Below are 115,343 nucleotides of genomic sequence, written 5' to 3'. Positions count from 1 at the left end.
GAATCTGTACAGGTGAAAGCATAGCCTGAGGAAACACCCACGGTATAAATCGTTAAACCTGCTGCAAATAATTGAACACATTTTTTTATATTCATAATATTAACTCATTGATAAGTATAGGTAACATCAATAACGGCCTGTATGTTTCCTTGGGTAGCTTGGCCTTTGACGGAAAGCGCTCTGACTTGCAAAGGAAAACGGATGGATAATGAAGAGTCGTTAACTTGCAGTTTTTTTTGCGCGCCATTATTTAAGTTATTACCCGCGGTATCTTGGAGTTGTAGCTGAATGTTGCCTGCTGTTCCTTGATTTTTATAATAACCCGTCGTATCAGCGATACCGCTGAAAGTCGCAGTCACAGTGGACGTTCCTACTGGGCAATTGACTAATTCTAATGAAACGGGGTGCCATATTGAGGAAGAGCCTGGAGTGATTAAATTGAAAGTGTATAAATCACCTAAATCAACATTGGCACTCGTCGTTGCAACAGTGCATGGCTTAGCAACAACACTCCCATTCACTGTAATCGTCACATCAGCGGCATATAAGGATGTAGCTGGTGAAAATAAAATCAGCCAGATAAACGGGGCTGCTCCTTTCCATTTAATGTTCATGATGACATCCTCTACTTACTGAAACTCAAGCGTAAAAGTGGCGGTAGCTCGAACATGCCCCGCAGTGACCGGTAATTTAGACGCCATTAATCGAGCATAAAAATGCAGTGTATTATTTTTGCCTGCCACTAAAGGAGTCCAAACCATGCTGTTGCTGGTGGCATTGAGTGTAAGTGGTTTTCTGGCACCATCTAAAATTTGTATACCTGCGCCTGATGCATTGAGGCTTCCGGGGTCTAACGCCAATAAGGTCTGATTGTTGGTATCCGCAATTCCCACAAATCCCACTTTCACGGCAGTGACTGAGTTGCCACAAGGGGTGAGTTCAATATTAAATGGAATTGCAGGGGTCACTTCCCCTACAGTATAAAGTTGCTTCACTGCATTATTCAGTAAATCAACAACTTGGCTTTGCGATCCTGGTGCTACCGCACAAGTATTATCTCGCACATACCCTTTAATGTTGATCGTACTGTCTGCCGCATATGCACCTTGAGATAATGATAAAAGTGCAAATAGAGAAGCAGAAAAAATCATGAATTTATTCGGCATTATTGGCTCCTTAGCGGCACAGTGCGCGGTACTTACTGAGCATCTCGTGTTGGCTTTGCTCGGGTAATGTGTAGTTAATTTGGCACTGTGAGTCAGGGCCGTCCCCCCAGCGTGCAATGAGGTGGCCTGAAAGTGATAAACCCGTTAAGTAAACTTGACCGTCATCAGCAACAATGCTGCTGCCATTGTTATCGCTTGAAGAAACAATCGCGCCAAATGGTACTGGTTTTCCATCACTTTTTAGTAATGTCATCAGTACCTTTACACCAATTCGAGGATGAAAATCAGCGCGAACAACTGCACCTCGAGTAGGAACGACGCTGACAACGGGATCTTCTAAATCGACATTATTGGCTAATGTGTTGGTATCTAGCGCAATACGGTTTTCTCGGTAATCTGTGGCATAAGGTAAGATGGCATAACCACGCCAATCAGTATTAACCCCGGTCTGGTTTTCAACTTTTACGTTTCCAGCCCCCGGTGCTTTCACAAGGACAACAGTGTCATTCATTGGCTGACTAAGCGTGATGCCATTAGCGTGCGCTAACACACCACCACTCAAACCATAATACATTTGGCGAACGTTATCGGTATAACTGTAGCCAGCGTTTGCATTACCATATGTACCGCGATAGTTCAGCGCAGTGTAACCAGATGCCGAAGAGTTACCTTGGCCGCCCCCTGCGTAACCCGTTTGCACGTTATAACTTAAGTTATTATCTTCAAGCAATGTGCCATAAAGGCCTGCCATGTTAGTCATGCGGCCTTTTAGGTCATGGGAGACGTTATAACTGGCACTCGCATTACGCCAGATTGATTGGCTGTCAGAACGCATCCAATAGCTAAATGGGATATTCACATTCATCGCTAACATTTGATCGTTTGCTTCCTGCCAAGAATTCTTAGATAAGCTGTAGTTGATCCCCCAGCTAATACCTTCAATCAGCGTATTAAAACCAACCTGTAAATGTTTATCGGACTTACTCGTGTTCCAATACGTTTCATGGCTTCCAGTTAGATATAATGTTGATTGCTCACCTAATTGCTGAGTGAGACTTAATTGGATTTTTTCACGTTTGTTATAAGCTAAATTATAGTAATCCGAGAATGTTGGAGTGACTTGAATGACACCATCTTGCGTCGCAAGGCTATAACCATTCATGCGCTTATAAGTCGTATCCGCAAATGAATAATAGCCTTTGGTTGAATAACGATAACCAGCCAATTGAATGGTTGTGCCCGTTTCATTCATCGATTTGTTATAAAGAAAACGAATAGATTGCCCCTGATGATTGCTATCGTCGGGAAGCTTCGCATTTGCCTGCGTAATATCGATAGACAGCGCACCAAATACACCAATATTTTTTCCCATACCAATGTTGAAGGACTGATAGCGACTAGCGAGTTGTGAACCACCATAAAGTGTCCACCCGTATGATAAACCTCTCATTAATGTCGCTTGCATAAAACTCGGTTTCTCTTGCTGGCCATTTCCTGCCCGATAATCACCCGCAGTAACCGCATATTCGGTATGCCCTTCCCTTTGAAGCAATGGTACAGATGAGTAAGGCACCGTAAAACTTTGCACTGAACCATCCGCTTCGGTAATAGTGACATTGAGGTCACCACTGTTTCCTGCGGCATATAAGTCATTAATAATGAAGGGCCCTGGCGGGAAAGTATTGCGGTAGATTTCATAGCCATTTTGTTTGATGGAAACATCAGCTGTACCACGAGCAATGCCGCGAATAACCGGCGCAAACCCTTTTTGGCTTTCCGGTAGCATGTTGTCATCAGAAGCTAACTGAATTCCTCGGAAGTTAAAGCTATCAAAGATTTCACCGGGGGTATAACTGTCACCTATAGTTAGGCGGGAGCGTATCTGATTAATCCCCCGCTCTAAATAGGTATTAATATGCTCCCAACGAGTTTCGGTATTCGACGTTCCTGAACTGTGACTCCATGTTGAGTTATCTCGTAAGCGCCATGCACCAAGGTTTAGGCCACTTTGCATATTTAGGTAGGTATAGCTACTGTGTTTGCCATTTTGGTTACGCGCACTATTCCCAGTTAAGCTATAGTTTAAAATACCTGCCGTAATACCCGAGTCCCAATATTCAGGAGGAATGAAATCTCGAGCCTGATTAGACATAAATACTTGTGGGACAGTCATATATAGCCGTTGCAAACCGACATCAAAGCGTGTTGTCGAGTCTTCAATAAGCATACTCAAAGGCTGGCAGTTATTTTTCCCGGAGATATTTGCTTCAGAAATTTTTAGTGTGTTAACGCCCATTTTTGCCAATTCGTCGCGAGTAAAACAAGGCATAAGCTGGCTTTCATTTTTATTTGCGGCAAAACGGACATCTTTGGTCGATATATAGCCATCATTCAAATAAATATCAACACGATAGGTTCCCTCGGGTACTTCTTGGCCTTGCTCAAAAGCAGATAAATCCGCAACAGCAGAAGGGTCATCGGCTAAAAATCGTGGGTTAAAATAGATTTCTGCCTTCGCCCAAGAAGGATATAGGCAGGCACCAATTAATAGCGTCAATGGAATTAAGGGAAAATGGCGTGCGGATATATATCCAAAAAATGACTCTTTCCCCGAAATGAATTGCCTTTTTTCAAATGCCAGATATGACATATTCCCTCTCCCTGAACAACCATGTCGCCCAGTAAGTTATTTAAATCAAAGTAATAGTGAGTAAAAAATGCTTTTACTGGACGTTTCCAGTCATTTTTGGAGTTAATGCGCCATAATCATTAATCGTTTGGAAAGTAATGCCACCATTAGCATTGGTTGGTGCAGAGACAGAAGCTTCGCCAAACGGAGGAACCAATACATTATCGAGTTTGGTTGAACCGATATTTAATGACGTTACCGTTGCGTAATAAGGTGTAGGATTAATGACGGTAACGGTGCCAGCTTGGCGTCTAAAACGTAATGATTCCGCAACAGTTTCAGGTGAAACAGATAAATTGGTCGGGCGATAATAAAGTTTGATCCGGCTAATAATGGCTAATTGAAGCATATTTTCATTCTGCTTAGATTTATCCATGGCAGGAATAGCTTTTACATTTAGCCAGAAAAGACTTTCTCTATCTTGAGGTAATTGATTATTAGTTGCGTCAATAATACGCAATGTATTTTCTTTTTTACCTTGCATAGTAAATAAAGGGGGAGTAACTGCAAACTGACTATCTTTTTGTCCAGTTTTATTTTCTACCCATGATTGAATAAGAAAAACACTTTTTTCTTCATTATTTGTAACGGCAAGCTGAACCTGTTTTTGCCCTGCTGGATAAATAACGCGTGTCGCGCCTAATGCAACTCCTGCATATGCCTGAGTATATATATTTGAACAGAGTAATATTAATAAGGCGCCGATTAATTTGCGGATTGTTATGTTTTTCATTCTTACATCTGTCCTTTTCTAACAAAAAATTAAATAGATATATAAATTATTTGCGGATATTTTATTCATACGTCAGCGAAAACAAGGCTTGCGCATTTGCCTTTCCACCCGTAACTTGATAACTGGTTGCGCGGTATTTAGCGACAAAGTGCAACGTCATATCACCATTGATAATGCGAGCCATTTTCCGAGGTGCGCTATTAATTGGAATCAAGGTATTGGCTGAATCAAAGACAGCTAGCCCTATACCACTGGCGCTATTCGGGCCATCACCAATAGCAAAAATATCTGGGTTGGTACTATCTGCGATCCCCAGAAAAGTAATGGAGACGTACTCGCTTGCTGTTTTGCTGCATTCGCGTAAATGGATATCAAATAGAACAGGCGCGGTTTCTTGACCTGGGGCAGTCAACATATTCGTTCGTAGTTGTCCCATATTTACGGTCAAATTTTTGTCCGAAGTCTCAACACTACACGCTTGTGCGATGAGTTCTCCGTAGAAGTGCATTCCTCCACCTGGTAACTGAACATTCCACTTGTTTCCAGCCTCAAGGAGTGGGGCGAATAAAAGTAGTAGCGCAAATATCACCTCTCTCATGAGCCTTTACCTTTCTAATTTTATTGATAAATAAAGCCATCCTTGGCTGACTAATTCGATATCCTAAATCTGCTTAAAAATCACTCGTACTGAACAGCAAATGTTGCATCTGCGTTTGCCACACCCGCAGTAGTTGCATCAAGTGCATAGTAACGAGCTTGGAATGGCAGAATGTTAGTTCCGTCTTTCAATGTCATTGCGGTGCTAAATGTTGCACCATCAAGGCCTAAAGGAATGCTTTTAGAATCTAAAATTTGGATACCTACATTTGTTGCAGAACCCGCAGCAGAAGATGCGACGGATAAAACTGTTGGATTTGCAGCATTTGCAGACACACCGGTAAAGGCGATTTTTGCAGATGTCGCAATGGTGGTATCACAATCATTTAATTGAATGTTAAAACCAACAGGCGTGCTCACATCACCTGTTTGCGCTAATTTAACAGTACGAACTTGGCCAAGCTGTACAGTTTGTTCAACAGAGCCCGCGTCAACAGCACATGCCGCATTCACTAACTCACCTTTAAAATGAACGGTGCCGCCATTTACTGTTGTTGTCGCAGCAGAAGCTAGCATTGACGATAAAGACAGCGCAGTAGCAATTGATAAAGAAATGACTTTAAATTTCATGAATTTTACCTTTTTATTAATATTTCCTAATGGACATGTGGACTACAATAATTTTTATTGATGCGTGGCGAATAGAACCATTAGGTTTAAATCCTAATGACTTTTTTAATATTAATTAATTTTTTATGATTTTATTAATAAATATAATTTTTAAAAGATAAGGGATATAATTATCTTTTTCTTACAGTTATAAATGAGTTTTCATACGTTGGTTTTTCAGGCTCACTTTTATAAAATGTTAGGATGTTTTCCATGAAAGATTCTATATCACAATTTTTAAGGCCTAGAGCAAATAAGAAATTCATTAACCCATCAATAGTTAATGTATTTGTCCCACACTCATAACGTGAAATTTGTTGCTGGCTTATATTTAAGCGAGTACCAAGCTCTGCTCCCGTTATTCCCAACGATTTTCGGTAGCATCTTAATAATGAACCTATATAAATGGAAATATTGTGAGATTGTGGTTTATCCAACATCCTTCCTCCGGTTTGTTTATAATAAGTGACGCTTTAAAACCGATACTATTACTAATGAGCTAGAAAATTTTACTTAGTGTAAACAATGGAAAGGATTATTGGCTAATCGTTTTGGTCGATCAAATACCCATCAATTGATAGATATTAACAATTAATTAATTGTAATTGATCGCCAAAACTTATCATGAGTCAGGCCATTAGAGGGTATATTTATTTTATATTGACAGATTTATTCACGTGTACACGTCAGGGAGAGTATCTACATTTTATACTTATCGTAAATTTCAAACCTTTTTCGAGTGTATACGGCAAGTTTTTGAAGATAAAATTTAATATAGCTATAATTATAAGACAAATCCTATTCGTTTATTTATTAAATAAAACTTTATTCTCACAAATATTTAACTATTTTTCACATCCAGATATAATTTGTAAGTCACGGTTCCTCTCATCCCTTTTCGCCCTCTGGCGCACAATAGTGTATACTCACCAGCAAGAAATTTATTCATGGTTAACTCATAATGAAAGAAAGCGAAAAAGCACAAATTAAACTTCTTAGCGACCGTTTAGACCTGATCCGTCACCAGATGGCCAGCATGCAACTGTCGAACGAAGCGGAAAAATACGCAGAGCTTGAGAAAGAAAAAGCAACACTGGAAACTGAAATCGTTCGCCTGAAAGCGATACAAAATAAGAAACTCAGCAAAGAAGCTCAAAAATTGCTGGAAATGCCATTTAAACGCCCTATCACGAAAAAAGAACAGGCCGATCTTGGCAAACTGAAGAAATCCGTACGTGGCTTGGTTGTTGTCCACCCAATGACGGCATTAGGTCGTGAAATGGAACTGGATGAAATGACGGGTTTTTGTAAATCTGATTTCTAGTTAAGAAATCAACGCAACTAAAACTTGTGATGCTCCACGAATACTGGAAGGTTCTTAATACGCTCTTCGTTGTTATGAACCGCCAGAGAATATTATCTCCCATGTCTCTGGCGATCACGGATGCGTTCGAGCATCTCATCAAAGTAATCAGGCACGACTGACTGACCGATAGGCGGATTCTTCAGCCGCTCATCGTCCATCACAAACCCTTTAATCAGATACTGTTCTAAAGTTTGTGTTGCCCACTGGCGAAACTGTGTGCCACGAACTGAACGGACACGGTAGCCAGTCGCGAGGATCATTGAGAGGTTGTAATGCAGCGTGTTGCGATTAACCTGCCGATTACCTTCTTGTCGAACTTGTAAGAAAGACTTACAAGTTGAATTTTGTACAAGTTCACCCTCTTCATAGACAGCTTTAACATGTTGAGTTATTGCCTGAGGTGTGACCTGATAAAGATTGGCAATTTCAGCCTGAGATAACCACAAAGTATCAGACTCAAAGCGGCATTCGACGTGAGTCTGGCCATCTTCACTACGAAACAAAACAAATTCACCCTGTGGCGCTTCAGGAAGATTTTCGCTCATTACATTGCCTCCGCTTTACTGATAGTAATCCCAATCAAATGAAAATCAATGCTACCAATATACTGAGAAAAATAAATGTTAAAATACTTAAATCAATTAGTTGCCCACTATTGGATCTCTAATTCATTTGAAGTTTACTAGACTACTACTGGACAAGCTTTAGGCTTCGTTGTGGGGTATTTAGAAAATAGAAAAATGATTTTAGGAGAAATTCAGAAACAGTATTTGGCGGAGATCACAGGAGTCGTATTTGATGGGTAACTGTATTGATATTAAATGAGTTTACTGAATTGGATAAATAGCCATGCCCCCATTAATGCCCCCAGATTAGTTTTTGAGGTGGGAAATAAATAGCGAAATCGCTCTTATAATGTATTCATGTGTGTATTAGCGTAGGCTCAATCCAACATTATCTTTGACAGTATATGATGAGATTGGGTTGTCGCTTAAGCCAAGATAATAGGCGTTTACGAAAATATTCAGCAGGCTAGTAATAATCCTGCTGAAAATAAAAACGGAAAGAGATTGTCGATTTACTGAATACTCTGCTTACGCCAATTTTCAAGGGCTATAGACAAGCGGTGTTCTTTGACTGGTTTTTGCCATTCATCCCAAAAATTCACTGTACCACTATTTGGTTTATTTATTGGTTCATCTACTCGAATTCTACTAGGAAGCAAACTAGCATCACCAACAACCAAGGCTTCCCCTGTATCTAAAGTTGGGAGTATATCGCTAAAGCCGCCAAGGCTGTCCGGTAATAACCTCTTAATTACGCCTTGATCTTCTGCGTTAGTAAGTCTCATGGATACGAAATTACTACATTGACTAAGCATAGTTTTATTAACTTCTGAAGGACGCTGACTTATCACAATAAGACTAACGCCATATTTTCGCCCTTCTTTTGCAATGCGCTCAAAAATATCCAGTGAAATATCATCGGCTGAATCTGCCATACTACGTTGAGGCATATAGAGATGAGCTTCATCACAAAGAAGAGCAATCGGGTGACGTAATATCGATGGAGTCCATTGCTGAACAGAAAAGGTGACTCGTGCTACAAGAGAAACGATCAATGGTAAGACATCTGATGGGACTTCCGAAAAATCTATAATTTTGACTCCCGCTTTACCATTTTCACTAGTACTACCGAGTACAGCATTCGCAAACTTCTCAAGCCAACAAAAATCTAAAATATCACCTCCGCCATTAAACATAAAACCTAAGCGTCTGTCGTGAATTTTATTTTCTAGTCGAGAAATCATACGGGCAAGCTTACCGAAGAAATCACCTTGTTTCTCTGTATTAGCTTTAGCTCCGGGAACCATTTCAATATTGATGTCATTCAAGCGTTTCATAAGAATATTTAGATCGAACGGAACAGGGCTATCGATGGTGAAATGCTTTAATACTTCTTGCTGGTTGTTATCTTCTAGGTATTTGCGTTTTGCAAAGTTGATTTCACGAGCCATTATCATGGCTTGGTTGGGAGCGTTCTGATCGCTACGATCTACGAACATTGATACAAGAGCTTCATATGAAAGTAACCAATATGGTAAGTAAAGCATACCATCACTAATAGTACGCTGAGCCTCTACATCAGCTGGACCAGCAACTTTAAAATGTTGAATACCTTTACCTACTAGAGGAGCGTATTCACCATGAAGGTCAAAAACAATTGCATTTGCCGTCGAAAGACATGACATTTGTTCAATAATTTTAGCTGTCGTCCAAGATTTACCAGAACCAGTACTACCTCCTATAAATGCATGCCGCTGAAAGAATTTATTCCCATTAAGATAGGCAATAGCCTGTTCATCAAGAGTATATTTACCAAGTATTAGAGCATTTCCATCAGAAGATACACTAGAGAGGGTTCGCATAAAGCCCGTCAAATTTTCACCTTCCAATGAAAAACAATTTGCATCTATTTCAGGCACGCTTTCGAGAGTACGACGAAAAACGTTTTCCTTAACACCATCACGATCCAACATCGTTCCAATCAGAGCAATACGACATAAATTGAGTTCGGAAATCTGGTCGTTAACACCATCATTAATAATATCTTCGATGCCTCTTTTACGCGTTACCTGTGTTATGAGACCTATGAGATGTTGTCCAGGTCGACTACTTTGAAGCACTGCAAGATGGTTTACTTGCAACCTTTTGAGTTGATCAACATTTTCCACATCTACTACTACATTTGTCGTATCAACAGAGGCAACTTTTCCTAGTGCATCTTCATCCTTAAAATTAAAAATGGGCATCGCTTTTTCCTACATTATAAGTGACAGATAGCCTTCAAGGCTCCAAATATTTTTTTCTACAATCACTGGAGACTTAACTTGAGAAGAATACACGATAGATTGATCGTCAGTATCCCCACGTTCTATTGCTAGATAATTAGGAGCATTACTATCAATAATTAACTGTTTTGCGGCTTTGGAAAGTTCATATGTAATGATCGTTATGGGTGCTTTATTTCTAAGACATTTCGCCATAAGTTTTGGCTGGATATGTTCATCATTAAAGCCATAACCAATACACAAATAAGAGCTGGCAGATTTTATGGCTTCATCAGCATTATTGATAATGGAGCGAAATGGTTCTAGGTGTGTTTTTTGATATTTTTGAGTACCCGGAGTAACAATCTGTGGTTCGTGATTTTTTGGAACATCATGGATATTTGTGAGTGCAACCGTATCTTCTAATGGTGATTGAAACCAGTCCACAGAACCATGAACTTTCCAAATATTAACTCGACGACTAAACTTCACTTCTGTTGGCCCTGCTAACTGACGGAAAAAACCATATGTAAAGCCAGTGAAGTGATGAATCCGACCTTGATCGCAGGCATATTCAGCTAAACGGTCATAATTTGTAGTAACTATATCTATTACCCTAAGACTGCTTTTGAACATATGCTCAAGCAAACGACTCAATGGAAACATTGTATTGTTCTGGAGACTTTCTTGAAAAATACTAATATCCTCAGAACTAATAAGCGCCCAAGTTGTTTTAATAATTCTAGCTGTGAGTTCATCAGAAACAGCAACCTGTTGTAGTGCTGATTCTAGATCTACCCCATCCCGCAATACTTGGCAGAACATTTCCCAAGCGGCAATCTCAGTATTGGGCAAACTAGAAAGATCAGTATTAGCAACCAAATACTTCGCTAACCCTGACATCCCAGACATTCCATATGCAGCAGAAGCACCACTACCCAAAATAATAACGGGGGCTTTACTATAAAAATCCTGTGCTTGTTTTTGGTAGTTGAATTCTGTCATTTTTTTACTTTTTTATGGGTGATGATGAAGCCAACATGACTTCGATATGTCTATTTTTAAATTGAGTTTTTCGAAGCTTAGTATAGTTTTCAAATGCCTGTTTAGGTCTGTCAGATGAGATGATTCATATCTGCAACATGTTCAATCGGAAAAAATGTTGCTACTGAACTGATATATTTGTAGCCAGTCTGATTATCCACCAATATATCCGATAATGCAGTGCAAAGATCTTTATCTGTGAGCCTTATCTACATATCAGTAATTTTATTAATGTTTTAAGAAGGAGGATGGTTAACACGTTACTTCTTTACTTACCTTTTTTTAGCAAATCTTTCAGCGTAGCAATATTCGCCCTTGCCCCTTCTGCCTCTTTTAACTGCCGACGTTTTTTAGCATAAATATCAAATGCTTCTCTGGCTTTTTCATCAGCGGCCTTCTTACTTATTCCACCAGCGCCTTGCAGAACTTCACGGTCATTGAAACTCAAAAACTGATCCAGCTTAGTATCCCAATCCTGTAAGAAAACTTGCTTACGGCGCAGTGCTTGGTCTTCGGCAAAGTCGAGCCACATATTGACGATACGGTTTAATTCTTTGAGCTCATTTTCACGTAGGTAATTCTTCGCGATCGTGACATCGGTTTTACGCACTTCATCAAATTTATAGGTGGTTAATCCCATATCTGGTTGATTGGCGTCAGCACGACTAGCTATAAGCTCAGCAGCAGTCATTCCCGTACAAGCAAAATGCAGTTTGTTTTGAATGGATTGGAAGAAACGAGTTGTTTCTTTACTGGAAGGCTCGTAATCCGCTGCCATGGTGAAGATCTCTTTCACCCGTAGATACACACGCCGCTCACTGGCACGGATATCACGGATGCGTTCGAGCATCTCATCAAAATAATCCGGCACGACTGACTGACCGATAGGCGGATTCTTCAGCCGCTCATCGTCCATCACAAACCCTTTGATCAGATACTGTTCTAGAGTTTGTGTTGCCCACTGGCGAAATTGTGTGCCACGAGTAGAACGGACGCGGTAACCAACAGCAAGAATGGCGGGTAAACTATAGTGGTCTATCTCTCTGGAAACCTGACGATTTCCCTCTAATCGAACTATCCGGAATTTCCGGATGGTTGCGTTTTGAGCAAGTTCCCCTTCAGAAAAAATATTAACAAGGTGCTCGTTAATTGTACGAACGTCTTTTCCATACAGCTCAGCAATTGATGATTGAGATAACCACAGAGTATCAGACTCAAAGCGGCATTCGACGTGAGTTTGCCCATCTTCACTGCGGAATAAAACAAATTCACCCTGTGGTGCTTCAGGAAGATCTTCACTCATCAAATTGCCTCCACTCTCTATACGTTATGCATAAACTATGAACAACAATATAGCATATTTAACAAAAAAATAAGGCCACCAGCAAATAGATAGCAAGCACATTATTTTATGAAAAAACAATGTGCTACTATTATCTATATTCTTTCTCTTCCAGAGAAATGTTCGTGCATCTTTTCAGTCATCACCCACAGTGCCTTATTCAATTTAATATCCCCATCGATAGCATTCACCGAACGAGTACAAGCTCGCTTGCCTTTAGCGTTCCTACCTGATAATCCGCCCTTGATTAAATTTTCCTGCAAACGTTGATATACCGTCCAAAGATCATCTTTCTTATCTTCCCAGCGACGAGGCTGTAAAACTTGCGCCTCTGTAACAGGCTGATGTTCCTCACCAAAGCGATACGTCAAGGCCGCTTGTGCTAAAACTTGTTGTGCTGGTGGAGGTAACAATAGTGATTGCATTTGTTCGCGTTTTTCAGCGATAGCATCAAACGTACCTAACACTTCGTAAGCCCCTTCAATCACTTTATCGACGACATTACCTTTATGAGGCTATGAGCATCTATTCATAGCCGCACCTATGTTGATCTCTTAACTATGTGTAGTTTGTTGTTAATCCGTCTCCATTTAACCTGTTATAGGTAGCTGGCTTAAAATTTCTCCTATACATAGTTTTCATTTTCGAACCAACCTGTTGTCTCCCATTTCAAGGAGATAATCATGAATACCGATCAACCTACTTTATGCAATCACGGTGACCCTACCGGTTATGTTCCATTATTGATTGAATACAGAAAGACATTTCGAGAGTACTTAGCATGTCGTGGATATTCGAACAGTTATATTCAGCGTTGCGGGGAGATCATGGCACAGTTTTCACGTTGGATGTCGGAAATGCGCCTGTCCTTGTGTGATGTAAATGAGACTCTGGTTGAAGAATTTTTGCACCAGCGCGTTCCCGATTATATTGAGCCTGTTTCGGGATATCGGCGCAACCATAGTCGCTCGCCCCTAGGGCACTTGTTAAACATGTTGCGGGCCATAGAGTTAATCCCACCTAAACCTATTGATATGCTCCCAGTGGCTGTAGAGTTACGCCGTTTTGACGACTATTTACTACAAGCCCGTGGATTCGCGCGAAGTACTCGGGAGACTTCCATACGAATTGTTGGCAGATTTCTTCGCGATAAATTCAACGATGGTGCCATCAATTTATCCACGCTCACCCCCGCACATGTTCGTGATTTTCTTGCCTCACAGGCTAATGTCTATAGAACACCGGTAAGCTTTAGCCTCGTTGTGTCCAGTCTGCGTGGCTATTTCCGGTGGCGTATAATGCAAAAGGATGATTTGTATGTTTTGATTGGCGCCCTTGCAAATCCGGCTAACTGGCAGCAGGCATCTTTACCTAAGTCACTCAGCACCGACGAAATTGAACAGCTGCTAAACTCACTTGGGCAAACAGATCCTATTGGATTGCGTGCTGATGCCATGGTGCGCTGTGCTCTGGATCTCGGCCTTCGTATTGGTGAAATCGCCCGCCTGAGCCTGGATGATATTGATTGGGTGAGCGGAACAATCACCCTGCGTCGGACAAAAGGCCGCCGGGACGATGTAATGCCTCTGCCCGTAACTACAGGCAATGCCATCGCTGCCTACCTACAGAACGGCAGACCGAAGACCCTGCATCGGGAGGTCTTTGCCAGCCATAAAACACCTCGTGAACGTCCCATTAGTAGATCGGTAGTCAGTATCGCTATACGCCAGGTATATACGCGTGCCGGGCTTCAGTACACCAGTGCCCATTTACTGCGTCACACGATGGCCAACAGGTTGCTTGCGACTGGTGCGTCGATTAAAGACATTGCTGATATTTTGCGTCACCGCTCGTTAAATGCCACACGCATTTATGCCAAACTCGACAGTCGTAATCTTGCACACGTAGCTCTGCCGTGGCCGGGCTTTTTTGACATGGATACTGCAGGGGGCCAGATATGATGGGCGATCTGACCATACAAGTTGAATGTTATCTTTCTGAAAAACGGTATCTCGGCTTCGAAATGAGTCATGCCAGTTATTGTTTACGTAGCTTTGCACGATACGTACAGCGAGCCAATCATCAAGGGCCATTAACTCTTGAATTGATGACAGAATGGGCATCAAAAGGCCGGTTTACCGAAGCTGTGCCCATTAGCATGGCCCACGGTCGCCTGAAATATTTGCGTACCTTCATGCGCTGGTTGCAATTCTCAGAACCGGAACACGAGGTGCCAGATGGCTCGGTCTGCGGACGAAAACCAGAGCGCGGAACGCCGCATATCTACAGTGAGCAAGAGATCGAGGATCTGTTGGCTGCGGCGAAGAGGTTGGGCCCGCACAACAGCATACGAGGTCTGCTCTACGAGACACTCTTTGGCCTTCTCGCAAGCACTGGATTGCGTATTTCTGAGGCTCTGTCACTTCGCATTAGCGATGTAGACTTACGTAGGAGCATATTGATAATCCGGAGAACCAAGTTTGGAAAATCACGTTCAATCGTGTTGCACCCGAGTACGAGCAAGGCATTACATCAATACCTGAACCAACGTAAATTAACGAGGGCAGCATCAGATGAAGATGCTTATTTTTTCATCGGATTACGCGCCGATGTATTAGGAAAACGATTAGGCGGACAACAAGTTTGTCAGGTATTCCGGGCATTACGCCGGGAATTGGGCTGGGTTAATCATGGTACTCATCATGCACCACGTATCCACGATCTACGGCATTCATTTGTGGTCAGGCGGATTATTCTGTGGCAACAACAAGGGATCGATGTTGCTCATGAGATGCTGTCACTATCGACTTATTTAGGGCATGCCAGCATAGCGGAGACTTACTGGTATCTACAGGCGGTTCCGGAGCTGATGGCGGCTTCGGCAAAGCAATTCGAAATGTGTATGCCGGAGGTGAATGATGCGTAAATCGATGTCTAAGCAATCAAGTTTCCCGGAAATTGTGCAGCAGTTTTTTACTGAATACCTGGTGGCGCAAAGGGCTCTCAGTCCGCAAACAATCGCCTGTTATCGGGATGCGCTCAAGCTATTTCTTGAGTTTGCAACTTCGCAGTTGCACAGACAACCAGTAGCCATGAAGTTGGAAGATATCACGCCAGATCTCATCTTGAAGTTTTTGGATAATCTGGAGTTAGAACGTCAGAATACGGTACGAAGCCGCAACCTTCGCCTGACTGCCCTACGAACGTTTCTCAGGTTTGCTGGCCGACGAGACATTACCGCGTTACACACGGTAGAACGGGCACTCAATGTACCAATGAAACGCTTTGATCAGCCACTAATCGGCCACTTAACTCGCCCAGAAATCATCGCCATACTCGGTGCCCCTGGTGATGACTGGACCTCACAGCGCGATCACTTGCTGTTTACGATTATCTATAACACGGGGGCTCGAGTGTCTGAGGTAATCAATATACGTGTTGTTGATGTCGTGCTTGATGGAAGCGCATGCGTTCATCTGAATGGAAAAGGGCGACGTAAGAGATCGATACCATTATGGAAATCCACGGTTGGAATTATACGGGCATGGTTGCGAACCAATCAGAACATGCACGGTGATGCGGCATTGCTTCCTGCCAGATCGGGGCAACCAATGACGCGAGCTAATGTGGCACAACGTTTAGCACTTGCAGTCAATCGTGCAGCAGCCACTCAACCCAGTCTGAAGACCAAGCGAGTGTCACCACATGTCCTCAGGCATACGACCGCCATGCACCTTCTGCAAAGTGGTGTCTCCTTCAATCTCATTGCTCTATGGCTTGGTCACGAAAGCGTGAATACGACGCATCGCTATGTCGAAGCCAACTTGCAGATGAAGGAAGAGGTGCTTTCTCGCCTTGATGCACCAGACACAACATTCAAGCGATTCCGGGCATCAGATGATCTACTCAACTTTCTGAAAACGCTGTAACTATGCAAATCAATTGTCGGCTCCAGGTCAATAAACTATAGGGGTCGACAATAGCTCCGCGAGCTAACTATACATAGTTGAGAAATTAACATAGATGGGGGACACGCACTTCACCAAAGGTATCTCCACAAACTAAACCATTTTGACATACCGCTCTAAATAGACCCGGCAACATTTGATAGCTACTCGACCCATCATGACTATTGAGCAAGATGATTTCAGGCACTTGGCTGCCCGTAATTTGGTCATGGCGTCTCAGCCGTAACAGATGCTTAGTATGATCACGACGGCTGTCATCTCGCACACGAGTTTGGCATGCAAAGAACGGGTAAAAACCTTCTTTCTGTAAACTATCGAGTAAGGTAATAGTAGGAATATAAGTGTACTTTTCGCTACGAGATTCATGTTTTTCTTCTGAAAACACACTGGGTACTGTGCGAAATAACTCTTCAATCGTTAATGGGCGGTCACGACGAATACTATTCGCAGCACCAAAGCGGGAGGCTAAACGGGTCATAATTAATTTCCTTGAAAATAAAGTAGATAGGTAAAACTAAAAGAGTGAAGTAAGTGAGATTTAATCGATTAGATGGAAAATGGCTGAACTTTCAGGATGTTGAATGGTGTAATCACGAAGTTGGTAGAAACGCTCAACTAGCAGCTCACTTTCCGTTCTAAATGACCACTGGCTATACAGCATCAAGCAGACAGCGACACCTGCCGCTTCAGGGCTCAATACCGCCTCATTGCCATTGTGCATATTGAACAGTGTTAATTTTTCGGGGCCCAAATCAGGATAAATAAATGCGCCACCGTTGGGTAAGGTGCAGTACTCCCAATAGCCACCTGTATATTCATCACAGAACTGGCCCATGATAGTGAAAATGACCACTTCAAATGTGGCGAAGCCTTTAACTGTGCCAAAGTAGGTTTGCCAAAAATGCGTGCGCTGGTGGTTGGAAATGGCTGTTGCGATGATGGGTTCAAGTGTCATAAGAAAGCCCTTTTGTGAATAGGATGAAATAAAAAAGGCAGACCTGTTGGCCTGCCGTTATGCTGTTATTACATTGAAATAGATGAATTTTAATTGTCGCTAAATAACCCATTAAGCAGTCGCTCAATGGCTCCTCCTAATAACGTGGTACAGGCTAGCGTCGCCCCAAGTCGAGCCGCTTGAATTTCTGCATCAGAATACTCGCCTTCAAGCGTAAGTTGCTCATTGACCGTCTTCTGGGCGTAGTAGGTGATAGACACCAGTGTCACAACGCTCACAGAGGTGGCGATAAGTTTAAAAATGGACATAGATTACCCTTTAGTCAGGCGTTCACTGAACGTGAACGCCGAATAGTGTGTGAAAACTCAGTATTGATATCGGGCGATATCCGGTTTTTGAAAGGATTGTGTTTGGTAGTAAAATAACGCTTTCGCTATTCCGTTAATAATTTGAGGTGTTTCAAGCTTACCTTGGTACGCCCATGCGACGGCATCCGTTCTTGCTAAACGGCTTAATGTTTTTTCCATCATAGGGGTAAAATCCTCCCGCCCTTGTTTATCCTCTAGGTTATACAGAACATGGGTTAAAACAGGCTTTTCAGGGTTAACGAGGCTCCAAATAAAAACTTGGGTGATTGACCAGTCGTGTGCATTTTGCTGTGCACGTTTTAGGTCTGTGATGTATTGCTCCGTGATTTGAACCCCTTCATTTTGCTGGTTTTTAAATTGTGTTAGTGCATTGGTATTGCGTTGCTGAAGCTCAGAGACCTTTTTCCGGAGCGTTGCCTCGACATTTTCCGTTTGGTTTAACCACGGCAATAAATACAAGCCAACAACAGGGGCGTGGTCATTCAATGTCTCCGTTAACGCATTCCACGCTTTAAGCTGGCGCTCGGCTTCCTCTGACGGGGTATAACCGGCATTAAATGCAATCGGTGTCGTCATTGCATAGGGCTGGTCAACATTGCCACGGAGTAGTGACCAGTCCTGTTGAGACAGTGTTGTGATGACCTGTAAAACCTGTGTAAGCCTCTGCTCCTCAAGGGTTGAATCTGTTTTCGGTGTTTCCGCATTGGCAAAACGCGGTATGAGTTTAGTCATACCGTCTATTGCTGTTTGATACCAATTATTTAAATCGTGGTTAATCGCGGTTTGTAATGCCCCTTCAGCTAACTGACACTTATAGACTACCAAGGGCCTTTCTTGTTCATCCGTTAAGGTTTCCCATGTTGGCGAAACACAATCTTTACGATGGTTGAGTACACCGCCGAGCGTAACACTGCGGTCGTAATCATAAATCAATCCTTGAACACGCAAAATGTCTTGGGAAACAGTCTTAGCAGGAGTTGAGGTTGCATCATCACATCCCAGCAAAAGTGCGCTGCTGATGCAAACGGTATAAAAAATAGCTTTCATCTTAATGCCTTATAGTTTAACGAGTGATTGAATATATTGGTAATGGGGCAAGGCTTGAATAAACGCCTCTTCACATAACCGCTGATTGAGGTCTTCACGATAACGAAAGCCCCGCGCTGTCATGACCACATCTTGCAGCGCCATCACATCAAAGACATGAATGTGCTGCGCGATATCGGCAGTGAGATACCAATGACCGTGGTAATAAATCAACTTGTACGGGGCAACGTTCGTGATGTTTTTTCCTTGGTGGGTAAATTGCAGTAAACGCCGTTTTACAATGGCTTGTGTGAGGATATAAAAGCCCCCGAACAGCGAGGGACGCTGCTCAGGAGGCGTATGATAGACAATGAACGGTGAATCAATTGTCGGGTCGAGCAGAACCGTTAACAGCTTCCTGTCTAAAGCCGGAAACAGTGAGGTAATATGCGTAATGGCGGCAAAGCGCAGTATGTCCTTATCGGTACGAAAGGGGCGTTGCGATGCAGCCAGTCGATAGCCACCTTGGTGATATTCCAAATCTAAATACTGAAGGCGCTCATTAAAGTCACGCCGTAGGGTACGAGTCGAGACATTGAGCTCTTCTGACAGCTCGGATAAATAAACGGTTTCTCCACGAAATAATTGACTAATAATAAACGCCAACCGAGACGCAAGCCGGTCATGGCGAGACACAGAAGTCGACATGATGTTGTCCTTATTAAAATAGCTCCGGCAAGCGGATAGAATGGGAGTGATGAGCCTTATTGCGATAAGGCCTTTTGTCGTAAGTACGCCACAATGATGCAGGCGGGAACGGTAACGCGATAAGCTGGCCCCGCTAGGTCAGCGACAAGCCATGCAGAGCTCACCGCAAGACCAATCGGACCCGCAATTAAGGAAAGTGCTCGGTGTGCGGCAAAGAGTGTACCGAGGGTGGCAACCCCGCCGAGCGCATTAATCACGCCAATGGCTGAGAGTGTGGCCACTTCCAGCGCGGCAATGCCCGATGTACGGATAGCCGCTTGAACAGCAATCAAAATCAGTTGGGGTGTTGGGTTAGTGAGGTTAAGTTGCATGTCACGGGAAAAAGTTTGTAGCTGTTCCGTGGTCAACTCATTTAAGCTTTTTTCTAACACTTTCAATAACAAATTTAATTCCAAGGTTTCGGTATTTCCGGCCTTCGGATAATTGACATCAAGGTGGTCACAGACATCCTGTAAGATTTCACGGTACAACACGCCCTTATTGCCTCGGACGAGACTCATCAAGCTGTTGGCCCCAAAGGCTTGCAACTCTGCCGCAATCGACATCCAGTATTGCTGGTGCTCAGGGTGATAGAGTTGATATTCAGGTGAACTGGTTAAGGTTTCAGTCCAACGCTTTTGTCCGTCTTTGCTGTCGTGAGTCAGTACAGACACAAGCAAGCCCAGTTCTTCATTGCTGCATTCACGTAAAAACGCTAAATCGGTATCTAATCGGTAAGTTGCCATCAGTGTTATTCCCTAGCTTGAAAAAGAGAACACCACGATAACAACCTCACCGGACAGGTTATGTCCGGCTATTTGACTTTTTTTCGAGAGAGAAATGAAGGGAAATGACAGGGTGTGTCACGAATTAAATTTAACTTATTGATATATAAATAAAATAACTGAAATCATTATCAATTGAATAATATATATGTGAAAAAAAATCGAATCATAATGAACTTTACTTATTCATCTTCTTTTTCAATTAGATAAGTTAAATACTCGTTGATTTTCATTCTGTGCCGTTTAGCTAATCTTGATAACTTATCTTTCACATCTTTGTCTAAATATGTGTTCAGCACTTTCTTTTCCGATATTTGGCTTCGATAGTTTTCTTGTGACCACGCTTTTTTCATTTTAATGATCAGTAGCTCTTTTGAATCCGGCGATACATCAAAACTAACATCAAAATACCCAACTAACTTCACGTATTCACTTGCAAATGTATAAACGTCTGAGCGAGTCCATAGATAAAACAAATGAGACTTTTCAATGTAATTTTTTGCCCATTCCATCTGCGCTGGATTACGTTCATCAATCCATGACAAGTAGTTTGTATCCTTAATTGACATCCATTCCTGCTTCAAATACTCAAGAACTTCAATTTTCTTTTCTATTGAAGAATCCAGTAAATCAAAAAAATACATAATATTATTTAATGCATCTTTTACATTATTAGGGGATGCTGGTAAACCTTGCTTATACTTACTCAATGGATTGGGGTAATCGACACGCTCATATTCAGATGTTCGATACATGCCTCGATCTCGATGATTACGAATAGCAAAAATATCGTCTTTCGTTAAAAAATTATCGATGTAGTAGAGAATAAAAAAGGCACATCGATCATTGGATTTAATCCAATCAAAAGCTTCATTCTGTATAACTTTACAACTAAATTCGTCTTTCGCCTCACGAATGAACCGTACACGCTCTGTCGTATCTTCCAGCTTATTTTTTATGGCTTTATTAAGCTCTCTTTCACTCCGTGGCCGGGCCTCCATGAATTGAATATTCAACATTTTTGAAATGTAAGAACTATAAAAATACCGTTCTCTGTCATTGCTTATTTTTAAGTATTTATCCTGATTAGACATAAACCACCCCTTAAAGAACTACGTAGTAATAGTGTAGATTATTTTGTCTTTAATTAGTCTCTATTACGTCACAATTTACGTTGTTTTTATGTCATATCTCATGTCTTACACACATATAGACAGATTGATTATAAGATGATTAATTTCAATATATTAAAACAAAAAAGCACTAACTTAAAGCATATGAAAAGTACCTAAAATCAAAAAATAGGTATGATAACCCCAAGCATAACCATTCATTAAACATTAAAACCCGAGCTCAGCTTCTAGGATTGTTTATTATTAATGAGTTAATCAGTATGTCTCTTGTTTATCTTGACCCATTCACAATCATGTTAACTACAGAAGAATGAGAACATGTAAAACCATGCTCAATTGTCACTGAAAAACATTACGCATAAGCAATACAACTCCATGCTGATTTTACCTAAATCAGCATTATTCACATCTAGACCTGTAAAAAATTAAAAATAACTCCCCTGCCTGATGATACGAACCTTTATTCGATCACAGGCAAATAAAATGACAAATCGCGCACTTCACTTAAATCAAGTTGTTCTCTCTACTGTTTTTGAAAATGACCGTTTAACGCTCACTCGAGACCACTCACTGCGGGAGTTGGTGTCTCTTCTTATGGATAACCTAAATCGACTCACAAAGCGGCTAAATCATAAATTAGATTTATATGAAGGCATTCCCTTGTCACCTAATAACCCTAGTTTGCAGCTCACCTCTGCATCCTCCAAAGGTGAGCTCTTTTTAGAAACGCTCAAGTTCACCCGTTACATTCAATCAATGAAAATATCGCAAATACAGCACTTGCATCCCACTCTTGCGCTCTTGGTGTCTCTTGTTAACAAATACCGCCTAAGCGACATACTCACAGACAAAGATAAATACTGGCTGGTGGATACCCCTGAACACCTTCAGTGCCTTAACGAGGCCTTCCGTGAGTTCCAAAGCACGTTAAAGAGCCCTGACTACAAAAAGCAAGTTCGTGCCTTCGAGCAAGGTGCTCAGAAGAACTACCGACGGGCTCAGCAGTACATTGATTCGTTGTATCAACGTTACTCCAAACTGTTAGTTGTGCGTGTAGACCTGTCTTACAAAAGTGGTATTTGCCATAGAGTCAAAGCTCATCACCTTCGCCAGCATCGCCAAGCCCTATACAAAGCCATTAATAGCAACCCACTCTTTTCACACTGTGTTGGGTATATCTTGAAATTAGAATTCGGTATGGAAAAAGGCTTCCATTACCACGCCTTGTTTTTCTTTAACGGTCAGAAAGTGAGGCAGGATATCACGCTGGGCAAACTCATTGGTGAACTCTGGCAAGAACGTATTACGGACATGGCAGGCCTGTACTTTAACTGTAATTACCAAAAAGAAAGATATCGTGAACTGGGTATTGGACTATTACCTCGAGGTAATGCTTATCTGAAGAAAGGATTGTTCAATGCGGTAAGGTATTTATGTAAAGCCGACGCATGGATCCGTCTGGCTGTGCCTGAACTCAAACGCACCTTTTGGCGAGGAGAAATCAAACCAAGAAAACGTCGGTAGTTAACAGACAAATTATTTTTTACACATCCGGTTAATGATGTGGAGTGATATCCACATCAACCTTTTCGATATCGCTCCTGCTTTTTACCCACGTTAAAAACAGGAGTTTTACCATGAGCACGCAAACTGAAAATATTGCATTACTTGATGACCAATTCATTGACATGAAATTTATCATCACACTAACAGGGTTAACGGATAAGTGGTTCTATAAGTTAATCCAAGAGGGAGAGTTCCCAAAACCAATCAAGTTTGGTCGTATGTCGCGCTGGTTAAAAAGTGAAGTCGTACAATGGCTACAAGCACGTATTGATGAATCGAGAGGAGCCTAGCGTTACCCTTGGCTCTTAAACCACCTGTACGCATTACCGCACATCTTATACATCACGCCTAACCGTTGACCATCAACTTCCCTTAAACCGCACCGGACACGATTGAGTGCGTTTGAGACTCGGTATGCCTTAAATACACGAACCTCCTTCTATACCAATACAGGCGCATGCTCTGCGCCATTCGTATTTTAAAGATGAGTAACCGATACCACCCTGAGTTTTAGATACTCAGGGTATTTAATATTAATTGTCCAGAAGGATTACACCCATGCTTAAATTACATGAAATCAAAATGTCTCTCGCTTTAACACAAAACAATCGATTCGCGGGAGCCGCTCAGGAACCGAGTTATTCACGAGAAAATTATTACTGTTCTCACTGCGGTAAGCCTGTCACATTACATAAGACACCGACGGAGTCATGGTTTACCCATTCAGAGCCTCAAACAGCGGAAGACTGCCCACTGGTTATCAGTAAGCTCAAGCACCTGCAAGATAAGCATCGGCTGAACACACACGTTCGGTCAGTTTCACCAATTTTAAAGGTCACGGATTGGTTTTGTGTCCAGTGCCGTGACTATTTTACACACAATAAAAAATGCTGCTCGAAATGCCATGAGGGGATTTGGTGCATTCCTGCGGAGAATGTCACTGATAAGCATTAACCAAGAACATTGATTTCAAAGAGCCATTTACTTTATCTTGATCCCTTGTTTATCTACGATAACTTCACCATCTTCTTTGATAAATTCACTTTGTTGCTGATTAGGTAATATGTCTAGCACTACCTCTGAAGGCCGACACAACTTGACGCCTAGCGGAGTGACAACAATCGGCCTATTAATCAGTATCGGGTATTGCAACATAAAATCGATCAATTGCTCATCGGAATAAAGGTTATTCTCTAAATTTAATTGCTCATAGGACTCAACATTTTTCCGTAGTAATTCGCTGACTGTGATTTTCATATCGGCGATAAGTTTCACTAACACATCCTTAGTCGGAGGTGTTTCTAGGTAATAAATAATCGTCGGCTCAATACCACTATTGCGGATCATGGCAAGGGTATTACGAGAAGTGCCACAATTGGGGTTATGATAGATAGTGATCTCATTCATGGGGTTACCTTTAATTTAACAGTGAAAGTCGAAGTACTAAAGCAACGAGAGTGACAATGAGCACAGGGATAGTCATGATAATCCCTGTTTTAAAATAGTATCCCCATGTAATGGTCATGTTCTTTTGCGATAAAACATGTAACCACAACAATGTAGCTAAGCTACCAATTGGCGTAATTTTTGGCCCCAAATCGGCACCAATCACATTGGCATAAACCATTGCTTGTTGAATTAATCCTGACGCTTCACTTCCTTCAATGGATAGAGCACCAATTAATACCGTTGGCATGTTATTCATTATTGATGATAAAAATGCAGTAATAAATCCAGTGCCTAGAGTTGCTGCCCATAACCCTTTATCAGCAAGGTAATTGAGCGTTTCAGAAAGATAATCGGTTAGCCCTGCATTTCTTAAACCATAAACAACCAAATACATACCTAAAGAGAAAATGACGATTTGCCACGGTGCCCCACGTAATACTTTTTTGGTATTAATCGTATGGCCTCTGGCTGCAATCACCCAAAGAATTAAGGCGCCAATAGCCGCAATTGCACTCACTGGAATACCTAATGGTTCTAAGACAAAGAAACCAATAAGTAGCAGTGCCAATACAAGCCAACCTGCTTTAAACGTTGTCATGTCCTTAATGGCTAAAGTCGGTTCACTCAGTTTGGTAACATCATATTGTTTAGGAATATCTTTGCGAAAAAACCAATGCAGCATCGCTAATGTTGCAATAATTGCAGCAATATCCACTGGCACCATAATCGATGCATATTCAGTAAATCCAATATTAAAGAAGTCCGCAGAAACGATATTCACGAGGTTAGAAACAATCAGCGGCAAGCTCGCCGTATCTGCAATAAACCCAGCAGCCATGACAAATGCTAATGTCGTGCCTTTGTTGAAACCAAGCGCCAATAACATCGCAATCACAATGGGCGTTAATATCAATGCTGCGCCATCATTGGCAAATAAGGCCGCAACCGTTGCGCCAAGTAACACGATATAACTGAATAACAGTTTTCCTTTACCCCCACCCCACTTGGCAACATGTAATGCAGCCCATTCAAAGAAACCACTTTCATCTAAAAGTAGGCTAATGATAATGACGGCAACAAATGTCGCCGTGGCATTCCAAACAATGTTCCAAACTATCGGAATGTCTTGAAAACTGATCACACCAAAGATCAGTGCCAATACAGCCCCTGCTGTAGCACTCCAGCCAATACCCAGCCCTTTAGGCTGCCATATAACAAAGGTGATCGTTAAAATAAATATTAATGCGGCAATCAACATAGCAACCTCATTTAAAAGGTGCTTTTCCGCACCTTTTATTTTTAGAAAATAAAACTTACTCTGCGAGCTGACTTAATGCAGATATCCCCACAGGCTCTGTTTCAAGCAAAGGAACAATAGCAACACGTTTTGCCAATGTTGATGTCACCTTTTCAATCTGAGCGACTTCCTGCTCTGCTCTTGAAAGTAACAATGGTGATGTTGTTTCCGTGATAGATAGACTGTTATTGATCACCCACGCCCACGGATGTATATCTGCCCGTATTAAATCATTTTGTAAGTTTTCCGCCTCAAGCACAGGCGTAGTTTCAGCGAGTGTCGTAATAATAACTTTGGTTCGTTCAGGATCTTGTAATTGCATCATCGGCGTTAAATAATGGCCTTTTTCGCCCATTTTTTTAGCAATTTCTTTATGGTATGCTCCTGTCGCATCTAGAAGTAATAATGTATGCCCGGTCGGCGCAGTATCCATGACGACAAAACGTTTACCCGCGTCTCTAATGATGCGAGAGAAAGCCTGAAATACCGCAATTTCTTCTGTGCATGGAGAGCGTAAATCTTCCTCAAGTAATGCGCGCCCCTCTTCATCTAAATCTTTCCCTTTGGTTTCTAAGACATAATTACGATAACGCTCAGTTTCAGCGATAGGGTCAATTCGGCTAACTTGAAGATTGGGTAAAACACCATCGAGGGTTGATTCAATATGCGCGGCTGGGTCAGATGTGGTCAGATGTACATCAAGCCCTTTTTCTGCCAATTTAACTGCGATTGATGCCGCAATCGTTGTTTTCCCTACACCACCTTTGCCCATTAACATAATCAGCCCATGCTGTTGCTGAGATATTTCGCCAACCAGTTCTGACAAGGTAGGTAAAAAAATAGGTTGTTTTGTCGGGGTAATAGTTGGAACTTGTGATAAGTCATTAGATAACAACTGCTTCAGTGCATCGACACCCACCATATTGATATTTTGTAAATAAAGAATATCGATAGGTAACGAGCGTAATACTTCAGGCATAGACTCTAATGCCGCTTGTTCACGAGAGTAGAGCGCATGGGATAACTTATCATTTTCAGTCACCGCCGTTTTAGGGAAAACACCATTGACAATCAATTGCTGATTTTTGATACCCAGAGATGACAACTCGCTATAGGTTCTAGCGACTTCCCTCAATGCGGCAGACTGAGGTCGTGCAACCAAGACTAGTCTTGTTAGTGATTTATCACTCAACGCTTCCACCGCCATGCTGTACTGCTCACGTTGTTTATCAAGACCAGACATTGGCCCTAAACATAACGCACCATCAGGATTGTCACTAATAAAATCACTCCACGCACTCGGGAGTTGTAATAAACGGATGGTATGCCCCGTTGGTGCGGTATCAAAAATGATATGGTCAAATTGCCCCGTAATTTCGGTATTAGTTAACAATCCAGTAAATTCATCGAAAGCTGCAATCTCTGTTGTACAGGCACCTGATAGCTGTTCCGTAATACTTTGAATTACCGCTTCAGGTAAACTTTCTTTGATTGGATTAATAATTTTGTTTCGATATTCTTCGGCTGCGGTTTGAGGATCTATTTCAATAGCAAATAGATTTGGAACCAATGTTATTGGCTTAATATTGTTGCCTATTGATTGAGAGAATACTTGCCCAACGTTAGAAGCTGGATCAGTGCTCACCAGTAAGACTTTTTTCCCTTTTTCAGCCAACTTAATTGCGGTCGCACAGGAAATAGAGGTTTTACCCACCCCACCTTTTCCAGTAAAAAATAAATAATTAGGTGTGTTATCTAAAAATTTCATTTTATTGCTCCTGTTAACAACACGTTTTACCATTACCACAACACGATTTAACACTTTCAGCTTTTTCAATATTCGGTCGGATACCAAACCATCTGGCTAGCTCATGTCGTTTTGGGTATCGACCAGTCAGCACAATCTCACCATCAAGAATCAATAGTGGAAGTGACTCGGCACCTGTGGTTTCCAAAAATGTTTTTGCTTTTGTGTTGTTAACGAACTCCATAGGCTCTTGTGCTAAATTAAAACGCCTTATATTTGCCCCTTGTTTTTTTAACCAATCCGCATCTGTTGCGAAGTCTACCAATGCTTGATCGACTTCGGTTCCACAAACACCAGAGCTACAACATAACGCTGGGTCAAAGACTTCTAGTTTTTTCATACCTCAACCTTATATATGTTTTTTCATATATGTTAATTTAAAAAATTTTATGCGGAACAACTACTCGCAGACTCTTTTGTCTCTAGACTCTTAAGCAAATCTGCAACTCTATTTTTCTCTGTGGCATAGGTGACATCAATGATACTTTTCACCCACGGTAGTAATGCTGGAGATAATCGATAATGAACCCATTTACCATGCTTTGAATCGAGCAAAAGACCCGACTCTCTAAGCATTGCCAGATGTCGAGAAGTCTTTGGTTGCGATAAATTCAAGGCCGTATAGATATCACAGACACATAGCTCACCAGATGCTTTCAAAAGCAATACGATATCCAATCTGGTTTGGTCACCTAAAATTTTAAACAGTTGTAATGGTTCCATGTGTACCTCTTCAGTCTTTTCTTTAAATTATACCTAAAAAACACATGCGTCAAATCGAATATGTTCAATTCTAATATAGAATATTTAAAATAAATAATATTATCATATTGTTAACTTCCGCATATTCTTACCATAGATATAATAAATAAATTTTCTTATACTATTTAATAATTAATAAGAATTATGGAAGTGAGCAAGAGCCGATATTCGATTTAGGCAAATGCTATATATTTTTAATATGGATAGAAAAATGGCAAAACTAAAAAAATTTATTGTTCATCAATTTACCCGAGATTCCAGTAAGCATGCGGCCTTAAACCCTAGATCTACTGAAAATGATCTGGATGAGATGACTGAAGAAGTAGTTTCAACATTATTAAATCTTTTCAATAAAACAGGATTAAAATCTGGTTTTTTTGATAGCGAAGGTGGAATAACTAAGTTTGAACAAACTCTACAACGTAACCATCAACCTATTAATATATTTACTGATTTTCTAAAAATGACAATTGAAATGTCATACTTGTTACTAGATGAATTAAATCAAGGGGCAGCAAAAGCAGCTAAACCCGGTTACATTGTTTTTTTTCACTATGAGAGTAATGGTTGCCAGTTTCTATCTATCGTCACGCTACAAGAAACTAAAGGAATGATTTTAGATAACCTATCTTTCAAATATATAGAACGTTTAGATTTAGATAAACTCCATCTTGGAGCCAGAATAAATTTAACAGCTTGGAATGAGGGGTTAGCTCAAAGATATATCTCATTTCGAGTTGGAAGAAATACTGAAATGAGGGATTATTTCGCTAAGTTTATTGGCTGCAAAGAATTCACAGCAGCTAAAGTTGAAACTTCAACCTTAGTTAAAGCTATTAGGCAATGCTGTACTCAGTTATTTGATAATAATATTGACCTAATTAATGAAAAACTAGCAGATGCAAACTCATATTGCAGAGAACATATTGATAGTGAAGGAAAAATAAACATTGAACATCTGGGAAAATATCTATTCCCTGAACATGATGATTATTTACTCACAATAGTTCAAAATGAGCCTTATAATTTAAGTTCAGAAGTCAGCATTGATAAATCAGAGCTACGAGGGCTAATAAGATACAAGGGTAAAACCAAAAAAATGAGTATAAGCTTTGATTCAGACTTATTGAATTCTAAAGTGTTTTATACCGAAAAAGGATTGCTTTTCACAGAGATCCCTATTGAGTTGAAAGTTGAACTAGAAAAAAAAGATAACTAAAGTTAGACGGGATATATATGAGTAATGATTCATTAAAAAAACTCCATCAAATAAAGAATCTCCTTGAAAAACTAAATGATATTCATATTGATGAAAACATTGCTCATGGTCATATTTTATTAAATAAAGAAAACTATAACTTCCTTTATCAACAAAAAGAAGAGAACCTCTTCAGCTCCGTTCTTCAAATTGAAGGAAGAAATGATTTAAATTTAGAACTCGTTGATATATCAAAATTTAACGAAAAGTATTTTGAAAAAAATTTCAATGTAATTATTGTTATTGACTTGCAGAATTTGAGAGCGAAAGGAATATCAGTTTATAAAGATATAGATGAAGCCATTTCTTTATCCCCTATAGCCCCAGAATATTTTTTATTACTTTCTATTGAGAATGACAAATTGGTCATTTACCCTAACGAACAAAGCAATCCAAGAATATTTCACTACATACAGATAGGAAAGATATGGGAAATCTTAGCTAGGTCCGCAGATGACTCGGATGCAAATTCATGTACTTTTTTAGGATTAAAAAAATCTTTAATTACACTTAATTATGAAATATCAGATTTAAATTATGATTTAGATGGATATACAAAATTCATTAAGCTAATGAGTACCAAAGAACACAGTGAAGAAAAAAGAAAAATACTATCAAATACAATTTATTATTTCACATCAAATAAAGAAATAAAAAATAGACTTAAGACAATAATAGAAAAATTCCCAACCTTTGTGGAAAAATTTGAGGATAACTATCATACTTTTGCTGTAGGATTTAGTTTTGATAAAATTAGAAAAGAATATGAAGAAAAATACAGAGATTACTTATCAAAGGTAAACTCTGTATTAAATGAGTCATTAACACGAGCACTTGCGATCCCCGCATCAACAGTTTTAACTTTTAGTTCTATTAAAAGCACTGGAAATGACAGCCTCAACCAAATATTAATTAACAGTGGCTCATTCCTTGTTGCTTTGTTTGTTTTATTCACAACATACTACACTGTAAAATTTCAAATTAACTTTATTAAAATAACGAAAAATGAGTTTTTTGGTTTACATAATAGGCTAAAAACAGAATTAAATAAAATTCAAATGAAAGAAGAAGATGAAAAATTCCAGTTATTCAGTGACCAATGTGATTTAATCAAAAAACTACTACGTTTCATTTTGTCTATTAGTATCACAAACCTAATAATTAATATTTGTTCATTTATATTCAGTTATTTATAAACCTCTATTCTTTTATTTAAAAACAGATGAACCGATACAATACAGCAGATTATTATAACATAATACTGACAATATTTATCTAACTCTGCTAACGATTTAACATTATCAGGGAGCTCTACATTTGAAGCCTTAGTCAATGGCAATAGATGGCGCACCAGAAGTCTTATTAATCCAGTGATAAAAAATGAACCGTAATAATTAGCCACAATCACTTCACCAAATAGCCATCTTTACCTCTAACCATAAAGATGGCTAATTATCACTAAAAACTCACACTAACCACATTATCCAAACACCCCTCCAACTCATCCATGTAATCAGCATACCACTGCATCATTTCTCTGCGTCCATCCATATACTGAGCATGATTATACGTTCCACGAATCGCATTCTTATCGATATGTGCGAGCTGTGTCTCAATCCATGCTGAATTAAATCCTTTCTCATGCAAAATTGTGCTCATCGTGTGGCGGAAGCCATGTCCTGTTAGCCTTCCTTTATACCCCAACAACTCAATAACCTGATTCACACTTTCTTTGCTGATCGGCTTTCTATGGTCGTTCCGACCTATAAATACAAGCTCATAATGCCCTGATAGTGGCTTGAGTGAATTAAATAACTCGATCACTTGTTTTGATAGCGGTACAACATGCGGTCGCTTCATCTTCATCACTTCAGCAGGTATCTCCCAAATTCCTTTTTCTAAATCAATATCCTGCCAACGAGCAAAACGTAGCTCCTGTGTTCTAACCGCTGTTAGCAAAATAATTTTAGTCGCTGTTTTGGTGATCACGCTGCCTGTATAACCAGCTAGATCCCTCAGAAAATACGGCAACTCTTCGGCGGTTAAGAACGGGAAGTGTTGTTTCTTCGGCGGGGTCAGTGCTGTTGCCAGATCAGGAGCGGGATTGTATTCCGCTCTACCAGTGATGATTGCATATCTGTAAACTTCACCGCAGCGCTGGCGGACTTTGCGCATCTTCTCTAAGGCTCCGCGTTTCTCCATCTTACGCAGCGTTTCCAGTAGCTCTAACGGCTTGATTTCTGCTATTGGGCGTTTACCGATATAAGGAAAGATATCCTTTTCAAAGGTATCAATGATTTCGTCGCGATAACGCAGTGACCAGCGATCAGCTTTCGATTTATGCCATTCACGAGCAATGGCTTCAAAAGTATTTCCTGTACTGAGCTTTTGAATCGCCTTCTCTTCTTTTTTGACTTCTCCCGGATCTCCACCAGCAGCGAGTACCTTTTTTGCTTGGTTTCTCATTTCACGAGCTTCAGCAAGTGTCACAGTAGGAAAAACACCAAAAGCTAATCGCTTTTCTTTACCACCAAAGCGATACTTCATTCTCCAGTAGCGTGAGCCTTTTGCTGTAACTTCAAGGTATAAACCACCACCATCAAAGAGTTTATATGACTTCTCTTTAGGCTTTGCAGTCTCTACCTGACGGGCAGTTAATGTCATTGGGGGCACCTCATTTTGGGGTTGATTTTCAGTGCCCCCTGATATGCCCCCAAAAACCTATTGATGTAGGTTGACCTTGGTTGACATCAGGAGACTGGAAAGTGTATCAATAGCAGGTATTATAAGGGATTACTTGAGCTTTGTGGAGGTGTATTGAACTTGAGTGGCGGAAGATCACAGGAGTCGAACCTGCCCGGGACTGCTGGCAGCCCCAACTGGATTTGAAATCCAGCCGCCTCACCGGAGACGACGATCTTCCTCTATAGATTGGAAAGTGATTATAGACTGAATTCATTATTTTCCAAAGCATTGAAACTACAACCATCCCCTTTATTGATAAAAACCAACAAAAACCCCATTTATTGATAAGCACTGATAATAAAAATCGTTATCTTGATATTGAGGTTTTCATATCCGCCCCCATATACTTTCTTATATTCATAATGGCGTGCTGGTTTTATCACCCTATAACATGAATCGTTTTGGGTATAAGTTCGCCGTTTAACTTCTATTGTCAACACAGTAAGCCTTGGCCTACGAGCGCAAGCCTGCAATCACAGGATGTTTTTATGACAAATTCATTATTAGCCGATTCTGTATTACCCCGTTTTTCTAGCATTGAACCTGCACACGTTTTTCCTGCAGTTGAACACGTACTTACCGAATACCGCCAAACGGTTGAAAACCTTCTGAATGCAACCGAACACTATACATGGGATAACCTGTGCCAGCCGTTAGAAGAAGCCAGTGATAAGCTGTCTCGTGTTTGGTCACCTGTGAGCCATCTGCATTCCGTGAAAAATAGCCCTGAGCTACGCGAAGCCTACGAGCAATGTTTACCGCTGCTGTCTGAATTCAGTACGTGGATGGGCCAGCACGAACCTTTATACCAAGCGTATAAATCGTTAAAAGAAAGCGCTGAATTTAATTCTCTCAGCCAGTCACAACGTAAATCTATCGAAAATACCTTACGTGATTTCGAATTATCCGGCATTGGTTTACCTGTTGAGAAACAGCAACGTTATGGTGAAATTGTTGCACGTTTGTCGGAGATAGCCTCTAAATTTGGCAATAATGTGCTTGATGCCACCATGGGGTGGACGAAGCTGATTAAAGATGAAAAAGAATTAGCGGGTATGCCAGAAAGCGCGGTAGCCGCTGCAAAAGCGATGGCGGAAGCTAAAGGCGAAGAAGGCTACCTTTTAACCCTCGATATGCCAAGCTACCTGCCTGTCATGACCTATGCAGATAACGCAGAGCTGCGCCGTGAAATGAGCCATGCATACAGCACTCGCGCCTCTGACCAAGGGCCAAATGCGGGTAAATGGGATAATAGCGAGCTTATCGATGAGCTAATGGCGTTGCGCCACGAGCTTGCCCAGCTGCTTGGTTTCAAGAACTACGCAGATAAATCTTTGGCAACAAAAATGGCAGAATCACCAGAGCAAGTTTTAGGCTTCCTCAATGACTTAGCAGATCGCGCCCACCAGCAAGGTAAAGATGAGCTGGCTGAACTCACGGCGTTCGCCAAAGAACATTATGGCGTTGAATCTTTAGAATCGTGGGATTTAGCGTATTACAGCGAGAAACAAAAACAGCATAAATTCTCATTAAGTGATGAGCAATTACGCCCTTATTTCCCAGAGCAGCGCGTTTTGAATGGTTTGTTCGAAGTGGTTCATCGTATCTATGGTTTAACCGCCAAAGAACGCAATGACGTCGAAACATGGCATAAAGACGTGCGTTTCTTTGAGCTGTACGACGAAACAAATACCCTACGTGGTAGCTTCTACCTTGACCTCTATGCGCGTGAACATAAGCGTGGCGGAGCTTGGATGGATGATTGTGTTGGCCGCATGGTTTACAAGGATGGTTCACTGCAAAACCCAGTGGCTTACCTGACATGTAACTTTAACCAGCCACTAGGCGATAAACCCGCCCTCTTCACTCATGATGAAGTCATCACCCTATTCCATGAGTTTGGTCACGGCTTGCACCATATGCTGACGCAAATCGATGTGGCTGATGTCGCGGGTATCAACGGTGTACCATGGGATGCAGTCGAATTACCAAGCCAGTTTATGGAAAACTGGTGCTGGGAGCCTGAGGCACTGGAATTTATTTCTGGTCATTATGAAACGGGCGAGCCATTACCCGCAGAAATGTTAAGCAGCATGTTAGCGGCGAAAAATTACCAATCTGCGATGTTTGTCCTACGCCAATTAGAGTTTGGTCTGTTTGATTTCACCTTACACGCAGAGTATGACCCTGCAAAAGGTGCGCAAGTCATGCCAACGTTATATGCGATTAAAGAAAAAGTTGCAGTCGTGCCATCACCAAAATGGGCTCGCTTCCCGCATGCCTTTAGCCATATTTTTGCAGGCGGCTACGCAGCGGGTTACTACAGCTATTTATGGGCTGATGTACTTGCGGCAGATGCTTACTCGCGCTTTAGCGAAGAAGGTATTTTTAACCGCCAAACAGGCCAATCATTCCTCGACAATATTTTAAGTCGTGGCGGTTCTGAAGAGCCAATGGCGTTGTTTGAACGTTTCCGCGGCCGTAAACCAGAACTTGATGCGATGTTGAAGAGCTACGGTATTCATGGCTAATCACATTAAGATCCAGTTGATCTGTGAAGAGGGTGCTGATCAAAGCACCCTTTCTCAACTTTCTGAAAAATGGCAGCTTACCCATACACCAGATGCCACAATGGCGCTGGTGCTTACCCCTGAAAATTTACAGCTACGTAAACTTGATGAGCCCAAACTCGGTGGGATCTTTGTCGATTTTGTTTCGGGTGCGATGGCGCATCGCCGTAAGTTTGGTGGTGGGCGTGGTGAAGCGGTAGCAAAAGCGGTAGGGATCAAAAAAGAGTATTTGCCCGATGTGATTGATGCCACCGCAGGGTTAGGCCGCGATGCTTTTGTGCTTGCCGCACTGGGATGTCGTGTTCGGATGTTAGAACGCCATCCGGTGGTTGCTGCATTGCTGGATGATGGATTACAGCGTGGCTATCAAGACGCCGAAATCGGCCCATGGCTGCAAGAACGTATGTCTTTGATCCATGCCTCAAGCATTACTGCTCTGAGTGACATAACCCCTGCACCAGACGTTATCTACCTCGACCCGATGTACCCACATCGGCAAAAGAGTGCATTAGTGAAGAAAGAGATGCGGGTGTTTCAGTCATTGGTGGGAGCAGATGATGATGCAGATGCGTTATTAGCGCCTGCGATTGCCTTGGCAAAACGCCGAGTGGTGGTCAAACGCCCTGACTACGCAGAACCCCTTGCGGGACAAAAAGCACCGTCAGCGGTCACAACAAAAAGCCATCGATTCGATATCTATCCGTGCATTAAAAATAACGATTAAACGTAACGGCGAAGGGCGTATGTACAGGTGAATTATCAGTATGTTACAGCCGCCCTTTCGCGTACGTTTTTTTGTCAGAGGATTACAACACACCCTGCCCAAGCATTGCATCAGCGACTTTTACAAAGCCCGCGATGTTCGCGCCTTGAACATAGTTGATTTGTTTTCCTTCACCGCCAAACTCAACACAGTGGTGGTGAATATCCAACATGATGTGGTGTAAGCGCGCATCAACTTTCTCAGCTTTCCAGCCAAGACGAGCCGCGTTCTGCGCCATTTCCAAGCCAGAAGTCGCCACACCGCCTGCGTTAGCTGCTTTACCTGGTGCAAACAACACGCCCGCTTCAAGGAACAGCTCTGTTGCAGGGATTGTCGTTGGCATGTTTGCGCCTTCTGCGACCGCTTTAACGCCATTTTTGATTAACACTTTCGCCGCTTCAACATCCAGCTCATTTTGTGTTGCACATGGCAGTGCGATATCAACAGGAACATTCCATGGTTGCTGACCCGCTAAGTAAGTTAAACCAAACTCTTTCGCGTATTCTTCAACACGGCCGTAGTTGTTTTTAATCTCTTCTAAACGTGCAAGTTTTTCCGCAGTAAAGCCTGCTTCGTCAACCACAGTACCGCTAGAGTCAGATGCAGTAACTACTTTCGCGCCCAGTTCCATACATTTTTCAATGGTGTACTGTGCTACGTTACCCGAACCTGAAACCGCAACACGCATACCATCGAAACTTAAACCATGGCGCTGTAACATTGCGTTAGTGAAGTACACTAAGCCGTAACCCGTTGCTTCAGGGCGAATTAAGCTACCGCCAAAAGACAGGCCTTTACCCGTAAATACGCAAGAAGTGTCGTTAGACAGCTTTTTCATCATACCTGTCATAAAGCCAACTTCACGAGCACCTACACCAATGTCACCCGCAGGTACGTCAGTGTTTGAACCAATGTGGCGATACAGTTCTGTCATCAATGCTTGGCAGAAACGCATTACTTCACCCGTACTTTTCCCTTTCGGATCGAAGTCTGAACCGCCTTTACCGCCACCCATAGGTAAGGTTGTCAGTGCGTTTTTCAGTGTTTGTTCGAAGCCTAAGAATTTCAGAATGGATAAGTTAACTGATGGGTGGAAGCGCATACCGCCTTTGAATGGACCGATGGCTGAGCTAAATTGCACACGCCATGCGCGGTTGACTTGGACTTTGCCTTGGTCGTCCATCCAACACACACGGAATTGGATCACTCTTTCGGGTTCAACAAAGCGCTCAAGCAGGGCTTGGTCACGGTATTTTGCATTTTGCTCAAGGAATGGCCAAAGGGAAGTGAATACTTCACGTACCGCTTGTAGGAATTCCGGTTGTGAAGGGTCTCTTTTTTGGACAGACTCCAAGAATGAAGATAGTGATTGTGTCATCTATGTCTTCCTTTTTAACGTGTGGTTGTTGTGATGTGCCTCACTCTTTCTTGTCATTATTTTTAGGAAATGTGAGGTTGATTTGTGTTTTGCCTATTGAATATATCATTAGTTTGTATTCTAAATTCAAGGTTTTTTTTCACTATAATGCAAAAAAAATTGCTTGACCTGCCAATATCTACCCTAAATGACATATTTTGACACAAAAAAAACGCCTGCATAAGCAAGCGTTTTCAGTGAATAATATTTCAAATTGAGGAGAGTAGATTATTCTTCGTCGTCATTTAACGGAACAATCAACATATCCACATGAACTGTATTGATTAGCTGACGTGCAGATGACATCAGCTTGCTCCAGAAATCTTGGTGGTGACCACAGACCACTAAGTCCATGTCATATTTTTTAATCGCATCAACCAGTACTTGGCCGAGATCGCCGCTACCACTTAAGGTTTCTTGCATTTCATAACCTGCACCTGCGGCTAAGTCTTTCAGTGCATTACGCGTTTCATCAGTGATACGCTGCTGCATGTCACCTAAATTGACATCGATAAGGCCGGTGTACAGGTCTGAATAGTTAACATCAACATGGATCATGGAGACTTTGGCACCGTAAGGTTTTGCCATAGAGACAGCCTTATCCAGTAATACTTTACTTTCAGGTGATAAATCTACCGCAACAAGAATATGTTTGTAAGCCATAAGTAAACTCCTTCCGAATGCTGATTAATCCAGTGGTTATGCCTTCACCACATCTTAATAATACTATACCTGCTAATTGTGATAATTAAGTGTTGCTTTGATCACATCTAAGCAGATTAACCTTAAAATCATAAGCGTCTATAACATTTTATAAAACAATAACATCATTCATTCAATATTAATATATTCACCTAAACAATTCGAGTTATGGCTACACTTTCACAAACAAAAAACAACATAATTTCACGCCAAAGTGTGATATCCAATGATAAGTAGCAATAAAGTATTTTTTCAATAGAAACAAAAAGTAATCAAAAATTTGTGGGGGTTGCACTTTTTTTAAGCGGTTATTTATCCTACAATGAAATGACTGAGTATAAATAAAATATCTTGCTGTATTTCCTTTTTGACAAGTGCTGTGAGCTGGGTTTCTAAGGAGGGGATTATGTTCAGTATGATTGCTTTATTTTGGGCACTCTGCATTTTATGCATCTTAAATATGATGCGTTATTTTTCATCTATTCGCGTTTTATTGTCTATTTTGCGGGATTCTGATCCGCTACTCTACCAATCCGTTGATGGGAATGGTTTTTTCACCACCCATGGTCAACTGAACAAACAACTTCGGCTTGTCCGATACATCAATAGCAAACAGTATCTTGAGCATTATGACCCTGAAGTCATTGCCCGTTGTGAGCGAATTCGTAAGCAGTTTATGACAATAAGCCGGCTCAGTATTCTTGTTGTCGTCAGCTTAGTTTATTTGTTAATGACAGGCTAGCAGACTTTCATGAGGCAAAAAAATAGTGATGACCCTACGATCATCACTATTCGAGTATTTTATATCGCTGTGTTCATGTCACTTTCGACGGCTTCACAATATAGTGAAGCCAAGTGAAGTGCTGTTAGATAAACAGCAGAGATAGCCAGTACAACCCACCAGATAAGACAATCGACACTGGTAAAGTCAGTAACCACGCTAATGCAATACTTTTGATTGTTTTAGTCTGTACACCGCCGCCATCAACAACCATGGTCCCAGCAACTGCTGAAGATAATACTTGGGTTGTTGAAACTGGCATCCCAGTATAACTCGCTACACCAATCGACACTGCCGCTGTTACCTGCGCAGAAACACCTTGTGCGTAGGTCATGCCTTTTTTACCAATCTTCTCACCGATTGTGACCGCAACACGCTGCCAACCGAACATGGTGCCTAAAGATAGGGCTAAAGCAACCGCAATGATGATCCACAGAGGTGCATACTCAACGGTATACAGCAGGTCATTACTGAGTTTTTTCAGTAAGCTTGCATCTTTCGCATTGGTTTCAGGTAATTTCGCTACCGCATTCGCTGTATCAGAGATACACATCAATAAACGGCGCGCATGGTTACGTTGGTCAGGCGTTAGCTCTTCGTAGCTCTGAATGCCGTTTAGCATCGTCTGAGCTTGATTTAAAATTGCACCTGTACGTGAACTATCGCAATGGAATTCCCCACCTGGCTCAGTGCTACTTTCAGCAACCGCAGGGGCATTTTCTATCGCGTGGTTTAACGCAGGTTTATGTGTTTCATAGTATTGTTGCAGGTGGACTACAGCGTCATGGGTTCTCGCGATATCATAACCGTTCGAGTTCATATTCATGACGAAACCTGCTGGCGCAACACCAATCAGCACAAGCATGATAAGACCGATACCTTTCTGGCCATCGTTCGCACCGTGCGAGAAACTAACACCAACCGCAGATAAAATCAGCGCGGTACGGGTCCAGAATGGCGGCTTACGCTTACCATCTTTTTTCTCACGTTCTGCAGGTGTTAAGTGAATACGGCGACGTTTCTTTGTTCCGCTCCAATAACGGCGTAAAAAGAAAATCATCAAACCGGCAATCACGAAACCGATCGCTGGAGAAAGAATTAACGACATGAAAATACTGATCATCTTCGGTATATTCAAGGCGTCAACCACTGATGAATCTGTCACTATCGCGTTGGTTAAACCCACCCCGATAATGGCACCAATCAGTGTATGGGAACTGGACGCTGGGATACCTAAGTACCACGTTCCAAGGTTCCAAATAATTGCAGCCAGCAGCAATGAGAAGACCATTGCAAGGCCGTGAGCAGAACTCACATTAAGCAAGAGGTCTGTTGGTAAGAGGTGGACAATCGCGTAGGCAACGCTCAACCCTCCCAGCAAGACACCAAAAAAGTTAAAAACCCCTGCCATGACAACTGCGAACTGTGCCCGCATTGCTCTGGTATAAATAACCGTTGCTACCGCGTTAGCGGTGTCATGGAAGCCATTTATAGCCTCATAGACCAGCACAAATAACAGTGCTAGAACTAATAATAGACCTGTATGAAATTCTAAACCTGTAAAAAGATGTAGCATAGACGTTAAGCCATTATATGTTGGACATGAACGCGGCGCATTATCAGTGACAAACGCTGGCGGTGGAAGCAAAATCTAACCTTTTTTTGATTTAACTACCCATCAAAAAAGTACCTCATAGCAATTACTCCATATATTTCAATGCATTAATCAAAATAAAGTTATTCTGAATTTTTGAAACTTTTTTAACGATATTTCCCGAAAATAAAAGTTATTTGCTCTTTTTGAGCGAATTTTTCTAATTATAATACGTCTTACACACTTTTCATCTGATCTCGCTCGAAGCTTTACATTACAACTACCTCAAGATGACGTAAAATAACCACATTCATAATGTAATTATGCTGAAAATCAAATAGCTATAGAGAAACTAATCGTGAAAAATATCGACGTTATTATTTTAGGTGCAGGTGCCGCAGGCCTATTTTGTGCTTCACTCGCAGGTAAACGCGGACTGAACACCCTCGTTCTTGATAACGGCAAAAAATTAGGCAGAAAAATATTGATGTCCGGAGGTGGGCGCTGCAATTTCACGAATATGTACGCTGAGCACAGCAACTATATTTCCACAAATCCCCATTTTTGTAAGTCAGCACTTGCTCGCTATACACAATGGGATTTTATCGGCTTAGTCGCCAAATATAATATTCCATACCATGAGAAAACCTTAGGGCAGCTTTTTTGCGACAACAGTGCGCAAGATATTGTCGATATGCTGCAAAATGAGTGTAATTTGCCGAACATTTCGATCAAGCTTCGCAGTGAAGTCACTGATGTCGAGAAAACACCAGAGGGATTTCTTGTCACGGTGAATGGAAGCCAAGTAAGTGCTCGCTCACTTGTTGTCGCAACGGGTGGCTTATCGATGCCGGGTCTTGGCGCCACACCCTTTGGTTACCGCTTAGCAGAGCAATTTGGCCACTCGATTATTCCAACCCGTGCTGGCCTTGTCCCATTTACACTACATAAGCCGCTTTTAGAAGCGCTACAAGTGTTATCAGGGATCTCTGTCGCGGCAACTGTGACAGCCGCTGACGGAACACTATTTAAAGAAAACATCCTCTTTACCCATCGCGGCCTCTCTGGCCCTGCTATCTTGCAGATTTCTAGCTATTGGAACCCAGGAGAGTATGTAAGTATTAACTTACTTCCGACCCTTTCGCTCAGCGATTTTTTAGCGGTAGAAAAACAAGATCACCCAAATCAATCTTTAAAAAACACCCTCGCAAAATTATTACCTAAGCGGTTAATTGAAATCATGCAAGCGCAAGGGCAAATCCCTGAGTGCGCCCTAAAGCAATTGAACCACCCACAAGTTGAAGCGCTACATAACACGCTACATGCTTGGCAAGTTCAACCCAACGGGACGGAAGGCTACCGCACCGCAGAGGTGACTTTAGGGGGTGTTGACACCCATGAAATATCATCAAAAACAATGGGTTCACTGAAAACTGAAGGTTTATACTTTATTGGTGAAGTTGTCGATGTCACCGGCTGGCTAGGTGGCTATAACTTCCAATGGGCATGGAGTTCAGCGGCAGCATGTGCAGAAAGCCTGCCCATTAACCATAGTTAATTTAAGGCTAACCAATATTAGCAATGCCTTTTTGTTTGCATCCGTTTAACCAAATATTTCTTAATCCATTGAAAAATAATGGTTAATATTTAATTTCATAGAAATCATATAATTGCAGTTTTAATTATAAGATATATTATTTTGGTTAAAAATAATGCTTTACAAACGATAGTGATAACTATTATCATTACCATCACTTCCTCGGTACGGTTACTTAGTCACCTATTGTAGGGAGTACGACATTGCTCACATTGCTTCCAGTGTTTACTTTAGCCAGCCTTGCGCTGGCTATTTTTTTATCTGCCTCAATGGGTTAATTGGCTAAAACTTCCACAGCATCATTTTCTATTCATTTTCTTCACTTATCTCAAACCTACTTGTTCAAATTTTTTGGATCCTATGGTTAATGGCAGCTACTTTTCTCTCTTAGCAAAACGGTTAAACTGTCTACAATTGATTTAGAGAGAAGTCCAACCACGGTTGGGTATCCAACTAGGAGATAACACGATGATCTATTTACGCAAAGCAAATGAACGTGGTCATGCTAACCATGGTTGGCTCGACAGTTGGCACACTTTTTCATTCTCCAGCTACTATGATGAAAAATTTATGGGTTTTTCGGCACTGAGAGTGATTAACGAAGACTTTATTGCAGCAGGCCAAGGCTTTGGTACTCACCCCCATAAAGACATGGAGATTTTGACCTATGTGCTGAATGGTGCCGTCGAGCACAAAGACAGCATGGGCAATATGGAGCAAATTCCTGCGGGTGAGTTCCAAATTATGAGTGCAGGTACGGGTATTCGCCACTCAGAGTACAACCCGAACAGTGATAAAGAGCTGCATCTGTACCAAATCTGGATCATTCCTGAAAAAACAGGCATTGAGCCACGTTATGAACAAAAACGCTTTGATTCACTCGATGGCAAACAATTAGTTCTGTCACCAGATGCCCGTGACGGTTCACTGAAAGTGTATCAAGACATGGAATTATGGCGCTGGGCATTGCCTGTAAACGACGTACACACCCATGAGATCGCCGAAAAACGCGTGGTGTGGATCCAAGTCGTCAAAGGTACTGTTGAAATTAACGGCCAAAAAGCCTCTACCAGTGATGGTTTAGCGATTTGGGAAGAAACTAGCTTAACCATCAAGGCGGATGAAGACAGCGAAATTCTGTTATTCGACCTGCCTTCTGCGGAATAATCACCCACAAAAAAGGCGCTACAATGTAGCGCCTTTCTCTATAACACAAAACACATTAGCAAATTACAGTTTTGGGCCTGCTTTCACTAAAGCAGCACCTGCTGGCGTGTCTGTGTATTTATCGAAGTTATTCACGAAACGGTTCGCTAAATCCTTCGCCTTCTCATCCCACTGCGCTTTATCTGCATAAGTATTACGTGGGTCGAGGATATTAGTATCCACGCCAGGTAATGCTGTAGGGACTTCTAAATCGAAGACTGGCAGCTTAATGGTATCGGCTTTTTCGATGTCGCCACTTAAGATTGCATCAATGATGGCGCGGGTATCTTTAATGGAGATACGTTTACCTGTTCCGTTCCAACCTGTGTTCACTAAGTACGCTTTCGCTCCTGCAGCTTCCATACGCTTAACTAATACTTCTGCATATTGTGTTGGGTGCAGTGATAAGAATGCTGCGCCGAAACATGCTGAGAACGTAGGCGTTGGCTCAGTCACGCCACGCTCTGTACCCGCTAATTTCGCGGTGAAACCAGACAGGAAGTGATACTGAGTTTGTTCAGGGGTCAAACGAGAAACCGGTGGTAACACACCAAATGCATCTGCCGTCAGGAAGATAACTTTTGTTGCATGACCTGCTTTAGAAACAGGTTTCACGATGTTTTCAATGTGGTAAATCGGGTAAGAAACACGGGTATTTTCCGTTTTCGAACCATCATTGAAATCAACGGTACCGTCTGCTAATACCATGACGTTTTCAAGTAATGCATCACGCTTGATTGCGCCGTAGATGTCTGGCTCAGCTTCTTTAGACAGGTTGATAGTTTTTGCGTAGCAACCGCCTTCGAAGTTAAATACGCCGTCATCATCCCAGCCGTGCTCATCATCACCGATTAACTTACGTTTCGGATCGGTAGACAGCGTGGTTTTACCTGTGCCTGATAAACCGAAGAAAATCGCAACATCGCCTTTTTCGCCAACGTTAGCTGAACAGTGCATAGATGCGATGCCTTTTAATGGCAGCAGGTAGTTCATCATTGAGAACATACCTTTTTTCATTTCGCCGCCGTACCAAGAGCCACCGATTAACTGCATACGCTCAGTTAAGTTGAACGCCACAAAGTTTTCTGAGTTCAGACCTTGTGCTTTCCAGTTCGGGTTAGTGCATTTTGCACCGTTCATCACGATAAAATCAGGTTCAAAGCCAACTAACTCTTCATCAGATGGGCGGATGAACATGTTTTTAACGAAGTGCGCTTGCCATGCTACTTCTGTGATAAAACGGACTTTCAGACGTGTATCTGCGTTCGCACCACAGAATGCATCGATGATAAACAAACGTTTGCCAGACAGTTGCTCTGTCACAATGTGTTTTAAATCAGCCCACACCTCTTGTGACATTGGTTTGTTGTCGTTCTTGCCTTTACCTTGGTCTGCCCACCAGACAGTATCGCGAGTGACATCATCACGAACGATATATTTATCTTTTGGTGAACGACCCGTAAAAATACCTGTATCTACCGCAACTGCACCTAATGTGGTGACCGTGCCACGTTCATAACCTTCGAGTCCTGGCTTGGTTTCTTCCGTGAATAATAGCTCGTAACTTGGGTTATAAACCACTTCAGCTACATCATGAATACCGTACTTTTCAAGTTCCTTCAGGGTAATGCTTTTAGCGCTCATTATATTGCTCCTGGTAAACATAACTAATCTGCAGATGATCATAATTCTTTACGACTAATTAACAGCGATAGTTATCAAAGAATTGAAAATGTATAATTTTTTTTAATTCATAATGAGACTTAGAGCACGTAATAATGCTTTAAAATTATAAAAAAAAGGTGCAGAATTGCACCCTCGTCACATAATTAGGTTGCTAAATCGTATCAGTGAAGTTGCTGATTTCGCTCATCATTTAACCCTTCAATATCGGATTCAATAAATACGTAGTGTGAGCCACAAAATTCACATTCCATATCAATTTTTCCATCTTTGTGCAAAATGTCGATAACATCCTCTTTAGGTAAAGTTGCTAATGTGCTTTCACAACGTTCCCTTGAACAGGTGCAACGAAACTCTACAGATTGCGGGTCATATAATGTGACATCTTCTTCATGATAAAGACGGTGTAAAACCTCTTTAACGCCCAGTGTGCTCAGCTCTTGGCCTTTAATCGTTGCCGTCAGCTGCACTAAGTGATCAAAGAAATCGTGACTGTTCTCATCAGCAGCAGGTAAAACTTGCAGTAACATCCCACCCGCACTCATTTTGCCATCAACTTCACCCACACGAATAAATAAACGGGTTGGTAGCTGCTCTGATTGGCGGAAATACGCATCGATGCTTTCTTCGATAGAATTGCCTTCAATCGCCACAATCCCTTGGTAACGCTCACCTTGATTAGGGGTGATAGTAATGACCATAAAGCCATCGCCAATCATTTGATTAAGCGTACTGCCTGCAACAACAGGACCATCAACACGTGCAACACCGCGCATTTGTTGTAGGTTGTTGCCATTAATGACTGCCATTTTCACTGGGCCATCACCTTGAATTTGAACGGTAATATCACCATCAAATTTCAACGTTGCCGTTAATAAACTCGTAGCAACAAGCAGCTCGCCCAATAAGCCTTTGACTGCGCTAGGGTAGTCATGATTTTCTAGAATTTGCTCGTAGGTCTCATCGACACTAATCATTTCTCCACGGACAGAATGCTGTTCAAACAGAAAACGGTGGAGTTGGTCTTGTTTTGACATAATTTCTCTCTATTGCTCGGGCTGTTGCTCAGGCCATCATTCGGATGACTCATGAGAATTCGTTTGTTTAAATTTTAGCAAAGTTCGGCGCTCTTTTTTGTCTGGCCGGCGCTCTGGATGCGGCATGGTTAACGCATTCATTTTGCGCGCTAACGCTATTTTTTCGCGCTGTTCAATACTTTCGGCAGTTTCACGGTAAAGTAATTGCGCTTCGGGGGCACCTCTGCGCTGGCTACTGATTTCAAGGATCTCAATCGTCCGCTCATCATTTCCCTGCCTCAACTTCACCAATGCATGGAGTTCGACGATTTTCCCAGGCTTAGCTCTTTGTCCATTATAATGAACTTTGCCCCCATCAATCATTTCACGCGCCATGGAACGCGTTTTATAAAAACGTGCAGCCCAAAGCCACTTATCGAGGCGAACAGGTTCTATAGGCGGTTGATTCATGGTGCCTCCTCACAATCAGTCTGAATCAAACTCAATGAGGCTCCCACCATTTCGGGGTAATGCTAATGACGATTGGAAGGGTTATTAGCCTCAAAGCATTTATCGTAATACTGCGTGATATTACGTAGCCGCTTCTTATTATTCAAAATACGAAATACAATTAGCGAACCATTTAGTAACGCACAAGCGATAAGAAACAAAACAAAAAGCGTACTACAGACATACTGAGAGACAATATCTTTGTTTGGCTCTTCATGTAACACAATATGCAGTGTGCCGTTAGCATCCGTCGATAAGTTAGTTACAATCCCTTCCACACTAAAGGGGGTATTGCTTAACAGATTCGATAAACGATGGAGCTCTTTCCAACGTTCCAACGGTGTTAATTCATTAAAATTAAAAGATGATCCCACCATTAAATCCACCAGAGGCTTGTTTTCATCACTCACAAACAATACGCCGCCAGGGGAGGGACTGTTAATTTTACGCACTTCTTTGTCTATTTCTTTCCTGATAAAGTCATATGTGGTGTCTTCAACGATGTTTTCCAAGGCCTCTGCACTTCCTGCACGTAATAAAACATGCGCACCACTTAATTTCCCCGATGACGCTTTGCTCACTAATGTCGACCATTCATCTGTGCTGCCAAGATTTGTCAGCGCATTCTTGAGTTTTAGACAAGCGTTATCCCCCTGACACAGCTGGTTTGTTTCCATAATAATGGACGAAAAATCAAAGATGATATTCATCCCAGATTTCATAATATCGCGCTGTAACCTTGGGTTCACACCAATCGCGTTTTTATCAGGATGTAATTGACTTTTAACCGTGTTGAGCAAAGATATCGATAGATCGGCAATCTCAGATTGCGGCTCGGTCGACAAGTTGATGTTATTCCAATAAATGCCTGAGCAATCAAATGGAACGAATTGCGCCTGATTGGCGTCATCTAAATTCGGTGGGCGATAGCACATCCCCTGACCTTGAGCTGTTAGAGTATCCCCCACACTGAGTTTATGAGAAACAAGCTCCGTCACTTCTATTACATTAATTTTTTGTGTTCCACCAAACCAAGCAAAACCCAATTTAATTGGCAGGCTCATGGATTGGTATGAAAACACCAGCGCAATCACCAATAACGCACCGATGAGCATCAAGATATTTTTTTTGTAACGCTTATAAGGATAATAGCGCTCTTCTTCGTGCAAAGACAGGTACTGCCCATGGCGAACGACTTCCCCAGTAGGATAAAAATCGATATTAACCGGTTTATCTGATTCGTATTTTAAATATTCTTCCCAGTGTGAGGGGTAATGTAAATCTGTACCGCCAACTGAAGCGCTCGTGGAATATTTTTTATCTAATTCACCGTATAATTCCCAGCGCTTAGGCTGCCCATAAATACATTGAATGTCTTGGTATTTACGAGGAAACATTTTTGAACGAAAGAGAACCAGCGCACCGATAATAAAAACCAGTATGGCACTCGCTAACCCCCACCCTTGCAAAATCCGAATAGAAACTAACGTGAGATAACCCAATAAAAAACTTAAACAAATCAACCCAGCGCCTAACCATCCCGTAGAATTGTGTAGACGGTGTTCCTCTTGTGTCTCCTGACGAACGCGTAATAATTCGACATTATGTTGCCCACGCTCTTGGATAGCGGCTTCAGGCAAAGTTTCAGCCGATACCAAGTTACCCCGCCATTCATTACTAAAATCCCTCAGTGAATGACTATTCATCGACACAATCAATGGTAGATGGTCAGTTTCGACTATTTCCATCACATTTTGCCGCTGTAGATATGGCTCCAGCTGGGATGGAAGCTGTACTTCAATCGTGTCGATAAAATAACGCCAGCTATTCCCTTGCTCTTGGCGCAAATTAAAACGAGTGACAGAATGGCAAACTGTCGCAATTGTCGAATTCCGCTTAATTTGCCATGGTTTTTGTGACGGAATATTCGACGTTGAAGTGCAATAATTTAAATACTGAGTGATTGTTTGGTAGTCTGAATCAATCATTTTGCGAAAGGAAGGTGAAGCCACAGAAGGTATCTGATAGATACCAGAATGCCGCCCCCGCCTGAAATACAGGAAGGAAGCCATTATAGTTAGGCTAATAACAATTATAGCCGTTATAATGACATGGTTTAACATTGTTTCCCCAACAAAAAATGAATAAGAAAAGCATAGCAATCCTACCGCTTTCTCAAAATAAGCCGATTCCTATTCTATTTATAGTTTTTGTTTTAATTTACAATATGTTGTAAAAAAAAAATTATTTATTTATCTGTGCTATTGTTATGTAAGAATAGGCTAACAGCATTTTACCTACTCAGTCATCTCTATCATTTTTTTTTGATATAGGTCATAGTGACACAATGGTGCCAAAATACTGGCAACACCGAGTAAAAGTACCACATAAATAAATGAAACATGCTTTTAGCAATAGGTTTCATCCATCTTGTTTGGAAATCGTTATGACAGAGCTAAAAAAACCTAAAATCTTGAATGTTCAAGATGTTGCTCAATCAAAATTATTCAGTATTCAGTCAGTTGACCTCGAATTCAGCAACGGTGAAAAACGAGTCTATGAAAGAATGCGCCCTGCAAAACGCGAAGCTGTTCTCATCATTCCTATTATCGATGACCACCTCATTCTAATACGTGAATATGCCGTTGGGATCGAAAACTACGAACTCGGCTTCCCTAAAGGGGCTATCGACCCTGGCGAAATTGCACTGGAAGCAGCACAGCGCGAACTCAAAGAAGAGATTGGCTATGGCGCAAACCGCATTATTCAACTCGCCAAACTGACAATGTCGCCATCTTATTTTTCTAGCAAAATGAACATATTAGTAGCTCAAGACCTCTATAGCGAAAAGCTTGAAGGCGATGAGCCTGAACCACTGCAGCAAGTTAAGTGGCCAATTGCACGCATGATGGAACTGCTAGAGCACCCAGACTTCAATGAAGCGAGAAATATTAGCGCACTTTTCTACTTAGAACGTTACTTAAAAAGTGGTAAGTAACATCACTTACTGATGTATTTTATATAAGTCGCGTTTTTTTTCTATGCCAATTCTTATCTTTAGTGCCTATTTTACACTCTTTTAGTGTGTTTTATCATAAAAAACACCCCATGTTTTGATAACAATGGGGTGTTCATCAAGATATTACTAAATCTATTTTTTAGAACAGCTCTTGGCTAGAGCCGCCTTCTGTGGAAATGGTGGTTCCCACTTCTTGTACAGAATACTCTTTAGGTTCAGTCCCCTCGATAAAATACTCGCGGCGTGAAGAACCTAATTTTCCCGTACGGCTGTCAATTGATACAGAGATAACCCCTTTAGGTGGCTTCATCGTTTTCACTGGAACACCTGCAAGGATTGATTTCATAAAATCATCCCACATCGGCTGAGCACTTTTCGCCCCCGCTTCACCGCGGCCGAGTGTCCGTTTATTATCATCAAAACCTATCCACGCGGATGCCACCACATCAGGGCCATATCCCGAGAACCACGCATCTTTTGAGCTATTGGTGGTTCCTGTTTTACCGCCAATATCACGGCGACCGCCTAAATCCCTTGCTGCGCGCCAGCCCGTTCCTGACCAACCTGGTTCACCATAAATATTCGTCATCATGGCATCTCGAATTAAGAAGGCAAGCGGTGTACCAATCACATGAGGCGCATACTGAGGCCCTGAACTCACGTTTTCATCACCTGAGGTTGCCACTTCCATGGTTGGTTCTTGATTCACAACGCTACGACCAGATTGAGTGACTTCTTCTGTTGATTCATCATCAATCCCTTTCATTTCGATAGTACGTTCTGTATCACCGTAAACGACTGGAATATTGGTACAATCTGGACATGCTAGCTTCGGATTCGCTTCAAAAATCACTTCATCATTGTGATTTTCAATTTTTAAAATATAGTACGGATCAACGAGATACCCGCCATTGACCATAACCGCATAACCACGCACCATTTGCATTGGTGTAAATGATGGTGCCCCCAAGGCTAATGCCTCTGTGCGATTAATATTTTCACGAGGGAAACCAAAGCGCATCAAATAATCAGCTGCGTAGTCGACTCCCATGGCTCGCATAGCGCGAACCATGACCACGTTTTTCGACTGCCCTAACCCTTGGCGTAAGCGGATTGGGCCATCATAGCGTGGCGGTGAATTTTTCGGGCGCCAGTCAGAACCTGCTCCCGCATCCCAGCGGCTAATTGGCACGTCATTCAGTAAAGAAGACAATGTCAGGCCTTTATCCATCGCCGCGGTATACAAGAATGGCTTAATGTTCGAGCCCACTTGGCGCAATGATTGCGTTACGCGGTTGAATTCGCTCATATTAAAATCAAAGCCACCGACTAATGCGATAATCGCACCATCGTTGGGGTTAAGTGCAACAAAAGCGGCGTTCACATCGGGAACTTGCCCCAACCACCAGCTATCTTTTACTTTACGAACCCAAATTTGCTCACCCACTTGAACAACCGCGTTCACGGCTCTTGGCGATGCACCTTGTTGGGTGTCTGAAATAAATTTACGCGCCCAGCGTACACCCGTCATCGTAATATCAATTTTTGAGCCATCCGCTAACATAACATTCGCTTCAGAGCCCGTTGCTGATAGCACAACCGCTGGCATAAGCGGCCCATAAACAGGGGATTTTTTAAGTTTTTCAATAATTTTTTCGGACGCCCAAGCCGCTTCTGTTGGCTTCCATAACACTTCTGCGGGGCCACGGTAACCATGGCGGGTGTCATAATCGATCAAATTATTGCGAACCGCTTCTGTTGCAGCTTCCTGATCTTTACGGATCACCGTGGTATACACTTTGTAACCATCGGTATATGCATCTTCACCGTATTTATCATACAGCGTTTGACGTGCCATCTCTGCAAGATAAGGCGCAGAGAAATCAATCTTCGGCGCATGGTATGACGCCACAATTTTCTCGTTTCTCGCTTGCTCATACTGGTCTTTAGTAATGTATTTTTCTTCCAACATACGAGAAAGCACAACATTACGGCGATTTACAGCACGGTCATAAGAATAAAGCGGGTTAAATGTTGAGGGTGCTTTTGGCAATCCAGCAATCATAGCCATCTCACTCAGAGTTAGCTCATTCACCGTTTTCCCGAAATAGACATAAGCCGCAGCTCCGACACCGTAAGCGCGGTTACCCAAATAAATTTTATTTAGGTACAGCTCCATAATCTCATCTTTCGAAAAAATCTGTTCGATGCGAATCGCTAAGAATGCTTCTTTGGCTTTGCGCATTAAGGTTTTTTCAGGGCTTAAATAAAAGTTTCTCGCCAGCTGCTGAGTGATGGTACTCGCCCCTTGGGACGCGTGACCGGATGACGCCATCACCGATACCGCACGGAAAATACCAATCGGGTCAATACCGTGGTGGTCATAAAAACGGCTATCTTCTGTCGCGATAAACGCTTTCACCATTAGCGGTGGGATCTCGGCCAATGGAAGAGGAATACGCCGTTTTTCGCCATATTGGGCGATCAACTCGTTATCAGCACTGTATACCTGCATTGGAATTTGCAGACGAATGTCTTTCATGGTTGCAACGTCAGGTAACTCACCTTCGACATATTTATACATGCCATAAATCGAGGCGGTTCCCAAAAAAATGCAACAGAAAACAAGAATAAAAAAATATTTTACGAACTTCACCGGAAAATTCCCATGCTCGGCTAACAAGAGGGTTTAGATATCACTAACGCATAGTATAAAGCTTATACAGCACAATAGAAAACGTAATTTAATTGCTAATGATAAGGAAATTAACTATGTACACATCAAAATGGCACATTGGGATCGACATCTATCAGAATAAAATTCAGTTAGTTGCCACAAAACGACGCCGAAAATACTGGTCATTATGTGAATGTTGGCAGCAGCAACTTCCTTTCGAAATAACCGATAATTCAGACCCAGAACAACACCAAATTCTACTAAAACTTTTAATACAGTGGCGTCAGAAACTACCGAAAAACTGCGCAGTTTCTATCGCCTTACCGGCAGTTCGCACATTAAAGCAACAAATTTCATTACCAAGCCAAGTCCACCTACAACAACCTGAGCTCGGCTGGTATCTGCAATCACAAGCTGAAAAATGCTTTCCAATGGATGTTCATGAACTCGCCATTGACTATCGCGTGGTCGACCAACACGTTTATCTCAATGGTGCTCGAAAAGCGGACATCGCCTTTTGGCAAAACCTATTAGCACAAAGCGGGTTTAATCTACTCGCCATTGATGTTGCACCTGTCGCACTACGCTACGTTGCTCGCTATTGTGGGTTACCTGATGAATGCTGGCTAGTTCATTATAGACAAGGTGAATGGTTATGGTCAGGCCCAATTAGCCTGCCCGCAAATTATAATCATGTTCCAGACAATGAGATAACCACCCTTTCACAGCTTTTGCCCTATCTAAAAACAGAAGATCACGCCACAGCTTTACCCATTTACCTCATTACCGATCACCCAAATATAGCCCAACCTCCCAATGCGGCAAATCAACAAACTGACCATAAGCACCATATTCAATGGCAATCACACCAGTGGGAATTACGCCAAGCTTTTCAACACCACAATCTAAAACTTCCACACCAATTAGGGGACTTTGTTATAGCCGCAGGCCTAGCGCTTCGTCATCGGGATATTTAAAAATGAAAATTGCAAACCCATATCAAGTGAATTTTTTGCCTTGGCGACAACAGGAAGTGATGAAAAAGAAGCGTGAATTTATCCTTTTCACCTGCGCATTATGCTGCTCCACGCTTGCTACTTTTTGTTTTTTATATGTATTCCAAAAAATTGATATTGAGAGCAAACAAATATCGCTGCATAGCGCGCAAGAAAAACACCAGCAAATACAACAATTCAGCCAAAAAAGAACACATCAACAGGCTCAATTAAACCAGCTGATTGAAAAACAAAATAAACATAAAGCTATTGAGCAAAACAACCAAGCACTTCTGGTTTTGCTGCATAGCTTACCGACAATTACGCCGTCAAAAAGCTGGTTGACTTCTTTCCAACTGATTGATGGTCAACTTGATATCAAAGCCAATAGCTATGATGTTCAAAATATGGCGATTTTTAGCCAGCGGCTGGCAAAACAGAAAAATCTAAGTGGGGTTCAATTAAAACAACTTAGCCGAAATCAACAATTAAATCGTCTGCACATCGCCGCGAAGCATCAAGGAGAGGCAAATGAATGAAATACTCAATGCCTTTTGGTACCGCCCTTTTTGGCTGAAAACCTTACCCGTCATTGCCTTTATTGGCGTGATTCTAGTGGTAGGCTACTTCTTCTATTGGGAAAAGTCTTCAATACAACTTATTGAATTAGAAGATGAAATAACACGTTTATCTGACCACATTCAAAAAGAAGAACAACGTATTCAACAACTTCCACCAGTAAGCCAATTAGCACAACAAATTGAACACCTTGAACAATACGCGGTATCCGATAACCGCCCTCTGGCACTATTTTCGCATTTCAATGCCCTCATTAGCCAGTCCGCCGTTACACTCAACAAGCTTCAACCTATGAATAATAACGAAGGTTATTTTATGGAAATACAGGGGGGTTTTGCCAATATTTATCATTTTATTCAACAGCTAATATCTTCCCCCTCACCCCATATATGGCATTACTCAGAGGTCACGCTTGGCCAGAAAAAAAATGTCTTGGTTGCCTCAATAACGCTGTCATCAATAATTCATTCAGCCGCTATCAAGGATGAAAATAGCCATGAATAACACCTTAATCTCTGTCGTAACGCGAATGATCACCATTTTGGCGTTAACGTTTAGCGCTGCTTTTGCAGAACAAATCCGTGACCCTTTTGTGCCTTTGTTGCCCATAGAAGAAAATATTCCCCCTCAAGCCACGAGTCACGCTTTACCTTTGGATACCAATAACGAGGTTTGGATTGAGAAAATTTTCAAATTAGTCTCAATAAAAGCGCAAGAGGTTCACCACTTACTTGGTCAACCCGAGGTCGCGTTATTGTCACCAAAAGCCTCCATTCGTCACGAAGCGACAACAAATAGCGTGATCATCAAAGATAGCCAAGAACGTCTCACACTCATTGAAGAATGGATCAAACAGAAAGATTTACCTCAACAACAAGTTCAGATCACCGCGCATATTATTAGCAGTAGTAAGACAGCGCTACAGGAGCTGGGCCTTGAATGGGGGTTACAAGCAGGCAATACAACACACAACCGGCTTAACCGCTATAATCGCTATCACTCTGCGCCAGGGCAATTTTCATTTAACGTTTTAAAATTGAGTGAAGGGTTGCTAGAAATGAAGCTCAACGCGTTAGAAAAAGAAAATTTATTATCCATTATTGCCAGCCCACGGTTAATGGCTTCACATCAACAACCCGCCAGTATCCAGCAAGGTACTGAAATCCCTTATGTCACCAGCAGTGAAAAAAAGACCCACGTACAATTTAAGGATGCGGTCTTAGGTATGGATGTGACACCCACGATCATCCGTGATGAAAAAGTAGAATTAAACCTAAAAATTAGCCATAACTCACCAGATACCGCACTCACCAGCAGCCAAAATCACCATTTAGCGATAAACAAACAAGAAATCGCAACTTCCGTCACCATTAAAAATAATGAGACGCTGATATTAGGTGGAATTTTTCAGCAAAAACAAGAGAAAACACAAACAGGCCTTCCCTTCCTTTCTCAAATCCCTCTTTTAGGGGCATTGTTTACAAATAGTGCGGAACATATTGATAGGCGGGTTCTGGTGGTTTTTATTACGCCAAAACTAATCAATATTTAGTATGAGTAAAATAACACCTATACTTCAAGTAGTTGAATAGACAATAAGACAAAGAGTGTGACAAAAAAAGTTTTTTTATGCCATAAACCTACCGGATAAATTTGACGCTGACGTCGTTTTAGCATACAAGGTTATCCATTGAATGTTCTAACTATCCTTAGATTAAAGAACAAGCTGTCAGTCGCTTATAAAACAGCCACAATTATTTTGCTCTACAGTTAACAGAAATTATATGCTCACACATGGTATTCTAAACCTGTTAAAGACCATGCTAAACAAAGCATTAGGCAATAACGACGGCTCAAATATAGAAACCTGTAATTTAAAATGTGGCACTTTGTTCGCTTAGTGCCACATTTATATAGTTGCAATCCTAGTTGATGTGTTGAGATAATTTTCCTATCTGATCTCACATCATCACTAATGAGGTTTCAGTTTAGGTCCCGCTGCTAATTTTTTATTGGCGGGGCGGGTTCATTAACGAATAATCGTAGTAATACCAAAAAACATGGCAGAGAAACGCAATATCTTTCTGGTTGGACCGATGGGCGCTGGAAAAAGCACTATTGGCCGTCAGTTGGCACAACAGCTTAATATGGAGTTTTTCGACTCTGATCACGAGATAGAAAAACGCACCGGCGCGGATGTCGGCTGGGTATTCGACCTTGAAGGCGAAGAAGGCTTTCGTGATCGCGAAGAAAAAATCATCAATGAACTCACTGAGAAACAAGGCATTGTACTAGCGACGGGTGGCGGTTCTGTTAAATCCAAAGAAACCCGCAACCGCTTATCAGCTCGCGGTGTCGTTGTGTATCTCGAAACCACAATTGAGAAACAGCTTTCTCGTACGCAACGTGATAAAAAACGACCACTATTACAGGTTGATGAGCCTGCTCGTGAAGTGCTCGAGAAATTGGCTGACGAACGCAACCCAATGTATGAAGAAATTGCAGACATTACTATTCATACGGATGAACAAAGCGCCAAAGTCGTTGCTAGCCAAATCATCGAAATGTTAGAAAAAAACTAATTTATCATCGTGTTATTTTGTCAGTAATGAATTCAAGGTAGAACAAGATGGAAAAGGTCACCGTTACGCTGGACGAACGCAGTTATCCAATCAATATTGCCCCTGGGTTATATAACCAAACAGGTGCATTTTGGCCATTAGCTGCAGGTCAACGAGCAATGATAGTGACAAACGAAACACTGGCGCCCATTTATCTTGAGAAGATAAAACGTGTTCTTGAGGCTTCTGGTGTCAAAGTAGATTCCATCACCCTACCTGATGGCGAACAGTATAAGTCATTGTTTATTATGAATGATGTATTTACTGCATTACTTGAAAAACATCATAACCGCGATACTACCCTCATCGCTCTTGGTGGGGGAGTTATCGGTGATTTAACCGGCTTCGCTGCGGCAAGTTATCAACGTGGCGTTCGCTTTATTCAAGTTCCAACCACATTGCTATCTCAAGTGGATTCTTCTGTCGGTGGTAAAACCGCGGTCAACCATCCATTAGGGAAAAATATGATTGGGGCGTTTTACCAGCCCGCATCTGTTGTCATTGACCTCGATTGCTTAAAAACACTCCCACCAAGAGAACTGGCTTCTGGCCTTGCTGAAGTCATTAAATATGGCATCATCCTTGATGGTGAATTTTTCACGTGGTTGGAAAACAATATTGATGCACTGGTTGCTTTAGATAACCAAGCAATGGCTTATTGCATCCGCCGTTGCTGTGAGCTCAAAGCACAAGTTGTTGCGGCAGATGAAAAAGAAACCAGCGGCCTCCGAGCATTACTTAACCTAGGTCATACCTTCGGTCACGCTATCGAAGCGCATATGGGCTACGGTGTCTGGTTGCATGGTGAAGCTGTCGCAGCGGGTATGGTCATGGCGGCGAAAACCGCTGAATTGATTGGTCAATTCACACCAGCGCAAACACAACGCGTTATTGCACTATTAGAACGTGCCTCACTCCCAGTCAAAGGCCCTTCACAAATGAAGCCGGACGATTATCTACCACATATGATGCGTGATAAAAAAGTGATGAGTGGAAAACTGCATTTAATTCTACCAACCACTATCGGGCACTCAGAAATGCGTTCAGATCTTGATTCGCAAACGGTAATTGCCGCAATAACATCTTGTACACCATAAAATTATGGCAAAAAGGCCTTGTGCATCGCCAAAAATAAAGAAAATACCTAATTTATACGAGTGTTTTAAAATGTTACTGGTAGATGCTGTTCAAAGTCGTTAAATTATACGGTATGCCGACGCCTCAATACGAACTTCAAAAAAGCATACAAAAAATACCATTCGGATTAGCATGGTATTACGAAAGAATCTATGCTTTAAAAACGAGCAGAAAACTCTGCTTGGTCGTTAACAGGTTGTACTGATAAGAGACATTTTATCTCTACTATAGGCAAATTTTATTCGGGAGAGGAAAATGGACGAATTTAAACCAGATAACCAGCCGCAAGGTCAAAACGACCTTAGGCCAGATACATCAGACAGACCAGCAGGGCGTTCACGCCAATCAACAAGTGTGAAACCTAAAATTACCTTATCGCGCCAACACATCATGATTGGCGTCGGTGTGCTCGTTTTATTGCTACTGATTATTGCCATCAGCTCTGCATTAAAAGCTCCGACTGAACATGAACGTCAGCAAACAACCAGTAATAATACTGAGCAAAACATTGATTTATCTGGCTCTTCCTCTTTGACCAATACTCAAAGTCAAACCCAGCCAGGACAAGCCCAAGAAATTACAGGTTCACAAATCACGCCAACACCAACCCAAGGTGAGTTGCAAACTCAGCCGAATGGTTTAGGTGAGCGAATCGAAATTCCAGGTGATGTTGTTGATGCCTTAAACCAAGGCCAAGTCCCTACACCGGGCACAACACAACCACAGAATGTAACACCACTGAATCCACCCGTTGTTAAACCTGTTGAGCAACAACCAGTGGTGAAACCAGTAACACCAGAAAGAACACAACCAAAAACGGTAGAACCAAAACAACCCACTCAACCGAAGCAACCAACGAAACCTGCTGCAACGGCTAATAACCAAGGCAGTAATGTCATGTCTGCACCTGCGGGGAGCTATACACTTCAATTAAGCAGTGCCAGCCGTTCAGACACATTGGAAGCTTTTGCAAAAGAAAACAAACTTGCCAACTACAAGGTTTATAAAACGATTCGTAATGGGCAAACTTGGTATGTTCTTATTCACGGTAACTATAACTCAGTCACTGATGCAAAAAATGCAATAGGGACATTACCTGCTGCTGTTCAAGCGAAAAAACCGTGGGTAAGAAATATGAAACAAGTCAAACAGGATCAAAAATAACAACGTTTTCCCCCGGGCGCATTATGTTGTCCTGACAGAGTATAAATGTAGTTACTCTAAACGATTGTAATAATAAGACGGCATGAAAAAAAAACGCGCTTTTTTAAAATGGGCTGGGGGTAAATACCCCCTTGTGGAAGAAATCAAAAAACACCTTCCACAAGGTGATTGCTTAATTGAGCCTTTTGTTGGTGCAGGGTCAGTGTTTTTAAATACCAGCTATGAATCTTACATACTGGCAGATATCAACAGTGACCTCATCAACCTCTATAATACAGTTAAACACCGAACTGACTTTTTTATTGAAGAAGCCCAGCGCATCTTCACGCCTGAATTTAATACTTCAGAACAATACTATTTGATGCGTGAAGCGTTTAATAAATCCGATGATATGGAAAAACGCAGCGTGCTTTTTTTATACTTAAATCGCCACTGTTATAATGGCTTGTGCCGTTATAACTCAAAGGGTGAATTTAACGTGCCTTTTGGCCGCTATAAAAAACCCTACTTCCCCAAAGAAGAACTTTTGTGGTTTGCAGAGAAAGCACAACAAGCCACTTTTATCACTCAGCACTATGGTGAAACCTTGTTAAATGCAAGGGAAGGCTCCGTCATCTACTGTGATCCACCTTATGCACCACTTTCTGAAACAGCAAATTTCACGGCTTACCACACCAATTCATTTAGCGCGCTAGAGCAACAAAATTTGGCGATTTTGGCGCATAAATTATCAACAGAAAGTAAAATCCCAGTGTTGATATCAAATCATGATACCCCCTCAACCAGAGAGTGGTATCATCAAGCTCAATTGCATATTGTTAAAGTACGTCGCACCATTAGTAGAAATATATTAAACCGTAGTAAAGTCAATGAATTACTGGCTTTGTATACGAATGAAATTAATAGCCTTTCTCCTAGAAAAACGAATAAGAAAAAAATGCAACAACCTGTACCTAGCGCTGAATGGCTCTCAGATAACGACTAATACTCGGAGACAATAATGAAAAACTTCCTCATTGCCCCATCTATTTTATCTGCTGACTTTGCCCGTTTAGGCGAAGATACCGCCAATGTCCTCGCGGCAGGCGCGGATATCGTGCATTTTGATGTTATGGATAACCATTACGTTCCTAATCTGACGTTTGGGGCGCCAATTTGTAAGGCATTACGTGATTACGGCATTACAGCCCCCATTGACGTTCACTTAATGGTAAAACCCGTCGACAGGATCATTCCTGATTTTGCAAAAGCGGGTGCAACACACATTAGTTTCCACCCTGAAGCCAGCGATCACGTTGACCGCTCATTGCAATTAATCAGAGAAAGCGGCTGTACTGCAGGTCTGGTATTTAACCCAGCAACGCCACTGAGCTACCTTGATTATGTGATGGATAAAGTGGATATGATTTTGCTGATGTCAGTTAACCCAGGCTTTGGTGGCCAATCCTTTATCCCACAAACCCTCAATAAGTTGCGCCAAGTCCGTAAATTAATTGATGAAAGTGGCTATGATATCCGCTTGGAAGTCGATGGCGGTGTGAAAGTGAATAATATCGCAGAGATTGCCGCAGCAGGTGCCGACACCTTCGTTGCAGGCTCAGCTATCTTTGATCAGCCAGATTACAAAACCGTTATCGATGCAATGCGTGTTGAATTACAAAAGGTATCTCAATGACTCAAGTTGTATTAGAGAATATCAAAGCCGTTGCTTTCGATTTAGATGGAACCCTTGTTGACAGTGCCGGTGGCTTAGCAGAAGCCATCGACAACATGCTGAACGATTTTGATTTTCCCCCCGCTGGCAAAGAACGCGTCTCAATCTGGGTTGGTAATGGAGTCGACGTCTTAGTTGAGCGAGCGCTCACTTGGGCTAATGCCACCATCACACCTGACTTGCAAAAACAAGCTCGCCAAAGCTTTGATAAATATTATGCCGTATCTGTCACAACTGGCAGTGAGCTGTTTCCTGAAGTCAGAGAAACACTCGAACAGTTGGCAAAACATGGGCTACCAATGGGAATTGTGACAAACAAAGCGACCCCATTTATTGCCCCTCTGCTAAAAAAATTGAATATCGACCACTATTTCTCCCTTGTGTTAGGCAGCGACGATGTTAAAGCCTTAAAACCGCACCCTGCTCCCCTCTACTTAACAATGGGGACCTTCGGTTTACGCAAAGAAGAATTGCTTTTTGTCGGTGATTCCCGTAATGATATTATTGCAGCGCGAAACGCTGGATGCCCGTGTGTCGGTCTGACCTACGGTTATAACTATGGTGAATCTATTGCATTGACAGAGCCTGACTGCGTGTTAACCCATTTTTCAGGCCTATTACCTGCAATCGGTTTATCTGAAATAAAATAAGCAAGGACATAATTTAAAATGAGCACTCCCACTGAAAAACTAAAGCAATCCCAGAAACCTATCGTATTCAGCGGCGCACAGCCTTCCGGTGAATTAACCATCGGTAACTACATGGGTGCATTACGTCAGTGGGTACAGATGCAAGATGATTTTGACTGCATTTACTGTATCGTTGACCAACACGCCATCACCGTTCGCCAAGACCCTGTCGAACTGCGTAAAAGAACTCTCGATACCCTTGCGCTCTATTTAGCCTGTGGCATTGACCCGAAAAAAAGCACTATTTTTGTGCAATCCCATGTGCCACAACATGCACAGCTCAGCTGGGCACTGAATTGCTACACTTATTTCGGCGAACTCAGCCGCATGACCCAATTCAAAGACAAGTCAGCGCGCCATGCCGAAAACATCAACGCAGGTTTATTTGATTACCCCGTGCTGATGGCGGCAGATATTTTGATTTACCAAACTAATCAAGTACCTGTTGGTATTGACCAAAAACAGCACCTTGAATTAAGCCGCGATATCGCACAGCGTTTCAATGCCATTTATGGTGATATTTTCACAGTTCCAGATCCGTTCATCCCAACAGGGGGCGGTGCTCGCGTCATGGCACTGCAAGATCCAACTAAGAAAATGTCCAAGTCTGATGACAACCGCAATAACGTAATCGCACTGCTTGAAGACCCAAAATCTGTTGTGAAAAAAATCAAACGTGCCATGACAGACTCTGAAGAGCCGCCTCGCATTCGTTATGATTTAGAAAACAAACCGGGAGTTTCCAACTTACTGGATATCATGGCGGGTGTGACAGGTAAGAAAATTGCAGAACTCGAAGCGGAATTTGAAGGCCAAATGTACGGTCATCTTAAAGGTGCCGTTGCAGAAGCCGTATCTGACATGCTGACAGGCTTACAGGCGCGTTACCACGAGTTCCGTGATAACGAAGCACTGCTAAACCAAATTATGGATGAAGGCGCAACCAAAGCCGCTGCTCGCGCTCAAGAAACTTTGGACAAAGTGTACGAAGCGATTGGCTTTGTAAAACGTCCCCAGCTGTAATTCCTATCTCATACAAATAAAAAACGGGGAACATAGACATCCCCGTTTTATTTTTCAGGTGAATAGGTCATATTCCCACTGATATTATGAAATCCACCGCTATTGGTAGAAGTATTGAAATGGTCAATATAAAACACCACTTTGGTGTGGGTTGGGTCTAATTTATAGTCTGCTGCCTGTGCTGTTCCAAAAACCAATAAAGATGCCAATAACGGCAGTGCAATTTTGCTCATTACTTAATCCCAAAAATAGAGTGAGAGAAGATAGCCCTTTGTATTAAAAGGCTATCTTTAATTCGTGAGTTAAATATTCGCGGGGTTGATTAGCGTTCTGAATCTAATTGTTCATTACTTTTCAAAACGTCCTGCGCTTTACTATAGCTTTCAATCAGCAATTGATAAGCAGGGAAAATTTGCGTGTATGCCATCGCCCATTCAGCGGCATCTTCACGGTTCCAAGTACCTTGCAATTCAGAAGCAACTGCCGCGGTATCCATCGGTACCACGCCGGCTTGAACCACGCGCGCTAATGTAATTTCTTGTGCCATTTTGCTGTAAGTACCTGATGCATCAATCACAACAAAAACTTGGTAGCCATCCATCACAGCACTAATAGCAGGGAAAGCCATGCAAACACTAGTGATAGTGCCTGCAATAATCAGCTGTTTTTTACCTGTCGCTTTCACTGCAGCAACAAATTCAGGGTTGTCCCACGCATTAATTTCACCGCGGCGGGCAATGTATTGTGCATGAGGGGCATTTTGATGGATTTCAGGGATCAGAGGGCCATTAGGGCCTTGTGGCACAGAAGCCGTGGTGATCACTGGGATTTTCGCCAGTGAAGCCATTTTTGCCAGTACCGCAGCGCGAGCACGCAATTCAGTCATCGGCATATCACCGACAGTTTGGAAAAGCCCACTTTGGTGGTCAATTAATAACATCACCGCATCGTTCGGGTTAATAACAGGACGCTGACCATTAAAATTAGCTGGAATACTCATAATAAAGCCTCTCAATCGATGAAGTAAAAAATCTATTTAGAATGAAAAATAGAACGATAACCGCTCAGTTTTCGTGTTATTTAGATTAATTCATCGATTTAAAGCTGAGTAGTCCGAGTTTTGATAAACACTGTTCTATAAATAGGATAATAACTTAAACATTGATTGTTCTTTTATTGGAACAATGAAACCTATTTTTGCCACTACTCGACGTTTTACCACTGCTTTATGATTGGCTCATCAAAACAGAATTCGGAGTCTCACCATGAAAAAAATTATTGGTATCTATCAATCTCCACGGAGCCATTGGGTTGGTGATGGTTTCCCTGTTCGCTCAATGTTTAGCTACAGCAACCACGGGAAATACCTAAACCCTTTCTTATTACTCGATAGAGCGGGGCCATTTGCATTCCCAAGCTCAGATGCGGCAAATCGTGGTGTCGGTGAACACCCACACCGCGGGTTTGAAACCGTCACGATTGTTTATGATGGGGAAGTTGCCCACCATGACTCAACGGGGGAAGGTGGTGTCATTGGCCCAGGGGATGTTCAGTGGATGACAGCCGCATCGGGTATTTTGCATCAAGAATACCAATCTGATGACTTTATGAAAAAAGGCGGCACCCTTGATATGGTGCAGTTGTGGGTCAATTTGCCTGCAAAAGACAAATCCGCCGCACCGGGCTATCAGCTATTGGAAAGCCAAACGATGCCGAAAGTCACGCTGCCCAATGAAGCCGGCACACTGCGCGTCATCGCGGGGGATTATTTAGGCCATAAAGGTGCAGCTAGAACCTTTACCCCATTAGATGTTTGGGATTTACAGCTCAATAAAGGCAAAACCGTCGGTATTCAGACTAAATCAGGTCGCAATGTGGGATTAGTGATGCTGCGTGGTTCAATATTTGTTGATGGGCGCTCTGCCTTAAACGAAGGCGAGCTAATGATCCTTGATGATACACAAAGCAATATTGTGTTAGAAGCAACAGAAGACGCATTGGTGCTACTATTAAGCGGCGACCCAATTGATGAGCCTGTTGTTGGCTATGGCCCATTTGTTATGAATAGCATGGAAGAAATTAATGAAGCCGTAAATGACTTCAACAGTGGCAAATTTGGCCGTATTCCTGAAACGCAATAAATAACGCATGACCCCTCGGTAGCATTAGGCTATCGGGGGATTTTTATTTTACTGACGGAGAAATGTTATCAGCCAAATAATTCAGTAATAATTGCACGGAAGGTAACAACCCTTTGCGAGAAGGATACACCGCATGAATAATATCTTCAGGGAAACGCCATTCAGGTAACACTTCCACCAGCTCCCCCGCCGCAATTTCCTTTTCCACCACCCCATAAGGTAACCTCGCAATACCAATCCCTTTGAGCGCCGCACGGTACAAAGTCAGCACATCGGTTGTCGCTAATTTAGGGGTAAAATGCTGCGTAAAGCTGAGATCGTCGCTATTTTTTAAGGTCAGTGTGTAATTCTGCGAATGTTCCGTATTTGCCAAAATAGGGTAATCCACTAGTTTTTCAGGCTCAATTGGTGCACCTTGTTCTGCAAATAACAGTGGGCTCGCGACCAATATCCTGCGTGAATACCCCAGCACTTTCATCGTCAACCCCGAGTCATCAAGGGGTAAAGAACGCACTCTGATAGCCAAATCTAACCCTTCACTTATCACATCAACGGGGCGATTCACCGCTAAAATTTGAATATCAATATCCGGATATTGCACCATAAAATCCACCAGCAGCTCATTCAAGTAAACCTGCAATAACGCCACTGGGCATGAAAGTTTAATCGTGCCTTTGGGGTGGGACTGTACAGAACAAATAAGTTCATGGGCGATTTCTGCTTCATCCACCACATTCTTACACTGTTGATAAAACACTTGGCCTACTTCCGTAACATGGAATTGGCGTGTTGAGCGGTAAATCAATGAAACATTGAGCTTTTGCTCTAAATCGGCAATACGTCGGCTCAGCTTGGATTTTGGGATCCCTAATGCTAAACCAGCTTGGGAAAAGCCGCCATGTTCGACCACTTTGACGTAATAATAGAGGTCATTTAAATCATATTGCATCTTACTTTCCCCACCCCTCTTGCAATGTCATTTCGTTATCTTACTCAAAACACAGGAAACGTCACTCTTTTCTGCCCTGCAAACAAAACAAATAGTCTGGTAAGCAAAACAACTAAATCCCTTAAATAAAGCGAAATAAATTACAGTGACTGATTCGCTATGGAGGTTTTGTATGTACCGCGCACTTTGGACATTGCTTCGTCCCTATCGCTCAATTTTACTGGTTGCTGTGATTTTACAAGCCATCGCAGGTCTTTGCTCTCTCATCCCATGGGTGGCCATCAGCCAAATTGCCATATCTCCCGTTCATCAATATGTTAACTGGGTCATTATCGCCTGCATTGGGGGGATAGTCTGGTTAGTTTGCCAAACTCTCGCCATGTACCTCACACACCAGACAGATAGCCACCTTTGCCACCAATTGCGATTACAGATACTTGATAAGATAGGAAAATTACCCTTAAACCACTTTGCTCAGCAAGGTAGAGATGGTATTTCACAGGTGATTGACCGTGATGTCCGCTACCTCCACCAATTAACCGCTCATGCGCCTGCAGATCTCACCAAATTGATAGTCGTACCTGTTGCCGCCGTGCTCATTTTGCTGTGGCAAAGCGTCTTATTAACGCTTTTTTGCCTTCTCCCTTTAGTCGCTGCAGTTTTTTTATTCCGTGCAATGCGAGCACCACGCTACCAACACTTATATGCAGCTCGCAATGGCACCATGGCGCACCTCTATAGCCAATATGCTGAATTAGCCGATAACCCGTTATTCGCTAGGCAATACCCAAATCAAGGAATACAAAAACGAGCATCACTCGCACTACAAGATTTTGAAACCGCCTTTATTCGTTGGATTGGTAAAATTGGGGCATTAAGTTCACTCACCCAAATCGGCATCAGTGCTACCTTGCTGTCTTTCTGGGTCATTTTGGGTGTGATGCTGATTCCCAGCCCAATTTCACTCGCTCAAGTCATTCTATTTATTCTACTAATACAAAGCATCGCAGCCCCCGTTGCAGCGATGGGGCACGGTGCTGATGCATTAAACCTTGCGGTCAGTGCATCACAACGCATTGAGAAATTATTAAATGAGCCTGAAATGCAGTACGGTAAGAAAATACTCGATACAACCTCTTGCCACCTCCAACTGACTCAAGTCAGTGTAACTCTTGGCGATAAAAACCTTTTGTCTCAGGTTGATATCGATATTACTGGCGGTGAACTCATCGCGATAGTCGGGCCATCCGGTGCAGGGAAAAGCACATTATTACAGCTCATGGCACGCTTTTTAGACCCTTCACAAGGCACTGTTTTATTTAACCAAACACCGCTTCCTGAACTTTCGTTAGCCACGTTAAATCAACAAGTGGCCATTGTGATGCAAAACCCGCAGCCTATGCCCTGCTCGTTAAGGGAAAACTTGCAGCTTTTTGCCCCTAACGCGACAGAGAGTGACTTGCACTACTACCTTGAGGCCCTCAATTTATTACCATTGGTGCAGCAATCCCCTAAAGGCCTTGATAGTGTGATAGGAAAAGAAATCGTGTTATCTGGCGGGGAATCCCAACGACTCGCCATTGCACGAGCCTTATTATCCCCAGCCCCGTTATTGTTGTTCGATGAACCTACCTCTGCGCTGGATCCGCAAAATGCTCAGCGGGTCTTATCGCTATTACATGCTGAATCGCGAACCTGCGTATTCGTCACGCATCATCTAGATAGCTTAAACCTCGCTAATCGCGTCTTGCTTATGAAAGAAGGCCAACTGATAGCACAAGGCTCTCACAAAGATCTAGCCGAAATATCAATGGATTATCAGCAATTACTGAGTGCCTTGGAGGAAAATCATGCTTAAGTCCTTATTATATACGGTACGCAGCGCCATTTTTTGGATGGTATTCGCGGCTATTTTAGATGGACTCTGCGGGCTATTACTGGTGTATGTTATTTTCAGTTGGTCGTTAGACATTATCATGCCGATGACTTTATTGGCTGCATGTAGCCTGATTGCCTTTCTGACCACCTTTATTGCCACCCAAAAAGGCTACTTAGCGGGTGGATTAGTGATGCGCTACCTTGCTAACGCGTTAATTCGCCACTTACCCTTGTCATTACAGCCGATCAAAAATGCCAATCACTTAGTGGCAGGGCCCGTTTCACACATTATGTCAGTCCCTGCACATCTATTGCATCCCATTATTAGCGGGTTAATCACGCCATTCACTGTTGTATTAGGGGCATTTATTTACCAACCTATTTTTGGATGTCTGCTTTTATTTATAGGGCTGGTTTTATTATTTACCTTGCGCCTTTGTGGTCAAAAGATGGTATTTTTTGAGCAGCAAACCCATGTATCTGAACAAGATGTTATTCGCCAACTCGACCAGTTTGCGCTCCACCAGCCACTCATCCGCCGTGCAGGCGTTAGCCAATCTCAGCACCAACAACTCACGAGTGCGTTAGCATCACAGTATCAAACACAGAAACAATTACAGCGCCAAAGTTTGCCATTCCATTTACTGTTTTCAAGCGCTATCCAAATCATTTTCATCGCATTGTTTTATTTAGGTATTCAAAAAATGAACCAAGGTGACATGCCATTAAGCTTATGGTTAGCGGGGATGGTATTATTAGCGCGGTTTATTGAACCAATCTGGCTTCTTTCGCATTTAAACCAATCATTAAGACAAGCAAAACAATCGATTGAACAGGTCGAATCCGCGTTGATTACCCCTGAATTAGTATTTCCCTATCGAGCCCCTGCCCCTGAGAATAAGGATATTCGTTGCCAACAGTTATCTTTCTATAACGATGAAAAAAAACGAATTTTAAATAACATTACCGTCAATTTTACTCAAAATACTTTCACAGCCATCGTTGGCCCATCTGGCGCAGGGAAAAGTACCCTCTTAAGCTTACTCGCTCGTCTACAAGACCCGACTCAAGGCTCCGTTAGTTACGGTAATAAAAACCTGATGGAATTATCGCAAGAAGCGTTATGTTCGAAGCGTGGGGTTTTATTGCAAGACAGCGCGCTCTTTCGCGGTAGCGTACGGCAAAACTTAACATTAGAAAATTCTAATATTGATGACCGAGAGGTTAACACTCTGCTTTCAAAGTTAAATTTTGAGGATATTCCTGATTTTCTAAACCGAGACGTCGGCGCGAGTGGCATGGCACTTTCTGGCGGGCAAAAACAGCGTCTATGTATTGCACGACTATTTCTGCTCCACCCAGATATCATTTTAATGGATGAACCAACAGCAAGCCTTGATACCATCAATACCGCTTCCGTGATTTCCCTAATCACTCTAGCGGGTCAGCAAACTCGCATTGTAGTTACTCATCACCCTAACCTTGCGTGTTTAGCAGATAACATCGTCTATATGGAAGATGGAGAGATTATTGCTCAAGGCAGCCATGCAGAACTTATGGCTGGCACACCTTGGTACCAGCAATTTATTGGTCAGTCCTAACTGCGTTTGCCAAATAAACGGTGGTTAAATTCTTCAATACGGTGATTATCAAGGCGGTTTTGCATCGTTAGGCTCCAACTAGCTGATAACCCTGCTGCACTCAGGAGCCTACGATACAGCTGCTCATCATAGGGGGCGTGAAATGCAATCATTATCGCCTCTTGTACTGAAACATCACTGTTGCGGCTCAATAGCGTTAGCGGTGAATTAGTACTGACATTCCCCGTTTTAATCACACGATATAACCACCCACAACGGCCGTTGTCTTGCATGATTTGAGCGAAGTTTTCCACACCAGTTAGGCCATTGAGTTTATAGCAAGGTGAGCGAGGTTGAGTAACCTGAATTCGTGCATCCCCCCACGCATAAATGTTACCGATAAATACATTATCTTCGGTCATTCCCTGTGTGGATATATTTTCACCAAATGCTGATGCCATAAACAAATCTTCTTGTTCAGGATATGCATTCAGCCAAAATTCATAGTGATCACGAGGATAATGGCAAAGCGCTCGATCAGGCCCACCATGAAAACGCGTTTCTGCTTGTTCATCACCCTCTAACCCAAGCTGCCCCAACATCAATAACCCATCTACCGCATGTTTATGAATCGCACTTCGGCCGCAAGATTGCGTTGCTTGGACTTTACCGACAAAGACTTGGGGTAGGAATGACATAGGCTGCGCTCTCCACATAAATTGGTGATGAAGCCTTCATCATAAAGAATGCCACTCAAGATAACAATCAAACGGGCAGGAAATAAAAAAGGCGCAGCACCATCGATGCTACGCCTATTGAAACTTAATTAAAAAGTCTAATTATTTAGCTTTTGAAGCGAAACGTGCAGCTGCTTCGTCCCAGTTAACCACTGACCAGAACGCTTTGATATAATCAGGGCGACGGTTTTGGAATTTCAGGTAATATGCGTGTTCCCACACATCTAAACCGATGATTGGGTAACCTGAAGCACCAGAAATCGCTTCACCCATTAATGGGTTGTCTTGGTTAGCAGTTGATACAACGGCTAATTTACCGTCATCTTTCAGAACCAGCCACGCCCAGCCTGAACCAAAGCGAGTTGCAGCTGCTTTCTCAAACAGCTCTTTGAATGCATCAACGCTACCAAAATCGCGCTCGATAGCCGCTTTCAAGTCGCCTTTTAATTCAGTATTTAATTTCAAACCTTTCCAGAACATGCTGTGGTTTGAGTGACCACCCGCATTGTTACGCACGAAGGTACGTTGATCAGCAGGAATTTGGTCTAATTTTTGAATCAGAACGTCAATATCCAGACCTGCTAATTCAGGTAATTTTTCTAACGCCGTGTTGGTGTTAGTCACATAGGTTTGATGGTGCTTAGTGTGGTGGATTTCCATGGTTTGTTTGTCAAAATGTGGTTCCAACGCATCATAAGCATAAGGTAAAGCAGGTAATGTATAACTCATTTTATTGTCTCCAGTGACGTAAATACCACTATGTTTCTCATTTTCACCACAAGGTTCATAGGGTATGGCACTTGCGTAGTTTCGCACCTTGTGAATTTCTCTCTATTATAGTTATTTTTCTGTTAATGAAAATCATTATCAAATCCATGATGAAATTGTGGTCTTTTGCATTCCCTATGAGAATTAGTTTATACAGTAACTAATACCAATATCTCCACGATTTATTTTTCTTTACATCCAACATTTTCAATATTTTTAGATTTATATTTCAATACTGGATTTAGCATCAAATGATAATCCTGCAAATCTCATTACAATTAATACGTGATCTTCCGCGCAAAAGAAAAACAAATTTATATTTCGTGCTTTAGTTAACCGTTTTTTGACATAGTATTAACATTTGCAAGGAGATAATAATATGACTCAAATAACTAAACATCCCGTTCCTGCTGAAATTGCAAAAAATGCCCTAATTACCGAACAACAGTATAACGATGAGTACCAACGCTCGATTCAAGACCCTGAAGGATTTTGGGGCGAAAAAGGAAAAATCGTTGATTGGATTAAACCGTACACCCGTGTTAAGAACACGTCTTTTGACCCTGGACATATCGATATCCGTTGGTTTGAAGATGGCACTTTAAATTTAAGTGCAAACTGTTTGGACCGCCATCTGGCTGAAAAAGGCGACCAAGTAGCGATTATTTGGGAAGGCGATGACCCTTCATCGTCAAAAAATGTCACTTATCGTGAATTGCACCACGATGTTAGCCAGTTTGCTAATGTCTTAAAGAAACAAGGCATCCGCAAAGGGGATGTCGTGGCGATTTATATGCCAATGGTCGTCGAAGCCGCTGTCGCCATGCTAGCGTGTGCGCGTATCGGCGCTATCCATACGGTCATTTTCGCTGGTTTCTCTCCTGAGGCTGTCTCTGGTCGCGTTATTGACTGTAAAGCAAAGCTGATTATCACCGCTGATGAAGGCTTACGTGCAGGGCGTGCGATTCCACTGAAGAAAAATGTGGATGACGCATTAACCAACCCGCAAGTCACTACTGTTGCGAATGTCATTGTCTACCAACGTACAGGCAATGTTCCAAGTTGGGTCGAAGGTCGCGACTTATGGTGGCATGATGTTATCAAAGGGGTTAGCGCTGATTGCCCACCAGAAGAAATGAGCGCGGAAGACCCGCTGTTCATTCTGTATACCTCAGGCTCAACAGGTAAACCTAAAGGTGTTCTCCACTCCACAGGTGGTTATCTGGTTTATGCCACACTCACATTTAAATATACCTTTGACTACCATCCAGGTGAAGTCTACTGGTGTACTGCGGATGTAGGCTGGGTAACGGGTCATAGCTACTTACTCTATGGGCCATTATCCAATGGCGCAAAAACCGTTATGTTTGAAGGTGTACCAAATTACCCATCCGTTAATCGAATGAGTCAGGTCGTTGATAAGCACCAAGTCAATATTCTTTATACCGCGCCAACTGCTATCCGTGCATTAATGGCGGAAGGCGACAAAGCGATTGAAGGTACCGACCGTAGCTCATTACGTATTCTTGGTTCTGTTGGCGAACCAATTAATCCTGAAGCGTGGGAATGGTTCTACAAGAAAATTGGTAACAGCCGTTGCCCAGTGGTTGATACATGGTGGCAAACCGAAACGGGTGGTTTTATGATCACGCCGCTGCCAGGTGCAACTATGTTAAAACCAGGCTCCGCAACATTACCTTTCTTTGGTGTCCGCCCTGCACTTGTGGATAACCTTGGTGAACCTATTGAAGGGGCAACCGAAGGTAACTTAGTGATTGTCGATTCATGGCCGGGCCAAGCCCGTACTTTATTTGGCGATCACGAACGCTTCGAGCAAACCTATTTCTCTACCTTTAAAGGCATGTACTTTAGTGGTGATGGCGCTCGTCGTGATGAAGATGGTTATTACTGGATCACAGGTCGTGTTGACGATGTACTGAATATCTCTGGGCACCGCTTAGGCACCGCAGAGATTGAATCCGCCCTCGTCTCGCATCCGAAAGTGGCAGAAGCCGCTGTGGTTGGTATTCCTCACAGTATTAAGGGGCAGGCAATCTATGCCTATGTCACATTAATCTCTGGGGTTGAACCCTCTCCTGAGCTGTACACCGAAGTTCGCAATTGGGTGCGTAAAGAAATTGGCCCAATCGCAACACCGGACGTTCTTCACTGGACGGATTCTTTGCCAAAAACCCGCTCTGGTAAAATTATGCGCCGTATCCTACGAAAAATTGCATCAGGGGACACCAGCAACTTTGGAGATACCTCCACGCTGGCAGATCCGGGTGTTGTCGAAAAACTACTCGAAGAAAAACAGTCTATGAGTATGTCATAACGCCAAAAGGCCAACTCATAGAGGTGGCCTTACATACATCCCAACAAGACGGTTTACTCTAAATAATTCGAGGTGCAGCTAGGCGACAAGCGAACGAATCGCGAGGAGCATACATAAGTATGTGACTCGTGTGAGTGAGTGCGGTCAACAAAGCTGCAACTTGAAGAATGACGAGTATAACAGAGGAGAACTCTGATGAATGCTACTGCTTACAAAAAGGTAGAGGATAACCCTCGTTTCAAAGAACTGGTTAGAAAACGTAGTCGCTTTTCATGGTTGTTATCAGTAATAACGCTTGTCCTGTATGTTGGTTTTATTTTTCTTATCGCTTTTGACCCTAGCTGGTTAGGTACACCAATTGCGGAAGGTTCATATATCACTAGAGGGATCCCTGTGGGTGTTGGACTGATCGTCATTTCGTTTGTGTTAACCGGGCTATACGTTATCCGTGCTAATGGTGAATATGACCGTTTAACGGCCGAAATTTTAAAAGAGGTAGAAAAATGAAATATTTGCTCTCACTCATTCTCTTTTTTACCTCATCAATGGCATTTTCCGATGCATTGACAGGGGATGTTGAACGTCAGCCTGTCAATATTCAAGCTATTGTGATGTTCTTGCTGTTCGTCGGTTTTACGTTATATATCACTTATTGGGCGTCGAAAAGAACGCGTTCTCGCTCTGATTACTATACAGCAGGCGGGAAAATTACAGGCTTCCAAAATGGGATGGCAATTGCTGGGGACTTTATGTCTGCCGCATCCTTCTTAGGGATTTCCGCTCTAGTTTATACCTCTGGCTATGATGGGCTAATCTACTCAATTGGTTTCTTAATTGGCTGGCCGATCATTCTATTCTTAATTGCTGAGCGCTTGCGTAATTTAGGTCGCTACACTTTCGCCGACGTTGCATCTTACCGGTTAAAACAAAGGCCGATTCGAATTTTATCTGCTGTCGGTTCGTTGGTCGTCGTTGCACTCTATCTCATCGCTCAAATGGTAGGAGCGGGTAAATTAATCGAATTATTATTCGGTCTTAATTACCATGTTGCTGTTGTGATTGTCGGTATCTTGATGGTGCTGTACGTTCTATTTGGCGGAATGTTAGCGACTACATGGGTACAAATCATCAAAGCAATTTTATTATTAGCAGGTGCGACATTCATGGCAGTAATGGTCATGAAGCACGTCGGCTTTAACTTTAATACCTTATTTAAAGAAGCCGTTGCCGTTCATAAAAATGGTATTGCTATTATGAGCCCTGGGGGACTCGTTTCCGACCCAATATCCGCTTTATCACTCGGCTTAGCATTGATGTTCGGTACGGCAGGTCTTCCTCATATCATTATGCGCTTCTTCACTGTGAGTGATGCAAAAGAAGCTCGTAAGAGCGTGTTCTATGCAACAGGGTTTATCGGTTACTTCTACATTTTAACCTTCATTATTGGTTTCGGTGCGATTGTTCTTGTCAGCTCAAACCCTGCATTTAAAGATGCCGCAGGCGCGCTGATTGGCGGTACCAATATGGCAGCGGTTCACCTTGCTGATGCTGTTGGCGGTAACTTCTTCCTTGGCTTTATCTCTGCGGTTGCTTTCGCCACCATTCTTGCGGTTGTTGCGGGTTTAACACTTGCTGGTGCTTCAGCGGTATCCCATGACCTTTATGCGATGGCGATGAAAAATGGTAAAGCTGACGAAAAAGACGAGTTACGAGTCTCAAAAATTACGGTTGTTATCTTAGGTTTTGTTGCAATTGGACTTGGTATTTTGTTTGAAAAACAAAATATTGCTTTCATGGTTGGTTTAGCCTTCTCTATTGCAGCAAGCTGTAACTTCCCAATTATTTTACTGTCCATGTACTGGCGCAAGCTCACCACTCGCGGTGCATTAGCAGGGGGCTGGTTAGGGCTCACGACGGCAGTCGTCTTAATGATTTTAGGACCAACAATTTGGGTTGGCATCCTACACCATGACAAACCTATCTACCCTTATGAATACCCTGCATTATTCTCTATGATTGTCGCGTTTGTCGCATCTTGGTTATTCTCCATTACGGATAACTCAGAACAAGGCAGAATGGAGAGAGAACGCTTTAAAGAGCAATTTGTTCGTTCACAAATTGGTTTGGGTATTGAACAAGGCAAATCCCACTAAATTTTATCTAGTTGCCACCGAAAATGGCTCAGAATATCGAGCCGTTTTTTTATTATCCATCTTTATCTCTTTCGGAATAAAGGCCATAGTAGGCTCACTAAGACAAAAAAATCCTTCTTTCCATATAGAGAAAAGAAGGAAGTTGATAACATTTAAGGATTTATTTTTATTTTCGTTATTCGTTGCTATCTTGCATAGTGTTGTCTTTCTACATCAGCCCAATTTTCTACCAGTGAATAAAACTCAACTGAATTTGTTTTTCTCTCTTCTTGTAATTTTTTGAATTCTTGTTTATTTTTCGGTGTATAACGAGAAAGTAATTGGTCTAATACAACATGTTTATCTGCAAATTGGGAACCCAATTTTAGCGTTTTAAACAATGCGATAGTGATAATCCCACTGATTACTAACATCCCCACAACAGACGCAAAACTATACTCAATTCCAACGAAATTTCTTGTGGCATTTAGCAGTAAAAAGGGTACAAAAAACATCACTAATAAAGAAAGAATCGTTGCACCATCTTGGCCATTGTTAAACTCATTCTCTTTCTGGTTATTCACAGAAAGAATTTGGTCAAAAATTTTATGGTTAGCGCTTTTGGTTTTATTCATGTGATCCACCTTTGGTACAGAGGTATTGTTTACAAGAAATACAACACATAAGAAGGTATAACTTGCTTAGCAGACCTATCTTTCATATCAAGATGCGAGTTTCTTTCCTTTGAAAATTTCACTTATAAGCAAACTTCATCTATAACGCGATTACTAGATACGCCATTAACTACTTTGAAATAGTATAAATGCAAGTAAATGAAACATCAATTTAACAATTTTTATATAAAAAAATAAACAATTGCCTATTTTTTTACCCAATATTCGCTCACAGAATAAGGTTTTATCATATGAGTAAAATTGATTAATATTCTTTTATTTATTGATTTTTATAGCTTTACCGTTTAAAAAATGGACATTTCTGACCCGTTAATTAAAACCATTAAAACCATAAAAACCATAAAAACCATAAAATTGATAAACATTATATAACGGGATCAGAACAAACAAGCTAGATAATTACGTTAAGTCATTATTATTTTTAATAGATCATAATTTATCTATTACTAATGAGATAAAAAGTAGCCGTAAATGAAAACCACCTATCTTTTAACCTACCTACTCCATAAATAGATTTATCGCTATAGCGATTATCTATGCATAGACGCAATCAATTGAATGGTAAAAGTAGAATAAAAACGCGGGAACAATAAGCAATGTGATAACACAAGTTAATTGCTGAGTGGATTATTGTTCAGCAATGATAAAAAGTGCCATAAACCACAGGTTAACAGGTTAGTTGCTGAGTGAACGATTAATTAGCTTACGATTTTTTGTCTTCTTCCACTTTTAATCACAATAAGTTACGAGTTAAGTAAACAAAAAGAATACCAATTAACCACTATCAAACCTGTATAAGTGGCAAAAGTGCCATAAACAGCTAAATTAGTTGCTGAGTGGATTATTGATTAACAATAACAAGAAGTGGCATAAATACAGAAGACGATTTTCGATGAGAAAAGGGAGGATAATGGAAGCTAACCTGATGAAAATCGTGATAACCTCGATAATTGCTTAGCCTATTATTGATTAACGATGATAAAAAGCGCCAAAAATACATAGATTAATTGCTAAGTGAACTACTGATAAGCTTATGATTAACTGACGAGGGGCTTTATCGCTTCATTTTCAGGCCTTACCCTCGCTAAAAAGACAGCGCCAACAATAAGAATACCCGCTAATCTACATCAACTTCACTTACTCAACTACAGTACCATAAACAGATAAGTTAGTTGCTGAGTGGATTATTGAATAACAATGATAAAAAATTCCTAGATAAATAAGTTAATTGCTAAGTGGATCATTGATTAACTTATGGCTTTTGAGTCTCTTCCTCTTTCAACCATAAAAAATAACGGGCAGAGTAAACAAAGCGAAGCATACCGAACAGCTCAACTACCGTAAACTGCGTCATTTTTATTTCCCCAAACGCAAAAAAGCCACCCATTGGGTGGCTTTCTCACTAATTTAATGTCTGGCAGTTCCCTACTCTCACATGGGGAGACCCCACACTACCATCGGCGCTACGGCGTTTCACTGCTGAGTTCGGCATGGGGTCAGGTGGGACCACCGCGCTATTGCCGCCAGACAAATTCGGTTCGTTCCCGTTTAGCATCATTTCTCACTAAACCAGAACTTCAATCTTGAACAAGCTGTGTGTCCTTCACCTTTCGGCTTCTCACGCCCTTTGAAAATCAACTCAATCTCTCTAAAACACCTTCGGTGTTGTCAGGTTAAGCCTCACGGTTCATTAGTATTGGTTAGCTCAACGTATCGCTACGCTTACACACCCAACCTATCAACGTCTTAGTCTTAAACGTTCCTTTAGGACCCTTAAAGGGTCAGGGAAGACTCATCTCAAGGCAAGTTTCCCGCTTAGATGCTTTCAGCGGTTATCTTTTCCGCACTTAGCTACCGGGCAATGCCATTGGCATGACAACCCGAACACCAGTGGTGCGTCCACTCCGGTCCTCTCGTACTAGGAGCAGCCCCTTTCAATCTTCCAACGCCCACGGCAGATAGGGACCGAACTGTCTCACGACGTTCTAAACCCAGCTCGCGTACCACTTTAAACGGCGAACAGCCGTACCCTTGGGACCTACTTCAGCCCCAGGATGTGATGAGCCGACATCGAGGTGCCAAACACCGCCGTCGATATGAACTCTTGGGCGGTATCAGCCTGTTATCCCCGGAGTACCTTTTATCCGTTGAGCGATGGCCCTTCCATTCAGAACCACCGGATCACTAAGACCTACTTTCGTACCTGCTCGAGCCGTCACTCTCGCAGTCAAGCTGGCTTATGCCTTTGCACTAACCGCATGATGTCCGACCATGCTTAGCCAACCTTCGTGCTCCTCCGTTACTCTTTGGGAGGAGACCGCCCCAGTCAAACTACCCACCAGACACTGTCCGCACCCCGGATAACGGGGCAACGTTAGAACATCAAACATTAAAGGGTGGTATTTCAAGGTTGGCTCCACGCAGACTGGCGTCCACGCTTCGAAGCCTCCCACCTATCCTACACATCAAGGCTCAATGTTCAGTGTCAAGCTATAGTAAAGGTTCACGGGGTCTTTCCGTCTTGCCGCGGGTACACTGCATCTTCACAGCGAGTTCAATTTCACTGAGTCTCGGGTGGAGACAGCCTGGCCATCATTACGCCATTCGTGCAGGTCGGAACTTACCCGACAAGGAATTTCGCTACCTTAGGACCGTTATAGTTACGGCCGCCGTTTACTGGGGCTTCGATCAAGAGCTTCTCCTTACGGATAACCCCATCAATTAACCTTCCAGCACCGGGCAGGCGTCACACCGTATACGTCCACTTTCGTGTTTGCACAGTGCTGTGTTTTTAATAAACAGTTGCAGCCAGCTGGTATCTGCGACTGGCTTCAGCTCCATGGGTAAACCACTTCACCTAGCGCCAGCGTGCCTTCTCCCGAAGTTACGGCACCATTTTGCCTAGTTCCTTCACCCGAGTTCTCTCAAGCGCCTGAGTATTCTCTACCTGACCACCTGTGTCGGTTTGGGGTACGATTAATGATAATCTAGAGCTTAGAGGCTTTTCCTGGAAGCGGGGTATGAGCTACTTCGCCACCGTAGTGACTCGTCATCAGACCTCAGCATATAGTGAACCGGATTTGCCTAATTCACCTGCCTACATCCTTAAACCGGGACAACCGTCGCCCGGCCAGCCTAACCTTCTCCGTCCCCCCATCGCAATTATCACCAGTACGGGAATATTAACCCGTTTCCCATCGACTACGCATTTCTGCCTCGCCTTAGGGGTCGACTCACCCTGCCCCGATTAACGTTGGACAGGAACCCTTGGTCTTCCGGCGTGCGGGTTTTTCACCCGCATTATCGTTACTTATGTCAGCATTCGCACTTCTGATACCTCCAGCATGCCTCACAGCACACCTTCACAGGCTTACAGAACGCTCCCCTACCCAACAATATCTAAATATCGCTGCCGCAGCTTCGGTGCATAGTTTAGCCCCGTTACATCTTCCGCGCAGGCCGACTCGACCAGTGAGCTATTACGCTTTCTTTAAATGATGGCTGCTTCTAAGCCAACATCCTGGCTGTCTGAGCCTTCCCACTTCGTTTCCCACTTAACTATGACTTTGGGACCTTAGCTGGCGGTCTGGGTTGTTTCCCTCTTCACGACGAACGTTAGCACCCGCCGTGTGTCTCCCGTGATAACATTCTTCGGTATTCGTAGTTTGCATCGAGTTGGTAAGTCGGGATGACCCCCTAGTCGAAACAGTGCTCTACCCCCGAAGATGAGTTCACGAGGCGCTACCTAAATAGCTTTCGGGGAGAACCAGCTATCTCCCGGTTTGATTGGCCTTTCACCCCCAGCCACAAGTCATCCGCTAATTTTTCAACATTAGTCGGTTCGGTCCTCCAGTTAGTGTTACCCAACCTTCAACCTGCCCATGGCTAGATCACCGGGTTTCGGGTCTATACCCTGCAACTCATTCGCCCAGTTAAGACTCGGTTTCCCTACGGCTCCCCTATACGGTTAACCTTGCTACAGAATATAAGTCGCTGACCCATTATACAAAAGGTACGCAGTCACCCTGATAAATCAAGGCTCCCACTGCTTGTACGTACACGGTTTCAGGTTCTATTTCACTCCCCTCGCCGGGGTTCTTTTCGCCTTTCCCTCACGGTACTGGTTCACTATCGGTCAATCAGGAGTATTTAGCCTTGGAGGATGGTCCCCCCATATTCAGACAGGATAACACGTGTCCCGCCCTACTCGTCGAGTTCACAACACTAACACCTTCGGATACGGGGCTATCACCCTTTACTGCCGGCCTTTCCAGACCGTTCTCCTGATGCTAATGCTGATTAAGACTCTGGGCTGCTCCCCGTTCGCTCGCCGCTACTAGGGGAATCTCGGTTGATTTCTTTTCCTCGAGGTACTGAGATGTTTCAGTTCCCTCGGTTCGCCTCGTTTGACTATGTATTCATCAAACGATAGTGCAACGAATTGCACTGGGTTTCCCCATTCGGACATCGTCGGTTATAACGGTTCATATCACCTTACCGACGCTTTTCGCAGATTAGCACGTCCTTCATCGCCTCTGATTGCCTAGGCATCCACCGTGTACGCTTAGTCGCTTAACCTCACAACCCGAAGGTGTCTTCTTACAACGAGTGACTGCACATCATGATTTCTTCGTTGGGCAGTGCGCGCAATGCTCACGTACTTTAAGTACGCTGCGCTTGCTGTGCGCTGACCGCCTCGAACTCATGTCGTTCGTCGACTCGATGCTTCAGAGAAGCACATTCAAGTTGAGATTTTTGAGAGACTCTCACATTGTTTAAGCGATAAACAATGTGTGTTGTTTTCAATTTTCAGCTTGTTCCAGATTGTTAAAGAGCATAATTGTTAAACCAACTATTTACATAATTGGCTTAATCATTATTGGGGACATCGTCTTTCACTCGATATCGGCGCAATTGGCGTCCCCTAGGGGATTCGAACCCCTGTTACCGCCGTGAAAGGGCGGTGTCCTAGGCCTCTAGACGAAGGGGACACAAGATATTGCACAAAACATGCGGTATCTCATGTAAGTCCTATTCTCTCGAATAAGTCTCCCACGTATAGCCTATTGCTCTACTTTCTATCAGACAATCTGTGTGAGCACTTCACAAAAACACTTCAATGGTAAGGAGGTGATCCAACCGCAGGTTCCCCTACGGTTACCTTGTTACGACTTCACCCCAGTCATGAATCACAAAGTGGTAAGCGCCCTCCCGAAGGTTAAGCTACCTACTTCTTTTGCAACCCACTCCCATGGTGTGACGGGCGGTGTGTACAAGGCCCGGGAACGTATTCACCGTAGCATTCTGATCTACGATTACTAGCGATTCCGACTTCATGGAGTCGAGTTGCAGACTCCAATCCGGACTACGACGTACTTTATGAGTTCCGCTTGCTCTCGCGAGGTCGCTTCTCTTTGTATACGCCATTGTAGCACGTGTGTAGCCCTACTCGTAAGGGCCATGATGACTTGACGTCATCCCCACCTTCCTCCGGTTTATCACCGGCAGTCTCCTTTGAGTTCCCACCATGACGTGCTGGCAACAAAGGATAAGGGTTGCGCTCGTTGCGGGACTTAACCCAACATTTCACAACACGAGCTGACGACAGCCATGCAGCACCTGTCTCAGAGTTCCCGAAGGCACTAAAGCATCTCTGCTAAATTCTCTGGATGTCAAGAGTAGGTAAGGTTCTTCGCGTTGCATCGAATTAAACCACATGCTCCACCGCTTGTGCGGGCCCCCGTCAATTCATTTGAGTTTTAACCTTGCGGCCGTACTCCCCAGGCGGTCGATTTAACGCGTTAGCTCCGAAAGCCACTCCTCAAGGGAACAACCTTCAAATCGACATCGTTTACAGCGTGGACTACCAGGGTATCTAATCCTGTTTGCTCCCCACGCTTTCGCACCTGAGCGTCAGTCTTTGTCCAGGGGGCCGCCTTCGCCACCGGTATTCCTCCACATCTCTACGCATTTCACCGCTACACATGGAATTCTACCCCCCTCTACAAGACTCTAGCTAACCAGTTTTAGATGCCATTCCCAGGTTAAGCCCGGGGATTTCACATCTAACTTAATTAACCGCCTGCGTGCGCTTTACGCCCAGTAATTCCGATTAACGCTTGCACCCTCCGTATTACCGCGGCTGCTGGCACGGAGTTAGCCGGTGCTTCTTCTGTCGGTAACGTCAATCGTTGATGATATTAGCATCAACGCCTTCCTCCCGACTGAAAGTACTTTACAACCCTAGGGCCTTCTTCATACACGCGGCATGGCTGCATCAGGCTTGCGCCCATTGTGCAATATTCCCCACTGCTGCCTCCCGTAGGAGTCTGGGCCGTGTCTCAGTCCCAGTGTGGCTGATCATCCTCTCAGACCAGCTAGGGATCGTCGCCTAGGTGAGCCATTACCTCACCTACTAGCTAATCCCATATGGGTTCATCCGATAGCGCAAGGACCGAAGTTCCCCTGCTTTGCTCCTGAGAGATTATGCGGTATTAGCCACCGTTTCCAGTAGTTATCCCCCTCTATCGGGCAGATCCCCATACATTACTCACCCGTCCGCCGCTCGTCAGCGAGAAGCAAGCTTCCCCTGTTACCGCTCGACTTGCATGTGTTAGGCCTGCCGCCAGCGTTCAATCTGAGCCATGATCAAACTCTTCAATTAAAAAGCTTGATGCTCAAAGAATGTTTACTGTCGTATGTCTTCTTGCGAAAACATATTACCTATTAGTTCATATATATGAATTAACGTGTTAGTCACTCTTCAAGACTTAAAATCAAATATTTTTTTGATAGTGTCCTGTGAGTGCCCACACAGATTGTCTGATAAATTGTTAAAGAGCGTTGCAGCATTTCGTATTGAAATTTGACCTTCTGGGTCGTTGCTGCGAGGTGACGTATATTACGTTTTTCTTTTAGAAAGTCAAGTATTTATTTTCAACTTTTTCTTTCTTCACACCGTGTTATCACTTACTTTTTCAAGTTTGGCTTAAGGCTTTCTTTTTCTAACCTCACCACCGAAGCGGTTTGCCGTGACAACGGATGCGCATTATAGGGAGACGAAAAAATCTCGCAAGTGTTTTTTTGCATTTTTATTTTGTTCGCGTTTTTTTTAGCCAAAAATGGAGTTCTAAGCTAAATCACACCCAGCAATTGACTATTTCAGCAGCAATTTTCCCTTTACTCACGTAATATAGGCATCCAAGAAATAAGATTTGAGATGAATTATGGAATTAAGTAAGCAACAAACGGCTTCGCAAAAAAATCGTTCTTATATTATTGCAGAAAATCTTGGCCAACAGATTTTAACAAGCGCCTATTTGCCTGATTCCATTTTACCTAGTGAATTAGAGTTATCAGAAAAGTTCCAAGCCAGCCGAACGGCAATAAGGGAAGCCATTAAAATATTAGCAGCTAAAGGCATGGTATTAGCACGTCCTAAAATAGGCACTCGTATTATGCCCTCATCAAATTGGAATTTTTTAGATCAAGATTTATTAACTTGGTGGGCAAATAGTGAAGAACAATCCGTTGTGATTAAACATTTCAAAATTGTTCGCCTCGCCATTGAGCCACAAGCTTGTTATCTTGCAGCCATACATGCTACACCCGAACAGAAACAATCTTTACAGCTTTTAGCGAATGAAATGCTGTTACTCGCGAAAGAGTTTGATAGGGAACGTTGGGTAAAGGTGGATTACTATTTTCATTTAACCATTTATAAAGCCTGTGCAAACCCGTTTTTAATTTCTTTCGCTAATTTATTTCGTTCTATTTACCAGCGCTACTTCGATGTTATTACTGACAATGAAGTTATTGAAGTTGATATCCACCAGCAATTAGCGGATGCCATTATCCAAGGTCAAAGTACTAAAGCACTCGATTTTTGCTATAAACTATTAACAGTAAACGAAAAATAACCTAACAAGATAACTTCCCCTTGTGGGCTTTAACTTTTTAGATAGGTAACCGATGTTCAAGACAGCCAAAAATATGTCCGGCCTTCCATGGATTGCGGCAATGGCCTTTTTCATGCAGGCGCTCGATGCCACTATTTTGAATACGGCTTTACCTGATATTGCGAAAAGCCTGCATCATTCTCCCCTTGCAATGCAATCAGCCGTTGTTAGTTATACTTTAACCGTTGCATTATTGATCCCTATAAGTGGATGGTTTGCTGATCGGTTTGGTACTCGCCGTATCTTTATTTTAGCCGTTTCATTATTCTCTTTCGGTTCTTTACTTTGCGCCCTTTCCCCATCACTGAATTTTTTAGTGACTTCTCGGGTTATTCAAGGGATTGGCGGGGCAATGATGATGCCAGTTGCTCGATTAGCATTAATCAGGGCTTATCCACGTAGTGAGTTATTGCCAATATTAAATTTTGTGACCATCCCAGGATTAATTGGGCCAATATTAGGCCCACTGTTAGGTGGCATATTGGTTACTTATGCCACATGGCATTGGATATTTATTATTAATATTCCTATTGGTGTTTTGGGTGTTTTTTATGCTTTAAAGCATATGCCTGATTTTAAAATGCCAAAACGTAAATTTGATACACTCGGCTTTTTATTATTTGGTTTTGGTTTAGTCATGCTTTCCGTTAGCTTAGATTTATTTGGCGATAAAGCATTACCTACATCTATCCCTGCAGCCATTGTTGGTGGTGGTTTTCTTTTCTTATTATTGTACGTATTTCATGCAAGACGTATTAAGCATGCCATCATCCCATTAAATTTATTTAAAACTCGCACGTTTTCGATTGGTATCAGTGGCAATATTGCAACACGTTTAGGGACGGGCAGTATTCCATTTTTAATGCCATTAATGCTGCAAGTTGGATTTGGCTATGAAGCGGTTGTCGCGGGGATGATGATGGCGCCATTGGCGATTGGCTCAATAACAGCAAAATCAGGTGTAACAAAAATCCTCACTAAGTATGGCTACCGTAATACATTATTTGTGATCACAGTAATTATTGGGTTAATGATTGCCCAATTCTCATTGCAATCACCTAATATGTCGATTTATCTGTTGGTTGTACCGCTATTCATTTTGGGAATGGTGATGTCAGTACAGTTTACTGCGATGAATACGATTTGCTTGGCTGATTTAACTGACAATAATGCCAGTGCGGGAAATAGTATGTTAGCCGTAACCCAACAGCTATCGATTAGCTTTGGTATTGCCGTAAGCGCAGCGATATTAAATTTCTATGATGGGCAGCCCAATAGTAATACCGTGGATAATTTCCATTATACCTTTATTACTATTGGTGTGATTACACTGGTTTCTGCTTTTGTCTTCTTATTATTAAGTAAAACCGATGGTGATAACTTAATTAAAGGAAAAACAAAAAAAACTAAGAACTCACCTTCTTAACAGACTGGCGCTCTATAAGCTCAGGGGTAAGCACTAACACACCAGTCTCTGCCTCTGGGTTATCCATTCGATAAATCAGTTGGCTAACTGCTTGCTGCCCTAACTCATCTTTTGGCTGATGAATGGTTGTTAAGGGTGGGATCATATAAGAAGAAAGGTCGATATCATCGTAACCAACTATCGAAATATCATCAGGGACTTTCATTCCTTTTTGAAATATCGCCTGATAAGCCCCAACCGCCATCGCATCATTACCCGCGAAAATGGCTTGAGGCGGGACAGGTAACTCAAGTAATGCATTCATTGACTCAAAGCCACCAGCGAATTCAAAATCACTGAAAATCAGATAATCTTCATTAACTTTAATACCTGCATCATTCATAGCTTGAATAAAGCCTTGATGACGAGCTCTTGCAGGTGATTTATCTTGCGGCCCTGCAATGCAAGCAATACGAGTGAACCCTGCATCAATTAAATAGCGAGTGGCGATTTCGCCCCCTAAAAATGAGTTATCTTGAATAACATCACCACCAGATTCAAATGGCGACCAGTCCATCATCACCGTCGGTACCGCCGGATAGCGAGCCAATACTTCTTTTGATGGCCCTTGGACTTCAGTACACATGATCAATAGCCCATCAACCCGCTTTTGTAACAAGGTTTCTAAGCTATGATTCATCCGTTGAAGATCGCCCTCAGTGTTGCACAAAATCAAACTATAACCGCGCTCGTAGCAACTCCGTTCTACACCTCGCACCACTTCCGCATAAAATGGATTGTTACTGGTTGTCAGTAACATTCCAATGGTATTCGTGCGATTCATTTTTAAGCTTCTCGCCAATGCCGAAGGGGCGTAATTTAGCTCTTCGATAGCATTTTTAACGCGTAGAGTAATACTCTCACTGACGTAGCGATTTTGATTAATAACGTGAGAGACGGTGGATGTCGACACACCCGCAAGGCGAGCCACATCTTTCATTGTTGCCACAAGTTAATCCTATTGAGCTAAAAATTGGTCAATTTCTTTACGCCATGGAACCGAAGGTTGAGCACCTGGGCGAGTAACCGCTATCGCCGCCGCTGCATGGGCAAAAATAATCGCGTCTTCGTCAGCCTTACCTTCCAGTAAAGCGGTAACGTACGCCCCATTGAATGTATCACCTGCCGCAATAGTATCCACTGCTTTTACGCGAAACCCAGCAATTATTTTACCTTGTGCACCTTTTTCACTGTACCAAACCCCACGAGCACCTAAGGTAATCATCACTTTGCTGATCCCTTTTTGATGTAATGCTTCTGCCGCCGCTTGGGCGCCTTGATCATCATTAACGGCAATACCCGTTAGATGCTCCGCTTCGGTTTCATTCGGCGTGATAATATCCACCAGCGTTAATAATGAGTCTGGTAATGATTGTGCTGGAGCTGGATTTAAAATGACTTGAGTATTGTTTTTCTTCGCAATTTCAGCGGCCATCTGAACAGTTTCAATCGGTGATTCAAGCTGCATTAAGACGGCATCCGCTTCAATAATTTTTTGCTGATATTGCGTGAGTCTCTGCGTTGTTAGTTGCGCATTGGCACCCGCATTGATACCAATAATGTTTTCGCCTTGTTGATTCACATAAATCAGTGCCACACCCGTCGTTTCATCTTTAATCGCATCAATACACTCTGTTTTGATATTATCGAGATGAAGCTGTTTTTTAATACTTGCACCAATGTCGTCATCACCTACACAGGCTATAAATGTTATGTCAGCACCGCTACGACCTGCAGCCACAGCTTGGTTTGCGCCTTTTCCACCAAAAGCAACTTGATAACTGTCACCACGAACGGTTTCACCCGGTTGTGGAAATTGCTTAACATTCAAAATATGATCAGCATTAATACTACCCAGTACCACCAGCTTTGCTGCACCCATAACATTTATATCCTTTTTATTGTGACTTCATAACCACAAAACCAATAAACCGCCGCAAAGCTATAGCGGCGGTTATTTTATCTTATTGTTTTACCACTAATTCCAATTCAACAGGAACGGTAGCGTCAACTTTTTCGCCTTTTAAGATTTTATCGGCAATTTGTACGCCAACAATACCAATTTGATCTGGACGCTGTGCGATTGTTGCACCTAATTTCCCGCCCTCTACCGCTTTAATGCCATCATTAGTGCCATCGAAACCGACGACTAAAACATCAGTACGGCCCGCTGTTTGTAGTGCTCTTAATGCACCTAGCGCCATTTCGTCATTTTGTGCGAAGACCGCTTGAACCGCAGGGTGTGCAGTTAGCAGGTTTTGCATAACGTTAAGGCCTTTTGTTCTATCGAAATCAGCAGGCTGGCTCGCCAGTAAATTAAATTTGTGCTCTTTCGCACCTGTATTAAAGCCCTCACCACGCTCACGCGCTGCTGAAGTACCTGAAATACCTTCTAATTGGATAACTTTGGCTTCATTACCTGTTTTTTGTGCAATGTAATCGGCCGCCATTTTACCGCCCATACGGTTATCAGAAGCAACGTGGCTGACGACTTCACCTTTATTAGCGGCTCTGTCTAAGGTAATAACAGGAATTTTTGCTTTGTTTGCCATTAGGATAGAGTTACCCACCGCATCAGAGTCTGTTGGGTTGATTAACATCAGTTTTGTTCCACGAACCGTTAAGTCCTGCACGTTTGCCAATTCTTTTGCTGGGTTATCTTGTGAATCTAGAACGATCAATTCATAGCCCAGTCTGTCTGCCTCTTTTTGTGCGCTATCTTTCATCGTCACAAAGAAAGGGTTGTTCAGTGTTGAAATCACTAACGCAATGCTGTCTTTTGCCATCGCATTGACGCTAACGGTTGCACTCAGTGCAACAGCTGATAACAATGTAGCTAATTTATTCAGTTTCATAATCGTTTTCCTGTAGGGTTATTTTTTATTATCAACAAGTACCGCAAGTAAGATGACGACCGCTTTGACAATCATCTGATAGTTCGACGAAATACCTAATAAGTTTAAGCCATTGTTTAAGAAACCAAGGATCAGCGCACCAATCAACGTACCGACAATGCGCCCTTTTCCGCCCGCAAGGCTTGTACCACCGAGTACAACAGCGGCTATAGCATCTAGCTCATACCCATTACCTGCCATGGGTTGTGCCGATGACAAACGTGCAACTTCAATCACACTTGCCAGTGCCGCCAGCAAACCACATAAGGCATAAACAATAATTTTGATGCGGTCGACGTTAATGCCTGATAAGCGAGTTGCCGCTTCATTGCCACCTAACGCATAGATATAACGGCCTAATCGAGTGTGGTGCAACATGTACCATGCCGCAACAAATACAATGATCATTAACCAAACTGGGGTAGGAATACCTAATGGGCGGCCAATACCAAACCAGCCAAACAAATCTGCATTATCACTAAAGCCCGTGTTTATCGGGCTACCATCGGTATACACACGAGTCACGCCACGCAATAAAAGCATCATCACCAATGTTGCGATAAAGGCTTGGACTTTCCCTTTCGCAACAATAATCCCTGTACATGCGCCAATTGCCGCTCCCAGCGCTAATGCGCCAGCAACGGCAACCAAGGCATTGACTTCCGCCCCAACCATCGATGCAGCAACCGCGCCCGTCAGTGCAAGTAATGAGCCCACTGACAGGTCAATCCCTGATGTTAAGATAACCAACGTCATGCCTACCGCCATGATGGCGTTCACCGACGTTTGCTGCAAAATATTGAATAGGTTATTCACCGTAAAAAAATTAGGGCTTAATGTTGATACGATGGCAATTAAGACTAATAGCGCAATTAACGATTTTTGTTCCATCAGCCAAGCTTTGCTGAACCAGCGTTTTGATGATGCAGTTGTTGAACTCATACTGATAACTCCTGAACTGAGCCGTAATTTTTACCCACTGCGGCAGCCATTAAGGCTTCCTGAGTCGCTTCTTTGGCAGTAAATTCACCGCTGATATGACCTTCGTGCATCACCAAAATGCGGTCACTCATTCCAATCACTTCAGGCATTTCTGAAGAGACTAAAATGATGCTCAGCCCTTCTTTCTTAAATTGGTTAATTAGCTGATAAATCTCTTTTTTTGCCCCAACATCAACACCACGTGTTGGTTCATCAAGGATCAACACTTTTGGTCTGGTCATCAACCCTCGGGCGATAGCCACTTTTTGTTGATTCCCGCCAGAAAGGTTACCAATGATTTGGTTCATAGATGGGGTTTTAATATTGAAAAGGCGAATAAAGTCACTGACCGTTTGTTGCTCTTCGCCATGTTTAAGTGAACCACCCGTGCGGCTGAAATAACGTAAAGCCGTCAACGACATATTTTCTTTGACTGACATGCCTAACACTAATCCATCGCGTTTACGGTCTTCTGAAATGTACACAATACCGCTATTTAGGCCATCTTGCGGGGTTTTCAAGTTAACAGGGTTGCCTTCCAACCTAATCGAACCTGATTTCTTGGAAGCTGCGCCGTAGATGATTTTCATCAGCTCGGTTCGCCCTGCGCCCATTAACCCTGAAACACCTAAAATTTCACCACTTTTCAACGTGAAGCTGGCGTTTGTAACTCCGGGACCTGATACATTTTCTAGCTGTAAGCGGGTATCACCCGCTTGAACATCAATGCGCGGGTATTGGTCTTCAAGTTTTCTTCCCACCATCATTTCAATCAGTTTTTCTTCTTCTAATTCGCTAACGGGTTTTTCGCCAATAAACTGACCATCACGAAACACGGTAACATCGTCGCAAATTTCAAAGATTTCTTTTAACCGGTGAGAGATATAAACAATACCGCAGCCTTGTGCTTTTAAGTCTTCGATAACGCGGAATAATGATTCTGTTTCCGTATCAGTAAGCGCATCCGTTGGTTCATCCATGATGATCACTTGAGATTGGAAACTAAGAACTTTAGCAATTTCTACCATTTGCTGTTCACCAATCGAAAGTTCAGCAATGGTTTGGTGGCTGTCATAATCAAGGTTGAGGCGTTTAAGCAGTTTGTCTGATTCACTGAACATTTTTTTCCAGTCAATTTTGCCAAACGCACTAACAAATTCGCGCCCAAGGAAAATATTTTCTGCGATAGTCAACTCAGGGATCAGGTTTAATTCTTGGTGAATAATACCAATACCCGCCTCTTGGGAGCTTTTTGGCCCATTGAACGCCACTTCTTTGCCAAGAAAGCGAATTTTACCTGCATCTTTTTGATAGATACCAGTGAGCACTTTCATCATGGTTGACTTGCCAGCCCCATTTTCCCCCACCAGCGCCATGACTTTTCCGGGGTAGACATTTAATGTCGCACCGCTGAGCGCTTTCACGCCCGGAAATGATTTATCGATACCGATAAGTTCTAATAAAGGTTGCATAGTCACCTCAGAAAGTCACACCAGAACACAAGATTACATTCGCAAATGGCGAGCATTCCCCTGTTCTAATGACCGCTTTGCTGTCATGGGTCAGCTGTTTAAAACGTTCATGACTGCAATAGATGATTTCAATTTGATTGCCTTGCTCAGTTTGTAGGTCATTCAAATGCGTTAAAATAGCCGTTTCCATAATGGGATTCATTGCACTAATTTCTTCTGCAATAATCGCTTTTTCGACCTGCATTTCTTGCGTAACCACTCGCAAAACAGCCATGAAATCAGGTAACCCTTGCGTTATCGCTAAATCAATCCGCTCAGGCCCCGTTGAAATGGGTAAACCTGCATCCGCCAGTGTGATTTGGTCGGTATGACCTAATTTTGCAATCACTGAAGTAATATTGGCATTAAGCAGAACACCTTTTTTCATTTTTTCACCGCCATTTCTGATAAGCGAAACGTTTCGCTTATCTAATAATAGTTTAGATAAGTCACAACTCAATATTGATAGTCGATATTTGTGATCATCATCGAAACGTTTCGTTAGCGAGTGATAAGCTTAAAAACAATAACTTATTGAATCACTTATAGCTGAATCGTTTTTTCTTGTTTTTTGGGGTACATCAAAGAAAAATGGAAAAAATGGCCGCAGTATGTAATAAAAGGAATTGATAGCCTTTATCAATAACTCTCCAATAGAAAGGAACTGTTATGCAACTTGCTGAGCGTATCGCCCAACTGAGTAATTACCTTGAAAGCGGTTTGTATGAACGCCAACAGGCAATACGCTTGTGTTTATTAGCCACACTCAGTGGTGAAAGTGTCTTTCTATTAGGCCCTCCAGGTATTGCGAAAAGCTTAATTGCGCGGAGAATGAAATATGCTTTTCGTCATGCACATGCATTTGAATACTTAATGACGCGCTTTTCGACGCCTGAAGAAATTTTTGGCCCCTTATCCATTCAAGCCCTCAAAGATGAAGGGCGCTATGAACGTCTAACTAAAGGTTATTTGCCTGATGCTGAAGTGGTTTTTTTAGATGAGATCTGGAAAGCGGGCCCTGCTATTCTCAATACGCTATTAACGGCAATCAATGAACGCAAATTCCGTAATGGCGATGAAGAAAAATCCATTCCCATGCGTTTGCTCGTCACGGCTTCAAACGAGTTGCCTGATGCAGATAATAGTTTAGAAGCCCTTTTTGACCGTATGTTAGTGCGTATTTGGCTTGATAAAGTGCAGGAAAAACAAAACTTCCGTGCATTGTTGACGGGAAAATCGTCGTTAGAAGGATCCCAAGTTCCTGAACATTTAAAAATCAGCGATGAAGAATACCAACAGTGGCAACAAGAAATCCCTAAAATTACGCTACCCGATCACTGTTTTGAGCTGATCTATCAACTGCGCCAGCAATTAGATGCCACTGATAAGCACGTTTATGTCTCAGATAGGCGCTGGAAAAAAGCGGTATACTTATTACAGGCAAGTGCATTTTTCAATGGCCGTAGCAGTGTCTCTCCCCTTGATATTGTGCTTTTAAAAGATTGCCTGTGGCATGATATGCAATCGATGAATGCATTACCGCGATTAATTCAATCCCTTTTACAAGAAGAGGGTTGGCAGCAGCGTAAATTTACCCGTGAAATTGAGCAAATTTACCAACAATGGATGTCATCTACACAAGATCAAAATAGCCAAGATGCTTTTAAAGTGAATAAAAACAATGCGATGTTTGCTCGTAAGGCCTCGTATGTGTTACCTGAGCATATTCATGAAGGGCGGATCACGCTGTTTTTACATCGACCATTGCAACTGCATAATATGAAAGTGACGTTTGTTACCACAGACAAAAAAGCACTCACTTTATTTTTAAATAAAGGCACGACATTATCTGCACATTTAAATGGTATTGGTTTTGCACAAGAAATTGCTGCAGAGGTGAATAATTTAAATCAGATACAGTTATTGGATATTAGCCATCAATCATCAACCTTATATATCCAAGATAAAACAGCCACACAAACCTCCACATCAAATAACCAAGAATGGTTAGATAAGCTGGATAAAATTCAATCCGATATCCAATCTGCCCGTTATCAATTTGAAAAACAGCAACCCAACCTTTTTATTGAAGCCCATTGGCTGGCGGATATTGAACAAAGTTTTCTGCAACTTGCAGAGAAATTAACGCAATTACGCAACCAAATCACAGGCAAAGTGGCCGAATAATTATGATGAGTTTAGCCACTCTGGAAATGTTGCTTTCGGTTAATGAAAGCCAATTAATAGAAGAGATTATTATCTCTCTCCTTGCTACGCCGCAATTGGCAGTATTTTTTGAAAAACATCCCCGTTTAAAAAAGGCATTATTGAAAGACTTATCCAGTTGGAAAAAAGACCTGAAACAGCGCCTGCAAGATGCGTTGGTTCCCGCGCAACTTTCTGAAGAATTTGAGCTGTATCGACAGTCCCTTGGGATCTCAACGGATGCTTTCTTTACACGACTCCCTTCTGTAATAGAAAGGCTTAACCAAATCGACTCGCCGTTTTACCGAGAAGCGAGTCTGTTGCAAAGTGGTAAAATTGAAAACCGCAGTGCAAGGCAAGCTTTGTTTGTCCAAAAGTGGCGAACCAGCTTAATTTTGCAAGTCACAACCCTGCATAAAGAGCTTTTAGAGCAAGAAAAAGAACAATTGCTGGCGGAATTACAACGCAGGTTAGCCTTAAGTGGAAACTTAGAAGATATTCTGGGTGAAAATGAACGGGCAGCTGGTCGTTTGTGGGATTTAAGCAAAGGGGTGAATATGACCTCCGCTTATAATGACCAACTGTTAAATCGCTACAGTGAATTTTTACGTCAGCAGCCTGAGCTCGAAAAAATAGCTCAATTATTAGGCCGTAGCCAAACAGCACAAGCTATCCCTGATGATAGTGTGGTTTTAGAACCGATGACTATCATGGAGAAAGTACCTGAAACAGTACCTGAACAAGTTAATGGCTTAAACCAAAGTGATGATATTTTGCGTTTATTACCCGCTGAACTCGCTATGTTGGGTATTGAAGAAATAGAATTTGAGTTTTATCGAAAATTACTGGAAAAACAGCTATTAACTTATCGGTTGCAAGGGGATAGCTGGCAAGAAAGAAAAGTATTGCGCCCCATTACACATCACCATGATGAAGAACAACCTCGAGGGCCATTTGTGGTGTGTATTGATACATCAGGCTCAATGGGGGGATTAAATGAGCGCTGTGCAAAAGCATTTTGCCTTGCGCTCATGAAAATCGCGTTAGCCGATAACCGCGCATGCCATGTGATGCTATTTTCCACCGATATTGTGCATTACGATTTATTATCTACGGATGGGTTGGAGCAGTGTATTCGGTTTTTACATCAAACATTTAAAGGTGGAACAGACCTTGCAGCTTGTTTGCAAGAAACAACCGTCAAATTAGAATCAAAACAATGGATGGATGCGGATGCAGTGGTTATTTCTGATTTTGTGGCTCAGCGTTTGCCTGATGAACTCATTCAAAAAATCAAAACCATGCAGAAGAAAGGGAAATACCGCTTCCATGCGGTATCTGTGTCAAATTATGGGAAACCCGGCATCATGAAAATATTCGACCATATTTGGCGTTTTGACACCGGGTTAAAAAGCAGGCTGTTACGCCGCTTTAGTCGCTAATTACAGCATACCTTCAACAGATTCTTGCATGTCTGGCGCCCAAACACCGCATTGGACTTGGCCAATGTGCTGGCGTTGCAGAAGCAACATCACTAAACGTGATTGGCCGATACCCCCGCCGATAGTTTGTGGCATTTCACCTTTAACTAACGCTTGGTGCCATTCTAATTCCATGCGTTTTTCATCTTGTGTCAGGCTTAATTGACGTGTTAAGCATTCAGGGCTAACACGGATCCCCATGGAAGACAGCTCAAATGCATCTTGTAACACAGGGTTCCACACAAGGATGTCACCGTTTAAACCACAAAAACCGTCTTCGTTTTCTGTTGTCCAGTCGTCGTAGTCTGGTGCGCGTACATCGTGTGATTCACCGCTGGATAACTTACCACCGATACCAATAAGGAAAACGGCGCCAAGTTCTTTCGCGATTGCGCGCTCACGGCCTTTTGCATCTAGGTCAGGGTAGCGCTGTAACAGCTCTTCACTGTGGATAAAGTGAATTTGGTCTGGCAGGAACGGTGCCAGTCCAAACTCTTTACTTACGGCAGCTTCTGTTTCTTTTATTGCCTTGTAGATTTTACCCACTGTCTGTTTCAGATAAGGAAGTGTACGTTCCTCATCTGCCATCACTTTTTCCCAATCCCACTGATCGACATAGACGGAGTGGATTGGGGTTAAGCGATCTTCGTCCGGACGCAACGCTTTCATGTGCGTATAGAGTCCTTGGCCTTCGCTGAAACCAAAACGACCTAACGTTTTACGTTTCCATTTAGCCAATGAGTGCACCACTTCAAAGGTTGCACCTGGGATTGATTTCACTTTCACTTGAACTGCTTTTTCGCTGCCTGATAAGTTATCCTGCGTACCATCACCAAGACGACTAAGGATTGGTCCTTGCACTTCGATTAAACCAAGCTCTTTTTCAAGTAAACGTGAGAAATAGGATTTAACAAAACTAATTTGTTGCTGATGTTCGATGAATGACTTGTCCATAATTTGCTACCCATAATTTGTTTGCTGTATTAGCTGATGTATAGATTAAGCAACAAAATGAGGTATAAATTCAATATCCATCATTAAAAAAAGCCTTTACTGTTTATTTTAATTAAAAAAATGAGTATAAAAATGAATAATCGTTAAAATGGAGGCAAAATAATGCCAGAAAATTATCAAATCGATAATCTCGATCGTGACATACTTCACGAATTAATGGGAAATGCCCGTACACCTTACGCAGAATTAGCCAAAAAATTTGCAGTAAGCCCAGGAACAATTCACGTTCGTGTTGAAAAAATGAAGCAAGCGGGGATTATCAAAGGCACCCGTATTGATATCAATCCGAAACAGTTAGGTTTTGATGTCTGCTGCTTTATTGGCATTATTTTAAAAAGTGCAAAAGATTACCCGACTGCATTAAAGAAATTGGATGCCTTAGAAGAGGTAGTCGAAGTTTATTATACGACGGGTCAATACAGCATTTTTATTAAGGTCATGTGCAAATCAATTGATGCCCTGCAAGACGTACTTATCAACAAAATTCAAACGATTGATGAGATTCAATCTACAGAAACCCTGATCTCCTTACAGAACCCGATCTTACGTACAATCAACCCTTAGAAAAAAAAATGATATAACCACATTATCCACAGGTAGATCCCAGCTCATTCACAGCGTACAATAGCGCCCTATTATTGTGAAAGAGAATCACCATGACAAAAGTAACCTTAATAAGTGGCAGTACAATGGGCAGTGCGGAATATGTTGCAGAGCACATGGCGGAGATTTTAGAAGAACTCGGCTATGAAACAGATGTTCAACATGGTCCAGAGCTTGATGACTTAACACTTGAGGGCATTTGGCTAGTGGTGAGCTCGACTCACGGAGCAGGTGATCTACCTGACAGCATTCAACCGTTCTTTGATGCTATAGAAGAAAGCTCACCTGATCTCAGCCAAGTGAAATTTGGTGCCGTTGGGATCGGTAGCTCGGAATATGACACTTTCTGTGGTGCGATCCACAAATTAGATGCCTTATTAAGTGGAAAAGGGGCTAAACGGATCGGGGAATGTTTTGAAATAGACATTCAAAAACACGAAATTCCTGAAGATCCCGCTGGAGAATGGGTTAAAATTTGGGCAAACGAACTATAATTTGGTTAAAATAGAAGCAATCAACTGTGGATAACTCAGGGAAGATCCCGGTATTAACCGGTAGTTATCCAGAGTATAAGTTTTAGGGCCACCAAGGCCTGTGCATAAGTACCCATTTTGATCCCAGCTTATACGCAATCGGATCACGGATCATTCACAGTATATGATCCTTTACACTTTTATGATCTTTAAAGTGAAAATCCACTTATCCACAGAAACAGATGATCCTAATAAAAGATCTAATAAAGAGATCTTTAAATAAAAAGATCTTTATATTATATAGGGGAGAAACCTAAGGCTTGGTCTCTTCCTCAAACTTGAGTAGAATTCTCTCCTCAAATGCACAGTCAGCATTTTCTAACGTTTAAGGTTCACACATGTTTTATCCAGAGCAATTTGACGTCATCGTAATTGGTGGTGGTCATGCCGGTACTGAAGCAGCAATGGCAGCTGCACGTATGGGGCGTCAAACCCTATTACTGACTCACAATATTGATACATTGGGCCAGATGTCTTGCAACCCAGCCATCGGTGGGATCGGTAAGGGGCATCTGGTCAGAGAAATTGATGCCCTCGGTGGTTTAATGGCCACAGCAACAGACAAAGCGGGTATTCAATTTAGAACATTAAATGCCAGCAAAGGCCCAGCTGTTCGTGCAACTCGTGCACAAGCAGACCGTGTTCTTTATCGCCAAGCAGTTAGAACAGCTTTAGAAAACCAACCTAACTTAATGATTTTCCAGCAACCTGTTGAAGATCTGATTGTTGAAAACAATCAAGTCACAGGGGCGATTACCCGTATGGGCTTAAAATTTAAAGCCAAAGCCGTGGTATTAACCGTTGGGACTTTCCTTGATGGAAAAATTCATATTGGGTTAGAAAATTACAGTGGGGGTCGTGCAGGTGATCCACCATCAATCTCCCTTTCACAGCGTTTAAGGGAATTACCACTACGTGTTAACCGTTTAAAAACGGGAACTCCCCCACGTATTGATGCAAGAACTATTGATTTCAGTCAGCTAGCTCAACAGCTAGGTGACGACCCAATGCCTGTATTTTCATTTTTAGGTTCGCAAGATCAACATCCACAACAGATGCCTTGCCATATCACCTACACCAATGAAAAAACCCATGATGTGATCAGAAATAACCTTGATCGTAGCCCAATGTATGCAGGGATCATCGAAGGGATCGGTCCTCGTTACTGTCCGTCAATCGAAGACAAAGTGATGCGCTTTGCAGACAAAGACTCACATCAAATTTTCTTAGAGCCAGAAGGCTTAACGAGCAATGAAATCTACCCTAACGGGATTTCCACCAGCCTGCCATTTGATGTACAAATGCAAATTGTGCACTCAATGAAAGGGATGGAAAACGCAAGGATCATTCGTCCTGGTTATGCGATTGAGTATGATTTCTTTGACCCACGCGATCTCAAACAAACACTTGAAAGCAAATTTATTAATGGCTTGTTCTTCGCTGGCCAAATTAACGGCACAACGGGTTATGAAGAAGCAGGCGCTCAAGGCTTGCTTGCTGGCTTGAATGCTGCACAACATGCCTTTGGTTTAGAAGGTTGGTTCCCTCGTCGTGACCAAGCTTACATCGGTGTCCTTGTTGACGACCTTTGTACACTTGGCACCAAAGAACCATACCGTATGTTTACCTCACGTGCGGAATACCGCTTGATGTTACGTGAAGATAACGCCGATCTACGTTTAACAGAAAAAGGCCGTGAACTTGGTCTCGTTGACGATGTACGTTGGGCACATTTCAACAAAAAAGTGGAACTGATTGAAAAAGAGCGTCAACGCTTAAAAGATATCTGGGTGCACCCTAAATCTGATAACCATACTGAGATTGACGGAATATTAACTGTTCCGTTATCCAAGGAAGCCAATGGTGAAGATTTATTACGTCGCCCTGAAATGACTTACCAAGTGCTGACTTCGTTAAACTTGTTTGCACCTGCAATTGAAGATCAACAAGCTGCTGATCAAGTTGAGATTCAAGTTAAATACGAAGGCTACATTGCGCGTCAGAAAGAAGAAATCGAAAGACAATTACGCAATGAAAACACCTTGTTACCTGTTGATCTTGATTATAAACAAGTGAAAGGTTTGTCTAACGAAGTGATGGCAAAGTTGAACGATCACAAACCAACGTCGATAGGCCAAGCTTCACGTATTTCAGGGATCACTCCTGCGGCAATTTCTATTTTACTTGTTTGGTTGAAAAAACAAGGCATGCTACGCCGGAGCGCTTAACATGGATTTATTATCAAAACTCAATCAATTACTTGCCAAAACCGATATCGATTTAACGGAAAAGCAAAAACAGCAGTTAGTTGATTACGTTGGGTTACTAGTTAAATGGAACAAAGCCTATAACTTGACGTCCGTGCGTGACCCTCAACAAATGTTAATCCGTCATATCATGGATAGCATAGTGGTGAACGGTCAACTCAACGGACAACGGTTTATCGATGTTGGAACAGGCCCTGGCTTGCCAGGCGTTCCTTTAGCCATTGTTCGACCTGATTCCCATTTTGTTCTATTGGACAGCTTAGGGAAGCGTGTACGCTTTTTAAAACAGGTTCAACATGAGTTAGGACTAACTAACATCGAACCCGTTCAGTCGCGAGTTGAAGAGTATCCCGTTGCAAATGGTTTTGATGGTGTGATTAGTCGTGCGTTTGCATCGTTGAATGATATGTTGAGTTGGTGCCACCATTTACCTTCACCTGAAGGGCGTTTTTACGCTCTAAAAGGTGTCATTCGTGATGATGAAATGGCGCTGCCAGAAGGGTTTGTGATTGAATCTATCACTGAACTTGAAATACCAGAACTTGATGAGCAACGCCATTTAGTTAAAATTTCGCTGAAATAAAGTTGCTTTCTATCAAATAATTTTATCTTTTAGAGCGATAGCCGAATGTTGAAAAGCAGGCGGCTATTTTTATTTTTGAGCAAATAACAAAAACGCGAATTTCACGCATTATTTACATGGAAATAACGAATAAGTTTCAAAAATAATAAGCTGAAAGGAAAAAATGAATGTAATTGGCTATTTTGACTTAATCGATTTAGCTAATAAATTAGTTAACAGTGAAATATTTGATTTATAGATTCATTATTTAGCTTAAAAATTATATTTCTTAATTATTTGATTTACAGATTAAATCTAATTTTTCTTGTGATGAAAGTTGAAGGAATAAATAAAGCTAAATGTGATTAATGTCACATTTAAGTGAACGAATGTAGCAATTCATTAACTATTTATTAAATATTACAGCGACAATTCTGCGCTAACTCGAAAAAATTAAATATTTATTCACCTTTTCGCTACTTACTGATTGAATTCATTTCGCCTGCCCGTATAATTTGCTCGTTTTTGTCTCTTGACACATTTACGCAAAGGCAGTTTTATACAACACTTAGCGTTTCTGAGGCTGAGAAGAGCTGGGAGTATACGAAAAGTTATGTCTGTATCCCTTTATGACAACAAGCATGCTGCAAAGCAGTTGTCTGTTCAGTTTATAACTTTAGTGATCCTCAGTGGGGCTTTCTGTGCAAATAGTATAGAATGGGGGGCCTCTGCTCTTGCTGGTGGGTTAGCATGCTGGTTACCAAATATCGTATTTATGCTGCTAGCACAATTTCAGAAAGCAAAGGAAGAGGATGAACCTGTCCGCATTGCCTGGTTCTTAGCATTAGGAGCAGGGCTAAAGGTTGTTACAACTATCGTTGTTTTAGTTGTTGCTTTCGGTGTGTTCAAAGCGTCATTAACACCACTGGGTTTGACCTATTTAGCGGTGCTAATTGTTCAGATTGTTGCACCAGCCGTTTTTAAACGGTAAGTATTTTTAAACTACAAAAGGGTAAGAGGCATCATGTCTGCATCAGGAGAAGTGATGACTACAGAGGATTACATAGGCCACCATCTGAGAAACCTTCAGTTGGACCTGAGTACCTTTAAGTTGGTCGATCCCCACGCTAGTCCAACATTTTGGACGTTGAACATTGACTCGCTTTTTTTCTCAGTAGTTCTCGGGGCTCTGTTCCTGTGGCTATTTAGAAGAGTTGCAGCCAATGCGACTAGTGGCGTACCCGGTAAGTTACAGACTGCAATAGAACTGATCATTGGTTTCGTTGATAACTCAGTCCGTGATATGTATCACGGTAAGAGCAAAGTTATTGCTCCTTTAGCATTAACGGTGTTCGTCTGGGTATTCTTAATGAACCTGATGGATTTACTCCCAATTGATTTCCTTCCGTATATTGCTGAGCATTATCTCGGGTTACCTGCATTACGTGCAGTACCAACCGCAGATGTTAGTGTCACTTTATCGATGGCTATTGGTGTGTTTATCCTAATCCTCTTTTACAGCATCAAGATGAAAGGAATTGGCGGATTTACAAAAGAGCTCACTATGCAGCCTTTTAACCATCCTGTCTTCATTCCAGTCAACTTGATTCTTGAAGGGGTAAGCCTGCTGTCAAAACCTGTATCACTCGGTCTGCGACTGTTTGGTAACATGTATGCAGGTGAATTGATCTTTATTCTTATCGCGGCTCTGCTTCCGTGGTGGTCACAGTGGTTGTTAAGCCTACCTTGGGCTATCTTCCACATACTGATTATTACGCTACAAGCCTTTATTTTTATGGTTCTGACTGTTGTCTATCTGTCGATGGCATCTGAAGAGCACTAATTTAATTAATCAATAATTGTATTAACTGAAACAAACTGGAGACTGTCATGGAAAACCTGAGTATGGATCTGCTGTACATGGCTGCCGCTGTGATGATGGGCTTAGCGGCGATCGGTGCTGCGATCGGTATCGGCATCCTAGGTGGTAAATTTTTAGAAGGTGCTGCTCGTCAGCCAGATTTAATTCCTCTGCTGCGTACACAGTTCTTTATCGTAATGGGTCTGGTCGATGCTATTCCGATGATTGCTGTTGGTCTGGGCTTGTATGTAATGTTCGCTGTTGCCTAATTAACGTTACGGAACACTGTAAGAACATTAATTCACTAATGAATAAGAGGTATTGTCTGTGAATCTAAATGCAACAATCCTCGGCCAGGCTATCGCGTTTGTCCTGTTTGTTTGGTTCTGTATGAAGTATGTATGGCCACCGATTATGGCGGCCATTGAAAAACGTCAAAAAGAAATTGCTGACGGTTTATCTTCTGCAGAACGTGCTAAAAAGAACCTGGAACTGGCGCAAACCGACGCAACCGACCGACTGAAAAAAGCGAAAGCTGAAGCACAAGTCATCATTGAACAAGCAAATAAACAGCGTGTTCAAATGATTGATGAAGCAAAAGCAGAAGCGGAAGCAGAACGTGCAAAAATCGTCGCGCAAGCGCAAGCTGAAATTGATGCTGAGCGTAAACGTGCACGTGAAGAGTTACGTAAACAGGTTGCGATGCTTGCTATTGCAGGTGCCGAGAAGATTATCGAACGTTCCGTGGATGAAGCTGCTAACAGCGACATCGTTGATAAACTAGTCGCTGAACTGTAAGGAGGGAGGGGCATGTCTGAAATCGCTACTGTAGCTCGCCCCTACGCCAAAGCAGCTTTTGACTTTGCTGTGGAAAACCAATCTGTCGAAAAATGGCAGAATATGCTGGCCTTCACCTCATTGGTGACGCGCAACGAACAGGTTGGTGAGCTGCTTTCTGGTTCTATTGCACCAGAAACATTAGCTAAAACGTTTATCTCTGTTTGTGGAGATGAAATTGACGAGCATGTTCAGAATCTGATTCGTGTTATGGCAGATAATGGGCGTTTAACAACGCTACCAGAAGTATTAGCTCAATTTATTCAATTGCGCGATGCTCTGGAATCAACCATCGAGGTTGATGTCATTTCTGCTAACGAACTGAGTGAACAGCAGTCAGCTAAAATTTCTGCAGCGATGGAAAAACGTCTGTCACGCAAAGTTAAGCTGAATTGCAAAATTGATAAGTCTGTTATTGCTGGAGTGATCATTCGTGCTGGAGACCTCGTTATTGACGGGAGTGTCCGCGGTCGCTTAGAGCGTTTAACTGACGTCTTGCAGTCTTAAGGGAACTGGAGCATATGCAACTGAATTCCACCGAAATCAGCGAACTGATCAAACAGCGTATTGCTCAGTTTGATGTTGTGAGTGAAGCTCACAATGAAGGTACGATTGTATCCGTTAACGACGGTATCATTCGTATTCACGGTTTAGCCGAAGTCATGCAGGGTGAAATGATCGCACTGCCTGGCAACCGTTACGCTATCGCACTGAACTTGGAGCGAGACTCTGTTGGTGCGGTTGTTATGGGTCCTTATGCCGACTTGGCAGAGGGCATGAAAGTTAAATGTACTGGTCGTATTCTTGAAGTCCCAGTAGGCCGTGGCCTGTTAGGACGTGTTGTGAATACACTGGGTCAACCAATTGATGGTAAAGGCCCTGTTGAGAACGATGGCTTCTCTCCAATTGAAGTTATTGCTCCAGGTGTTATTGAACGTCAATCAGTTGATCAACCTGTACAGACTGGTTATAAATCAGTCGATGCGATGATTCCAATCGGCCGTGGTCAGCGTGAGCTTATCATCGGTGACCGTCAGACAGGTAAAACTGCTCTAGCGATCGATGCAATTATTAATCAGCGTGATTCTGGCATCAAATGTGTTTACGTTGCTATCGGTCAGAAAGCATCTACTATTTCTAACGTAGTTCGTAAACTGGAAGAACACGGCGCACTGGAAAATACCATTGTTGTTGTTGCAACGGCATCTGAATCAGCTGCTCTGCAATACCTTGCTGCATACTCTGGATGCGCAATGGGTGAATATTTCCGTGACCGCGGTGAAGATGCGCTGATCGTTTACGATGACCTGTCTAAACAGGCTGTTGCATACCGTCAAATTTCACTGTTGCTGCGTCGTCCACCAGGACGTGAAGCTTACCCAGGTGACGTTTTTTATCTGCATTCACGTTTACTTGAGCGTGCAGCTCGTGTTAACGCTGAATACGTTGAAAACTTTACTAAAGGTGAAGTTAAAGGCCAAACTGGTTCATTGACGGCTCTGCCTATCATTGAAACCCAAGGCGGTGACGTTTCTGCATTCGTACCGACTAACGTAATCTCGATTACAGATGGTCAGATCTTCCTGGAATCTAACTTGTTTAACTCTGGTATCCGTCCAGCGGTTAACCCTGGTATTTCAGTATCTCGTGTTGGTGGTGCTGCTCAGACTAAAATCATTAAGAAACTGTCTGGTGGTATTCGTACAGCACTTGCTCAGTATCGTGAACTTGCAGCATTTGCTCAGTTTGCTTCCGACCTCGATGACGCGACTCGTAAACAGTTAAGTCATGGTCAGAAAGTAACTGAATTGCTGAAACAGAAACAGTATGCACCGATGTCAGTAGCAGAGCAGTCACTGTCTCTGTTCGCGGCAGAACGTGGATTCTTGGATGATGTTGAGTTAGCGAAAATTGGTGCATTCGAAGCTGCATTAGTTTCTTTTGCCCTGCGTGAGCATGCTGACCTTATGAACGAAATCGGCCAGGCTGGTAACTATAACGATGATATCGAAGGCAAGTTGAAAAAACTGCTCGAATCATTTAAAGCAACTCAGTCCTGGTAATACTATTCGGCCCGAATTTTTAGGGCCGTCTGGTTAATAAGGAGAAGCTGTAATGGCCGGCGCAAAAGAGATACGTTCCAAGATTGCCAGCGTGCAAAACACGCAGAAGATCACTAAAGCGATGGAAATGGTCGCTGCGTCCAAAATGCGTAAATCGCAAGAACGCATGGCGGCTAGCCGTCCTTATGCGGAGACCATGCGCAGTGTTATTGGTCACCTAGCGTTAGGTAATCTGGAATACAAACATCCATATCTTGAAGAGCGTGAAGTTAAGCGCGTTGGGTATTTGGTTGTTTCAACAGACCGTGGTCTGTGTGGTGGTTTGAACATTAACTTGTTCAAAAAACTGCTCGCAGATATGAAATCATGGTCTGAGAAAAATGTTCAGGTTGATTTGGCTTTAATCGGTTCTAAAGCGGTATCATTCTTCGGCTCTGTGGGCGGTAATGTCGTGACACAAGTTACCGGAATGGGGGATAACCCAACGCTTTCGGATTTGATTGGTCCAGTTAACACTATGCTACAAGCCTATGATGAAGGGCGTTTGGATAAACTGTATGTGGTGACTAACAAGTTCATCAATACAATGTCTCAGGAGCCAACTATTCTTCAATTATTACCATTGCCTGCAAGCAATGATGAAACACTGAAGAAGAAATCTTGGGATTATATATACGAACCCGATCCTAAGGCGTTGCTGGATACCCTGCTACGTCGTTATATCGAGTCGCAGGTTTATCAGGGCGTCGTTGAAAACCTGGCTAGTGAGCAGGCCGCACGAATGGTAGCGATGAAAGCCGCTACTGATAATGGTGGAAACCTGATCAAAGAGTTGCAGTTGGTTTACAACAAAGCTCGTCAGGCCAGCATTACTCAGGAGCTTACCGAAATTGTTTCGGGCGCTTCCGCGGTTTAACAGCTAGGTTTACGAATTACGTAGAGGATTCAAGATGGCTACTGGAAAGATTATCCAGGTAATCGGCGCCGTTGTGGACGTCGAGTTCCCTCAAGATAGCGTACCAAAAGTGTATGACGCTCTTGAGGTTATGAACGGTAAAGACAAACTGGTGCTGGAAGTTCAGCAACAGCTAGGCGGTGGTGTTGTTCGTTGTATCGCAATGGGTACATCAGACGGCCTAAGCCGTGGTTTAAGTGTTGTTAACTTAGATCACCCAATCGAAGTACCAGTAGGTAAAGCAACTCTAGGACGTATCATGAACGTTCTGGGTGAACCTATTGATATGAAAGGTGATATCGGCGAAGAAGAGCGCTGGTCAATTCACCGTGCTGCACCAAGCTACGAAGAGTTAGCTAACTCAACAGAACTGCTGGAAACCGGTATCAAAGTAATGGACTTAATCTGTCCATTCGCGAAAGGTGGTAAAGTTGGTCTGTTCGGTGGTGCGGGTGTTGGTAAAACAGTAAACATGATGGAACTGATCCGTAACATCGCGATTGAGCACTCAGGTTACTCAGTGTTCGCGGGTGTTGGTGAGCGTACTCGTGAAGGGAACGACTTCTATCATGAAATGACCGACTCAAACGTTCTGGATAAAGTATCACTGGTTTATGGCCAGATGAATGAGCCACCAGGAAACCGTCTGCGCGTTGCGTTGACTGGTCTGACTATGGCTGAGAAATTCCGTGACGAAGGTCGTGACGTACTGCTGTTCGTTGACAACATTTATCGTTACACCTTAGCAGGTACTGAAGTATCAGCACTGTTAGGTCGTATGCCATCAGCGGTAGGTTATCAGCCAACGCTGGCGGAAGAGATGGGTGTTCTGCAAGAACGTATTACCTCAACTCAAACGGGTTCTATCACTTCCGTACAAGCGGTTTACGTTCCTGCGGATGACTTGACTGACCCATCACCAGCAACAACCTTTGCTCACTTAGACGCAACGGTAGTTCTGAGCCGTCAAATCGCATCTCTGGGTATCTACCCAGCGGTTGACCCTCTGGATTCTACTAGCCGTCAGTTAGACCCACTCGTCGTTGGTCAAGAGCACTATGATGTTGCACGTGGCGTTCAGTCTATTCTGCAACGTTACCAAGAACTGAAAGATATCATTGCAATTCTGGGTATGGATGAACTGTCTGAAGAAGACAAACTGGTTGTTGCTCGTGCTCGTAAGATCCAGCGCTTCCTGTCTCAACCATTCTTCGTTGCTGAAGTATTTACCGGTTCACCAGGTAAGTTCGTTTCCCTGAAAGACACTATCCGTGGCTTCGGCGGTATCCTGAACGGTGATTACGACCACCTGCCAGAACAAGCGTTCTATATGGTTGGTACCATTGAAGAAGCTGTGGAAAAAGCGAAAAAGCTTTAATCCAGCTGACAGGAGGTTGATATGGTAGCTGCAATGACATACCACCTGACTGTAGTGAGTGCTGAAAAACAAATGTTTGAAGGCCTAGTACAGAAAATTCAGGTGACAGGTAGTGAAGGTGAGCTGGGGATTTACCCGCAGCATACCCCGCTGCTGACTGCCATAAAACCGGGCATGGTACGTATTACCAAGCAGTTTGGTGAAGAAGAACTAATTTACCTCTCTGGCGGTATTTTAGAAGTGCAGCCAAACGGTGTTATCGTACTCGCTGATACAGCGATCCGTGGTAAAGATTTAGATGAAGCTCGTGCAGTGGAATCTAAACGCAAAGCGGAAGAACACGTCCGTAAAGCACACGGCGATGTTGATTATGCTCAGGCATCGGCAGAACTTGCAAAAGCAATAGCGAAACTTCGAGTCATCGAGTTAACTAAAAAGCTAATGTAATGATAGCGGTATAGTAAAAAAAGCCAGTTGGTTAATCCTAACTGGCTTTTTTATTTGAGCGAAATATGTAGTATTTTAAATAGGAAATAGGTTTACTTTCATCCCAAAGTTGGAGTTTCAGGAAAAATGACTGTGCAAAGAAAAAGTGTCGTAATTTTAGCTGCCGGTAAAGGCACACGGATGTATTCAGATTTGCCTAAAGTTTTGCATTTACTTGCGGGCAAACCAATGGTTCAGCACGTAATTGATACTGCAAAATCAATCGGTGCATCAGATATCCATCTGGTATACGGGCATGGCGGTGATTTACTGAAAGAAAAACTGGGTGAGCAGAATTTAAATTGGGTTCTGCAAGCAGAGCAACTCGGTACAGGCCATGCAATGCAACAGGCGGCACCAAGCTTCCAAGACGATGAAGATATTGTCATGTTGTACGGTGATGTACCTCTGATTGCTAAAGATACGTTAGACCGCCTGATTGAAGTTAAACCCCAAGGTGGGATTGGCTTACTGACTGTGATTTTAGATAACCCAACGGGTTATGGTCGTATTATTCGCGAAAATAATGAAGTCGTCGGTATTATTGAACAAAAAGATGCGACTGAAGAGCAGCGTAAAATCCAAGAGATTAACACTGGGATCATGGTTGCAAGCGGTAAAGATTTCAAACGTTGGTTGGCTCAGCTGAACAACGATAATGCGCAAGGTGAATATTACATCACGGATATTATCGCCCTTGCTCATAAAGAAGGTAATAAGGTAGCAACCGTTCACCCAAGCCGTTTAAGCGAGATGGAAGGGGTTAACAACCGTCTGCAACTGGCTGCGCTTGAGCGTGTTTACCAGAAAGAACAAGCAGAAAAACTGTTGTTGGCGGGTGTGATGCTAATCGACCCAGAGCGTTTTGATATTCGCGGTACCTTAACCCATGGACGTGACATTATTATCGATACCAATGTCATTATCGAAGGGAATGTGACGCTGGGTAACAACGTACAAATACAATCTGGCTGTATCTTAAGGGATTGCGTTATTGGTGATAACTCAATTATTAGCCCATATTCAGTCATAGAAAACTCTGAATTATCATCAGAATGTACGGTTGGTCCTTTTGCTCGTTTGCGTCCGGGTGCTAAATTAGCGGCTAAAGCGCATGTGGGTAATTTCGTTGAAATGAAAAATGCCTCTTTAGGTTTAGGTTCAAAAGCGGGGCATTTAAGTTACCTTGGCGATGCGCAAATTGGCGATAACGTGAATATCGGCGCAGGGACCATCACTTGTAACTATGATGGTGCGAATAAGCATAAAACCATTATCGGTGATGATGTTTTTGTGGGCTCGGATACTCAGTTAGTCGCGCCAGTTTCTGTGGCAAAAGGTGCAACTATTGGCGCAGGCACGACAGTTACACGTGATGTTAACGAAGACGAATTAGTCGTTAGCCGTGTTAAGCAAATGCACATTAAAAACTGGCAGCGCCCGGTCAAGAAAAAATAAGTGAATTTTGATAAGGGGCCTATTGCCCCTTTGAATATAAAAAGCAGTAAATTATAAAATAGCTACCAAAGGTGGCATAAAAATATCTCCCCATTTTCTACAAGGCTGGGGAGCAGCGAAAGCTGAAAAACAATTAGGTTACGACAAATAGAGGTTTCTAAAGAAACCTTTTGTCTAGGAATTAATAAAATATGTGTGGAATTGTAGGTGCTGTTGCACAACGTGATATCGCAGAAATTCTGTTAGAAGGTCTTCGTCGTCTTGAATATCGTGGTTATGACTCTGCTGGTATGGCAGTAGTTGATCACGAAGGTCATTTGCAACGCTTACGTGAAGTGGGCAAAGTGCAAATGCTGGCGGAAGAAGCAGAGAAAACCCCAGTTTCTGGTGGAACGGGAATTGCACATACCCGCTGGGCGACTCATGGTGTGCCAAGTGAACGTAATGCTCACCCGCATACATCGGGTTATATTGCGGTTGTTCACAACGGTATTATTGAAAACTATTTAGAACTCAAAGACGAACTGAAAAAGCTTGGTTATGTCTTTAGTTCAGAAACTGACACTGAAGTGATTGCACACCTTGTTCATCATGAACAACAAAAAGGTGGCACGCTGGTGGAAGTGGTTCAACGTGTTATTCCACAATTGCGCGGCGCTTACGGTACCGTGATTATGGATAGCCGTATTCCTGAATTATTAGTCGCAGCACGCTCTGGTAGCCCATTGGTTATCGGCTTGGGTGTCGGCGAAAACTTCTTAGCGTCTGACCAACTGGCATTGTTACCTGTGACTCGTCGTTTCATCTACCTTGAAGAAGGGGATGTTGCTGAAGTCACTCGCCGTACTGTTCGTATCTTTGATAACAGCGGTGCCCCAGTTGAGCGCGAACAAATTGAATCGAATGTTCAATATGATGCAGGTGATAAAGGTGTGTATCGCCATTACATGCAAAAAGAAATTTACGAACAGCCGATGGCCATTAAAAACACCCTTGAAGGGCGTTTTGATAAAGACAACGGTATCGATTTAAGCGAGTTAGGCCCGAAAGCGAACGAAATTCTTTCCCAAGTTGAACATATCCAAATCGTTGCTTGCGGAACCTCTTACAACGCAGGGATGGTCGCTCGTTACTGGTTTGAATCCTTAGCGGGTATTCCATGCGATGTGGAAATTGCCTCTGAGTATCGTTACCGTAATCCAGCACACCGTAAAAATAGCTTGATGATCACCCTTTCTCAGTCAGGTGAAACAGCAGACACACTGGCAGCGCTGCGTTTATCAAAAGAGTTAGGCTACCTGACCTCGTTAGCAGTTTGTAACGTTGCAGGTTCTTCTCTGGTACGTGAATCTGAATTTGCATTGATGACAAAGGCGGGTGCAGAAATTGGTGTGGCATCAACCAAAGCATTCACTACCCAATTAACTGTATTGCTGATGTTAGTGGCGTACATGGGCCGCTTAAAAGGTGCAAACCCTGAGTTAGAAGAACGTATTTCTCATGCGTTACATGCGCTTCCTGCACGTATTGAAAGCATGCTGTCGCAAGATAAAGTCATTGAAGCATTAGCTGAAGATTTCTCTGACAAGCACCATGCCTTGTTCTTAGGCCGTGGCGATCAATTCCCTATCGCAGTTGAAGGGGCATTGAAATTAAAAGAAATTTCATACATTCACGCTGAAGCTTATGCCGCGGGTGAATTAAAACACGGCCCATTAGCGTTAATTGACGCTGATATGCCAGTTATCATCATCGCACCTAACAATGAGTTATTGGAAAAACTGAAATCCAATATTGAAGAAGTGCGCGCACGTGGTGGCTTACTGTATGTGTTTGCAGATCAAGACGCAGGTTTTGTCGCAAGCGAAAACATGAAAATAGTTTCTCTGCCACATGTTGAAGAGTTGATTGCACCAATTTTCTACACTGTTCCCCTGCAACTGTTGTCTTACCATGTTGCATTGATCAAAGGGACTGATGTTGACCAACCACGTAACTTAGCGAAGTCCGTGACGGTTGAGTAATCAGTATCCAGAGATTTAGAATTGCAGCCGGTATAACTGAGATTAATTAAGTTATACCGGCTTTTTATTATCAATAAGACAGTCAATATAACGGGTTACTTTCGAGGGGATCTTTTTAAGGGGCGACGCGTTATTCTCCACGAACGTATTAAAAATAGTCATTTACCATTGAATTTCATTGGGTTGTACTGATTAAACACAATTTGCTGTTCTTTTTTCACACTTATCCTGCACGTTCAAATAAAACTGAAAATTTAATGTGTATCAATTACTTTTTTGAACTATAACAAATAGATGGTTTTTCGTTGCTTATGTATGCATCTGTTTGCGATTAATTTCACGTATACTTAATTTTTTAATGCGGCTTTAAACGATAATAAAAACCAATATAAGGCGAGCTAGATGGCAGAGATAGAATGGGTTAGTGCGATAGTCATTGCAATCACAATCGGTTTTTGGGCGACAGGGAAACTCCCTGAATATTTGGTGGCATTACTGTTTCTAGCCGCGGCAGCATGTTTGCATTTAGCGCCGACTAATGTGATTTTTTCAGGATTCACTTCAGAAGCTTTTTGGCTTGTGTTAAGCGGCTTTATCCTTGGTTTTGCGATTAATAAAGTTGGGCTGGCGGAGCGTATTGCTCAACATATCTCAGGGCGATTTACAAATTCATGGTTGAAATTAATTATCGGAGTGGTGATCCTCGCTTATGGGTTGGCTTTTATTATGCCATCGAACATGGGACGGATTGCACTATTGATGCCTATTGTGATGGCGATTGCGGATAAAGTCGGATTAGAAAGTGGCAGCCGAGGGCGTATAGGGTTAGCGTTAGCCGTCGGGTTTGGTACATTCCAACTTTCAGCCACGATATTACCTGCTAACGTACCGAATTTAGTGATGGCTGGTGCAATAGAAACCACCTACGTGATAAAGCTATCTTATCTAAACTACCTATTTCTCCATATGCCTATTCTGGGGCTAATCAAAGGTCTTCTAGTCATTCTATGTATTTATTTCCTATTTCCTGCCAAATTACAGGCGATAGCTGAACAAAAAAAATTACCGCCGATGAGCCGTAATGAGAAAAAACTGGGTCTTCTTTTGGCGATAACCTTACTTTTTTGGATTACGGATACCACCCATGGTATTTCCCCTGCATGGGTTGGTTTAGTGGCGGCATGTTTATGTTTACTGCCGAAAGTGGGGTTTGTGACCAATGATGAATTTGTTCAAGCGGTAAATATCCGTACTTGTATTTATGTGGCGGGAATTTTAAGCCTAGCAACATTAGTGAGTTATTCCAATGTCGGAATGGTAGTAGGTACTTACCTTCAAAAATTATTGCCATTGGACCCTAATAGCCCATTTGTGGATTTTGGTAGCTTAGTTGGGCTGACCAGTGGGTTAAACTTTGTCGTAACGGCTAATGGTGTCCCTGCATTATATACACCGTTGGCAGAATCGCTCTCCAGTGCAACTGGGTTACCCATGATTGCCGTACTGATGATACAGGTTATTGGTTATTCAACGCCATTGTTGCCTTATCAGGCATCCCCCATTGTTGTGGCTATGGGGATGGGCAAAGTGCCATTAATGGATGGCGTTAGATTATGTATTATATTATTTATACTGACTTTCCTTTTGTTAGTTCCTCTGGATTATTTTTGGTTTAGATTGCTGGGCGTGATCCCCTCTTAGTTTTATCAAAAGAGGCGATTTTGTTTTCAACGGTTTTCTTACCATTTTGCGTTAGCCAAAGGCTCATTATTTTATCGTAATGGGCTTTTTTTATTATCTAAGAAATATAGTTTCTATTTTTTGTTTTTTTTAATATAAAATGAAAAAAAACAAGGAAATAAAATATGGAAATTATATTTATTGATGTAATTAATAAAGAATATGAATCTTTGTGTCAATTATATTGGCAGGTTGAGGAAAATAGTCGCTTTTCATATTCAATGCTTAAATTAGAAGAAAAAACACAGTTAAAAACCAAAGAAATAAAAGCAATCGTTGCTCAAAGCTGTAAAGCTTATTGTTTAAAGCTAAAATGCGTTTCCTGTGGTGAAATGGAACCATTAAAAGATAGAAGTCATTTTAGTCATTTAGATAATTTAGAACATATATGTATTGATTGTATTCGTATTGAAAATGAAAAAGAACGGTTAGAGAAGGTAGAATACATTGATATGATGAGGCTTTATAAAAAAGAAACCGCAATAAGTATCAATGACCTTTCCTTTGAAAATAGTGTTTTCTTACTTGCACTGATACGCCATAGTGCTGATGAAGACCTAATGTATTTAGAAAACCTTGAAAGCCAGAAGTGTAAAAAACTGACACCAAATTATGAATTTGACAGATTTATTATCGAACAACTCTATGCAGCAGGTGTACTGGCTATTAGCTCAATGACTAATTTAGAACGATTGTATATGAATGAAGAATATATTAATTTCAATACAATGTTGATGTGCTGGGAGGTTGTTATTGCAGAAACAGATAACTTATCAGTTATTATTGATTTGTTAGAAGATAAGTTATCAAATATGCAGTTTTTAAACGAAAAAAAAGAAGAACTCATCACATTATGTAAAAAGAATAATTTATTTGAGTGCTTTTTTTATCTTAACAATGAAATGTCTGAATATGGCTTTACTTCTTTTCAAATTGGTGAAAAAACGACAAAAAACATTGCTAATTTATTAGAGAGTTTATCTGTTGGGCAGGTTTTTCATATTATCGCTAAGACGGTTGCGGATGCCTTTATCTATCACCAAAAAAAATCGAATAAAATCAATAAGGGGCAAGCAGCGAATTCTGTTGTTGATGCAATGAAAAGAATGCATGAAAGGTACTCTGCAAATGGGTGGCAGATATATTCAAAATATCGACCTCGTGATTATCCTCAATCAGTACTTTGTCAGGTTTTATTTGTGTTTATTTTGCATACGGATGATGGCGGAATTCATAAGCCGTTAAAACAAATAATAATTGAGGACGAAAGAGGTGTTTTTTCGACGCAGTAAATCGTTTATTTTGAAATGGTGAGTCGGCTATTGGTTTCCATAACTGACCCACCAAAATAAAACGTTATTTTAACGTCAAGGAAAACACCCCTGTTGCAGGGATTGGCATAAATCGTTGGTACATTTCTTTGCGGGTAGCTTCTGGGTCAATATCGCTAAATAACTCTGGGTGTAGCCATTTTGCTAACGATTGAAAGGCGATAATATTTTCAGGTGAATCATAGAAAATATGCCACAAACCATGCACTCGCCCTTGTTCGACCGCGCGTAATTGACCTATCGGCTTGCGAGTCGAAACGGCTTTTAAACTCGATTGTGCAGCTTGTTCTGTGGCGGAATAACCAACTGTTACTCCTGCTTTACCTTCAGGGAAAACCCCTGTTGCAACATAGACATCGGGCTGGCTTGACAAAATAAATTCTGGGTTAAGTTTGCCAATTGCCCCGGGAATGATTTTTTCACCAATCGCGATACCACCAGCAAGGTTAATCATATCCGTCATACTGCCTTTCCCAGGTGATCCACAGCATTCTTGTAAGCCGGGTAGATAATCCACAAAAATCGTTGGCTTATTTTTTGTTTCTATATTGGTTGGAATACGCGTAATAATTTCATCCATCTTTTGCTGGTAATAGGCATTAAATTCGTTGGCTTGAGCCTCTTTACCTATCGCTTGCCCGAGTATTTTCATGCTCAATTGGGTGTGTTTAATAGGGTACTGGCTGAAATCCACGTGAATTACCGCAATTCCGGCTGATTCTAGTAAACGAGCCGCTTCACTGCCAGCGCCGGGGCCATGGCCTCCGGTTAGCGGTAAGATAACTAAATCAGGTTGCAGGGCTAAGGCCTTTTCGATACTGAATGTATCCTCTGAGCCACCACCAACCGTTGGAATATCATCAATGTGTTTAAACACGGCTTTGTACGCGGCATACCCTTGTACATCTAAATCACGAAAATCCCCTTGCCACCCAACGATTCGTTGAAATGGAGCTTCTTTTTCTAAGATGGAAAGCGGGTAAATCATCCGCCCTTCCCCCAGCAAAATGCGCTGAACGTGATCAGGAACTTGCACTTGTCGGCCGGTAATATCGGTCACGGTGACTGCTTGGCTGTAGATGGAAAATGAAAAGAGACTGAATGAGAGTAAAGAACGTAATAATTTCATTGTTTTATCCTGTTAACAGATAGCGCAAAAGAGCGCCGTTTTTTCCACCAAATCACTACGCCACTGATATACAGAAAGGGTAATAAAAAGCCGGAAAAAAACACAATAAGCAGCCCAAAGAAACCCAGTCCAATTTCGCTATGGAGAGTTGAAACCAAACCTTTGATTTCTTGGGCTGAAATTAATGAAGTGAATAAATCGGGGCGAGCCAGTAGCACACCGCTGAAGGCAATAATAAAAAGTGGGAGAGTAAAATAGATAGCAAAGAAATAGTGCCATTGACGCCATTTTGCCCCATTTTTTAGGCCTTTTTTCCAATGTACTAACATGGAAAATACATTTTTCCTTGGCCACCATAATAGGGCACCACTCACTATTGATACGATCAACACCACGCCACAAGTTAATACCAACCAGCTTCCTATATCAGGAGGTAATAGCAGCAAACGGTGTAATGAAACCACTTTGGCAAAGAGTAAATCATCAAAAATAACAAACCCTTTTGCATCTGCATTGATTGGGTCAATAAAGGCGATAGCCAATTTATTCGATGGGGCAACGGAGCCAAACACCATCGCGTTCGTTGCCGGAATAAAGCCACTGTTCGGCGGTGCGACACCCATCACTTTATTGAGCTGCGGATAGCTATTTTTTGCTTGCTGTCGCCAAATGTCTGACGACAGCAGTGTCCCTTGTGCATGGGGCGTTGCATATAACGCCTGTTGGCCAATTTCCCATTCTAAAAAGGGTTTCTTCAGTAATAGCAGCGAACCCGAAATCCCTAAAATAGCAATGAAAAAACCGATTACTAAACCAAGGTATAAATGGATTTTTAGCCAATATTGACGTGAAGAATGCTTAGCCATCACGATCACCAACGGTACCGTAATGAGGCAATCACAGTTCTATCAAAGCCAACAGAACATCCACCCATTGAACAACTGGTATAGTATTGTTTATTGGTAATATTGTTGACGTTTACACCAACTCGCCAGTTATTCAAGTTGGCATTTAGCCCACCTAAGTCATAATGTGCCGCAGCATCAAAAAGGGTATTTGATGGGTTCGAAATGGTGTCATAGTTATTCACGGGTGATGATCCCGTATAACGAACACCCGCACCAAGCCCTAAGCCTTGTAACTGCCCGCTTTGCAAGGTGTAATCTGCCCATGCTGACGCGGTGTGTTCTGGTAACCCAGTTGGCCGCTTACCTTTTTCTGCGGCATTATTGGTTTTGGTATTTTCCAATTGGTTATAGGTATACGCAGCAGTTAAGTTTAGGCCATCAAATGGTGAGTAAACCCCTTGTAATTCAACACCTCTTGAGCGAACTTCCCCAGTTTGTAAGCTATTTAAATTATTTTCAGGGTCGGCGGTGAGCATGTTTTGTTGCTTCAACTCAAACACTGCTAAAGTGAGGTTGGTATTGCTGCCTTCTGGCTGATATTTCAGCCCTGCCTCCATTTGTTTGGCAGTAATCGGCTTATAGTTATTGCCATAAAAGTTAACCCCGAGTTGCGGGTTAAATGACGTGGAATAGCTTACATAAGGAGCTAATCCAAAGTCGGTAACATACATAGCAGCGGTGCGGTAGGTAAATTTACTGTCTCGCTGTTCAGTAGATGTTTCACT

The 115,343-nt window shown here is 42.4% G+C and carries 100 protein-coding genes, 2 tRNA genes, 3 rRNA genes and 3 pseudogenes (2 of these 108 cut by a window edge); 53 read left to right on the top strand and 55 right to left on the bottom strand.

All coding sequences use genetic code 11. From position 1 onward, the window contains the following. From J6836_RS18110 to J6836_RS18075, 8 genes are all read right to left on the bottom strand, one after another. Positions 1-89, bottom strand: partial view of a fimbrial protein gene (locus J6836_RS18110; RefSeq protein WP_374447332.1) — the start only. Its footprint begins 844 nt before the window's first position; the window shows 89 of its 933 coding nt (coding positions 1-89); it begins with the start codon at positions 87-89; its stop codon lies off the left edge, out of view. A 15-nt stretch (positions 90-104) separates the two neighbouring features. After that, entirely contained in the window at positions 105-608 is a 504-nt protein-coding gene (locus J6836_RS18105) for a fimbrial protein (protein ID WP_425299740.1), read from the bottom strand. A gap of 21 nt (positions 609-629) precedes the next feature. After that, positions 630-1,166 (bottom strand): fimbrial protein, encoded by a 537-nt coding sequence (locus J6836_RS18100; RefSeq protein WP_219245258.1) that lies wholly within the window; start codon positions 1,164-1,166, stop codon positions 630-632. 10 nt (positions 1,167-1,176) lie between these two features. Beyond that, positions 1,177-3,816: a fimbrial biogenesis usher protein gene (locus J6836_RS18095; RefSeq protein WP_219245257.1), complete on the bottom strand. Its 2,640-nt coding sequence runs from the start codon at positions 3,814-3,816 to the stop codon at positions 1,177-1,179. 73 nt (positions 3,817-3,889) lie between these two features. Then, the gene (locus J6836_RS18090) at positions 3,890-4,588 is read right to left on the bottom strand and encodes a fimbria/pilus periplasmic chaperone (RefSeq protein ID WP_219245256.1); all 699 of its coding nucleotides are present in this window, start codon (positions 4,586-4,588) and stop codon (positions 3,890-3,892) included. Between the two features lie 61 nt (positions 4,589-4,649). After that, complete coding sequence (locus J6836_RS18085; protein ID WP_219245255.1) at positions 4,650-5,186, bottom strand: fimbrial protein; 537 nt, start codon at positions 5,184-5,186, stop codon at positions 4,650-4,652. A gap of 80 nt (positions 5,187-5,266) precedes the next feature. Further along, positions 5,267-5,815: a type 1 fimbrial major subunit FimA gene (gene fimA / locus J6836_RS18080; RefSeq protein WP_219245254.1), complete on the bottom strand. Its 549-nt coding sequence runs from the start codon at positions 5,813-5,815 to the stop codon at positions 5,267-5,269. A 170-nt stretch (positions 5,816-5,985) separates the two neighbouring features. Next, the gene (locus J6836_RS18075; RefSeq protein WP_219245253.1) at positions 5,986-6,294 is read right to left on the bottom strand and encodes a helix-turn-helix domain-containing protein; all 309 of its coding nucleotides are present in this window, start codon (positions 6,292-6,294) and stop codon (positions 5,986-5,988) included. A gap of 521 nt (positions 6,295-6,815) precedes the next feature. Here J6836_RS18075 and J6836_RS18070 point away from each other — a divergent pair. Next, positions 6,816-7,178, top strand: a complete 363-nt coding sequence (locus J6836_RS18070; protein ID WP_219245252.1) for a YibL family ribosome-associated protein — start codon at positions 6,816-6,818, stop codon at positions 7,176-7,178. Positions 7,179-7,291: 113 nt separating this feature from the next. On the opposite strand, the pseudogene J6836_RS18065 reads toward J6836_RS18070, so the two are convergent. The 5 genes and pseudogenes from J6836_RS18065 to J6836_RS18045 form a co-directional block, all read right to left on the bottom strand. Beyond that, positions 7,292-7,765 (bottom strand): annotated as a pseudogene (locus tag J6836_RS18065) (virulence RhuM family protein); the annotation flags it as partial. 533 nt (positions 7,766-8,298) lie between these two features. Beyond that, positions 8,299-10,032 (bottom strand): ATP-binding protein, encoded by a 1,734-nt coding sequence (locus J6836_RS18060; protein WP_109912291.1) that lies wholly within the window; start codon positions 10,030-10,032, stop codon positions 8,299-8,301. 9 nt (positions 10,033-10,041) lie between these two features. After that, positions 10,042-11,055 (bottom strand): SIR2 family protein, encoded by a 1,014-nt coding sequence (locus J6836_RS18055; RefSeq protein WP_109912290.1) that lies wholly within the window; start codon positions 11,053-11,055, stop codon positions 10,042-10,044. A 307-nt stretch (positions 11,056-11,362) separates the two neighbouring features. Continuing rightward, positions 11,363-12,397: a virulence RhuM family protein gene (locus J6836_RS18050; protein ID WP_109912289.1), complete on the bottom strand. Its 1,035-nt coding sequence runs from the start codon at positions 12,395-12,397 to the stop codon at positions 11,363-11,365. Between the two features lie 134 nt (positions 12,398-12,531). Then, a pseudogene (locus J6836_RS18045) lies at positions 12,532-12,951 on the bottom strand (DUF932 domain-containing protein); the annotation flags it as partial. Positions 12,952-13,119: 168 nt separating this feature from the next. On the opposite strand from J6836_RS18045, the gene J6836_RS18040 reads away from it, so the two are divergent. The 3 genes from J6836_RS18040 to J6836_RS18030 are packed head-to-tail and all read left to right on the top strand — an operon-like array spanning position 13,120 to position 16,365. After that, on the top strand, positions 13,120-14,397 hold the full coding sequence (locus tag J6836_RS18040; protein WP_219244821.1) for a site-specific integrase: 1,278 nt from the start codon (positions 13,120-13,122) through the stop codon (positions 14,395-14,397). Continuing rightward, on the top strand, positions 14,394-15,362 hold the full coding sequence (locus J6836_RS18035; protein ID WP_219244820.1) for a tyrosine-type recombinase/integrase: 969 nt from the start codon (positions 14,394-14,396) through the stop codon (positions 15,360-15,362). Before J6836_RS18040 ends, J6836_RS18035 begins: the two co-directional genes overlap by 4 nt. Next, on the top strand, positions 15,352-16,365 hold the full coding sequence (locus J6836_RS18030) for a tyrosine-type recombinase/integrase (protein WP_004261448.1): 1,014 nt from the start codon (positions 15,352-15,354) through the stop codon (positions 16,363-16,365). The genes J6836_RS18035 and J6836_RS18030 overlap by 11 nt, the downstream gene beginning before the upstream one ends. Before the next feature lie 94 nt (positions 16,366-16,459). Here J6836_RS18030 and J6836_RS18025 read toward each other — a convergent pair. The 7 genes and pseudogenes from J6836_RS18025 to J6836_RS17995 form a co-directional block, all read right to left on the bottom strand. Continuing rightward, a pseudogene (locus tag J6836_RS18025) lies at positions 16,460-16,882 on the bottom strand (DUF932 domain-containing protein); the annotation flags it as partial. Positions 16,883-16,942: 60 nt separating this feature from the next. Further along, positions 16,943-17,359: an antirestriction protein gene (locus J6836_RS18020; RefSeq protein WP_109912287.1), complete on the bottom strand. Its 417-nt coding sequence runs from the start codon at positions 17,357-17,359 to the stop codon at positions 16,943-16,945. A gap of 89 nt (positions 17,360-17,448) precedes the next feature. Then, the gene (locus J6836_RS18015; RefSeq protein WP_109912286.1) at positions 17,449-17,667 is read right to left on the bottom strand and encodes a hypothetical protein; all 219 of its coding nucleotides are present in this window, start codon (positions 17,665-17,667) and stop codon (positions 17,449-17,451) included. A 57-nt stretch (positions 17,668-17,724) separates the two neighbouring features. Beyond that, complete coding sequence (locus tag J6836_RS18010) at positions 17,725-18,774, bottom strand: hypothetical protein (protein ID WP_109912285.1); 1,050 nt, start codon at positions 18,772-18,774, stop codon at positions 17,725-17,727. A gap of 9 nt (positions 18,775-18,783) precedes the next feature. Next, positions 18,784-19,461, bottom strand: coding sequence for a helix-turn-helix transcriptional regulator (locus J6836_RS18005; protein ID WP_109912284.1), 678 nt, complete (start codon positions 19,459-19,461; stop codon positions 18,784-18,786). 56 nt (positions 19,462-19,517) lie between these two features. Further along, the gene (locus J6836_RS18000) at positions 19,518-20,246 is read right to left on the bottom strand and encodes a DUF3944 domain-containing protein (protein WP_109912283.1); all 729 of its coding nucleotides are present in this window, start codon (positions 20,244-20,246) and stop codon (positions 19,518-19,520) included. A 221-nt stretch (positions 20,247-20,467) separates the two neighbouring features. Then, positions 20,468-21,379, bottom strand: coding sequence for a hypothetical protein (locus tag J6836_RS17995; protein ID WP_219245250.1), 912 nt, complete (start codon positions 21,377-21,379; stop codon positions 20,468-20,470). Positions 21,380-21,901: 522 nt separating this feature from the next. Here J6836_RS17995 and J6836_RS17990 point away from each other — a divergent pair. From J6836_RS17990 to J6836_RS17980, 3 genes are all read left to right on the top strand, one after another. Beyond that, on the top strand, positions 21,902-22,942 hold the full coding sequence (locus tag J6836_RS17990; RefSeq protein ID WP_162598876.1) for a YagK/YfjJ domain-containing protein: 1,041 nt from the start codon (positions 21,902-21,904) through the stop codon (positions 22,940-22,942). Between the two features lie 113 nt (positions 22,943-23,055). Next, positions 23,056-23,274, top strand: a complete 219-nt coding sequence (locus tag J6836_RS17985) for a helix-turn-helix transcriptional regulator (protein WP_109913155.1) — start codon at positions 23,056-23,058, stop codon at positions 23,272-23,274. 268 nt (positions 23,275-23,542) lie between these two features. Next, positions 23,543-23,938, top strand: coding sequence for a putative zinc ribbon protein (locus tag J6836_RS17980; protein WP_109913156.1), 396 nt, complete (start codon positions 23,543-23,545; stop codon positions 23,936-23,938). 27 nt (positions 23,939-23,965) lie between these two features. Here J6836_RS17980 and arsC read toward each other — a convergent pair whose 3' ends face one another. From arsC to J6836_RS17955, 5 genes are read right to left on the bottom strand one after another with little or no spacing between them, the layout of a single operon-like run. Further along, on the bottom strand, positions 23,966-24,391 hold the full coding sequence (gene arsC / locus J6836_RS17975; protein WP_109913157.1) for a glutaredoxin-dependent arsenate reductase: 426 nt from the start codon (positions 24,389-24,391) through the stop codon (positions 23,966-23,968). 10 nt (positions 24,392-24,401) lie between these two features. Continuing rightward, on the bottom strand, positions 24,402-25,691 hold the full coding sequence (locus J6836_RS17970; protein WP_109913158.1) for an arsenic transporter: 1,290 nt from the start codon (positions 25,689-25,691) through the stop codon (positions 24,402-24,404). A 55-nt stretch (positions 25,692-25,746) separates the two neighbouring features. After that, the gene (gene arsA, locus J6836_RS17965; RefSeq protein WP_109913159.1) at positions 25,747-27,498 is read right to left on the bottom strand and encodes an arsenical pump-driving ATPase; all 1,752 of its coding nucleotides are present in this window, start codon (positions 27,496-27,498) and stop codon (positions 25,747-25,749) included. A gap of 13 nt (positions 27,499-27,511) precedes the next feature. Then, the gene (gene arsD, locus J6836_RS17960; protein WP_109913160.1) at positions 27,512-27,877 is read right to left on the bottom strand and encodes an arsenite efflux transporter metallochaperone ArsD; all 366 of its coding nucleotides are present in this window, start codon (positions 27,875-27,877) and stop codon (positions 27,512-27,514) included. 47 nt (positions 27,878-27,924) lie between these two features. Next, the gene (locus tag J6836_RS17955) at positions 27,925-28,260 is read right to left on the bottom strand and encodes a metalloregulator ArsR/SmtB family transcription factor (RefSeq protein ID WP_036968128.1); all 336 of its coding nucleotides are present in this window, start codon (positions 28,258-28,260) and stop codon (positions 27,925-27,927) included. Between the two features lie 250 nt (positions 28,261-28,510). On the opposite strand from J6836_RS17955, the gene J6836_RS17950 reads away from it, so the two are divergent. Continuing rightward, on the top strand, positions 28,511-29,518 hold the full coding sequence (locus J6836_RS17950; RefSeq protein WP_162598877.1) for a nucleoid-associated protein: 1,008 nt from the start codon (positions 28,511-28,513) through the stop codon (positions 29,516-29,518). 17 nt (positions 29,519-29,535) lie between these two features. Further along, positions 29,536-30,753 (top strand): hypothetical protein, encoded by a 1,218-nt coding sequence (locus J6836_RS17945; protein ID WP_219245249.1) that lies wholly within the window; start codon positions 29,536-29,538, stop codon positions 30,751-30,753. A 262-nt stretch (positions 30,754-31,015) separates the two neighbouring features. Here J6836_RS17945 and J6836_RS17940 read toward each other — a convergent pair whose 3' ends face one another. After that, entirely contained in the window at positions 31,016-32,221 is a 1,206-nt protein-coding gene (locus J6836_RS17940; protein ID WP_109913163.1) for a tyrosine-type recombinase/integrase, read from the bottom strand. 164 nt (positions 32,222-32,385) lie between these two features. After that, positions 32,386-32,480: transfer RNA gene (locus J6836_RS17935), tRNA-Sec, on the bottom strand. Between the two features lie 310 nt (positions 32,481-32,790). Between J6836_RS17935 and prlC the strand changes: the two genes are divergently transcribed. Beyond that, a complete protein-coding gene (prlC, locus tag J6836_RS17930) occupies positions 32,791-34,833 on the top strand; it encodes an oligopeptidase A (protein WP_219245248.1) in 2,043 nt (680 codons plus the stop codon). Continuing rightward, entirely contained in the window at positions 34,826-35,596 is a 771-nt protein-coding gene (rsmJ, locus tag J6836_RS17925) for a 16S rRNA (guanine(1516)-N(2))-methyltransferase RsmJ (RefSeq protein ID WP_219245247.1), read from the top strand. Before prlC ends, rsmJ begins: the two co-directional genes overlap by 8 nt. 82 nt (positions 35,597-35,678) lie before the next feature. Here the strand turns inward: rsmJ and gdhA are convergent, their stop codons facing one another. Continuing rightward, complete coding sequence (gene gdhA / locus J6836_RS17920; RefSeq protein WP_219245246.1) at positions 35,679-37,013, bottom strand: NADP-specific glutamate dehydrogenase; 1,335 nt, start codon at positions 37,011-37,013, stop codon at positions 35,679-35,681. A 267-nt stretch (positions 37,014-37,280) separates the two neighbouring features. Then, the gene (uspA, locus tag J6836_RS17915; protein ID WP_219245245.1) at positions 37,281-37,715 is read right to left on the bottom strand and encodes a universal stress protein UspA; all 435 of its coding nucleotides are present in this window, start codon (positions 37,713-37,715) and stop codon (positions 37,281-37,283) included. A 445-nt stretch (positions 37,716-38,160) separates the two neighbouring features. Between uspA and uspB the strand changes: the two genes are divergently transcribed. After that, positions 38,161-38,496 (top strand): universal stress protein UspB, encoded by a 336-nt coding sequence (gene uspB, locus J6836_RS17910; RefSeq protein WP_206085193.1) that lies wholly within the window; start codon positions 38,161-38,163, stop codon positions 38,494-38,496. Positions 38,497-38,620: 124 nt separating this feature from the next. On the opposite strand, the gene pitA is transcribed toward uspB, so the two are convergent. Next, positions 38,621-40,111, bottom strand: coding sequence for an inorganic phosphate transporter PitA (gene pitA / locus J6836_RS17905; protein ID WP_219245244.1), 1,491 nt, complete (start codon positions 40,109-40,111; stop codon positions 38,621-38,623). Positions 40,112-40,487: 376 nt separating this feature from the next. Between pitA and J6836_RS17900 the strand changes: the two genes are divergently transcribed. Next, on the top strand, positions 40,488-41,687 hold the full coding sequence (locus J6836_RS17900) for an NAD(P)/FAD-dependent oxidoreductase (protein ID WP_219245243.1): 1,200 nt from the start codon (positions 40,488-40,490) through the stop codon (positions 41,685-41,687). A 507-nt stretch (positions 41,688-42,194) separates the two neighbouring features. Continuing rightward, positions 42,195-42,893, top strand: a complete 699-nt coding sequence (locus J6836_RS17895; RefSeq protein ID WP_219245242.1) for a pirin family protein — start codon at positions 42,195-42,197, stop codon at positions 42,891-42,893. A 63-nt stretch (positions 42,894-42,956) separates the two neighbouring features. Here J6836_RS17895 and pckA read toward each other — a convergent pair whose 3' ends face one another. From pckA to J6836_RS17875, 4 genes are all read right to left on the bottom strand, one after another. After that, positions 42,957-44,576 (bottom strand): phosphoenolpyruvate carboxykinase (ATP), encoded by a 1,620-nt coding sequence (gene pckA / locus J6836_RS17890; RefSeq protein ID WP_219245241.1) that lies wholly within the window; start codon positions 44,574-44,576, stop codon positions 42,957-42,959. Between the two features lie 203 nt (positions 44,577-44,779). Continuing rightward, positions 44,780-45,652 carry an Hsp33 family molecular chaperone HslO gene (gene hslO, locus J6836_RS17885; protein WP_219245240.1) on the bottom strand — a complete coding sequence of 291 codons (873 nt, stop codon included), beginning with the start codon at positions 45,650-45,652 and terminating at the stop codon, positions 44,780-44,782. Between the two features lie 36 nt (positions 45,653-45,688). Continuing rightward, positions 45,689-46,102 (bottom strand): ribosome-associated heat shock protein Hsp15, encoded by a 414-nt coding sequence (hslR, locus tag J6836_RS17880; protein ID WP_219245239.1) that lies wholly within the window; start codon positions 46,100-46,102, stop codon positions 45,689-45,691. A gap of 62 nt (positions 46,103-46,164) precedes the next feature. Beyond that, positions 46,165-48,264: an IgaA/UmoB family intracellular growth attenuator gene (locus tag J6836_RS17875; protein ID WP_219245238.1), complete on the bottom strand. Its 2,100-nt coding sequence runs from the start codon at positions 48,262-48,264 to the stop codon at positions 46,165-46,167. A gap of 323 nt (positions 48,265-48,587) precedes the next feature. Between J6836_RS17875 and nudE the strand changes: the two genes are divergently transcribed. Then, the gene (nudE, locus tag J6836_RS17870; protein ID WP_219245237.1) at positions 48,588-49,139 is read left to right on the top strand and encodes an ADP compounds hydrolase NudE; all 552 of its coding nucleotides are present in this window, start codon (positions 48,588-48,590) and stop codon (positions 49,137-49,139) included. A gap of 160 nt (positions 49,140-49,299) precedes the next feature. Here the strand turns inward: nudE and mrcA are convergent, their stop codons facing one another. Next, entirely contained in the window at positions 49,300-51,816 is a 2,517-nt protein-coding gene (gene mrcA / locus J6836_RS17865; protein ID WP_219245236.1) for a peptidoglycan glycosyltransferase/peptidoglycan DD-transpeptidase MrcA, read from the bottom strand. Positions 51,817-51,932: 116 nt separating this feature from the next. Here mrcA and pilM point away from each other — a divergent pair, with 116 nt between their 5' ends. The 11 genes from pilM (at position 51,933) to trpS (ending at position 61,759) form a co-directional block, all read left to right on the top strand. Then, positions 51,933-52,814, top strand: a complete 882-nt coding sequence (gene pilM / locus J6836_RS17860; protein WP_219245235.1) for a pilus assembly protein PilM — start codon at positions 51,933-51,935, stop codon at positions 52,812-52,814. A 2-nt stretch (positions 52,815-52,816) separates the two neighbouring features. Beyond that, positions 52,817-53,371 carry a PilN domain-containing protein gene (locus J6836_RS23230; protein WP_219245234.1) on the top strand — a complete coding sequence of 185 codons (555 nt, stop codon included), beginning with the start codon at positions 52,817-52,819 and terminating at the stop codon, positions 53,369-53,371. Continuing rightward, the gene (locus J6836_RS17850) at positions 53,364-53,915 is read left to right on the top strand and encodes a hypothetical protein (protein WP_219245233.1); all 552 of its coding nucleotides are present in this window, start codon (positions 53,364-53,366) and stop codon (positions 53,913-53,915) included. Before J6836_RS23230 ends, J6836_RS17850 begins: the two co-directional genes overlap by 8 nt. Continuing rightward, entirely contained in the window at positions 53,908-54,963 is a 1,056-nt protein-coding gene (locus tag J6836_RS17845) for a transporter (protein ID WP_219245232.1), read from the top strand. Before J6836_RS17850 ends, J6836_RS17845 begins: the two co-directional genes overlap by 8 nt. Before the next feature lie 508 nt (positions 54,964-55,471). Continuing rightward, positions 55,472-55,993: a shikimate kinase AroK gene (aroK, locus tag J6836_RS17840; protein ID WP_047756505.1), complete on the top strand. Its 522-nt coding sequence runs from the start codon at positions 55,472-55,474 to the stop codon at positions 55,991-55,993. Between the two features lie 47 nt (positions 55,994-56,040). Further along, positions 56,041-57,129 carry a 3-dehydroquinate synthase gene (gene aroB, locus J6836_RS17835; protein ID WP_219245231.1) on the top strand — a complete coding sequence of 363 codons (1,089 nt, stop codon included), beginning with the start codon at positions 56,041-56,043 and terminating at the stop codon, positions 57,127-57,129. Between the two features lie 295 nt (positions 57,130-57,424). Beyond that, positions 57,425-58,333 (top strand): SPOR domain-containing protein, encoded by a 909-nt coding sequence (locus J6836_RS17830; RefSeq protein WP_219245230.1) that lies wholly within the window; start codon positions 57,425-57,427, stop codon positions 58,331-58,333. Between the two features lie 82 nt (positions 58,334-58,415). After that, the gene (dam, locus tag J6836_RS17825) at positions 58,416-59,318 is read left to right on the top strand and encodes an adenine-specific DNA-methyltransferase (RefSeq protein ID WP_219245229.1); all 903 of its coding nucleotides are present in this window, start codon (positions 58,416-58,418) and stop codon (positions 59,316-59,318) included. A gap of 15 nt (positions 59,319-59,333) precedes the next feature. Then, the gene (gene rpe, locus J6836_RS17820) at positions 59,334-60,008 is read left to right on the top strand and encodes a ribulose-phosphate 3-epimerase (protein WP_047756509.1); all 675 of its coding nucleotides are present in this window, start codon (positions 59,334-59,336) and stop codon (positions 60,006-60,008) included. Beyond that, positions 60,005-60,697, top strand: coding sequence for a phosphoglycolate phosphatase (locus J6836_RS17815; protein WP_219245228.1), 693 nt, complete (start codon positions 60,005-60,007; stop codon positions 60,695-60,697). The genes rpe and J6836_RS17815 overlap by 4 nt, the downstream gene beginning before the upstream one ends. Before the next feature lie 18 nt (positions 60,698-60,715). Next, positions 60,716-61,759, top strand: a complete 1,044-nt coding sequence (gene trpS / locus J6836_RS17810) for a tryptophan--tRNA ligase (RefSeq protein ID WP_219245227.1) — start codon at positions 60,716-60,718, stop codon at positions 61,757-61,759. A 47-nt stretch (positions 61,760-61,806) separates the two neighbouring features. Here the strand turns inward: trpS and J6836_RS17805 are convergent, their stop codons facing one another. Together J6836_RS17805 and J6836_RS17800 are read right to left on the bottom strand one after the other, a co-directional pair. After that, a complete protein-coding gene (locus tag J6836_RS17805) occupies positions 61,807-61,992 on the bottom strand; it encodes a YceI family protein (RefSeq protein WP_255586254.1) in 186 nt (61 codons plus the stop codon). 89 nt (positions 61,993-62,081) lie between these two features. Next, positions 62,082-62,759, bottom strand: a complete 678-nt coding sequence (locus J6836_RS17800) for a hydrolase (RefSeq protein WP_219245226.1) — start codon at positions 62,757-62,759, stop codon at positions 62,082-62,084. A gap of 265 nt (positions 62,760-63,024) precedes the next feature. On the opposite strand from J6836_RS17800, the gene J6836_RS17795 reads away from it, so the two are divergent. Beyond that, positions 63,025-63,900: a pirin family protein gene (locus tag J6836_RS17795; RefSeq protein ID WP_219245225.1), complete on the top strand. Its 876-nt coding sequence runs from the start codon at positions 63,025-63,027 to the stop codon at positions 63,898-63,900. 43 nt (positions 63,901-63,943) lie between these two features. On the opposite strand, the gene J6836_RS17790 is transcribed toward J6836_RS17795, so the two are convergent. Next, on the bottom strand, positions 63,944-64,849 hold the full coding sequence (locus J6836_RS17790; protein ID WP_219245224.1) for a LysR substrate-binding domain-containing protein: 906 nt from the start codon (positions 64,847-64,849) through the stop codon (positions 63,944-63,946). Positions 64,850-65,021: 172 nt separating this feature from the next. Here J6836_RS17790 and J6836_RS17785 point away from each other — a divergent pair, with 172 nt between their 5' ends. Together J6836_RS17785 and J6836_RS17780 are read left to right on the top strand one after the other, a co-directional pair. Continuing rightward, entirely contained in the window at positions 65,022-66,707 is a 1,686-nt protein-coding gene (locus tag J6836_RS17785) for an ABC transporter ATP-binding protein (protein WP_219245223.1), read from the top strand. Continuing rightward, positions 66,700-68,328: an ATP-binding cassette domain-containing protein gene (locus J6836_RS17780; RefSeq protein ID WP_219245222.1), complete on the top strand. Its 1,629-nt coding sequence runs from the start codon at positions 66,700-66,702 to the stop codon at positions 68,326-68,328. Before J6836_RS17785 ends, J6836_RS17780 begins: the two co-directional genes overlap by 8 nt. On the opposite strand, the gene yiiM is transcribed toward J6836_RS17780, so the two are convergent. Next, on the bottom strand, positions 68,325-69,005 hold the full coding sequence (gene yiiM, locus J6836_RS17775) for a 6-hydroxyaminopurine reductase (protein ID WP_219245221.1): 681 nt from the start codon (positions 69,003-69,005) through the stop codon (positions 68,325-68,327). The genes J6836_RS17780 and yiiM overlap by 4 nt on opposite strands. A gap of 141 nt (positions 69,006-69,146) precedes the next feature. After that, positions 69,147-69,773, bottom strand: a complete 627-nt coding sequence (gene sodA / locus J6836_RS17770) for a superoxide dismutase [Mn] (protein WP_219245220.1) — start codon at positions 69,771-69,773, stop codon at positions 69,147-69,149. A 418-nt stretch (positions 69,774-70,191) separates the two neighbouring features. On the opposite strand from sodA, the gene acs reads away from it, so the two are divergent. From acs to actP, 3 genes are all read left to right on the top strand, one after another. Then, entirely contained in the window at positions 70,192-72,147 is a 1,956-nt protein-coding gene (gene acs, locus J6836_RS17765) for an acetate--CoA ligase (protein ID WP_219245219.1), read from the top strand. Between the two features lie 195 nt (positions 72,148-72,342). After that, entirely contained in the window at positions 72,343-72,654 is a 312-nt protein-coding gene (locus J6836_RS17760; protein WP_219245218.1) for a DUF485 domain-containing protein, read from the top strand. Continuing rightward, a complete protein-coding gene (actP, locus tag J6836_RS17755; protein WP_219245217.1) occupies positions 72,651-74,300 on the top strand; it encodes a cation/acetate symporter ActP in 1,650 nt (549 codons plus the stop codon). The genes J6836_RS17760 and actP overlap by 4 nt, the downstream gene beginning before the upstream one ends. Before the next feature lie 185 nt (positions 74,301-74,485). Here actP and J6836_RS17750 read toward each other — a convergent pair whose 3' ends face one another. From J6836_RS17750 to J6836_RS17730, 5 genes are all read right to left on the bottom strand, one after another. Beyond that, positions 74,486-74,914 (bottom strand): type IV secretion system protein, encoded by a 429-nt coding sequence (locus J6836_RS17750; RefSeq protein ID WP_219245216.1) that lies wholly within the window; start codon positions 74,912-74,914, stop codon positions 74,486-74,488. A gap of 1,472 nt (positions 74,915-76,386) precedes the next feature. Then, a 5S ribosomal RNA gene (gene rrf, locus J6836_RS17745) occupies positions 76,387-76,502 on the bottom strand. A 141-nt stretch (positions 76,503-76,643) separates the two neighbouring features. Beyond that, positions 76,644-79,552 (bottom strand): 23S ribosomal RNA (locus J6836_RS17740). Between the two features lie 337 nt (positions 79,553-79,889). Beyond that, positions 79,890-79,965 (bottom strand) — tRNA-Glu (locus J6836_RS17735). A gap of 132 nt (positions 79,966-80,097) precedes the next feature. Further along, positions 80,098-81,638 (bottom strand): 16S ribosomal RNA (locus tag J6836_RS17730). The 16S, 23S and 5S rRNA genes sit together here with 1 tRNA gene alongside, the layout of an rRNA operon. A gap of 562 nt (positions 81,639-82,200) precedes the next feature. On the opposite strand from J6836_RS17730, the gene J6836_RS17725 reads away from it, so the two are divergent. Then, positions 82,201-82,893 carry a FadR/GntR family transcriptional regulator gene (locus J6836_RS17725; protein WP_219245215.1) on the top strand — a complete coding sequence of 231 codons (693 nt, stop codon included), beginning with the start codon at positions 82,201-82,203 and terminating at the stop codon, positions 82,891-82,893. Between the two features lie 52 nt (positions 82,894-82,945). Continuing rightward, positions 82,946-84,358, top strand: a complete 1,413-nt coding sequence (gene mdtD / locus J6836_RS17720; RefSeq protein WP_219245214.1) for a multidrug transporter subunit MdtD — start codon at positions 82,946-82,948, stop codon at positions 84,356-84,358. Here mdtD and rbsR read toward each other — a convergent pair. From rbsR to rbsD, 6 genes are all read right to left on the bottom strand, one after another. Continuing rightward, entirely contained in the window at positions 84,339-85,346 is a 1,008-nt protein-coding gene (rbsR, locus tag J6836_RS17715; protein ID WP_219245213.1) for a ribose operon transcriptional repressor RbsR, read from the bottom strand. The two genes, mdtD and rbsR, sit on opposite strands and share 20 nt — an antisense overlap. 9 nt (positions 85,347-85,355) lie before the next feature. Further along, positions 85,356-86,279 (bottom strand): ribokinase, encoded by a 924-nt coding sequence (gene rbsK / locus J6836_RS17710; RefSeq protein ID WP_219245212.1) that lies wholly within the window; start codon positions 86,277-86,279, stop codon positions 85,356-85,358. Between the two features lie 82 nt (positions 86,280-86,361). Next, positions 86,362-87,252, bottom strand: a complete 891-nt coding sequence (rbsB, locus tag J6836_RS17705) for a ribose ABC transporter substrate-binding protein RbsB (protein ID WP_219245211.1) — start codon at positions 87,250-87,252, stop codon at positions 86,362-86,364. Positions 87,253-87,270: 18 nt separating this feature from the next. Then, positions 87,271-88,233 (bottom strand): ribose ABC transporter permease, encoded by a 963-nt coding sequence (rbsC, locus tag J6836_RS17700; protein WP_219245210.1) that lies wholly within the window; start codon positions 88,231-88,233, stop codon positions 87,271-87,273. After that, entirely contained in the window at positions 88,230-89,744 is a 1,515-nt protein-coding gene (gene rbsA / locus J6836_RS17695) for a ribose ABC transporter ATP-binding protein RbsA (RefSeq protein ID WP_219245209.1), read from the bottom strand. The genes rbsC and rbsA overlap by 4 nt, the downstream gene beginning before the upstream one ends. Positions 89,745-89,751: 7 nt before the next feature. Further along, positions 89,752-90,171 carry a D-ribose pyranase gene (gene rbsD / locus J6836_RS17690; RefSeq protein WP_219245208.1) on the bottom strand — a complete coding sequence of 140 codons (420 nt, stop codon included), beginning with the start codon at positions 90,169-90,171 and terminating at the stop codon, positions 89,752-89,754. Positions 90,172-90,452: 281 nt separating this feature from the next. Between rbsD and ravA the strand changes: the two genes are divergently transcribed. Both ravA and viaA read left to right on the top strand, forming a co-directional pair. Further along, on the top strand, positions 90,453-91,970 hold the full coding sequence (gene ravA, locus J6836_RS17685) for an ATPase RavA (protein ID WP_219245207.1): 1,518 nt from the start codon (positions 90,453-90,455) through the stop codon (positions 91,968-91,970). Between the two features lie 2 nt (positions 91,971-91,972). Further along, positions 91,973-93,430, top strand: a complete 1,458-nt coding sequence (gene viaA / locus J6836_RS17680) for an ATPase RavA stimulator ViaA (protein WP_219245206.1) — start codon at positions 91,973-91,975, stop codon at positions 93,428-93,430. Here the strand turns inward: viaA and asnA are convergent, their stop codons facing one another. Beyond that, positions 93,431-94,423 (bottom strand): aspartate--ammonia ligase, encoded by a 993-nt coding sequence (asnA, locus tag J6836_RS17675; protein WP_206085511.1) that lies wholly within the window; start codon positions 94,421-94,423, stop codon positions 93,431-93,433. It abuts the gene before it with no gap. 162 nt (positions 94,424-94,585) lie between these two features. Here asnA and asnC point away from each other — a divergent pair, with 162 nt between their 5' ends. The 17 genes from asnC to J6836_RS17590 all read left to right on the top strand — a co-directional run bounded on the left by asnC (position 94,586) and on the right by J6836_RS17590 (position 112,542). Next, positions 94,586-95,047, top strand: coding sequence for a transcriptional regulator AsnC (gene asnC / locus J6836_RS17670; protein WP_219245205.1), 462 nt, complete (start codon positions 94,586-94,588; stop codon positions 95,045-95,047). Between the two features lie 92 nt (positions 95,048-95,139). Continuing rightward, complete coding sequence (gene mioC, locus J6836_RS17665; protein WP_219245204.1) at positions 95,140-95,580, top strand: FMN-binding protein MioC; 441 nt, start codon at positions 95,140-95,142, stop codon at positions 95,578-95,580. Positions 95,581-95,957: 377 nt separating this feature from the next. Beyond that, positions 95,958-97,847, top strand: a complete 1,890-nt coding sequence (gene mnmG / locus J6836_RS17660) for a tRNA uridine-5-carboxymethylaminomethyl(34) synthesis enzyme MnmG (RefSeq protein WP_219245203.1) — start codon at positions 95,958-95,960, stop codon at positions 97,845-97,847. Between the two features lies 1 nt (position 97,848). Then, the gene (gene rsmG / locus J6836_RS17655) at positions 97,849-98,469 is read left to right on the top strand and encodes a 16S rRNA (guanine(527)-N(7))-methyltransferase RsmG (protein WP_219245202.1); all 621 of its coding nucleotides are present in this window, start codon (positions 97,849-97,851) and stop codon (positions 98,467-98,469) included. A gap of 592 nt (positions 98,470-99,061) precedes the next feature. Beyond that, entirely contained in the window at positions 99,062-99,439 is a 378-nt protein-coding gene (gene atpI / locus J6836_RS17650; RefSeq protein WP_042846804.1) for a F0F1 ATP synthase subunit I, read from the top strand. 33 nt (positions 99,440-99,472) lie between these two features. Beyond that, a complete protein-coding gene (atpB, locus tag J6836_RS17645; protein ID WP_042846803.1) occupies positions 99,473-100,291 on the top strand; it encodes a F0F1 ATP synthase subunit A in 819 nt (272 codons plus the stop codon). A gap of 47 nt (positions 100,292-100,338) precedes the next feature. Beyond that, positions 100,339-100,578, top strand: coding sequence for a F0F1 ATP synthase subunit C (atpE, locus tag J6836_RS17640; protein ID WP_004093904.1), 240 nt, complete (start codon positions 100,339-100,341; stop codon positions 100,576-100,578). 58 nt (positions 100,579-100,636) lie between these two features. Continuing rightward, positions 100,637-101,107 carry a F0F1 ATP synthase subunit B gene (gene atpF / locus J6836_RS17635; protein WP_004906301.1) on the top strand — a complete coding sequence of 157 codons (471 nt, stop codon included), beginning with the start codon at positions 100,637-100,639 and terminating at the stop codon, positions 101,105-101,107. A gap of 12 nt (positions 101,108-101,119) precedes the next feature. Continuing rightward, positions 101,120-101,653, top strand: coding sequence for a F0F1 ATP synthase subunit delta (gene atpH / locus J6836_RS17630; RefSeq protein WP_219245201.1), 534 nt, complete (start codon positions 101,120-101,122; stop codon positions 101,651-101,653). Between the two features lie 14 nt (positions 101,654-101,667). Next, positions 101,668-103,209: a F0F1 ATP synthase subunit alpha gene (gene atpA, locus J6836_RS17625; protein WP_219245200.1), complete on the top strand. Its 1,542-nt coding sequence runs from the start codon at positions 101,668-101,670 to the stop codon at positions 103,207-103,209. A 52-nt stretch (positions 103,210-103,261) separates the two neighbouring features. Continuing rightward, positions 103,262-104,125: a F0F1 ATP synthase subunit gamma gene (gene atpG / locus J6836_RS17620; RefSeq protein ID WP_219245199.1), complete on the top strand. Its 864-nt coding sequence runs from the start codon at positions 103,262-103,264 to the stop codon at positions 104,123-104,125. A 34-nt stretch (positions 104,126-104,159) separates the two neighbouring features. After that, the gene (gene atpD, locus J6836_RS17615; protein ID WP_219245198.1) at positions 104,160-105,542 is read left to right on the top strand and encodes a F0F1 ATP synthase subunit beta; all 1,383 of its coding nucleotides are present in this window, start codon (positions 104,160-104,162) and stop codon (positions 105,540-105,542) included. A gap of 21 nt (positions 105,543-105,563) precedes the next feature. Continuing rightward, on the top strand, positions 105,564-105,989 hold the full coding sequence (locus J6836_RS17610; RefSeq protein ID WP_042846797.1) for a F0F1 ATP synthase subunit epsilon: 426 nt from the start codon (positions 105,564-105,566) through the stop codon (positions 105,987-105,989). Between the two features lie 126 nt (positions 105,990-106,115). Next, on the top strand, positions 106,116-107,486 hold the full coding sequence (gene glmU / locus J6836_RS17605; RefSeq protein WP_219245197.1) for a bifunctional UDP-N-acetylglucosamine diphosphorylase/glucosamine-1-phosphate N-acetyltransferase GlmU: 1,371 nt from the start codon (positions 106,116-106,118) through the stop codon (positions 107,484-107,486). A gap of 191 nt (positions 107,487-107,677) precedes the next feature. Further along, on the top strand, positions 107,678-109,510 hold the full coding sequence (glmS, locus tag J6836_RS17600; RefSeq protein WP_219245196.1) for a glutamine--fructose-6-phosphate transaminase (isomerizing): 1,833 nt from the start codon (positions 107,678-107,680) through the stop codon (positions 109,508-109,510). 402 nt (positions 109,511-109,912) lie between these two features. After that, positions 109,913-111,211, top strand: coding sequence for an SLC13 family permease (locus J6836_RS17595; protein ID WP_219245195.1), 1,299 nt, complete (start codon positions 109,913-109,915; stop codon positions 111,209-111,211). A gap of 164 nt (positions 111,212-111,375) precedes the next feature. Continuing rightward, on the top strand, positions 111,376-112,542 hold the full coding sequence (locus J6836_RS17590) for a hypothetical protein (RefSeq protein ID WP_219245194.1): 1,167 nt from the start codon (positions 111,376-111,378) through the stop codon (positions 112,540-112,542). Between the two features lie 64 nt (positions 112,543-112,606). On the opposite strand, the gene J6836_RS17585 is transcribed toward J6836_RS17590, so the two are convergent. The 3 genes in view from J6836_RS17585 to J6836_RS17575 are tightly spaced (at most 5 nt apart) and all read right to left on the bottom strand, a layout consistent with a single transcriptional unit that may run on beyond the window. Next, entirely contained in the window at positions 112,607-113,710 is a 1,104-nt protein-coding gene (locus J6836_RS17585; RefSeq protein WP_219245193.1) for an ABC transporter substrate-binding protein, read from the bottom strand. Further along, a complete protein-coding gene (locus tag J6836_RS23225; protein WP_219245192.1) occupies positions 113,707-114,576 on the bottom strand; it encodes a PepSY-associated TM helix domain-containing protein in 870 nt (289 codons plus the stop codon). Before J6836_RS23225 ends, J6836_RS17585 begins: the two co-directional genes overlap by 4 nt. A gap of 5 nt (positions 114,577-114,581) precedes the next feature. Then, on the bottom strand, positions 114,582-115,343 hold the 3' end of the coding sequence (locus J6836_RS17575; protein WP_219245191.1) for a TonB-dependent siderophore receptor. It continues 1,383 nt past the right edge of the window; 762 of the gene's 2,145 nt are visible here — the last part of the coding sequence; the start codon falls outside the window, past its right edge; its stop codon occupies positions 114,582-114,584.

The sequence above is a fragment of the Providencia sp. R33 genome (assembly GCF_019343475.1).
In the GTDB taxonomy this organism is placed as follows: Bacteria; Pseudomonadota; Gammaproteobacteria; order Enterobacterales; family Enterobacteriaceae; genus Providencia.
This window is presented reverse-complemented; position numbering and strand designations above follow the sequence as displayed.

Coding starts and splice junctions, on each gene's coding strand:
- rbsD (WP_219245208.1), bottom strand. CDS start 90,171: ATGAAAAAAGGTGTTCTGCTTAATGCCAATATTACTTCAGTGATTGCA.
- J6836_RS17970 (WP_109913158.1), bottom strand. CDS start 25,691: ATGTTGATTGCCGCATTAATATTTATTTTAACGATCACCTTTGTTATA.
- mnmG (WP_219245203.1), top strand. CDS start 95,958: ATGTTTTATCCAGAGCAATTTGACGTCATCGTAATTGGTGGTGGTCAT.
- acs (WP_219245219.1), top strand. CDS start 70,192: ATGACTCAAATAACTAAACATCCCGTTCCTGCTGAAATTGCAAAAAAT.
- rsmG (WP_219245202.1), top strand. CDS start 97,849: ATGGATTTATTATCAAAACTCAATCAATTACTTGCCAAAACCGATATC.
- rbsB (WP_219245211.1), bottom strand. CDS start 87,252: ATGAAACTGAATAAATTAGCTACATTGTTATCAGCTGTTGCACTGAGT.
- J6836_RS17780 (WP_219245222.1), top strand. CDS start 66,700: ATGCTTAAGTCCTTATTATATACGGTACGCAGCGCCATTTTTTGGATG.
- J6836_RS17895 (WP_219245242.1), top strand. CDS start 42,195: ATGATCTATTTACGCAAAGCAAATGAACGTGGTCATGCTAACCATGGT.
- pitA (WP_219245244.1), bottom strand. CDS start 40,111: ATGCTACATCTTTTTACAGGTTTAGAATTTCATACAGGTCTATTATTA.
- J6836_RS18070 (WP_219245252.1), top strand. CDS start 6,816: ATGAAAGAAAGCGAAAAAGCACAAATTAAACTTCTTAGCGACCGTTTA.
- hslR (WP_219245239.1), bottom strand. CDS start 46,102: ATGAATCAACCGCCTATAGAACCTGTTCGCCTCGATAAGTGGCTTTGG.
- J6836_RS17750 (WP_219245216.1), bottom strand. CDS start 74,914: ATGAATAAAACCAAAAGCGCTAACCATAAAATTTTTGACCAAATTCTT.
- J6836_RS17610 (WP_042846797.1), top strand. CDS start 105,564: ATGGTAGCTGCAATGACATACCACCTGACTGTAGTGAGTGCTGAAAAA.
- actP (WP_219245217.1), top strand. CDS start 72,651: ATGAAATATTTGCTCTCACTCATTCTCTTTTTTACCTCATCAATGGCA.
- J6836_RS17980 (WP_109913156.1), top strand. CDS start 23,543: ATGCTTAAATTACATGAAATCAAAATGTCTCTCGCTTTAACACAAAAC.
- J6836_RS23230 (WP_219245234.1), top strand. CDS start 52,817: ATGAAAATTGCAAACCCATATCAAGTGAATTTTTTGCCTTGGCGACAA.
- J6836_RS17585 (WP_219245193.1), bottom strand. CDS start 113,710: ATGAAATTATTACGTTCTTTACTCTCATTCAGTCTCTTTTCATTTTCC.
- J6836_RS18075 (WP_219245253.1), bottom strand. CDS start 6,294: ATGTTGGATAAACCACAATCTCACAATATTTCCATTTATATAGGTTCA.
- J6836_RS17830 (WP_219245230.1), top strand. CDS start 57,425: ATGGACGAATTTAAACCAGATAACCAGCCGCAAGGTCAAAACGACCTT.
- aroK (WP_047756505.1), top strand. CDS start 55,472: ATGGCAGAGAAACGCAATATCTTTCTGGTTGGACCGATGGGCGCTGGA.
- J6836_RS23225 (WP_219245192.1), bottom strand. CDS start 114,576: ATGGCTAAGCATTCTTCACGTCAATATTGGCTAAAAATCCATTTATAC.
- aroB (WP_219245231.1), top strand. CDS start 56,041: ATGGAAAAGGTCACCGTTACGCTGGACGAACGCAGTTATCCAATCAAT.
- atpB (WP_042846803.1), top strand. CDS start 99,473: ATGTCTGCATCAGGAGAAGTGATGACTACAGAGGATTACATAGGCCAC.
- J6836_RS18000 (WP_109912283.1), bottom strand. CDS start 20,246: ATGGCAACTTACCGATTAGATACCGATTTAGCGTTTTTACGTGAATGC.
- J6836_RS18060 (WP_109912291.1), bottom strand. CDS start 10,032: ATGCCCATTTTTAATTTTAAGGATGAAGATGCACTAGGAAAAGTTGCC.
- J6836_RS17800 (WP_219245226.1), bottom strand. CDS start 62,759: ATGAGTATTCCAGCTAATTTTAATGGTCAGCGTCCTGTTATTAACCCG.
- J6836_RS18095 (WP_219245257.1), bottom strand. CDS start 3,816: ATGTCATATCTGGCATTTGAAAAAAGGCAATTCATTTCGGGGAAAGAG.
- J6836_RS17990 (WP_162598876.1), top strand. CDS start 21,902: ATGACAAATCGCGCACTTCACTTAAATCAAGTTGTTCTCTCTACTGTT.
- J6836_RS18050 (WP_109912289.1), bottom strand. CDS start 12,397: ATGAGTGAAGATCTTCCTGAAGCACCACAGGGTGAATTTGTTTTATTC.
- J6836_RS18090 (WP_219245256.1), bottom strand. CDS start 4,588: ATGAAAAACATAACAATCCGCAAATTAATCGGCGCCTTATTAATATTA.
- asnC (WP_219245205.1), top strand. CDS start 94,586: ATGCCAGAAAATTATCAAATCGATAATCTCGATCGTGACATACTTCAC.
- J6836_RS18085 (WP_219245255.1), bottom strand. CDS start 5,186: ATGAGAGAGGTGATATTTGCGCTACTACTTTTATTCGCCCCACTCCTT.
- J6836_RS17985 (WP_109913155.1), top strand. CDS start 23,056: ATGAGCACGCAAACTGAAAATATTGCATTACTTGATGACCAATTCATT.
- J6836_RS17785 (WP_219245223.1), top strand. CDS start 65,022: ATGTACCGCGCACTTTGGACATTGCTTCGTCCCTATCGCTCAATTTTA.
- atpA (WP_219245200.1), top strand. CDS start 101,668: ATGCAACTGAATTCCACCGAAATCAGCGAACTGATCAAACAGCGTATT.
- J6836_RS17950 (WP_162598877.1), top strand. CDS start 28,511: ATGGCAAAACTAAAAAAATTTATTGTTCATCAATTTACCCGAGATTCC.
- uspA (WP_219245245.1), bottom strand. CDS start 37,715: ATGGCTTACAAACATATTCTTGTTGCGGTAGATTTATCACCTGAAAGT.
- rpe (WP_047756509.1), top strand. CDS start 59,334: ATGAAAAACTTCCTCATTGCCCCATCTATTTTATCTGCTGACTTTGCC.
- asnA (WP_206085511.1), bottom strand. CDS start 94,423: ATGGACAAGTCATTCATCGAACATCAGCAACAAATTAGTTTTGTTAAA.
- J6836_RS18035 (WP_219244820.1), top strand. CDS start 14,394: ATGATGGGCGATCTGACCATACAAGTTGAATGTTATCTTTCTGAAAAA.
- J6836_RS17850 (WP_219245233.1), top strand. CDS start 53,364: ATGAATGAAATACTCAATGCCTTTTGGTACCGCCCTTTTTGGCTGAAA.
- J6836_RS17805 (WP_255586254.1), bottom strand. CDS start 61,992: ATGAGCAAAATTGCACTGCCGTTATTGGCATCTTTATTGGTTTTTGGA.
- J6836_RS17795 (WP_219245225.1), top strand. CDS start 63,025: ATGAAAAAAATTATTGGTATCTATCAATCTCCACGGAGCCATTGGGTT.
- J6836_RS18005 (WP_109912284.1), bottom strand. CDS start 19,461: ATGTCGACTTCTGTGTCTCGCCATGACCGGCTTGCGTCTCGGTTGGCG.
- J6836_RS17955 (WP_036968128.1), bottom strand. CDS start 28,260: ATGGAACCATTACAACTGTTTAAAATTTTAGGTGACCAAACCAGATTG.
- arsD (WP_109913160.1), bottom strand. CDS start 27,877: ATGAAAAAACTAGAAGTCTTTGACCCAGCGTTATGTTGTAGCTCTGGT.
- J6836_RS18055 (WP_109912290.1), bottom strand. CDS start 11,055: ATGACAGAATTCAACTACCAAAAACAAGCACAGGATTTTTATAGTAAA.
- atpD (WP_219245198.1), top strand. CDS start 104,160: ATGGCTACTGGAAAGATTATCCAGGTAATCGGCGCCGTTGTGGACGTC.
- J6836_RS17595 (WP_219245195.1), top strand. CDS start 109,913: ATGGCAGAGATAGAATGGGTTAGTGCGATAGTCATTGCAATCACAATC.
- J6836_RS17875 (WP_219245238.1), bottom strand. CDS start 48,264: ATGTTAAACCATGTCATTATAACGGCTATAATTGTTATTAGCCTAACT.
- hslO (WP_219245240.1), bottom strand. CDS start 45,652: ATGTCAAAACAAGACCAACTCCACCGTTTTCTGTTTGAACAGCATTCT.
- fimA (WP_219245254.1), bottom strand. CDS start 5,815: ATGAAATTTAAAGTCATTTCTTTATCAATTGCTACTGCGCTGTCTTTA.
- J6836_RS17590 (WP_219245194.1), top strand. CDS start 111,376: ATGGAAATTATATTTATTGATGTAATTAATAAAGAATATGAATCTTTG.
- J6836_RS18030 (WP_004261448.1), top strand. CDS start 15,352: ATGATGCGTAAATCGATGTCTAAGCAATCAAGTTTCCCGGAAATTGTG.
- J6836_RS17945 (WP_219245249.1), top strand. CDS start 29,536: ATGAGTAATGATTCATTAAAAAAACTCCATCAAATAAAGAATCTCCTT.
- J6836_RS18040 (WP_219244821.1), top strand. CDS start 13,120: ATGAATACCGATCAACCTACTTTATGCAATCACGGTGACCCTACCGGT.
- J6836_RS18015 (WP_109912286.1), bottom strand. CDS start 17,667: ATGTCCATTTTTAAACTTATCGCCACCTCTGTGAGCGTTGTGACACTG.
- yiiM (WP_219245221.1), bottom strand. CDS start 69,005: ATGTCATTCCTACCCCAAGTCTTTGTCGGTAAAGTCCAAGCAACGCAA.
- J6836_RS18100 (WP_219245258.1), bottom strand. CDS start 1,166: ATGCCGAATAAATTCATGATTTTTTCTGCTTCTCTATTTGCACTTTTA.
- sodA (WP_219245220.1), bottom strand. CDS start 69,773: ATGAGTTATACATTACCTGCTTTACCTTATGCTTATGATGCGTTGGAA.
- atpG (WP_219245199.1), top strand. CDS start 103,262: ATGGCCGGCGCAAAAGAGATACGTTCCAAGATTGCCAGCGTGCAAAAC.
- J6836_RS17760 (WP_219245218.1), top strand. CDS start 72,343: ATGAATGCTACTGCTTACAAAAAGGTAGAGGATAACCCTCGTTTCAAA.
- glmU (WP_219245197.1), top strand. CDS start 106,116: ATGACTGTGCAAAGAAAAAGTGTCGTAATTTTAGCTGCCGGTAAAGGC.
- atpE (WP_004093904.1), top strand. CDS start 100,339: ATGGAAAACCTGAGTATGGATCTGCTGTACATGGCTGCCGCTGTGATG.
- ravA (WP_219245207.1), top strand. CDS start 90,453: ATGCAACTTGCTGAGCGTATCGCCCAACTGAGTAATTACCTTGAAAGC.
- rbsC (WP_219245210.1), bottom strand. CDS start 88,233: ATGAGTTCAACAACTGCATCATCAAAACGCTGGTTCAGCAAAGCTTGG.
- trpS (WP_219245227.1), top strand. CDS start 60,716: ATGAGCACTCCCACTGAAAAACTAAAGCAATCCCAGAAACCTATCGTA.
- pilM (WP_219245235.1), top strand. CDS start 51,933: ATGTACACATCAAAATGGCACATTGGGATCGACATCTATCAGAATAAA.
- gdhA (WP_219245246.1), bottom strand. CDS start 37,013: ATGACACAATCACTATCTTCATTCTTGGAGTCTGTCCAAAAAAGAGAC.
- J6836_RS17940 (WP_109913163.1), bottom strand. CDS start 32,221: ATGACATTAACTGCCCGTCAGGTAGAGACTGCAAAGCCTAAAGAGAAG.
- glmS (WP_219245196.1), top strand. CDS start 107,678: ATGTGTGGAATTGTAGGTGCTGTTGCACAACGTGATATCGCAGAAATT.
- viaA (WP_219245206.1), top strand. CDS start 91,973: ATGATGAGTTTAGCCACTCTGGAAATGTTGCTTTCGGTTAATGAAAGC.
- prlC (WP_219245248.1), top strand. CDS start 32,791: ATGACAAATTCATTATTAGCCGATTCTGTATTACCCCGTTTTTCTAGC.
- rsmJ (WP_219245247.1), top strand. CDS start 34,826: ATGGCTAATCACATTAAGATCCAGTTGATCTGTGAAGAGGGTGCTGAT.
- J6836_RS18010 (WP_109912285.1), bottom strand. CDS start 18,774: ATGAAAGCTATTTTTTATACCGTTTGCATCAGCAGCGCACTTTTGCTG.
- atpH (WP_219245201.1), top strand. CDS start 101,120: ATGTCTGAAATCGCTACTGTAGCTCGCCCCTACGCCAAAGCAGCTTTT.
- arsA (WP_109913159.1), bottom strand. CDS start 27,498: ATGAAATTTTTAGATAACACACCTAATTATTTATTTTTTACTGGAAAA.
- J6836_RS17725 (WP_219245215.1), top strand. CDS start 82,201: ATGGAATTAAGTAAGCAACAAACGGCTTCGCAAAAAAATCGTTCTTAT.
- J6836_RS17790 (WP_219245224.1), bottom strand. CDS start 64,849: ATGCAATATGATTTAAATGACCTCTATTATTACGTCAAAGTGGTCGAA.
- dam (WP_219245229.1), top strand. CDS start 58,416: ATGAAAAAAAAACGCGCTTTTTTAAAATGGGCTGGGGGTAAATACCCC.
- mioC (WP_219245204.1), top strand. CDS start 95,140: ATGACAAAAGTAACCTTAATAAGTGGCAGTACAATGGGCAGTGCGGAA.
- rbsK (WP_219245212.1), bottom strand. CDS start 86,279: ATGGGTGCAGCAAAGCTGGTGGTACTGGGTAGTATTAATGCTGATCAT.
- atpI (WP_042846804.1), top strand. CDS start 99,062: ATGTCTGTATCCCTTTATGACAACAAGCATGCTGCAAAGCAGTTGTCT.
- arsC (WP_109913157.1), bottom strand. CDS start 24,391: ATGAATGAGATCACTATCTATCATAACCCCAATTGTGGCACTTCTCGT.
- pckA (WP_219245241.1), bottom strand. CDS start 44,576: ATGAGCGCTAAAAGCATTACCCTGAAGGAACTTGAAAAGTACGGTATT.
- uspB (WP_206085193.1), top strand. CDS start 38,161: ATGTTCAGTATGATTGCTTTATTTTGGGCACTCTGCATTTTATGCATC.
- J6836_RS17995 (WP_219245250.1), bottom strand. CDS start 21,379: ATGTCTAATCAGGATAAATACTTAAAAATAAGCAATGACAGAGAACGG.
- J6836_RS17815 (WP_219245228.1), top strand. CDS start 60,005: ATGACTCAAGTTGTATTAGAGAATATCAAAGCCGTTGCTTTCGATTTA.
- J6836_RS17845 (WP_219245232.1), top strand. CDS start 53,908: ATGAATAACACCTTAATCTCTGTCGTAACGCGAATGATCACCATTTTG.
- nudE (WP_219245237.1), top strand. CDS start 48,588: ATGACAGAGCTAAAAAAACCTAAAATCTTGAATGTTCAAGATGTTGCT.
- J6836_RS18020 (WP_109912287.1), bottom strand. CDS start 17,359: ATGACACTTGAACCCATCATCGCAACAGCCATTTCCAACCACCAGCGC.
- rbsA (WP_219245209.1), bottom strand. CDS start 89,744: ATGCAACCTTTATTAGAACTTATCGGTATCGATAAATCATTTCCGGGC.
- mdtD (WP_219245214.1), top strand. CDS start 82,946: ATGTTCAAGACAGCCAAAAATATGTCCGGCCTTCCATGGATTGCGGCA.